Below are 115343 nucleotides of genomic sequence, written 5' to 3' on the forward strand. Positions count from 1 at the left end.
TTGGTCTGCCAGAAGGGTTGCAAGATGCTACCCGCAAAATCATCTTTCGCCCCCCCGGGCGTCCTGGATGAGATTCGGAATGCGCTCCAAGCGAAACTGGGCTCACGGCGGTATCTGCACTGGTTCGGCACATCGACCCGCCTGGAACAGGTGGGGGCGGAACTCGTGGTGCATGTCGCCAGTCCTTACCTCCACAAATGGATTCAGCGGCAGTTCCAGACGGAACTGTCACAGATCGCGGCACGTTTCATCGGTCCTGATGCGGGCATTCGCTACGAAATCGGTGGCGAAGTTCTGCTGACACCTGTTCCGACAACGGTGGCCGACGATGTCGCCCCGCAACCGAGCGTCGTGCGCCGCACAACCGAGACTCCGCGCGGCCGCACGCCTCACACCCGCGGCAAACGGACCTATTCCTTACACGACTTCGTGATGGGCGAAGCCAACGCGCTGGCGGTTGCTGCCGCTCAGCGGGTGACCGCCGAACCGGGCTGCGTAACCCCTCTTTATCTGCACGGCACGGTCGGTAACGGCAAGACCCATCTGCTGGAAGCGATCCGGTCCCGGCTCCGCAAAGAGCATCCTCAGCTGCAGGTGCTGCTGCTGACCGCCGAACAGTTCGGCAATTACTTCTCGCAAGCGCTGGACGCCCGTTCGCTCCCCAGCTTTCGCGCCAAGTTTCGTAACGTTGATGTGCTGCTCATCGATGACATTGACTTCTTCGATGGCAAGCGGGGCTTTCAGGAAGAGTTCCTGCATACAGTCAAACAGTTCGAAGGGGGAGGACGCCAGCTGGTCGTCACGTCGAGCCGCCATCCCCGACTGCTCGCCAAAACATCGGAAGAACTGGTCACACGTTTTCTGTCGGGGGTTGTCTGCCGACTCGAAGCTCCCGATGAAATGATGCGGGGCGAGATCGTTCGTCGTCATGCCACACGGCAGCGTGCCAAGTTCTCGGAAGACTCTCTCGATCATGTGGCAGCCCGGTTCACCAGCAATGTGCGCGAGCTCGAAGGTGCGATCAACCTGCTCGCCACCTGGGGACAGATGTCGAAGCAGAAGGTCACCGTCGGAATCGCCCGCAAGCTGCTGGGCCGTCTCGAACGGGATTGCGTGCGGATTGTTCGACTCGCCGATGTCGAACAGGCTGTCTGTGAATTCTTTGGGGTCCAGGCCGAAGCGCTCCGGTCCAACTCGCGGAAGCAATCGGTGTCGCATCCCCGGATGGTGGCGATGTATCTCTCGCGTCGACTGACGCAGACCGCGTACAGCGAAATTGGCGAATACTTCGGCGGCCGCAATCACAGCACCGTGATGTCGGCGGAAAGAAAGATCACCGGGCAGCTCGGATCAGAGACGATGGTTACTGTCGCTTCCGAATCCTGGCGGCTCAAGGATATTCTGGAGACACTGCAGGACCGCATTAAGGCGGGTTAATCCGCTCGGCGGGGCAACCCTGTTGAGCCGTCCCCGTCACCTCGCCAGAAGACTCTTGAATTCCCGGACGGCAACGACGAACGATCCCACCCTCCGCACGTTCCACCACAACTCTCGGGGCCTCCGGAAGCGAAGACGTGACAACAAAGCCGAAATTTGCCGTGATTCTGGCTGCCGCGGGAAAGAGTACCCGCTTTGGAGAGAGCCAGCGCAAGAAGCCGTTCCTGGATCTGAAAGGCCGGCCGGTCTGGGTTCGTGCCCTGGAGCCGTTTCAGGCACTGGAACAAGTTGTCCAGTCGATTGTGATTGTCGCTCAGGAGGATGAAGACTGGTTCCGGGAGAAGTTCCGCCCGAATCTCGCCTTCCTGAACGTCGATGTCGTGACAGGGGGTCGTGAACGGAGTGATTCCGTTCAGAACGCACTCGCACATGTCCGCGCCGACATCGACTACGTGGCGGTCCACGATGCCGCCCGTCCGCTGCTGACACGCAAATGGGTCGAAGAGATCTTCACTGCTGCCGTCCAATCGGGAGCAGCCATCCCTGCCGTGCCGATTGCCAACACAATCAAGCGTGTTGCCAATGGGACCATCCTGGAGACAGTCCCTCGCGAGCAGCTCTGGGGGGCGCAGACTCCGCAAGTCTTCGACCGCCAGCTGCTGCTGGAGGCATACGCCAAACGGGGCGATTTCCCCGCCACCGATGAAGCCCAACTGGTGGAACGGATCGGGCACTCCGTCTCCGTGGTCGATGGTTCCGCACTCAATCTCAAAATCACCACGCGCGAAGATTTCCGCATTGCCGAGGCGCTGCTGGGAGTTCTGCCGCAGGAAAAAGGGATCAGCGCCCTGCACCCCTTCGCCGCCGACAATCCCCACCTCTTCGAATAGCGGTTCGCCGGGCAATCGGCATGCCCAGAATCCTCCGGCCAATTCTGGACCATCGCGATTTCCGCTGATACAGTCGCGGTTCCATGCTGGAATCGCCTGCTTCAGTCCGGTCACTCCCGGACCTGATCGGCATCATCCGTGGCGTCGATTCGTTTCAGACCGTACTGACCGCTTTACGACGCGGCCAGAGCGGGACCATTGACGGCGCGTGGGGCTCTTCGTGCGCGCTTGCGGCGGCGGCTGTCGCCAGTGAAGCCCCTTCCACCGTCCTCATCATTGTGCCGCGAATTCAGGAGCTGGATGACTTTGCAGCCGATCTGGCGTCGCTGCTGCCGCAATCTCCGCTCGTCTTCCCCGCCTGGGAGACTCTTCCCAAAGAACGGTCCGTGGCCGATGCTGTCTTCGGAGCGAGATTGCGTGTTCTGCAGGCGCTGGAATCTTCGCATCCCCCCAAAGTGGTGATTGCCCCCTTTCCCGCGCTGATGCAGCCGGTCCCGTCGCAAGCGGACCGCTCTACCGGCACCCGTCGACTGAAAGTCGGAGAAACCCTCGATTCCGAAGAGCTGCTCGGCTGGCTGGTCGAACGGGGCTTTGAACGGGTTCCCGCGATCGAGCGACCGGGTGAGTTTGCCGTCCACGGTGGGATCATCGACATCTTTCCGCCGGCCGCGATCGATCCGGTCCGCATGGAACTATTCGGCGACGAGATCGACTCGCTGCGGCTGTTCGATGTCGAAACGCAGCGAAAGGTCGAAGACAGGACCGAAGTCCGGATTGTGGCCGTCTCCCCCGGCCCGACCCCGGAGAAGAAGTCCCCCGACAACGCAAGCTTCTTCGATTCCCTGCCGGAGCAGACGTGGGTCATTCTCTCCGAACTTTCAGAAGTGATCGATGAAGGTAAGAAGTTCCTGCAGCGGCTGGAGAATCCGCGCGGGCTCTACAGCGTCGAATCGACGATGGCCCGCTGCACCGCGCTGCCGACAGTCAGCGTGGCCGCGCTGACGGAAGCGAGCTTCGAGACGACCGCGCATCTGCAGGTCGAATCGATTGAACGGTTCACGGGCCCCAAAAGCGAAGTGCTGCTCGAGTTATCGGGAATCCTGTTGAAGGAGGAACGGGTCCTCATCGCCTGCCACAACGAGGGGGAGCGGGAACGACTCGCCGAGCTGGTGCAGGAGTTTGGCCCGGAACTCTCCGAACGGGTGCAACTCTGCCTGGGGACGGTGACTCACGGCTATCGGCTCGTCTTCTCAAAGCTGGTCGTGCTCAGTGACAACGAACTCTTCAACCGGGCGAATGTGCGTCAGCTCGCCCGCCCGAAGAAAAGCCGGACCACCAGTCGCGCGATCGACAGCTTCCTCGAATTGAATGAAGGCGATCTGGTCGTGCATCTCACGCACGGGATCGGCCGCTATCTGGGGATGGAGCTGTTCAACCGGGAAGGGAACCAGGAAGAGCATCTGGTGCTGGAGTTCCGGGATGGAGTCCGCATCTATGTTCCGGTCACGCTGATTCATCTGGTTCAGAAATATGTGGGGGCCTCGAAAACCGCTCCGCGACTTTCCAAAGTGGGGAGCGCCAGTTGGGTTCGCAACAAGAAGAAAGTGTCCGAAGCGGTTTCGGACATGGCGGCTGACATGTTGCGGTTGCAGGCCAAACGGGAGATGCAGGTCGGTCTGGCGTGCCCCCCCGACAGCAAATGGCAGCAGGAGTTCGACCGCTCGTTCCCGTTTGTGGAAACCGAAGATCAGCTTCGGGCCATTGAAGATTCCCGACACGATCTGATGCAGCCTCGCCCGATGGATCGACTGATCTGCGGAGATGTCGGGTTCGGGAAAACCGAAGTGGCGATGCGTGCTGCGTTCAAGGTGGTCGACGCCGCCCGACAGGTGGCGGTGCTGGTGCCGACGACTGTGCTGGCAGCGCAGCATTTCCGGTCGTTCTCCCAGCGGATGGCCGAGTTTCCGATACAGATCGCCGCACTTTCCCGTTTTCAGAGCAAGTCTGAACAGCGCAAGATTATTGAGAAGCTCGAATCCGGGGGGATCGATATCGTCATCGGAACCCATCGACTTGTGTCGGCCGATATCCGTTTTCGCAATCTCGGCCTATTGATCGTGGATGAAGAGCAGCGGTTCGGCGTGCAGGCCAAGGAGATGCTGAAACAACTGCGGCTGAATGTCGACGTGCTGACCCTCAGTGCCACACCGATTCCCCGCACCTTGCATCTGTCGCTGCTGGGAATCCGGGATATCTCGAACCTGACGACCCCGCCGATGGACCGGCTGCCGATCGAAACCCGCATCGTCCGCTGGGATGCCGATCTCATTCGCTCCGCCGTGATGCGGGAATTCAATCGGGGAGGACAGGTCTACTTTGTGCACAATCGGGTGTATGACATTCAGTCGGTGGCAGACCGTCTCCAACAGATCGTGCCGGAGGCGCGGATCGTGATCGCCCACGGACAGATGTCGCCCGAAGAGCTGGAAGAAGGAATGGTCCAGTTCGTGAATGGCAAGGCGGACATTCTGGTCGCGACCACCATCATTGAAAGTGGTCTCGACATTCCCAGCGCGAATACGATGTTCATCAATCAGGCGGAGATTTACGGTCTTGCCGATCTGCATCAGCTGCGCGGGCGGGTGGGTCGCGACAAGTATCGCGCCTATTGCTATCTGATGGTCGGCGAAGGGAAATCACTCAGTGGGACAGCCGCCCGTCGACTGAAGGCGATCGAAGAGTTCAGCGAGCTGGGGGCGGGATTCAAGATCTCGATGCGCGATCTGGAAATCCGCGGCGCGGGGAACATTCTGGGAACCGAGCAGAGTGGACACATTTCGACCGTCGGTTACGAACTCTACTGTCAGTTGCTGGAGAACGCCGTCCGCCAGCTGAAGTCGCTGCCCGCGAAGGAAAATCCGCACGTCAACATCGACCTGCCCGTGACCGCTTACTTGCCGGGCAGTTACATTCCACCGGGGCGGCAGAAGATTGATGTCTACCGCAAGCTGTCGGCGGTGGCGACGCTCTCGGAACTGGAAGAAGTGGTGAACGAAATCCGGGACCGGTTTGGTCCGCTGCCGGAAGAGGCGGTCCGGTTCATCTCTCTCAAGGAGCTGGAGCTGCTGGCCTACCGCTGGCGGATCGACAACATCCGGCTCGAGGAAGACCGGTTCGCGGTGCTGAGCTATCAGGATGTTCAGCAGATTCACGATCTGGCGGGTCGCTATGGCAAAGACCTGCGGATCGTCGACAAGCGGAACGCGTACCTGGTTCTGCCGGTCAAGGTGAAGAAAGGCCCGGAGCTGGTGGACTTTATTAAGTCCGTCTTGCGTTAAAACGCCCGGCAGCACTATAAGGCGCGCCTCTCTCCCTCCGGCCCCGTGAACCAGACGGTCTCCCCCCACCCCGGGAGGCGTCTTATCAAACCTGCGCGCACATCGAAAACAGAATGCGATGCCATGTCCCGTAACATGTTATGGCTGGCGGTTCTGGCGGGTTTCGGTTGCTCCGGAAAAAGCTATCAGGTAGCCAACCCGGTTGTCGGTCCCGCTCCGCCACGCTATGCGCTGGCAGATGTCGCTGCCGGCCAGTCCGAATCGCCCGAGGAAGAGACCGTTTCCACCGTCAGCTTCGAAGAAAAGGTCCCTCTCGAAGGGACCGCTGTCGTCGCGCGACTCAACGGCAAGCCATTGATTCTTAACGAAGTTCTCGAGCACTCTCCGCAATATGCACAGCTGCAGCGGGCTCGTGAAAAGATTTCCCCGGCGGAATACCGTCAGGTGCAGGAGACCCTGATCCAGCGCGAGCTGCCGCAATATATCGAGCAGGCGCTGATGGTCGATGCCGTCAAATCCAAGCTGAAGAAAGAGCAGCTGGAGGCAATCGAGAAGCAGATTGACAAATATTTCGATCTCCACGTGCAGGAGATGGAAAAGAAGGTCAATGTCGGTTCCACGGCAGAACTCGAAGCCATGCTGCAACAGCAGGGGATGACCCTGGAATCGATGCGGCAGATGTTCGGGAACCGCACGCTGGCGGAACAGTACGTCAAATCGAAAATCGGCGAAGACTCGACGGTCACCCGCGCGGAACTGCTGGAGATCTACGAAAGCAAGAAACAGAAGGCCTACGCACAGCCGACCCGGGTGAAATGGCAACAGCTGCAGATCATGGTTGGCCCCGGCAGCAGCAAGGAAGCGGCCCAGGAGAAAATGGCCGCTGCCCAGGCCCGTCTGAAAGCGGGTGCCAGCTTCACGGAAGTGGTCAAGACCTGTTCGGAAGGCCCCTTCGCACAGGGTGGGGGAGAATGGGACTGGACCCAGCCCGAAAGCATCGCCCACCCGGAACTGCGCAAGGCTCTGGAAACATTGCGGGCCGGTGAAACCAGCGGCGTGATTTCCTCGCCGAACTCCCTGCAGATTGTCAAGATCCTGGACCGTCAGGAAGCGGGTTACAAGCCTTTCGGTGACGTTCAGGAAGAGATCCGTCAGGAGATCATTCAGGAACGACGCGTCGCCAAAGCCAAAGAGGTCATTGACGAGCTGATGGCCAAAGCGGAGATCGAAATTCTTTTCGAAACTCCCGGCACCCCACCCCAGAAAACTCCTCTCCGCTAGCCGGTCGCATCGGCAACACTCGCCGATGTCCAGCCAGCAAACCCGCCGAAAACAGAAACTTCGACTGAATTTCCGCTTCCCGTCTTGACCCTTGAAAACGGGCTGCGTTATTCACCCTCGCGATCACCCCTTCGGCCCGGTTCCGGGCCACATCACGTCTCAAACCTTTCCGAATCGTCCGCGAACCGCCGGTCCCCCCCGACGGACTTCCCGGTCGCCTTCCCATCCTAAAACATTTCTAGCGGCAACAGAGTCATGGCGCGACAAAGAAAAAGACACATTGACACTGCTCAGGGCCTCAAGGAGGGACCGACGTTGTTCAGAACCATCGGACTGCTCGTGTGTGGCGGTCTGCTGTCAACGAGCGTCTGGCTCGTTACGCAGACCCAGGCACAGGACCCCGCATCTGCGGATGCAAATCCCTTTGAGAAATACCGCCAGCCGGCCGCTCCGGCTGCGGCCCCGGCGACTGCCGCAGGCAATGATGTTGCCCGACGTCGCGTGCAGGACCAGCTGCGTGAAGCCAAGCTGCAGTTGCTCTCGGGCAACAAGGCGGAAGCCGAACGGCTGACCCTGCGGGCAGCCCAGATGGCTCAGGAAAGCAATGTCGCTTTCTCCGCCACCGAACTCTCACCGCAGCGGATGCTCGCCGAGATTCGTGGGCTGGCTCCCGCTCCCAGTACTCCGGCGACGCCCGCGGCTCCCATGCCGTCCAACGTCACCCTCGCCAGTGGTGCCGCTGCTCCGGGAGCATTCCCGACAGCCACACCGGCTGCAGGGGGAACGATGGCCGAGCGTAAAGCCGCTGTGCAGAGCCTGCTGAAGTCCGCCCAGCAGGACATCGCTGCCCAGCAGTTTGACAGCGCCCGCTCGAAAATCGAAACCGCACAGAAAGCCGATCTGGCTTACGATCTGTTCGAACTCCGTCCGGAAGACGTTGCTGCCGAACTGGCACGCAAGCTGCCGGCCAACCCGAACGGACCTTCCGACGCGCTGGCCTCGATGGCAACCAAGTCAGTCACTCCGGCTCCGGCTGCACCGGCCGCTGCTCCGAAAGCCGCCGCTTCAACCGCAGACCTGAAGGCTCAGGCTGTCGAAACCATGACGCTCGCCCGCAAGGCACTCGCCGCGGGGAACGTGACCGAAGCCCAGCAGCTCGCACTCGAAGCCCAGCGCGTCGATGTGGCCTGGGGCCTGTTCGAAGAACGTCCCGAGCACCTGCTCGCCGAAGTCGAACGTCAGACCAAGACCCAGATTTTCGCCGGTGCCCCCAAGACCTCTCCCGCTGTCGCCAGCAACAACGACGCTGCTAAAGCCCGCGCTGCTGCTCTGGCTCTGGTGAAGGAAGCCCGTTCGCTGATGGCTGCCGGTCAGATGGAAGCCGCCCAGGGAAAAGTGGCTCAGGCCATGTCGATGGACGTCACCTACGATCTGATGGACGATCGCCCGGAACTGGTGCTGCAGGAAATGCGGGCCATGCAGGGATCGGCCAACAACATCGCTGCGACCCCGGCCCGTCCGGCCAACAACAATCAGATCGAACAGAAGCGGATCGCTCTCGACCTGCTGCGTGATGCCCGTCAGGCTATGCGTCAGGGTGACCTGACTGCCGCCGAACAGCGCCTGCAGCAGGCGGAAGGGATCGATGTCGCGTACAGCCTGTTCGACGACACTCCCGAAGTGGCTCGTGAAGATCTGAACCGTCTGGTTGCCGCCCGGAGCAATGCACCGGCCGGAAACGTCGCTGTCGCTGCGGCTGCACCGACAACCTCACGCGAAGACATGAAGCGGGAAGCCCTGCAGCTGCTGCAGGCTGCCCGTCAGGAACTGGAAGCGGGACGCGTGGATGCCGCTCGCTCCAAGGCAGACCTCGCCGCCACCTATGATGTGACCTACGACCTGTTCGAAGACAGCCCCGAGCGTCTGCTGACCGAGATCGAGCGTTCCAGCCGCGGCCGCAACATGTCGGCTGAACAGCCGGAGACCACCGGTCCGCTCTTCGCCAGCAACAACGAATTCGCCACTCAGGAGCCTCAGACCGCAGAAGCACCGCGGACCGCACCCGCTGGCCGTGACCGCCTGGTCGTGACCTCCGGAACCGGCTCCGCACTGGACCTGTACAATCAGGGATTGCAGCTGCTGAGCGAAGGAAACCGCAGTGCCGCTTACGATGCGTTCCTGCAGGCTCACTATTCCGGCGAGAAGCTGGATGAGACCCGCCAGGCTCAGCTGCAGAACAAGCTGCGTGAACTGGCTCCACGTCGCCGTGGGATGATTCAGCAGGCCAGCGGTGAGGCTCCGGCGCTCGATAACAGCCCGCTGAACTCCGTGGCCCGCGACGAAGCCCTGAAGTTCGACAAACTCAAGACCGACTGCCTCAACACGATCTTCCGTGCTGAAAAGATTCGCGACAAGCAGCCCGAACAGGCTGTGCAGCTGCTGAATGACATGCTCGTGAAAATCGAGGCGTCCAACCTCAGCAGCGAGCAGACCTCGACCCTCACCGCCTCGGTGAAGAGCGCTCGTGCTTCTGTCGAATCGTACATGAAGCAGCAGGCTCCGGTCCTGGCGATGGAACGTCAGAACGCCGAAACCAAAGATCTGATTGAACGCGAAATCATCAACCGCTCCCGCGTGGAGCAGGAAGTGGCCGTTCTCGTTGAGAAGTTCAATGACCTGATGGACCAGAAACGCTTTGCGGAGGCTCACGCTGTGGCTCTGCAGGCGACTGCCCTGGCCCCGGAGATTCCGGCTGTCGTCGCCATGGAAATCAAATCCAAGATTGCGATGCGGGACGAGCGGAACAAGAAGCTGATCGCCAACAAGGAAGACAGCTTCTGGTCTCAGCTGCAGGATGTGGAAGAATCTGTGGTGAACCCGATCGCGGACGGCCGCCCGATGGCCTATGCCTCGAACTGGGAACAGCTGAAGAAGATGCGTCAGCCTTTGCCCGCCGATGCCGGCGAGCACTCACAGGAAGAAATGCGGGTCCGCCGCAGCCTGTCCAACCCGGTCTCGCTGCACTTTGACAATGCTCCGCTGTCGCAGGTGATGCAGTTCATCGCCACGCAGCAGGGGATCAACGTGGTGCTGGATGAGCAGGGTCTGATGGAAGTCGGAGCCACCGCCAGCTCCCCCGTGAGCGTCAGTGTCGACGGCATTCAGATGAAGAACGCCCTGAAGCTGCTCCTGAGCCCGATGGAACTCGATTATCTCGTTGAGAACGAAGTTCTGAAGGTGACCAGCAAGCTGCGCCAGCAGGGAGAAACGATTCCCAAGGTCTACCCGGTGGCCGACCTGGTGGTGCCGGTGGCCATTCGCGCTCCGGCCGTCAACGCCCTGCCCGGCTCCGGCTTCGGCCCGGGTGGTGGAATGCAGAGCTTCCCGGCAGCCTTCAATAATGGCCTGCCGAACAGCAACGGCTTCGCCCAGGTGCCCGCGAATCCGGGTGGAGGCCTGAATCCGACCGCTCCCGGGATGCCGATTGTCGGCGGTCCGCTCAACAACGGTGCGACGAACTTCCAGTTCACCGCCCTGACGGAACTGATCACCAACACCGTCTCCCCGGAAAGCTGGCTGGAAACCCAGGGAACCGGTTCGATCAGCCAGCATGAAAGCACCTTGAGTCTGGTGATTCGTCAGACCCAGCGGGTGCATCAGGAAATCGCCGACCTGCTCGAACAGCTGCGTCGTCTGCAGGACCTGCAGGTCACCATTGAAGTCCGGTTCATCACCGTCAGCGATCAGTTCTTCGAACAGATCGGGATCGACTTCGACTTCAACGTCAACGACAGCATCGGCGGTCCGAAGATTGAAAGCGATGGTTCCCCCATGCGTCCGTTCGGGTCAGTCGACCCGACCTTTGGACAGCTGGGCGGAGGACAAGGGGGTTCAAGTGGAACCAGCGGCACCGGCGGTGGAACCGCAGGGACCGGTGGAGGAACCGGCGGCACGAGTGGAACCAGCGGCACCAGCGGTGGTGCATTGACCGCACTGGCACCATTCAGCCCGGGCCCGCCATTGAATATCCAGGGTCGTGACAGCTGGCCGTCCAACACCGTGGTCGGACTGGTGAACAACACCCAGACCTTCAGCCCGGACCTCGACATTCCGTTCCGACAGGGATCGTTCGACATCGCGACTCCGACCTTCGGGGGATTCGATGCGAACGCAGGGATTCAGTTCGGGATGGCGATCCTCAGCGACATCGAAGCCTTCATGTTTGTGCGGGCGGCACAGGGTGACAAACGGTCAAACGTGATGTTTGCTCCCAAGCTGACACTGTTCAACGGCCAGACCGGAACCGTGACCAGCGGACTGCAGCGGCCCTTCGTGACCTCGCTGACCCCCGTGGCCAGTGCCTTCAACATCGGCTTCCAGCCACAGATTCAGACCTTCCTCGACGGGACAACCTTGACCGTCCGGGCGGTGGTCTCCGCAGACCGACGATACGTCCGACTCAGCGTGCTGCCGTTCTTCTCCAACATTACTGACGTCTTCACCTTCTCCTTCCAGGGAACCACTGGTGGAGTCGGCGGCGGCGGAATCGGTGGAGGCGGCGGGATTGGTGGCGGCGGCGGCGGTGGTGGCATCGGTGGTGGCATCGGCGGAGGCGGCGGCGGCATCGGTGGTGGTGTCGGCGGTGGCTCCGGCGGAACTGGTGGCAGCGGCGGCATCGGCGGTGGAGCCCAGGGCCAGAACGGTGGTGGCTCGGCCGGAACCGTGACCGTCCAGCAGCCGGTGCAGGATATCGTGACTGTCGATACCGTGGTCAGCGTGCCCGATGGTGGAACCGTGCTCCTCGGCGGTGTGAAAACCCTCCGCGAAGGACGCAACATGGCGGGTGTGCCGATCCTCAACAAGATTCCCTACATCAGCCGTCTCTTCAAGAACACCGGCGTTGGACGGGAAACCTCGAGCCTGATGCTGATGGTCACCCCACGCATCATCATCCAGGAAGAAGAGGAAGACCTGCTCGGTATTCCGAACTAAGTTCAGATCATCAGTGACTGCTCTCTCGGGAGCTTCACGTCTCAGGTGGAAAGTCGCCATGCCGGTCCAGCATGGCGACTTTCTTTTTTTATCCCTTTCCGGTCGCCGCCACAGCGTATGACACAGGAACCGGCAGGAGTGGGGCATCATTCACGGTTGCCATCCCATCTCCCGCTGCCGACAATTCAGAAGTTCCTTGTAGCACCGGGGCTCGTCGATCCCGGGAATGGCAGATGGTCTGATCCGGGGTACCATGCGGCTGATTTTCGAACCTGTCTGGAATTGGCCGGTGATCCTCGCTGCCGGACTGGCGATGATCCTGCTGGTGGTCTGGACCTATCCGCCCCGCGTGCGCGAGCTGTCGAAGCCCTGGCGGTGGAGCCTGCTGGGGCTGCGGCTCGCACTGGTGGCCCTTCTGATCGCGGCGATGCTGCGACCCGCATTGCAAAAGCAGCAGACTGACCGCAAGGATGCCGAACTGGTCTTTCTGCTCGACAAAAGCCGCAGCATGGGAACCACCGACGGACCGGGCGGTCGCAGTCGACGCGAGAGCCTGCTGAAGCTGCTGGCCGATCAGCGCGAACCGCTCGAGGCGATCCAGAAGGAAATCTCGGTTCGCATGATCGATTTTGATCGCGAACTCCATCCGGTGGCGGCACCGGAAAATGTCTCAGACGGCAACCTCACCGCTGTAGGCAAAGTGCTGGATGAACTCCGCGAGCAGTCACAGGGGGACCGCCAGATTGCGGTTGTCATGTTCAGTGACTTCGCCCAGCGCGCCGGCGGGGAGGAGGATGTCGATCCGCTGGCCGCTGCCCGACGGTTTGCCGAACAGAAATCCATTCCGGTTCACGGCGTGCTGTTCGGGACCTCCGAACTTTCCAGCAGCGGGCTGGACCTGGCTGTGGAGGATCTCACCCTTGATCAGCCGGTGACGTTCGAACGCAAGACGGTCCCGGTCCGTTTTCAGGTGCGGCTGCTGGGCGCGGCCGGTCGCAAAGTGATGGTCCGGCTGCTGCTGGAAGACCGGACCGGGAAGGCGCTCGGCGAATCGGGCCCGTTCAAGGAGATCCCCCTGTCGGGTGATGCGCGGCCGATGCGGGAATTGCGCACATCCGAGAACGCAGCACTGATCCCCGTGGAGCTGTCGTTCATGGCGGAGCAGGCTGGCGAATACAAAATCGCCGCGGAAGTTGTCCCGGCGGATGGGGAAGTGAAGCTGAGCAACAATCGGCTGGAAACACTCGTCACCGTCCGCAAAGGGGGGATGCGTGTCGCCTATTTTGATATCCCCCGGCAGGAACAGAAGTACATTCGTCGACTGAACGAAACCGCAAAAATCCAGCTCGACACGCAGATCGTGCTGCCATCCAACCGGCAGACGATCATCACCCCCAAGCAATTCACCAAGGGGGCCTATGATGTCTACATCATCGGCGATCTCCCTGCCGACGCCTTTCAGCAGCAGGGGCAGAACCTGCTGGTCGAACTGGCGGCACGTGTTCGGGAAGGAGCGGGACTGGCCATGCTCGGAGGCCAGACCAACTATGGAGCAGGTGGCTATGCCGCCACACCGCTCGCCGACCTGCTGCCGGTCAGTCTGTCGATCTCCGAAAAGCTGAACCCCGGAGAAATGTCGACGAAGAATCAGCTGCTGAAATCCCTGCAGATGCTGCCGACGCGCGATGGTGAACGCCATTATCTGATGCGGCTCGCGGGAACGTCGACCGAGAACGAACAGATCTGGAGCAGACTTCCGCCGATGCGAGGGGCGAACAAGCTGAATCCCCGCTCGGGCGCGATCGACATTCTCGCGCATTCGGCGGCGGATGATCCGCTGCTCTTCGCCACGGACACCGGACGGGGTCGCGTGCTGGCGCTGGCGGTCGACGAGACGTGGCGCTGGCACACACACGGCTTTCAGACTGAGCACCAGCGATTCTGGCAGCAGCTGATGCTCTGGCTGGCGCGCAAGGAATTCGATTCCGACCAGCCGATCTGGGTCCGGGTGGAACCTCGCAACTTTCTGCCGCAATCCCGGATTCCGATCGAGTTCGGAGCCCGCGATTCTCAGGGAACTCCGGTTGTCGATGCCGACTATCAGGTGGAAGTGCTTCTTCCCACGGGGGGCGAACCGGTCAAGCTGCTGCCGCAGCGACTGGGCGAAAACGGGCTGGCCGAGTTTTCACAAACGCTGGCACCGGGCGATTACTGGGTCCGCGTCGCTGCCACCAAAGGGGGAAAGTCCCTGGGGCACAGCGTGCTGACCCGATTCGTCGTGGATGAACGCGATCTGGAAATGGACAATCCTGCGGCCGATCCGGGGCTGATGTCGGAAATCGCCGCCATGACCGGAGGAACGGTCCTGTCCCCGGAAGACTTCGGCGGATTCCTGAAGGCGCTGCTGGAACAGGGGTTGCCCAGTGACCTCAATCGCTTCGAGCGAATTCGCCTGTGGGACGGCTGGCCGCTGCTGCTGCTGTTTGTGACCCTGATTTCCGCCGAGTGGACGATCAGGAAGCTGAAAGGGCTGGTCTGATCACTCTTTTTTCCCCTGTGGGAAGCCCGGGATCCCCGCCACCCCATGTGGCGACAGACGACATCCGGAACGCTAGAATTTCCACGGAGCGGCAACGTTCCGGCTGCTGCGGAGTTGTTCCCTGCGGAGTCCTCGCAACAGGGTTGCTGACAGCAATCATGACGCTGCGTGGCTGACGGATGGCGAGAGGACAACCGGCGCTTCAGCCGCGCTGCCTGGTCTCTGCTGCGCTCTCGTCCGCTGTCGACGGCAGCCTCCCCACCGGACAATCTCAGGAAGTATCGATAATGAATGCCTCGTCACGACGGGCGCTGATCAGTGTCAGTGATAAAACTGGACTCGCCGAATTTGCAAAGGGTCTGGCGGAACTCGGGTTTGAAATCCTCTCGACCGGAGGAACATCGAAGTTCCTGAAAGATCAGGGACTCCCCGTGGTCGACGTTTCCGACTACACCGGCTTTCCGGAAATCATGGATGGCCGGGTCAAAACCCTGCACCCGCGCATTCACGGCGCCATCCTCGGCATGCCCGATGTCGAAGAACATGCTTCAGCCATGCAGACGCATGGAATCATTCCCTTCGAGCTGGTGGTGGTGAATCTTTATCCCTTTGAAAAAACGATCGCCCGGCCCGACGTCAGCGTCGAAGATGCCATCGAGCAGATCGACATCGGCGGACCGAGCATGGTCCGTTCCGCCGCCAAGAACCATGCCTATGTCGGCATCGTCACGAATGCCTCACAATATCCGCGCGTGCTGGAACAACTGCGTCAGGGCCCCCTCGACGCGACACTCCGTCGCGAACTGGCTCACGCAGCCTTTGAAATGACCGCCCAGTACGACCGGGCCATCTCCAATTACTTCGCCCGGATCACCACGGAAGTCCCTTCGCAGTTCCCGGCACAGCTGACGATCACCCTGCAAAAGGATTCCGATCTCCGTTACGGAGAGAATCCCCATCAGGCAGCCGCGTTCTACATCGAATCACCGACGCCGCCCCGGTCGATCGCTGCGGCGGAGAAGCTGCACGGCAAGGAACTCTCATACAACAACCTGCTCGACCTCGATGCCGCGTGGGGTCTGGTGCAGGAGTTCGAAGAGCCGGCGGCGGTCGTCATCAAACACACCAACCCCTGCGGCTGTGCCATTGCGAAGACCCAGGCAGAAGCGTTCGTCAACGCCTATGAAGGGGACCCGGTCAGTGCTTTCGGCTCGATCCTGGCCTTCAATGGTGAACTGGATGCCGCAACCGCAGAACTGCTGGCCGAACCGGGCCGATTCATCGAAGCGATCGTCGCCCCCGCGTATGCCGAAGAGGCCCTCGAGATCCTGCGAACGAAGCCGAAGTGGAAGAATAACGTCCGACTGCTCCGGGTCGCCGACCTGTATGTGAACGGCACCGCTCACCTGGATTACCGCCGGGTCTCCGGTGGACTGCTGGTGCAGGAGCGCGATGTGCATCCTCCCGCAGTCAACGATTACAAGGTCGTCACCCAGCGGGCGCCGAACGAGTCGGAACTGCGGGATCTGCAGTTCGCCTGGCGAGTCTGCAAGCACGTGAAGTCCAACGCGATTGTCCTCGCGCGGAACGGCATGGTGGTCGGCGTCGGTGCGGGGCAGATGAGCCGCCTCGATTCTTCCATGATCGCCGCCAGCAAGGCGGGAGACCGGACCAAGGGAAGCGTGATCGCTTCGGATGCCTTTTTCCCGTTCCGTGACGGAATTGACGTCGCCGCCAAATCAGGCGTGACGGCCGCCATCCAGCCGGGCGGTTCACGGAACGATGACGAAGTGATTCAGGCCGCCAACGAGCATGGAATCGCCATGATCTTCACCAGTCGTCGTCACTTCCGGCATTGATTTACAGCCGACGACAGCCCGCCATCGACAACGGCCCGGTCTTCTTCTGCACAGGAAGATCCGGGCCGTCTGTTTTGTGAAGTCCCGAATCGACTCTATCCCCGCAGCTCCGGCGGCAGGTCCTCTTCGGGAATCTGCTCCATCAACTTATCGGGAGTCAACGGTTCAATCAGTGCGTACTCGCCGGACATCCAGCGATAGAGGTCCACCTGCTTACAGCGACTGGAACAAAACGGGAAAATCGGAGATTCACCGTCGATCTCGAGAGGCAGATCCTTGTTGCAGATGGGGCAGGTCAGTCGACGAATCATGGCAAGACTTTCAGTTCGTGATCCGTGGATCATCCACGGATTCCGTGAGGGAACTGTATTCTGACACAATGCGCAGCCTGTCAAGGGGGAGGCAAATGAACAGTATCCAGTTTTTATCGAGGCGAAATCTTCCCTGTGTCTGTTCGATTCAGGCGATATTGCCCCACTCTCTCAGTCGGGCATGATGAGGGCCGATTTCAGGGACCATCCCCTTGTTTGGTCGCTGCACTGCGTTTGATCGCTGCAGCCCCCTGCTGCAGTTCGCTCGTGGAGAGTCCCCGAATCGACAGCAGGCTGGTTGAAGAATCCATGAAAAAATTGGGGAATCACGATAGACTGGGGGGAGAGAGCATCTTCGCTTTTGAGAGGCCCGGTCTCGCCGCGAGGAGATGAGCAGTTCATCACACGAAACGCTCGCTGCGCGGGCGTCGGAAAGAGCAACCGGCTCTCCCCCCCCCCACTTGCAGACATTGCAGATTTGGTTCAGGAGCAATCGTGTCAGCGCGGATCATTGACGGAAAAGCCACAGCAGCCAGTCTGAATCAGGAAACCGCTGAAGGGGTTTCCAACTTCGTGAAGGGAACAGGGGTCACGCCGCATCTGGCTGCGATTCTCGTTGGCGATGATCCGGCCAGCGCCGTTTATGTGCGGAACAAGCAGAAGGCGTGCGAGAAAGCCGGAATCCGGAGCACGCTGCATCGCCTCCCCGGCACGGTCACCCAACCGGAGTTGCTGGAGCTGATCGACCGGCTGAATCACGATCGTGATGTCCACGGAATTCTGGTGCAACTGCCGTTACCCGAGCAGATCCACGAGGTCTCTGTCCTCGACGCGGTCCTGCCGATGAAGGATGTCGACTGCTTTCATCCGGAGAACGTGGGCCTGCTCGTTCAGGGACGGCCCCGCTTTCTCCCCTGCACTCCCAGCGGCTGTCAGGTGTTGATTGGCCAGTCGGGAATCGACGTGCGAGGAGCCCATGCCGTGGTGATCGGCCGCAGTGAGATTGTGGGCAAGCCGATGGCCCTGCTGCTGGTGCAGAAAGGGCCGGTGGCCGACTGCACCGTAACCATCGCGCACAGCCGGACGAAGAATCTGCCGGAGATCACACGTCAGGCCGACCTGCTGATCGCGGCAATCGGTCGGCCGAATTTTGTCACCGCAGACATGGTGAAGCCGGGAGCCTGCGTGATTGATGTCGGCATCAATCGACTGGGAGACAAGCTTGTCGGAGATGTCGACTTCGACGCCGTCAAAGAGGTCGCGGGGGCGATTACTCCCGTGCCGGGAGGGGTTGGTCCCATGACGATTGCGACGCTGCTCCGGAATACATTGACGGCAGCCCGTCTCGTAACTCCGCGTTGACCTGAATGGGGCGAGCCCATTCGAACGTTTCTTCGGCCGGCTCCGCATCGAGTGCGATCTGGGGGATCCAGTCTGCAGGGGTCGGCGCTTCGACCGTGCGCGAGGGAGTCAGGTTGACCCGCCCAACAGGCCGGGACGTGGGACGGGCCCGGCCGTCGATTCCGCCACCCGCCAGGTTCTGTCGGCTGCGGGCAATGGCACCGATATCGACGAGCTGTGTCCCCGCCATCGAGGGAACATTCCAGAGCGACGTGTTCTGGGCCAGCCCCGGTGGATTCACCACCGGGTTGCGCAGATCGATCACCATCTGCATCATGACATCGGGCCAGCGGAGCCGGAAGATCATCGGCATTTCCGTCCCGTTGGGGGACTTCATGTACTTGTCGATATGGGCTTCGGCAATGATCTTGCCGCCGGGCTGTCGGAGCACATGACTTTCAATCTGACCGCTCCGGGCGTCGACCCGGATGACACGCTCCACGTCTTCGCCCACCGGGGAATGACGCAGGGCCACGAGCTCGAACTGCCGCGCCTCAGTAGGCCCGACCAGCTTAAATTCGCGATCATCCAGAGGAATGACGCCGAACACTTCCATCAGCCAGTCGGGATGAATCGGCACCGGGAACTGCAGGGCCTGCAGCGCCACGGGAATGTCTTCATGGCTGGCGGTCAGCACCTGCTGGGCATTGTCGCTCGTCCAGAGCCAGAACTGATTGCTGTTCGAGCCCATATCAACTTCCTGGCTTCCCAGCGGACGGGAAACAATCAACCGAAAATTCCGCGGGGCTTCCACAGCGATCATGGCGGGCAAACCAATGGGAACGCCGGTCAGTCGCACCGTGGCATTGCTGGCCTGCCAGCCGGTCAGCCCCGGTCGGCCGTCAGCTCCCAGGATATTCTGATTCAGCCGGGCGACGAGCTGTTCTTTTGTAATCTGCGGTGAGATCGATGCACGCATCCGGGGCCAGGCAAACGTCGAACAGCCGGTGCTGCTGAACACCATCCACATCGCCAGCAGCCCCCACACGACACGCAGTGCCGCAGCCGACGATGGCCGCACTCTGTTCCGACTGCAGGCAGACCAGCGAGGCTGGCGGGAGTGCTCGATCATGCTGCCTCCCAGGAAGTCGTCAACTGTTGATCGAGCGCCTGCCGGAGCGCTGCCATTTCTTCCGATGACAGTTGCTGGTCGCGGACCTCATAAGGGCCTTCACCGCGCGATCCGGAGAGCTGCAGAAACTCTCCCTCGTCATCGACACGGGAGCCGTCCAGTTTCAATCGTCGCTTCTGCAGCAGAAAGAGCGCCAGCACGTAGGCCAGCTTTTCCTGCTGCGGATTGGCAGCCTCGATCAGCTGTTCGAAATAACGGAGCAATGTTTCCGCGTCGGTGGTTGCCGCCTGCCGAGGCGCGGGAGTCGGCACGATGCACTGCCAGTAGCCGACTGCTTCGGAAGGCAATCCCTGCCATCCTGCCTCGCTGAAGTCCAGTCGTTCAAACTCGCCATCCTTGATCACGAGCACGGAATAGCAGACCGCCCCGGGGATCAGCGGCGCGCCGGTTTTCGCGCAGACTTTGCTGATCGGCTTGAAGCGGTAGTCGAGCATTTCAAAACATCTCGAAACGACGAATCACAGAGGCAGTGAAGGGACACAGGGCGAACGAGCAGGTCTCGCGGGACCGGCGCGGCGAATCGTACGGGGAACTGCCGATCGGGCTCAAGATGAATCGAAGACACCTGTTATCGCACTCTCTCCGGGGTGTCGGAATCGGCAAAGATCAACAGCTGACGCCGGTGGGGCCGGTGCATCACACCACAGCAGTCTCCGCGGGAGTTGTTGCAGATTGCTCTTTACTCATTTTGATGAAATGTCATAACGTCCCGCCCCTTGCTCTCATCTCTCACCCAGCGGTACGCCGCTTCATCTCACATCTCACCTGTCTCTGAGGAGTCGTTGGTTATGGTCCGCCATGGAGTCTCCGCCGCGATCGCTATCGTGGCATCATTGGCCGTCTGTGTCTGCTGGTCGTCGTTTTCAGGCAGTCAAAAACATACCGGCGTCGCCGTGGTCGATCTCGACGAAGTGGCCCGCCGTCTGGGCCGCGCTGAAGAAATGACCCAGACGTTCCAGGGTTCCGCCAGCAAGCTGCAGCAGCAGCTGAACCAGATCCAGATTCAGGCGACCGAGAAGCTGAAGGAAGCCCGCAGCAAAATCGGCGAACACCCCACCCAGGAAGAAACCGCCCAGTTCAATCGTCTGACGCAGCAGGTCAATCTCGAATTCAATCAGCTTAAGAAGCAGGCGGAAACCCAGCTCGGCAAGCATCGCCAGCAGCTGGAAAACCGCTTCCGCGACGAAGCCCGTCCGGTCGCTTCCAAGCTGGCCCACGACAAGGGCTTTGGCACGGTTGTCACCAAGAACGACGCGCTGATCTTCGCCTTCGACGAGACTGTCGACCTGACGGAAGATGTGATCAAGCTGATGAGCGCCACCGCACCCGCCAAGGCTGAAGCACCCGCTGCTCCGGCGGCCGCTCCCGCAACCCAGAACCCGATCCAGCAGACTTCCAATGAAGTTCCGGCGACCAAGTAATCGCCAGCGTGCCGCAACGGCACGGAGTTGAATGCTCACAACCTCTCAGGCCTGGGCTTGAGAGGTTTTTGCATGCGCTGGCAGACGGTTCGTCGTGGAACCAAAAGCCGACAAGCCTGAAGAGAACCGTATTCGCCGTGGCTTCAACAGGCCACAGGAGCCGACTACCAGGTATCGACGACGCTGCGACCATGAAAATCAGCGATTCGCCCGACTCCAAACTGCTCGGGAGATTCCCCCAGAATCCGCAGCCAGACGATGTGCCCTTCGAACTCCCCGACAAGAGCGAGATGCGAGCGCAGGTCGTCCTGAGGCGTCAGAGGATGAGGCTGCCAGCTGGCAGAAGCAACTGTATCGAAGATGTGGACGAGTTCCATCACGTCGGCCACGAACAGCGATGTCAGCCGTTCACCGTCATGTTCGCCACCCACGATTTCGGTGGGCGAAAGAAAGAGTGAGACTTCCCAGATCTCGCCATCCTGAAAAACGTGGCAACCGATGGAGGGGGCTTCCTCCACAGCGTGCAGACACTCAACGGCTCGTTGGGTGAAACGATCGAGCCATGGCGGGTGTCCCGACATCGGGTCTCTCTCTTCCTTCAGCAAATGGGACAAAATTCACATTCTTCAGACCGCGTTGGCAGAGGGGGACCCGGCAACACTGGCCTCGCATGACAATTCGACCGCGAGGCAACTCGGTCTTTCCGCGGCCCGCACAGCGCGAAGTCGCTCGATCGAGAGCGCAACTTCGCCTGACGAGAACCAGGCATCACGATTACCTCGGCGGCAACCTTTTCAAATTCGCATTGTTTGTGCCGCTTTTTTGGCCAGGATTCGATTTCTCACCACACATGATGCAAACTCGGCACAGCATCAATGCTTCCGCACGGGAAGATGGAAAAGATGGGAGCCCACACCCCCCCGGGCGCCAAGAAACTGAAACAATGCGCACAGCCCACCTGCTTCAGCCGTGAAGCAGGCGCTCACTTCGTGCCCGCCCCCCAGAATGAGCGGGATTTGACTTTTCGGGACAGATGGTCCATCGTGGCGGAGAGTTGGTCCCGTTCTTTCCCGCCTGTCAGGTCAACGCCGATGCCGCACCTTGCCCCTAACCGTCGCGAATTTCTCCTCGGACTCGCTGCCGGTCTCGCCACGACTCCGTTGCTGAAGCGGGGGATCGCCGCTGTAGCCGAGAGCAACCCGCTGTACCGGATTTCGCTGGCGGAATGGTCCCTGCACAAAGCGATCAACGCCAAGCAACTCAGCAATCTGGATTTCGCCCGGATCGCCCGGGAAGAGTTTGACATCGACGGCATCGAGTATGTGTCCACCTTCTTCGAAGGCAAAGTCGGGGAACAGTCGTATCTGGCGGACCTGAAAAAGCGCTCCGAACAGCACGGCGTCCGCAATGTGCTAATCATGGTGGACCGCGAAGGAGCCCTCGGCGATCCCGACGCCGCACGTCGCCGTCAGGCCGTGGAAAATCACCGCAAATGGCTGGAGGCCGCCGCTTATCTGGGTTGTCACTCGATCCGGGTCAATGCACAGAGCAAGGGAACCTATGACGAGCAGATGCGTCTCGCCAGCGACGGACTCCGGGAGCTGACACTGCTCGCCGAGCCGCTCAACCTCAACGTGATCGTCGAGAACCACGGCGGTCTTTCTTCCAATGGCCGCTGGCTGGCGGAGGTCATGCGACAGGTGGACCACCCTCATTGCGGCACATTGCCCGATTTTGGCAACTTCCGGGTTTCACCGACCGAATTCTACGACCGATATGAAGGTGTGGAAGAGCTGATGCCGTTTGCCAAGGGGGTCAGCGCCAAGAGTTACGACTTCAACGGCGAGGGGAACGAAACCTCTGTCAACTATCTGCGGATGATGAAGCTCGTGCTCGACAGCGGCTATCGAGGCTTTGTCGGCATCGAGTACGAAGGCTCGGATCTCAGCGAATTCGATGGCATCCGCAAGACCAAAGCTCTGCTGGAGCGGGTCCGAACTGAACTGGCGAAGAACAATGGCTGAGCTGTATGTCGGAGTCGACGTCGGAGGGACCTCCATCAAGCTGGCCCTGGCGCACGAGGACGGGACTCTGCTTCGCGAGAGCAGCATCCCGACCGACTCGCATGAAGGCCCGGCCGACGTCCTGAAACGGATTTGCAGCGCGGTCCAGAAACTGACCGCCGATGCCGGGTCCTCTCCTCGGGGACTGGGGATGGGCTTCCCCGGTCTGGTGGACTCCCGCGTCGGTATGACCCGATATCTGCCGAACATGACCACCCACTGGCGCGATGTGCCGGTGTCGCAGATTCTTTCCTCACAACTCGGATGTCCGGTCCGGCTGCTCAACGACGTCCGGATGGCGACGTATGGAGAAATGAACTACGGCCACGGCCGGACGGTCAATACGATGGTGTTTATCGCCATCGGGACCGGTATCGGCGGCGGACTGGTCATCGACGGGAAGCTGCGCCTGGGCCCGCTCGGTGCTGCGGGAGAACTCGGACACCAGACCATCGACCCCGGTGGTCCACTCTGCGGCTGCGGCAATCACGGATGCCTGGAAACGATGGCCAGCGGGACCGCCCTGGCGGCGGAAGGGATCCGGCTGATGCTGATGGGACTGGCTCCCACGCTGCACGAAGTCACCGGTGGTGATCCGGGACATGTCACGGCCGAGGTGATGGGGGAGGTCGCCGACCGGGATGAACCAGTCCGGCAGGCAATCCTGCAGGCGGCCTCGTATGTCGCCATCGGAGTCGCCAATGTCGTGACCGCCATCCATCCCGAACTGATCGTGATCGGGGGAGGCGTCGCCCGACTGGGCGAACTGCTGCTGGGGCGAATCCGGGAAGATGTCCGGTCGCGCGTCGGTCGGTTATTTCCGGTCGACGGGATCCGAATTGAAGAAACCCAGCTGGGAAGCAAGGCCGGTGTGATGGGGGCCATTGCCCTCGCAGTGCATGGTCTGCCAGACTGACGATTCTCAACTGCTTCTGCAGCCGGGATTTATCGTGTGAGATTTCCCTCCGCTGGCAGGGAATGACGTTGCAAGATTTTTACTGCAGTTCCTAGAATTGCGTGCATCTGAATGCACTCTCTTTTTCGCACTCCTCTAAAGTCCCTTTCCAGGTGTCATGAACAGGCCGCAAGACGTCCGCATCAAAGAAGCCGTTATCTCCTTTGAAGACCATCCTTTCCGCACGCCACTCAAATTCGGCGGGCGGGTCATGGACAAACACCGGCTGATTAATGTCGAAGTGGTGGCAGAGACCCGGGATCGCAAGAAAGCGACCGGTTTCGGCAGCATGCCTGTGGGCAACATCTGGGCCTGGCCGTCGACCCAAGTCACGCCGGACCAGGCCGTTGCGGCCATGTGCGATTTCGCGGAACGGGTCTGCCGACTGACGGACGCGTTTGATGAATTCGGCCATCCGATCGATGCGATTTATCACATCTCCGCCGAATACGAACACCTGGGCAAGGTCGTCTCGCGGGATCACAAGTTGCCCGAGCCGATCCCCGAACTGGCCCAGCTGGTGGCGGCCAGCGCGCTGGATGCGGCCATTCATGATGCTTACGGGAAGGTGAACCTGCTCAACAGCTATAACATGCTGTCGAAGCAGTTCATGAAAAATGACCTGTCGTATTACCTCGATGACCAGTTCAAGGGGGAATACCTGGATCAGTACACCCTGCGTGAACCAAAACCACGGATGCCGCTGTACCACCTCGTCGGCGCGCTCGATCCGCTGACCGAAGCAGATCTGCAGACTCGACTCAAGGATGGTCTGCCCGAAACACTTCCGGAGTGGATCAAGGCTGACGGCCTGACGCACCTGAAGATCAAAATGAACGGAGACAATCTCGACTGGGACGTGGAGCGGGTGATCGCCATCGACCGGGTCACCGCCGAAGCCCAGGCCGCACGCGGGTGTACGGAGTGGTTCTATTCCATCGACTTCAATGAGAAGTGCGCGAACGTGGACTACGTGCTCGACTTCCTGAAGCGGGTCAAAGAACAGACGCCCGCCGGCTACGACCGTATTCAGTACATCGAACAGCCAACGCACCGGAATCTGCGCGAGTATCCCGACAACAAGATGCACAAGGCGGCCGAGCTGAAGCCGGTCGTCATTGACGAGTCCCTGCTGAATTACGATGCGCTGCTCCTGGCTCGTGACCTCGGTTACAGCGGCGTCGCTCTGAAAGCCTGCAAGGGACACACCGAGGCCCTGTTCGCAGCCGCCGCGGCCCAGAAGTTCGGCATGTTCCTGTGCGTGCAGGATCTGACCTGCCCCGGTTATTCCTTCCTGCACTCGGCCAGCCTCGCGGCCCGCATTCCCGGGGTGGCCGCCATCGAGGGGAATGGCCGGCAGTATTGCCCCGGAGCCAACCGCCGCTGGGAACGGGAGTTCCCCACGATGTTCGACATCACCGATGGGACCGTCGGAACTGCGGCACTCGACGGCTTCGGACTGGGATTCTGAGTCCCGGGGGGAGACCGCCAATCCGCACCGCAGGCAGGGAGCGAGTCTGGAATCGGAGTCCGCCCGCGAACCTCTTGCATCAGCTCTCGTGCATGCATGAGCAGTTTCGGCCCGCTCCCCGGAGAACGCAACAATTCCCGCTTTCGGGAGGGACCGAGCCCGCGCCGGCTCAATGGTGTCCTGCCTCCCGAACGCGAAGAAAGTGTCCGACTCTGACCTTATGTTCGCGGCGGAATGCCGATATCTTGTTTTTCCCGAATCTGTGGCCGTTGCGAAGATTCGACCAAAGTCGGGAATCCCGGCAACAGGTCTCCGCCCGACGGCAGATTGCCTAAAATAGTACCGATACTCCGGCCAGCGGACGGCCTGTTCCAGCCCCCACCCTGATCCGGCCAGTCCGGACCCCCGAGTCATTTCTCATCCACGGAAGCAAACCACAATGGACGGCAAGGCCAGCAAATTTGAATCAGTCAAGGAAAGCAGCAACTATCTGCGCGGCACCATTCGCGAAGAGCTGGCGACCGATTCGGCCTCCTTCATCGAAGACAACGCGAACCTGCTGAAGTTCCACGGAACCTACCAGCAGGACAACCGCGACGATCGTGGCGGCGGCAGCGGCAAGAGCTACATGTTCATGGTCCGCTCCCGAATTCCCGGCGGTAAAATCACCGCAGCCCAGCTGCTGAAGGAACTGGACCTCTGCGAGCAGTTCGGCAACGGGACCCTGCGGATCACCGATCGGCAGGGCTTCCAGCTGCACGGCATTCTCAAGGGAGATCTGCACGCGACGATCAAGGCGATCAATGAGGCCAAGCTGTCGACGATCGCTGCCTGTGGCGACGTGTGCCGCAACTTCATGTGCTGCCCCGCACCCATCGCCAACAGCCCGGTCCGCCAGCAGATGCAGGAAATGGCCGACGCGCTGGCAGCCCACTTCCGTCCCCGCACGCAGGCCTATTATGAAATCTGGATCAAGGACGGCGAAGAGTCGACCAAGGTCCACGAAGTGACCGACGAACCGATCTACGGCAAGACCTACCTGCCCCGCAAATTCAAATTCGGGATCGCCCTGCCGGAAGACAACTGCATCGATGTCTACACGCAGGATCTGGGGCTGATCGCCGTCATCGAGAACGACAACATCGTCGGTTACAACATTGTGACCGGTGGCGGACAGGGGATGACTCCCGCCAAGAAAGACACGTTTCCGGCACTCGCCTACAAACTCTGCTACGTGCCGGTCGACCAGACCATCGCCGCCTGCGAAGCCGTTGTGAAAGTGCAGCGGGACTTCGGGAACCGCGAAGACCGCAAGTACGCCCGGCTGAAGTATCTGATCGCCAACTGGGGCATGCCCAAGTTCAAAGCCAAGGTCGAGGAGTATTACGGCGGACCACTCGCCGAGCCCCGTCTCGACGATATCGTCGAAGTCGATGACCACATCGGCTGGCATGAGCAGGGGGACGGCAAGCTGTTCCTCGGCATCAACATCGAAAACGGCCGCCTGCAGGACCTGCCGGGGCTGACGCTGAAAACCGCCTTCCGCGAGCTGCTGGCGAAGTACCCGCATCGCCTCCGCCTGACCGCGCTGCAGGGAGTGATTCTCTGCGATGTTGAGCCCTCGCAGAAGTCGGACATTGAGTCGATTCTGCGGAAGCATGGAGTCAAGCTGGCCGAAGAGTTGACGCTGGCCCGGCGATACTCCATCGCCTGCCCGGCGCTGCCGACCTGCGGACTGGCTGTGACCGAAGCCGAACGGATCATGCCGACTGTCATGGATGCCATCGAAGCCGAAATGGCCAAGCATGGCCTGAAGGACGAACGGATCACCGTTCACATGACCGGTTGTCCGAACGGCTGTGCCCGTCCGTACACTCCGGATATCGGCCTCGTGGGGAAAGCCCGCGGCAAGTACACGCTGTACCTGGGAGGCAATGCACAGGGAACCCGGCTCGGCTACCTGTACCAGGACCTGGTTCCAGAGGCCGAAATCGCCAGCCGACTGGCTCCGGTCTTCACCAAGTATCGTGAGCAGCGACAGCCGGCAGAATCGTTTGGTGATTTCTGCCACCGCGTGGGGAAAGAGGCGCTCTCCGTCTGAGACACCAGCCGCGGCCATCTGGTGAGTCTCAGCGTCCCGTTCTCTGTTCCCCCGAAGGACCAACCATGTCTGCTTCATCCGGATCTGCCGGCGAGGGCCTGCCGCACGTCCCTGCGACAGATTCGGCGACGACGAAATTCCTGCAGGAGATCGCCCGCCGCAGAACGTTCGGCATCATCGCCCACCCCGATGCCGGGAAGACGACGCTGACCGAGAAAATCCTGCTTTACTCGGGACGCATCGAGGAAGCAGGGGCGGTCCGGGGGAGAAAGTCTCAGCGGGCGGCTCGCTCCGACTGGATGAAGATGGAGCAGGAGCGCGGCATCTCGGTGACCGCCACCTGCCTGTGCTTCGATTACGAAGGCTTTCGGCTCAACCTGCTCGACACCCCCGGTCACCAGGACTTCAGCGAAGACACCTACCGGACGCTGAACGCCGTCGATGCCGCGGTGATGGTGGTCGACGCCGTGAACGGGATTGAATCGCAGACCATCAAGCTGTTCAAGATCTGCGCGGAACGGCGGGTCCCGATTCTGACGTTCGTCAACAAGATGGACCGTCCCGGCGGTGATCCGTTGGCGGTACTGACCGAAATCGAGAACGTGCTCGGCATCGATGCCATTCCGCTCAACTGGCCGGTCGGGCGCGGGCGTGACTTCAACGGCATCGTCGATCGACGGACCAATCAACTGCTCAAGTTCTCGTCGGTGCTCCGGGGAGCGCACGAAGTTCCCGTGGAGGTCGGCCAACTCGACGATCCCGACTGCACCCTGTATCCCCCCGAAGTGCTGCAGGAAGTGCGTGACGAAATCAGCCTGCTCGAAGGGGCGGGGGCCGCCTTCGACCCGGCGCTCTTCCTGCAGGGGACGCAGACGCCGGTGTTCTTCGGCAGTGCCCTCACCAACTTCGGTGTCGAACAGTTCCTCAAGGCCTTTGTGCGGCTCGCTCCTCCCCCGCGGAACTATCAGAGCGATCAAGGCATCGTCACTCCCGCCGATCCGAACTTCAGCGGAGTCGTCTTCAAGATTCAGGCCAATCTCGATCCCCGGCATCGTGACCGCGTGGCGTTTGTGCGGATCTGCTCCGGACGCTTCGAACGGGATATGGAAGTGACCGTCACCCGGACGCGCGAACGGATTCGGGTCCCCCGCTCGCATCAGCTGTTCGCTCAGGAACGGGAGACCGTGGAACAGGCGTATCCGGGCGACATCATCGGCATCGTGAATCCCGGCAAGCTGCGTCTGGGGGACACCCTGTGCGCGGGCCGCAGCGTGCAACTGCTGGGACAATGGATCTATGCCCCGGAAACATTCGTCCGGGTCCGCTGCGCTGACACCTCCAAGCGGAAACAGTTCTCGCGCGGCATTGAACAGCTCATTGAAGAAGGGGCGGTGCAACAGATCTCGGATGCGAACACCACCGCCCACGAACCAGTGCTGGCTGCGGTCGGCGAACTGCAGTTCGATGTCGTGAAGTTCCGCATGGAAACCGAGTACAACGCGGCGGTCGCGCTGGACCGGCTCCCGTATCGCATCTCTCGCTGGATCGATGAGCCGGACTTCGATGCCGAAGCCTACACGCTCCCCAGCGGCTCACGCATCATGTCGGACCAGGCGGGAGCGAAGCTGATTCTGTTTACGGATGACTGGTCGCTCGATTACTTTCAGCGGCGCTACCCTCAACTCAAGCTCGTCGAGCATCCGCCGGGAATCTGATTCATGCCGCTCTTCGGTTCACACCTTTCCATCGCTGGTGGTTATCACAAAGCGGTGGAAGCCGCTGCTGCACTCGGCATGGACACGGTGCAGATTTTCACGAAGAACAACAACCAATGGAAGGGCAAGCCCCTTTCCGACAGCGACATCCGGCTGTTCAAGTCGGCGCTGGCTGAACACAAGCTGCAGATCCCCTGCGCCCACGACAGCTATCTGATCAACCTCGGCAGTCCGGAGCCGGAGTTGTGGGAGAAGTCTGTCGACGCCTTCACCATCGAGCTCGAACGGGCGGAAGCACTCGGGCTGGCGGGCGTCGTGATGCATCCGGGTAGTTACGTCACCAGCAGTGAAGAAGAAGGACTGCTGCAGATTGCCAAGGGACTGAATGAAGTCCATCGCCGCACCTCGGGCGTGCAGGTCGAAACGTGGGTCGAAGTGACCGCCGGACAGGGAACGAACCTGGGCTGGCGGTTCGAACATCTCCGTTCGATTCTCCAGCAGATGAAAGAACCCGAGCGCGTCGGCATCTGTGTCGACACCTGCCATCTGTTTGCCGCCGGCTATCCGCTCAAAACCGAAGCGGAATACACCGCCACAATGCAGCAGCTGGACGACGTAATCGGCATCGATCGCGTGCGGGCCTTCCACCTGAATGACAGCAAAAAGGAACTGGGGAGCCGGGTCGACCGGCATGAACACATCGGTGAAGGGTGCCTCGGACTGGAGCCGTTCCGCTTCGTCCTCAACGACCCTCGGTTTGCGAAACTGCCGATGTACCTCGAGACGAAAAAGGAAAAGCGGGACGGCGAAGAAATGGATGCCGTCAACCTGCGGGTGCTGCGCAGCCTCATCAACGGCCGCAAATGAGATCCGGCCCGGAACTCTCAGTGTCGACCGGAACCGGCTCATTTCCACGAGCGATAATCTGGAACAATCCCCGCTCGCCACATCTCCGTGCAGGCACTAGACTTTGCCCACCGCAAAGAGCCTTCCAGTTTTCAGCTGATGGCGGGGCTGCAGGACTGGCTGTTCCGCCGCGCGAGATTTCCCCGTAATTGCTTCAGCGAGGATGTGATGCCCGAGACGACAACGCAGCAGCCGGCTCCCGGTTCGGCTGCGAACTTTGGAGTGGTCGCCACCTTCTGCAGCGGCGTCGCCATGGGCACCTGCAACGTGATTCCCGGAGGAGACAGCGGGACGATTGCGCTGATCATCGGGATCTACGAGCGGATCGTCACCGCCATCAGCCATGTCGATGGCACCCTGTTCGCCATGATCGTCCAGCGCCGCTGGCGTGAAGCGATCGATCGACTCGACCTGAAGTTCATGGTCCCGTTGATGGTCGGAGTCGGTACCGGCATCGCCACCGTCGGCTCGCTGATGCATTACCTGCTGGAGCATCATTACCACACGATGCTGCCGATCTTCTTCGGCATGATCGCCGCCTCATGCTATCTGGTCGCAAGGCTCGTCCCCCGCTGGAGAATTCAGGAGATCCTACTGCTGGTGTTCGGCTTCGCGCTGGCGATGTGGCTGGTGCTGCAGCCGGCGCTGCAACATCCCCCACAGGCGCTCTGGTACATCTTTCTCTGCGGGCTGATCGGAATCTGCGCTCTGATTCTGCCGGGGATCAGCGGCGCGTTCATCCTGCTGGTGATGGGCCGATACCATGACCTGACCGGAGTGATCCACCGCGCCACGAAGCTCAGTCTCGACTTCAACGACTTCCTGATTCTCGTCGCCTTTGGACTCGGGTGCCTGTTCGGCGTGGTCGGCTGCAGCAAGTTTCTGAAGTGGCTGCTGGCCCGCTATGAATATCCCACGCTCGCTTTCCTGTGTGGCATCAAGGTTGGCTCACTCTGGAAGATCTGGCCGATCCAGGTCGACACGACTCCTCAAATCGCCGAGTTCAAGGACAAGCTGTTTGAGCCGCTCCCCCTGAACCAGACCCAGCTGAACAGCCAGTTCTGGATCACGATGGGAATCGTCGTGATCTCTGCGGTGGCGGTGCTGGCGCTCGAATACTTCTCCGTCCGCAGAAATCCCGTGGCCGCGACGGTGCACGAAGACCTCACGTGAGCTGGTTGCCCCGCCGGGCAAGAACGGGTCGGTCAAAAGTCACACCGCGCTAAGGCTGCACACGTCGCACACTGAGCCCCTTGAACTCCAGTGCGCTCTCGTGCGCCAGTTCGGTGCATTGCAGCTCCAGCCGCGTCTTCCCGGACTTCAGCTTCAACTCTCCCAGCGGGAACGAGGTCCAGCTACGACCGGTGAACCGTTGTTTTCTCATCGTGGCGTTGTCAGGGGCGGGAAGCGCCGGCGATTCCCCTGCGGGAACCGTTTGGGAGAGTTGCTCTCCCTGAGCCGTGAGCTGCAACGTGGAGCCCGCCTGATCCGGAGCACAGGCGTAGAGCACTTCGAACTCGTATGTTCCCGGATGAACGAAGTCGACATCGAACCAGACGCGTGAGGTGGTGTCGGTCCACTTCGACAGCCAGTCATGGGCATAGCCGGGGCCAAGGGTGTACGACAGGCTTCCCGAGAACCGGGCGCTCGTGGCATTGAGAATCACCGGATTCTGCTGCTGATAGCCGATCGGCAACACGACCGGCGGAGGATTGTGCTGCAAGGTCGCCTTCAGCCAGACGTCGTAGCTGGCCGCCAACTCCTGGACGATCTGGGGACGTTCGGCAGCCAGATCGGTGGTCTCCCCAGGATCGGCCAGCATGTCATAGAGTTGCCACGCAGTGGGGTGCTGTCCCTCTTTCTCGCGCACGAGTCGATATTGAGGGGTCCGCACTGCTCCGGGTGTCCCGCTGGTTTCAAGGGTCATGCCGCCGCCATTCAGAAAGATCGAGCGCTCCTCGGCGCCGTGACTCTGGCCGGTGAACAAGGGGACGAGGCTGACTCCATCGATGCGGGGACCGGGAGGAGCCGGAATGCTGCACATCTGGAGAATTGTGGGATAGAGGTCGATATGGGCAGCGAGTTGATCAATTTCACGCGGGGTCTTTCGGCTTTCTGGTGACCGAATCAGCAATGGGACCCGGCTTCCCCCCTCATGGGCGGACCCTTTTTTGCCCCGCATGCCGGCGTTGTAGAAGTTGACACCGGCTGTCCCCCCGTTGTCGGTCATAAAAATCACGACCGTCTTGTCGTCGAGATTGTTCGACTTCAGCGTATCGAGCATGCGACCGACATTCTCGTCGATGTTCGCACACATCCCGAAGAAGGCGGCGAGAACATGCGGCAGCCCCTGCGAGGCGTAGGCGTCGTATTCGCGATCGGGAACCTGATGCGGCGAGTGGGGTGTATTGTAGGCCACGTAGCAGAAGAAAGGTTCAGACCGCCGCGCTTCCATAAAGCGGATGGCGGCGTCGGTGGTCACATCCGGCAGGTAGCCCTGCGTTTCCACCGGCTGCGCACCGTCTAGAAGCGTGGCGTTGAAGTAGTTGTTGAAGTGCCCGTTGTTAAAGCCGAAAAACTCGTCAAAGCCCTGTCCGGGGGGCGTCATCGGATACTGTTCGCCGTTATGCCATTTTCCGAAACAGCCGGTCCGGTAGCCTCCCCCTTTCAGGGCTTCGGCGATGGTGACCTCGGAAGCGGGGAGATACTCCTTGTTGCTGGTGACGCCGCTGACGCCACTGCGATGGGGATAGCGCCCCGTCAGCAGTGCGGCCCGGGTCGGTGCACAGAAGGAGTGGACGTAGAAGTGCCGGAAGGAGTACGACTCTTTGGCAAGCTGATCAATGACGGGGGTTTTCAGAATCGGATTCCCCGTGAATCCAAAATCGCCGTATCCCTGGTCGTCCGTAATGATCAGCAGGACGTTCGGGCGGACCGCTGCCGGGAGCGCTGAGCCTCCCCCCAACACAATCCCCACCAAACACAGAATCCCCCCGAACCGTATCGACCGTGGCATCACACCCCCTCACAAACTGGGGAGTCGAGAAAGAAATCCGCTTCCCCGCATCCCATTTCCTTGCTGCACCGCCCCCGGCCGGATGGTATTGTCTGCATTTGCCGGAAGCTGGCATTCTCTTTGCCTAATCATGGTATCGAAGAGGGGAATGAAGACGTAAGTCTTGCGATATCAAGCAATTCATCGTTTTCCCCAAATTCACGTTGCAAGTTTTTTGTGCAAAGCTGCTTCTGAAACAGGCATGGGGCCCGTTTCAGGGAAAATGAGCGACAAGAGTGAAGGATTTTTTGAGGCAGAGCTTCGGCATTGAACATGATCCTGCCGGAGATCTGCCTGGGGTTTTCACGTCGAGCCGATACGGCAGAATGAGTTGCTCATTCCGCGGAGCGCGCTGTTCGGAGTCGAAAGAGTACGTGAAAACATGCTGTCGCCTCGCCAACATGGTTTCCTATTAGGGAGTGAAAACTGATGTCCGAACGCTACAAGTTGGAGTATCTCTGGCTGGACGGTTACAAGCCCGAGCCGAACATCCGCAGCAAGACCAAAGTGGTCGACAAAGCTCCGCAGTCTGTGGAAGATCTGCCGCTCTGGGGCTTCGACGGCAGCTCCACCCAGCAGGCGGAAGGGCACAGCTCCGATTGCATTCTCAAGCCGGTCGCCCTGTACCCGGACAGCACCCGCAAAAACGGGTTTCTGGTGATGAATGAAGTGCTGCTCCCCAACGGCGAGCCGCATCCGTCGAACTATCGCTCCACCGTGGAAGACGATCCCGATCTGTGGATCGGCTTCGAACAGGAATACTTCCTGTACCGCGACGGCCGTCCGCTCGGCTTCCCCGAAGAAGGTTATCCCGCACCGCAGGGACCGTACTACACCGGAGTGGGCTACAAGAACGTCGGCGCTGAAGCTCGCGAAATCGTGGAAGAGCACATCGACATCGTGCACGATGCCGGCATCAACCTCGAAGGGATCAACGCCGAAGTTGCCAAGGGACAGTGGGAATTCCAGATCTTCGCCAAAGGCGGCAAGAAAGCCTGTGACGACCTGTGGGTCTCCCGCTATCTACTGCTGCGGACCTGTGAAAAGTACGGCGTGGATGTCGAGTTCCACTGTAAGCCGATCCGCGGCGACTGGAACGGCTCGGGCATGCACACGAACTTCTCCACGAAGTTCATGCGTGAAACCGGCGGCAAGGCTTACTTCGAAAAGCTCATGGCTGCCTTCGACAAGTACAAGGACGAGCACATTGCCGCTTACGGTCCGGATAACCACCTCCGCCTGACCGGGCTGCATGAAACCCAGTCCATCGACAAGTTCAACTACGGTGTGGCCAACCGCGGCGCTTCGATCCGCATTCCGCACTCGTTCGTGGCGAACGACGCGTACCGCGGCTACCTCGAAGACCGCCGTCCGAACTCCCAGGCCGATCCGTACAAGATCATTTCCCGACTGCTGAAGACCATCCGGTCTGTCGGCTGATTCCCCACCTCCACAGCCCGACCAACAAACACCGCATCCATCTGGGTGCGGTGTTTTCCTTTGCGCAATTCGTTAAACCGCCCCTAATCCATGTTCGGGAGATGATTATATAAAATTCAGGTTCGGGGCTGGATTCCACCCACTCCTCTCTGCTATCAATGCTGGAGAGGTTTTCTAGGATTCCACACTGCTTTCCCGAGACGACCCATGCCCGGATTGAGTACGCTATCGCATGTCTCCTCCTCCGGCTGCAGCCTGAGAAATATATTTCTGGCTGCAGTTCTCTGGAACGTCGTCGCCGGCACCGCGCCGGCTGCACCTTTCCAATGGGAATCCGCCACACCCGAAAGCCAGCACGCTTCCAGCGAGAAGCTGCAGGCCCTCCGCGATGCGATCGCCCCCACCTCCGCCAACCTGCTGGTGGTGCAGAACGACCGGATTATCTTCGAATGGTACGGCGAGGGTCGGACTCCTGAAGATCGCCACTACACCGCATCGCTGGCCAAGGCGATCGTCGCCGGACTCGCCACAGCCGCTGCCATTGATGAAGGACTCCTCAATCTCGACGACCCTGTGTCGAAGTTCGTCCCCCAATGGCGCAATGATCCGCTGAAATCCCGCATCACTCTGCGGCAACTGGGCTCACACACCTCCGGGTTGGACGACGCCAACTCGGGGAACGTCCCCCATCGCGACCTTGAGGGCTGGCGGGGGGAGTTCTGGAAAAATCTGGAGCCCCCCCGTGATCCGTTCACGATCTCCCGCGATGACGTTCCGGTCCTCTTCGAACCGGGAACGCAGTACCACTACAGCAACCCGGGCATCGCGATGCTGACCTACGCCGTCACCGCGGCCCTGCAGTCGACGAAGACTCCCGATGTGCGAACGTTGCTGAACACCCGCATCATGGAGCCGATCGGCGTGACCTCGCGCGACTGGAGTATCGGCTACGGGAAGACGGTCACCGTGGATGGCCTGCCGCTGGTCGGGTCCTGGGGAGGGGCAGCGATCACCCCCCGCGCCCTGGCCCGCATCGGCCGATTGATTGCGCAGGGGGGACAGTGGGAAGGCCGGCAGTTGATTTCCCCACAGGCTCTGGCCGCCGTAACCACCGATGCCGGAACACCCGGGAATGCGGGAATCGGCTGGTGGACCAACGCCGATCAGCTCTACCCGGACCTGCCCGGCGATGCGATCTGGGGATCGGGAGCAGGACATCAGGTCCTCTTCATCGTTCCCAGCCTTAATCTGATTGCTGTCCGCAACGGTAGTGTGCTCGCCGAAGGAGAGCATGCTCCGGTGCTCGTGAATCAACTGTTCGATCCGCTGCTGGCGGCCGTCTCGTCCAAACCCTCTTCAGCGGCAGCGTCGGGACGGAAGATCCCCAAATGGGTACATCAGCCCCTCGCGAATCCCGGCCCGGCCCCCTATCCCCCCAGTGAAGTGATCACCGGCGTGGAATGGGCTCCCGTCGACTCGATTCGGCGCGAGGCCAATGGCTCCGACAACTGGCCCATGACCTGGGCCCGCGATGGCGAACTCTACAGCGCCTATGGCGACGGCAAGGGCTTCAAGCCCTATGTAAAAGAAAAGCTGAGCGTCGGGTTCGTGAAAGTAACCGGCGGCCCCGATGACTTTACCGGAATCAATGTCCGCACCCCCACACTGGAAGAGCCCGGTGACGGTCCCAAAGGAAAAAAGGTGAGCGGACTGCTCAGCGTGGAGGGGGTGATTTATCTCATCGCCCGCAACGCCGGCAATTCGCAACTCGCCTGGTCCTCCGATCTAGGACAGTCCTGGACCTGGGCTCCGTGGAAATGGACCGAAAGCATGGGCTGTCCCACGTTCCTGAATTTCGGTCAGGACTACGCCGGTGCTCGTGATGGCTACGTCTACGTCTATTCGATGGACAGCGAAACCGCTTACGACAATGCGGACGGCTATCTGCTCGCGAGAGTTCCCAAAGACCGAATCCGCGATGCCAATGCCTATGAGTACTTCGTCAACATGAACGGTCAACAGCCGCAATGGAGCCGGGACTTCCGCCAGCGCGGCCATGTGTTCAGTTTCCCCGGACGATGCTATCGCAGCGGCATCACCTACAACGCACCGCTGAAACGATACCTGTGGTACATCGTGCAGCCGGAAAGCACCGACTCCCGTGGCCCGCGATATCAGGGAGGCATGGGAATCTATGATGCCCCCGAACCGTGGGGCCCCTGGACGACCGTGGATTTCACCAATGACTGGGATGTCGGTCCGGGAGAGACGGGCTGCTTCCCTTCCAAATGGATCAGTGACGACGGCAAGGAAATGGCCCTGGTTTTTTCGGGCGATGACCATTTCTCCGTCCGCAAACTTCGACTGAAAACACGTTAACCCGCACGAGGGCATATTCGCTTTTGATGGACCCGTTCTCGCCAGGCGGAAATGAGCATTTCATCACACGAAACGCTTGTTCCTCCCGCACAGGAAAGAGCGACCTGCTCAGACGACGATCGCTCGAACCAAGTTCGAACTGCACACTTCGGCAGCCATGCTCCTGAAGACCGGGGCGTCTGAGACATGATCACTGTTTGTTCCCGGCTGCAGCGAATCGGCAGCACCACGTTTTATTCAAATCGCTGCGATCGTCATTCAACACGCTTTCGCAATCAGGTAGACAGCATGGACACATTGCTTGCCGTCAACGGTCACTCACCCAAAGCCATCCGCCCGCTTCGGAACACACTGGAACAGCCGACCCCGCAGGGCAATCGCCTCCGGGGAAAGACAGCCATCATCACCGGGGCAGGCAGCGGCATTGGTCGCACCATGGCGCAGGTCTTCTGCGACGAAGGGGCGCAGGTGGTGATCGCCGATATCGCTGCTGACACCGCCCAGCGCGCGGCCCAGGAACTCTCCGATCTCGATGCCGAAGCACTGGGACTGACGGTCGATGTCACTCGTCCCGATCAGGTCGAGATGCTGATGGAGCGGACGCTCGAACGTTTTGGCAAGATCGACGTGCTGGTCAACAACGCAGGCGTCGGACTGAATAAGACGTTTCTCGACACGACGCTCGACGACTGGAACCGGCTGCTCAACGTGGTCCTGACCGGAACATTCATCTGCAGTCAGGCAGCAGCCCGGCGGATGACCGCAGCCGGCAAAGGCTCGATTGTGAATATCGCCTCGATCTCGGGACAGAAAGGGGCCCAGGGGAGAACCGCTTACGGAAGCGCCAAGGCCGGTGTCATTCAACTCACCCGAACGATGGGTGTCGAACTGGCCCGCTATGGCGTGCGGGTGAATGCCGTTTCCCCCGGTCCTGTCGTGACTCCCCAAAGCTCGGGAACGCATACGGCGGCGACGCGGCAGTCCTATCTCGATCGCATTCCGTTGAACCGCTATGGCGAACGGGTTGAAGTGGCCGCAGCAGCGCTGTTTCTCGCCAGTGATGAATCGAGTTTTATTCAGGGGCACATCCTGAATGTTGATGGAGGCTTTTACTCGGCCGGACTGATGTTCGATCCGGAAGCCGACTGAGTCGTCGCTCGCCACAACGAGTACAGGTTGCTCTGTCCAGTCTCCGCGCAGCCAAGGTTTCGTCATGCAATGCTGACTGCCGCGTGGCGAGGACAGGGCCATCCAAAAGCGAAACACTCTCTTCCACCAGATCACAATTCTCCCTCCGTGCAGCTCCCTCCTTGACAGGAATGGACCTGCGGGTCTCGTTTCACAAGCACTCCCGTCTGCCGCAGCAGACAGTCCCCTCTGCAGCCCTCACGGATTCTGACATGCGACTCGGCATCAGCTCCTACACGTTTGTCTGGGCTGTCGGTGTGCCGGGCTATCCGCAGCCGGAAAAGCAGATGACCCCCGCAGATGTTCTGCAAGCCGCGGCGGAACTGGGGTTGGGCGTGGTGCAGATCGCCGACAATTTCCCGCTCGATCAGCTCTCCACAAACGACCTCGACCGGTTGGCGGATCAAGCTCGCAGCTTGCAGATTGACCTCGAGATCGGCACCTCGGGACTACAGCTGGAACGGATTCGGACCTGGCTGCAGCTGGCACAGCGTTTTCAATCTCCCTTCCTGCGGGTGGTCCTCGACTCTCCGGGAGACCATCCGACACCGGAAGAAGCAATCAAACGGCTGCAGCGATTTCGCCCCGAGTTTGAACGGGCGGATGTAATCTTCGGAATCGAAAATCATGACCGGTTCGACTCACCCACGCTGCTGAGAATTCTGGAGGAAGTCGGCGGCCGACACATCGGGATTGTGTACGACACCGCCAACTCCATTGGCTGCATTGAAAGCGCGGAGCGGGTGCTGGAGGTGCTGGGGCCGCACATCATCAACCTGCACATCAAGGACTACGAGATCTTCCGCATGGCCCATAACAAAGGCTTTCTGTGTGAAGGCCGGGCGGCGGGTCAGGGGCAGTTGAAAATCCCGCCACTGCTGACACGGCTGCGGGAACTGGGACGAGATCCCAATGCGATTCTGGAACTTTGGCCGCCCCCACAAGCAACATTGAAAGAGTCAATTGAATTGGAAAAACGCTGGGCGCGGGAGAGTGTCGCCTATCTCCGCCAGTTCATTCCGGATTAGAGCAGGTTGCTCGTTCGAGTGCCCGTACCGCCAGCATTTCGGACGGTGAAATGCTGACCTCCGCGCGGCGCAGACGGAGACACCAGATGCCCGACAGCGAGTCCCCGGGGCGCACACTGTTCCAGCTTCGGCGAACAGCACCCGACGGGAGAAATGCAGAAAACCTGATTGCGGGGCAGGCAGGACTGCGAAATGATGATGGAGGCGTCCGGAGCGTCGGGGCGGTGACACTTCCCTGCAATTTCAGCGCCTCCGGGCCGGGCAGCGGAGCACCGGGCTGGAGTCGGCGGCGGCAACAATGTTGTGGACGGAAGTCGAATCGATTCAATCTCGGAAAGGTGCGGGAGATTCATGGAAACAGTGACGATTCTGGGCATTCACCAACCGGTCTCACGCGTCTGCCTGGGGACGATGACCTTCGGCTCGCAGGTCAATGAAGAGACGGCAGCGTCCATGCTTTCAGTGGCACTGGAGCGGGGGATCAATTTTGTTGACACGGCGAACGTCTACAACAAAGGTGCGTCGGAAGAGATGACCGGCCGGCTTCTGAAGGGTCGTCGCGAACAGGTCGTGCTGGCGACGAAGGTCGGCATCGCCATGGGAACCGAGCCGCTGGATCAGGGACTCTCCCGCAAGACGATCATGTATCAGGTGGAGAACAGTCTGCGTCGCCTGCAGACCGACTACGTCGACATTTACTATCTGCATGCTCCGGACCACAAAACGCCCATTGAAGAATCTCTGTCGGCGGTGACCGATCTGCATCGTCAGGGGAAGATCCGTGCACTAGGGGTGTCCAACTACGCAGCGTGGCAGGTGGTGCAGATGCGCTGGCTGGCTGAGACGAAGAAACTGGTTCCGGTCGCAATCGCCCAGCCGATGTACAACCTGCTCGCCCGGCGACTGGACGCTGAATTCATTCCGATGGCAAAGCAGATCGGCATCGCGACTGCGGTTTACAATCCGTTGGCCGGGGGCCTCCTGACCGGAAAGCACACCAGTGCGAGTGCGGCCCCTCCCACCGGGACCCGCTTCGACAAGAACGCGGCCTACCAGAGCCGTTACTGGTTGCCCGAGAATTTTGACGCAGTGTCCCGTCTGGCGGCCGCAGCCCAGGAGGAGCAGCGATCGCTGGTCAGCCTGTCGCTCAACTGGCTCTTGAAACACTCCCCGGCGGATTGCGTGATTCTGGGAGCCTCCAGCCTGGAGCAGTTCGAGGGGAATCTGAACACCCTCAACGAGCCCCCGCTGCAGGCCAAAACACTGGAAGTCTGCGAGGACGTGGCGCGCTCCCTGCAAGGGGTTGCTCCGACCTATATTCGCTGAGGCAGGAGCCGCGCCCCCGCTCCAGTACCGCAACCCCCACCCCGTTCGCTATGCTCATGCGAAGTGGGTGATTCTTACCTGTTAGTGAAAGGGTGCTCGATGAGATTCTCCGGCTGCTGGATCGTACTGTGCAGCACGTTTGCTTCGCTCTGTCTTGGTGCTGAAGTCGAGCTCAAGCAGGGGCAGCATAGTGTCAAGGCGACAATCGATGGCGAGGTCTTCACGGTCTATCGCTATTCGCCGGACCGTCAGAAGCCCTTCTTCCAACCGCTCGTCGCCCCCGGGGCGCTCGAACTGCTCGACAAAGCCGAGCCTTCGTCAGACGAATGGGATCCGGGCCGCAAGGTCTTTGTCGCTGCTGAAGAATCCCAGCTGAAAGTCGGGAAGGAACCGGGCGAGACCGTGAAATACGGTGACGTGCTGGAAGTCGGCAAGATCGAAGGGGACTGGCTGTGGATCGCGGACAAAAAAGGGTGGATCCGCCGCTCGGATGTCGCTCCGCTGGCCGCCGTGGTGACCCGCATGATCAACGACAACCCCTCGAAGGTCAAAGACCGCAAGAAGCCGGAATACTATGACCACGTGCACCACAAAGGGGTCTGGTTCACCCTCGATGAAGTTGGCGGCGTGAACTACTGGGCCGAGATCGGCAAAGTGGCCACCCAGAAGGTGGAAATCATCAAAGCCAAGGGGAACCCGGCTGTCTTCAAAGTCACCAATCACTGGCTGAAGGACAAGAGCGAAGAGCCGGCCCTGATCGAAACCACCACGGTTTCGCTGTACGGGGACCGCCTGCTGGCTTACGACGTGACCCTCTCCGCTGGGGGAGAAGACATCATTCTGAACGACACCAAGGAAGGGATGTTCGCCGTCCGTCTGCCCAACAGCATGCGGGAGAACGATGGAGGCGGCCCGGTCATTTCGTCAGAAGGGGTCGAAGGAGCTTCCAAGTCGTGGGGCAAGCCGGCCCGCTGGATTGACTACAACGGTCCCGTGGATGGCCAGTCACTCGGCGTGACCGTGATGGACGACCCGAAGAATCCGTGGGCCTCGCGGTACCACGTTCGCGATTACGGGCTGTTCGCCATCAACCCGTTCGGTGAAGGTTCCTATTCGGAAAAGGGAAAAGATGCCCGGGAGAAGAAGCCCTACACACTGAAGAAAGGGGAGCCGATCCGCTTCCGCTTCGGCCTGTGGGTGCACGGTGACAACACCGACAAGGCGCAGATCGAAAAGGTCTACGAAGAATTTACCGCCGGCCGCGAGTAAACAGTGGCGTGCGCCGATCTTCAAAACGCTCTGATCCCGTGTGGATCAGGGCGTTTTTTCTTTTCGCATCGCAATCCGGTTCCCGGCAACGAGGTCGCGCAATCCTTTGATTGCTACGGGTGGAGTGACCAGTCTGTTTCAAGTACTGGCGGCACTCAGTTCCGACGTGCAGTTGGGACAGCGTGTGGCCTTATAGGGAATGGTCGAAATGCAGAAGGGACATTTCTTGTCGCTCGGCTCGTCTTCTTTGGGCCGACCTCCGAACGGATATTCCAGCTTTTCTTCCAGCCTGTTCATCAAACGAATCAGCAGGAACATCACCACGGTAATCATCGCGAACGTGATCAGGCTGTTGAGGAACAGACCATAGTTAATGGTCACAGCCCCCGCCGCATTCGCCGCCTGAATGGAATTGAATGGCCCGGGGCTCCCCTCCTTCGTGGAGATGGTCCAGAACAGGTTGGAGAAGTCGGTTCGACCGAGCGCCAGTCCGATGGGGGGCATCACAATGTCAGTCACCAGCGACTTGGCGATGGTGGTAAACGCAGCCCCGACCGTGAAGCCGACCGTCATGTCGATCAGGTTGCCACGCAGCGCGAATTTCTTGAAATCAGACAAAATGCTCATGGTGGTCACCTTGTGAACGACGGAGGAAAAGCCGGTTTCCCGCATCCTCCTCTGCGATTGAAAAGTCGTCAAGAAGGGTTTTACGCAAACAACGCGCAGATCCGTCCTCCAAGGGGATCCCGATGGCGCCGGCACCGGAAACCGCAACCTGCTCTAAACAGCGTGCAGCGGGAATGCTATGGTGACCATGTCACCCATTCTGTCCTTTCCCCGTGATCGCCCGTGCCATGCCACTCCTCGAATACGAAGTCGAATTCCCCTGCTCCGCTACCGCCCTGTTTGACTTTCTGGCCCGGCCGGCGAACATCGTCCGGGTGACGCGACCCGATCTGGGAATCAAATTCACGTCCGCTCCGGACGTGCTCGCGGCGGGGAGCCAGCTCGATTTCCAGATCGTCACGATGGGCCAGGTGGTGAAGTCCACTCACCGGATCGCGCAATTCGAACACGCAAAGCTGGTGGTGGAGCAGCAGGTGACCGGTCCCATGAAAGCCTGGATGCACTCGCACATTTACGAACCGACCGGAACAGGGGTCATCCTGCGGGAGCGCGTGGAGTACCAGCTGCCCGGCGGACTGCTCGGCTTCCTGCTGACCGAGTCTAAGATCAATGATCATCTGGAGGATGGCTTCTTTTACCGCGACCAGAAGCTGAATGACCTGATCAAGCAGGGAGTGATTGCATGACCCCCCGCCTGCCGCGGCAACCCAAGTCCAACCAGACCGAGCAGGCGGGCGCCACCTATCTGGCGCTCTTCCTGATGCTCGGCCTGGGGGGCGCCTTCCTGCTGCTGGTGATGATGATTCTCCCTATCTCCGCCCAGATCCTGATGGCGTTGATTCTGGCGGTCCCCCTCTGTCTGGTCTTTCACTACTTCACCTGGGGACAGATGCTGAGCAGATCGACCGCCGGGGAGAAACCGTCCGACACCGACCCGGATCCCGAGCAGATTGCCCCGCAATAAAGCAGATTCTTTCCCCGCTGTGCTCGCAGACACCCTGAGGCCTGAGCGACCGCAGACAGCGGGGCCTCCGCTTTCTCCGGTCCCGTTGAGTCCTTTCTGAAAGTTCCAACAGCCCCTCCGTTTCGATCGTAGGGAGGCTCCGCTTCTATTGAAGTGCAACGATGACGAAGGGGAGCCGATCAGGCACCGGATGGAGCAACCGGTGCTACTTCACCTTCGCACGAAACGCTTCGACAGCGACAGGAATATCGGTGCAGATCCCATCGAAGCCCAATCCGACCGCCAGGTGATAATCCTGCAGCGTCCGTCCCGGCCAGCCATTGACCCACATTCCTGCTTTCTGAGCTTCGCGTACGTTCGCGCGTGAGGTCCCTTCCATCACACAGCCAATTCGCTTGATTCCGAGTTCCTGTGCCCTCTGGACGAACTCTTTCGAACACGGAGCGCTGCGAATGAGCAGCAGATCGGCGTTGGGGTCGATCTGCTTCAGTAGCTTCAGGGGCCGCTCGTCGAATGAGGTGCAGAGGTAGAACGAGCCCTCCGGCTGGCGGGCCTGAACCGCCGCATGCAACTTCCGGCAATACTCCTCGAGACGGTCGTCGGGATAGAGGTCGCGGTTGCGGGTCTTCATCTCCAGTTCGAGGTAGATTCCCGGCTTGTCGGCGAGGAACGTGAACAGGTCGTCGAGCATCAGCACCGGCTGTCCCCCTTTGCTGGTGATGCTCCGCAGTTCCGCAGCCGTTTTCTGTTCGACCGGCCCCGTGGCGAGATGGGTGCGATCGAGCTTGTCATCGTGCAGGATGACCAGTTCGCCATCCTTCGTCATCCGGATGTCAGTTTCGAATCCCCGCAGCCCCCGTTCATAGCTTCCCTGGAAGGCGGCGAGTGTGTTTTCTTCAAATTCCGCTGCACCGCCACGGTGGGCGTAGACCAATCCACGCGTTTGCGCGGATGCCGGAGTCGCGGCGGCCAGCAGACCACACACGAGGAAGGACCAGGCGAGGAGAGAACAGCGGGAGAAGATCATCTTCATCGTCACACCTGATAGGGTCCGGTTTCCACGGGGCTGTGTGGAGTCGGTCCGGGACTGGCGGGGTGGGGAAACAAATTCACGATGGACGCTTCCTCCTAGGGAAGCCCGGCCACTGTACGGTTCGGCTTCTGCCTCAACAACCACAATCACGTTGAAAGTTGTTCCCCTCGTCTCCACGCTGCAGTGGCGACCGGCGTTCCACGTTCGAGATGCAGATCGCCCGACCTGCCCCAGTGATTTGAACAAGGACCAACCCATTCGAGTCAGGCCGGTTCGTGAACGAGTTCGTGCGTAGACCCTTTTGGAGAAAACTGAGCGATCGCTCCTCGCCTGAATTTCACCGGCACGGAGCGGCAGGGTGCTCTTTCCAATTCCCGCGCAGCAAGCGGTTCGTCAGGAGAATTGCTGATGTCCGCGAGGTGAGGACGGGGAATCAAACGTCAAATGACCAAGACGATATCGACCAGCTTCCAGAGTGATTCTGACCGGATCGAGCCCTGCTTCTCCATCAAATCGCGTTGATGCAACTCCGTTATCGTCTCAATCCTTAACAGGCGGCCTGACAACCCCGAGTGACACTCTTGTTGACAAGCATTGAAATCTCACTTAAAAACTACACATCTAGTAATGATTACCTTGGTGCTCAAACCAGGTAGCCATCCCTTCCCGCTGACATGCCCCAGGAGTTCAAATGCCTCGTCAAACCGCTCGACAGGGATTCACCCTGATTGAACTTCTCGTGGTCATTGCCATCATTGCCGTCCTGATCGCGCTGCTGCTTCCGGCAGTCCAGCAGGCACGGGAAGCTGCCCGACGGAGTCAATGCAAGAATAACTTGAAGCAGATCGGTCTGGCGATTCATAACTATCTCGAAGTGCACGGCACGTTCCCGATCGGCGCCTCTCGTAATAACAAAGGCTTCTCGTGGACAGCGGCGATCCTTCCACAAATCGACAGCGCCGCGGTCTTCAATAGCTTTGACTTCAACTATCCGATCAGCAACTCAGATTATCCCCAATCGGTGAAAAACGCCCAGGTCGCACAGACCGCACTGGGATGGGCTCGCTGCCCAACCGACATCGGACCGGCCCAATATGACCGGGGAACCGCTGGTCAGAAGGGTTTCATCGCCAGCCAGGCGACAACGAATTACAAAGGAAACGCCGGCAGCTATAAGGGCTATGGGAATATCAACTCGAATCTGGATCGCCGGAACGGCATCTTCCTCGAAGACAGCTGCCATCTGCTGCGGGATCTGACCGATGGAACATCCAACACGATTCTTGTCGGCGAAAGCACCTGGATCACGTCGGTTTATCCCTCGCTGTACGGGGCGATTGATCCCGCAACCGCGCTTCCCAGTAACGTTACGGAATGCTGTATGTCGATCGGCGAGTTAACCCTCAATCCGATTGTTGATGCCAAGCTGCCCGGACCGGCCACCAATCAGGCCGCCGACCAGTCGTTCCACAGCCTCCATGAAGGAGGGGCCCAGTTCGTGCTGGCTGACGGGTCCGTCCGCTTCATTAGCGAGAACGTCCAAAACACCAAGTGGTCGAACTACGCAACGAACCCCTACGACAGAGAGAACGGGGGCGCCGGCTATGGGTTGTATCAGCGGCTGTTTTCAATCGCCGACGGACTGCCCGTCAGTGGAGAGTTTTAATTCCCTGGTGATCCCTCCGGGGATCTGACCATGGTGACCCTGTTTCCGTCACCCGGACCCGCCCTTTCATCACGTGAAATCCGGGGAGCGCGGAGGACAGAAAAGAACATTCGGCGAGGCTGTTCCCGCTGCCGGTCGCACCGCTGAACCAGGATGGATCCCACAGGCGCGAATCCACTTGGGCGAATCTGATTCCTCAGTCTTGATGGGAACCGACCCTGCCGCGGACAGCCTTCCCGGGCCCGTCGCGAGTATTTTTGATCTCACAAACTCCTCGCGGTTACAGCCGCCACACGGGGACCGTAGAGATGACGCAGCCCCCTGGAACCGAGTCCGAGATTCGCGAGCCAAGAACATCACTCCAGGAGCAACCTCCATCAGAAAGAGGCCTCCAAGCCCGGAAAGTCTGCCGAATGGACCGCAGGATCTGGACAGCAACCGCACTGATCACCATCGCCCTCGGTTTCTCCGGCTGCAAACAGGGCCCTGTCACCGCAGAAGTGCATGGACAGGTGACACTTGATGGTCAACCCCTCACCGAAGCGAGCGTTTCGTTTATCCCCGCGAACGGGCGTCCGTCGGAGGCTTACACCGACCAGGAAGGAAAGTTTGTGCTGCGGCACACGCGCAGCCAGAGCGGTTGCCTGCTCGGACCACATAAAGTGTTGATCTCGACGTTTGAAATGTACCGTCGTCCGGAACTGGTCCCTGCGGAATACAACGAGCGGACGACCCTGACTTTCGACGTGCAGCCCGGCGGAAACGAAGCCAACTTCAATCTGACCGGGAAGATCAAAAAGCCTGCTCGGCCAGAATAGCGGACCACTCCTGCTGGGGCCCGCACCACGTTGGAACTTCATCCTGCGGACCCTAAGAACGGTGACCAGTGACCGTCACAAATTGCGTGCGTCTGGTCCTCTTGAGCCTCCCTGACCGGGCGTCCTGCGACAGGCTTCAGGGTCCGCTCGCGGCCCTTCATCTTTCCGTGCCATGCAGCACAGCCCCTGCCTCGGGAACAGGGGGTCGACTGACGGACCCTGCCTCTTTGGCAGGCAAACCTGAGAAAGCGGGCCGTTCCGTCAGCCAAAATGGGCTGCAGCGCACTCCGCAATCGCAACGCATGTGATTTACCCATAACATGTTACGAGTTGCCGGCAAACACGGCATGGCGTTTGTTATGCCCTCTTGATCGATTGACGGCTCGCGGTACGTCCGGGCAGACCAAACGCCCTACAGATTCTCCGAGCACGAAGAAACAGAGAACAACCCCATCCTTCACAGGATGCATTCCGGAGTCCAGGAGCAGGTAGAGATGGCAAAGGCTGAAGCGAAGAAATCCAAGACGACGAAGATCATCCCACTGGGAGACAAAGTGCTGCTGAAGCGGCAGGAAGCCGAATCCGTGACCGCCGGGGGAATCGTTCTTCCCGATTCCGCCAAAGACCGCCCGCAGCGCGGTGAAGTGATCGCCATTGGCGATGGCCACACCAAGGACGACGGCAGCAAGGTCGCCCTGACGGTGAAGGCCGGCGATCGCGTGATCTTCAGCTCTTACGCCGGCGACGAGATCAAGGTTGGCGATGAAGAGTACCTGCTGCTCCGCGAGAGCGACATTCTCTGCACTTACTAGTATCAGAGGGTTCAGGGGGCAGGAACCAGAAGTCAGGAATGCTGCCCGTTCACTGACTTCGCCTCACCCTCTCCTCATCCCCGATTTCCAAAAACCTACATCCTATATTCCTCGGAGAATTGACCAATGGCCAAGATGATTGCTTTCGATCAGGAAGCACAGGAAGCCATGCGGCGGGGCGTCAGCAAGCTCGCCAAAGCAGTGCGCGTGACGCTCGGACCCAAAGGACGAAACGTTATTCTTGAAAAGAGCTTCGGCTCGCCGACCGTCACCAAGGACGGCGTCACCGTGGCCCGCGAAATCGAACTCTCTGACAAGTTCGAAGACATGGGCGCCCGCATGGTGCGCGAAGTCGCCAGCAAGACCAGCGACGTCGCCGGCGACGGAACCACCACCGCCACCATCATGGCGGAAGCGATCTACAACGAAGGCCTCAAGGCTGTCGTCTCCGGGGTCAGCCCGCTCGAGATGAAGCGCGGGATGGACAAGGCTGTCGCCGCCGTCACCGCCAAGCTGAAAGAAATGGCCATCCCCTGCCGTGACAAAAAGGCCATTGCCCAGGTCGGCACCGTCGCCGCCAACGGCGATGACACCATCGGCAAGATCCTCGCGGACGCCATGGAAGCGGTCGGCAAGGACGGCGTGATCACCGTCGAAGAAGGCAAGTCCCTGCAGACCGACTTCGAAGTGGTCGAAGGGATGCAGTTCGATCGCGGTTACCTCTCTCCGTACTTCGTGACCGACTCCCAGAGCATGGAATGCGTCCTCGAAGACGCTTATGTGCTCATCCACGAGAAGAAGATCAGCAACATCAAGGAACTAGTCCCGGTTCTCGAAAAGGTCGTGAACTCCGGCAAGCCGCTGCTGATCATCGCGGAAGACGTGGAAGGGGAAGCTCTGGCAACCCTCGTGATCAATAAGCTCCGCGGGACGTTCAAGATCGCAGCTGTGAAAGCTCCCGGCTACGGTGATCGCCGCAAGGCGATGCTGCAGGACATCGCCATTATGTGCGGCGGCCAGGCGATCTTTGAAGACCTGGGAATCAAGCTCGACAACCTGCAGCTCTCCGACCTCGGTCGCGTGAAGAAGGTGGTCATCGACAAGGACAACTGCACTCTCATCGAAGGTGCCGGCAAGACCGCCGACATCAAGTCCCGGATCGAACAGATCAAGCGGGAGATGGAAGGCAGCAGCAGCGACTATGACCGCGAGAAGCTCGAAGAGCGGATCGCCAAGCTGTCGGGCGGTGTCGCTCAGGTGAACGTCGGAGCCGCCACCGAATCCGAAATGAAGGAAAAGAAGGCCCGCGTGGAAGACGCGCTGCACGCCACCCGTGCTGCCGTTGAAGAAGGGATCCTCCCGGGTGGGGGCGTCGCCCTGCTCCGCGCATCGACCTCGGTCGACGCCGGGAAGCTGACTCAGGGTGAGTCAGTCGGCTGGGACATCATCACCCGCGCCTGCCGCGCTCCGCTGACCCAGATCGCCAACAACGCCGGCGTCGACGGCGCTGTGATCTGTGAAAAGGTGAGCGAAAAGAAGGGGAACGAAGGCTACAACGCCGCCACCGACACGTACGAAGACCTGGTCAAGGCCGGCGTCATCGATCCGGTGAAGGTGACCCGCACCGCTCTGCAGAACGCTTCGAGCGTGGCGACCCTGCTGCTCACCAGCGATGCCCTGATCGCAGAAAAGCCGGAGAAGGGGAAGAAAGCTCCCGCCGGCGGTGACGGCGACATGTACTAAGATGTGTGAACAATCTCTGCTCGACCTCGTGAGAGCTTAACCCTCACATGAGGCACGACAGAGAGATCCTTTCACAGCAGCATAAATTCGATTTGCAAAGCCCCCGGCCATCCCCGGGGGCTTTCTTGTTTTTGCCGCCGTGGTTTTGCAGAATGAATTCCACTTACCGGTGCGGTGATGAGGGCAACTGATCTGAGCACCCTGACTTCGGGCGGAGTTCATCTGAGGGCCCGGGCGGGGAATGGGCTGCCTGAGTTGCTGCGCACTCGTTGTGGTCCCCAGCAAGGTGTAGGGCAATGCGTTCGACGTACAATCACGGGCTGCTTCAAAGTCGGGCCTGGCTGAGGCTGATTTTCTGCTGGCTGCTCGGGACTTATGCAGCGACCGCCAGCCTTGCCGCGGATGAACCGCTGCCGAGCGCAGAAGAACTGCACCGCCGGTTTTTCGCCTCGATCCCCAACCCTGACTCCGTTCATGCTGTGATCGCGAGCCGACTTGTCAAACTAACTGACGCCGCCAAACCACCAGAGATTCTCATCCGGTTTCACGAATTCTTTTTGAGCGGCGACAGTTGTCAGATGCGATGGGACGCTCACCTCCAGAAGACGGAGCAACCGCAGGAAATCTGGTGGGAAGGATTTACACCCTCCCGCGTGCCGCTGACCCAGAACACATTGCTTCAACACGAAGGCATAACAGTCTGTATCAGGCCTCAGGGAGAACTTGTTTGCGCAACTTTTTACAAGACAGGGCCGGAATACCAAGGAGTCTATTCCGTCTTCAGGGGCGTTCGTGAAGCGAACTTTTGCCCAGACCCCTACTTAAGCTACGGACGCCAATGGACACGCAAGAAAGACTTTAGCCGTTGGGGATCTCAATTACTCCAAAGCTTGATTAACAGCTATCGCCCCGACTGGAAAGTTGCCGGAATCGACACGTATCGCAACACACCAACCTACGTTGTCACAATTCAATCTCAAGCCGCTGGATTCAAATTAAAGAAACACCCCGGCGAGGCTCGGTATATCGAGAATTACAAGGTGTGGTTCTCACAGGGAGAACGCTGCCTTCCTTTGAAAATTGAATATCACACATCATTAGCTTATAACGGACAACAGATTCCGGTCGAGTGGCAAGGAGATCCTTCTCCCTCATTGACCTGCGAGTTCGGGCCCCTGCGCGACTTTGGCAACGGCTTTTTTTATCCGGAAGAAGGATCAGACGCCCTTCACGTGGGCAACAAGAGCCCGAGCCCGGACGAGTTGGTGACCGAGTATCTCCAAACTGGAAAGATACGGCTAACTCCCCCCAACCGGATAGAATATAGCACCGAGTGGAAAGTTCTGCAGCTGGAGCAGATTGCTCCTGTGAAATCACTCTGGATCGAGCCCCCTCTGAATGTGATTTACAAAGACGAAGCGAAGAACATCACGCGGATCACCGGAAAGTCGCCCGAAGAATCCCGACGCCTCCTGCAGCCCAAGCAGCCGGCCACCAGACGTCCAACTCGCTAGAGCATTCCGGTTTTGGACATGCATGGACATTAAACCCCGGCCTCCCTCTGTATCACGCCACACCTGCCTGAACTCGCGACAGGCTGCTCCAATCCCCCCTGCAAAGCCCCCGGTGATCCCGGGGGCTTTCTTGTTTTTGCCGCCGGGGTATTGCAGAATGAATTCCACTTACCGGTGCGGTGATGAGGGCAACTGATCTGAGCACCCTGACGTCGGGCGGAGTTTATTGGAGGGCCTGGGCGGGGAATGGGCTGCCTGAGTTGCTGCGCACTCGTTGTGGTCTCCAGCAAGGTGTAGGGCAATGCGTTCGACGTACAATCACGGGCTGCTTCAAAGTCGGGTCTGGCTGAGGCTGATTTTCTGCTCGCTGTTCTGGAGTTACGCAGTGACCGCTAGCCTTGCCGCGGATGAACCGCTGCCGAGCGCAGAAGAACTGCATCGCCGGTTCCACGCTTCGATCCCCAATCCTGACTCCGTTCATGTTGTCATTGCGACTCTGAAGGATGCCGGGCTCGAAGCCAACAAGCCACATTATATTATGGCCCAGTTCCATGAAATCTTCGTGAGCGACGAACACTGCCAGATACGAGTTGTCACACAATCGCGACCGCAGGAACCGTGGTGGGAAGGCTTCACCTCTTCCCGCGTCCCCCTCACTCAGCAGACCTTACTTCAACACGAAGGCAGTACCGTATGCGTACGACCTCAGGGGGACATCGTGTGCGCCACTTTCTTGAAGGGGACACTGGCGAATCAAGGACTTTATGAGGTCTTCCGGAATTACGAAAGACTCGGTCCATGCCCAGCTCCCTACTTGAGCATGGGGCGAGGCTGGGATCGAAAGGAAGGCTTTAACCCTTGGGGAACGGTGCTACTTCAGGATTTAACTGATGCCCACCGTCCGGACTGGAAGGTCATCGGCACGGAAGATTGTGCTGGCACTCCGTGTTACGTCGTCATAATTCAGACCCACAGCGATTCCACGTTGACGTTAAAGAATCTTCCGGGAAAGGCAATGTATCAAGGAATGATCAAAGTCTGGCTGTCTCAAGGAGATCGCTGCCTGCCGGTGAGGATCGAGAATCACTCTCAATTGATCTACAACAATCAAACGGTCCCTGTCGCGTTGCCGGAAGGACTTCAAAGCAGACTTGTCTGCGAGTTCGGACCTCTCCGGGATTACGGCAATGGCCTGTTCTATCCCGAAAGCGGATCTGACTGCATTTATGATTCAGATGACATGAAGAGGGAAGAAGAACTCATTTCCGAATTCTTGCAGACAGGGAAAGCTCAGCAAACAGGAACGTTCCGGAAATTCATCGACAACCAGTGGAAAGTTCTGCAGCTGGAGCAGATTGCTCCTGTGAAATCACTCTGGTTCGAACCTCCGCTGAATGTGCTGTACAAAGACGAAGCGAAGAACATCACGCGGATCACCGGAAAGTCGCCCGAAGAATCCCGACGCCTCCTGCAGCCCAAGCAGCCGGCCACCAGACGGCCGACTCGTTGACAACGCCTGCAGTCTCACCCGCCTAACATCAGCAACGCGTCCATCGAGTCAGCATCATCCACCCCGCACTGACTGCGAACGCGTTCGAGTGAGACGTCGCGGCAGAGAGCTCAGCTCCCAGACGGGAGCCCCAATGCAAAAACACTGCCTGAAACGTAATCAGGCAGTGTTTCGAAAAGTGTCTGCTGCGAATCACTGTCCCAAATGGGGGACGAGCGTCTGTTCCAGCGTCAGCGGATCGACCTGCACGCTGATCACTTTCCCCTGCGGATCAACCAGCCAATAGGCCGGCACCTGTGTCACGCCGTAATGCCGGGCGACCAGATTGCGTGCTCCCCGCTTCTCCGGATCCGAATAGAAAATCTGCTTCCAGCTGATCCCGGTCTCTTCCAGAAACTGATCGACCGAGCGTTCATCGCGATCGAAATTGACCCCGACCACCGCCAGCCGATTTCCAAATCGTGACTGGGCCTGCTGGATGAACGGCAGATGCTCGCGAAAACGAGTTGAATTCGAGGCCCAGAAGGCGATCAGCACCGCCTGCCCCCGATACTGCTCGATGCTGATATACCCGCCATCGGTGGTTGTGCCGCCAAACTCCTGCAGCACATTTCCCGGCAGCGCCAGACGACGCAGACTCGGCTCAACCTGTTCGGCAAACGGGGTCCCCGGAAATTTGTCGGCAATGGTCCTCAGACAGAGCTGCGCCGCTTCCCGCTGCCCCAGCTCGTCGCACATCCGTCCCGCAGCGAGCAGATGAATCGCCGCACGGCTGGTTTCTCCCGGAAACTTTTCCGCAAACAGACGGGCCTGCTGAGCGAATGCCAAAGCCCACTGCGGGTCTCCGGCTGCATACTGCTGGGCCTGCTGCTGCGTCAGCTGAACGATCTTCGCAGCCGACTCAATCGCAGCAAACGAAGTCTTGTTCCGCTTGTAGAGATGTTCCGCATCTTCAGCCATCAGCTGTGCCTGGGCCGTATCGCCGGCCAGACTCAGCTGCATCCGCGCATCGGCCAGAAAGTGGACTGCATTGTTGAACAGCTGTTCTTTCGCCGGATCGGCATTGGTCTTCTGAATCGCCTCCATCGCCAGTTCGATCACTTTTTCATTTCGGCGCTGGAGTTCCTGCCGGGCTTCGTCGGTCGTCAGCCGCACGACTTCAAAGCGATCGGGTTCACCGGGAACCTGCTGTCGGACGACGTCGGTCGGAAGGCTGCGGAGACGGGCAATTTCACGTACGATCCACTCGGGTGTTCCCTCTGGGAGGTTGGAAATCTCAACCTTGGCGGAGAGGTCGTCCTCTTCGGGTTCTTCTCCCGGTTCCGCTTCTTTCTGCAAGGGAGCGGGAGCGGCCGCTGTGACCACATTGGGCTGCGACGGCGCGATGCTGGCCGTAGGAGGAACGTATGGTGCCGCCGGACCGCTCGAAGTCTGGTTGGGCGCGGAGGAGGACCCCTCACAGCCCGCGAAGAGCATGGCGATCAGCAAAAGCCTGGGGAACGTCTTCACAGTGAAGAGGGAGAGCGAAATCGGGGATTTCGCACAGCGAACGAGATTCCTCATGGCAGCGGCATTCCTTTGCAGAGCCAACAGAAGCAGGTCGGTCCACCTGCAGCCGATTTCAACATACAATAGCGATCGGCCCGTGTTGTGCCGGTTTTTATTCCAGATGAAGCAGATGGATCAAGACCCTTTCCCGAATTCCCCTGTCGACGTCACCCTCCCGGAGGTCGGAGCCGGCGCGGAGCCGATCCGGTTTGTGACCTGGCTGGTGCCGGAAGGAGCACGCGTGATTCCGGGTGAGCGCATCGCCGAGCTGGTGACACAAGGCATTGTCTGGCAGCTGGATGCGTCCACTTACGGACGAATCGGGAAGTTTCAGGTGCACCCGGGAAGGATCGTACAGGCGGGTGATGTGCTGGCCCAGATCGAACCGGAAGACGATTGAGACAACAGGCTCACCACCAACGAATCAATCGTCCGAGCATCTCGACGAACCCGCTTCCGAAGAACCAGCCCAGCAGGCCGCACAGCTACGCCCCGAAGACAATCGTCTCACCCGGAAACCAGAAGGGGGCGTCAAAAATCCAGAGCCAGGCAATAATTCCCAGAACGCCTCCCGCCAGCGCGCCCCCGATGGCCTCTGCGACGCGGTCTGAGTCGTGACTCATGCCGATTACCCCTCGACTGCACCCAAGCCCGCGCCGATCTCCACCAATCTCATCGCGACGTCGACAGCTCCAGCGAGCGGGAAATTTCCTGATCGAAAGCCCTAAAAACACGCCCGGAGGGATTCGAACCCCCGACCGACGGATTAGAAATCCGTTGCTCTATCCTACTGAGCTACGGGCGCACACCACAGACACGCTGCGGGAATTTCACGTTCGGATCACACAGCACAAGCGGTTCGACCAGCGGTCAGCCACCCTGCAAATGACCCCACAGAGGCAGGTTGTGTTCGCAACCCAGACCCTGAACCTGCCAGTTTAATCGCTTCCCCCTGCCGGGGAAATCGAACTTCGCCTCTTGCATCGTTCGCCTCACCGCCGGATGGTAAGGACTGAGGAATTCCCGGAAACTTTCCGACGAGGCGCTGGATGACCTGGCTGCACTGGGCACTTCTTTCCGCGTTGTTTGCAGGCCTGACTGCAATTCTGGCCAAAGTGGGGATCAAAGGGATCGATCCTGATCTGGCTACGGCAGTGCGCACCGTTGTGATCCTGCTGTTTGCCTGGGGAATCTACATCGTGCGGTCCCCGCAGCCGCTTGCAGCGGTTTCGATAAGGAACTGGGGATTCCTGATTCTGTCGGGACTGGCGACCGGTGCCTCTTGGCTCTGTTACTTTCGGGCCCTGCACCTGGGCGATGCCTCACGTGTCGCGCCTGTGGACAAACTGAGCGTTGTGGTCGCGATGGCCCTGGGAGTTCTGTTGCTGCAGGAGCCGATCGGCTGGAAGGGGCTGACCGGTGGTGCCCTGATCGTGGCCGGAACCGTTCTTATCGCGAGAAGCTGAGAGGCAATTGGCCCGAACTTTGTTCACGAGTTTCAGTCGTTCGCCAGAGGCAGTATCGGGTTTTCAACCTTGTGAAGGACCTCCACTTCGACGACCCGATTTCTCCACAACCTTTCGACGTCACGGCCGTCGCAGTCTGACACCTGACATTGCGGATTTCCTGAACTCTATCGTTTCCGTAGACCATTCGGTCGCGCATCGTCCTTCACAGTGGTACGATTCCGATATGAATCGTCGACCGGTTCGGCAGCCTGATGAGGGCCCAGTTATGGGTCGGCTCCAATTGCTGCCACCGACTGGAGATTCTGCTTTGTCACGGTTGTATGGGGGCCAATTTCGGCAGCTGAAAACCTGCCGGGCGTCGACAACTTCTTGAGAGTCTGTGGAAAGCTGATGGAAGAATTTGTGGGGTCTGGAAGGCCCGCCTGGTGGCTGTGGGAAACTGCCCGACGGCTGCACATTCTGTCTTCCGTGCTTCCACAATCGGCCAACGACTTCTCGACGCGGTTCTGCGTGCCTTGCGTCGCAACAAGATTTGTCGCCATCTGCATTTAGGGACGCCTCGCCATGGTTTTCCACAACGACGGAATCCCCTATGATACAACTGCTAATAAATTTGAATTGTGAAACGGTCCAGGGACGGTTTTCCGCTCTTCGATTGTGCAACGAGTGAACCCATTCCATGAAACTGAGTTGTCCCAGAAACGTTCTTCAATCGGCTTTCTCCATTGTGAGTGGCGTCGTTCCTCAACGATCCCCCAAGGAGGTTCTTCGAAACGTCAAACTGACGCTGGCCGATGGGAAGGCGACCCTGCTGGCAACCGATGAGGAAGTCGGCATCCGGTACGATCTGTCGGAAGTGGTCACGGACTCTGTGGGGGAAGTCCTGCTGCCTACCCAGCGGATGACCGCCATTCTGCGTGAGGCGCAGGACGACACGATTCAGATTGAAGTCAACGAAGAAGCACTCTGGGTCCGCACGTCACGCAGTGAATTCCGTCTCAGCGTTGAGGATCCGGCGCAGTTCCCGAACGTGGCCCGGTTTGAAGACGAGAGCTACTACGTCCTCAACGGCAAGACGTTCAAGCAGGGAATCCAACGGACGATCTTTGCCACCGACACCGAAAGCACGCGCTACGCTCTGGGGGGCGTGCTGCTGGAACTGGCCCAGGATCATCTCACGCTGGCTGCCACCGACAGCCGTCGACTGGCGGTGTATCGCACGCACTGTGCAGCGCAGGGGAACATTCAGGAGGAAGGGGGCCAGCCGGTCGTCCCGGCCAAGGCGATGTCGCTCGTGGAGCGCTCCATTCACGATGACGATCAGGAAGTCCATCTGGCGGTCCACGCTCGTCACGTCCTCGTGCGAAGCGGCCTGTCGACCATTTACGCCCGACTCGTGGAAGGTCGCTTCCCCCGCTATCAGGATGTGATCCCCAGTGAATACGAAACAACCATCGAACTGGTGGCAGGGCCATTCCTCTCGGCTGTCCGTCAGGCGATGATCGTCACCAATGAGGAAAGCCGCGGCGTCGATTTCCAGTTCGAAGAGGGCACCCTGACCCTGACCAGCGTCGGGCAGGATGTGGGAACGTCACGCATCGAACTGCCGATCAGCTATTCCGGAGAGAAAGTGCTGATCACGTTTGATCCACGCTACGTGCAGGAATTCCTGCGAGTTCTCGATTCCGCCGGTCCGGTCACGCTGAATCTCGTGGATGGCAACAGCGCAGCGGTTTTCAAAGCGGATGAAAACTACACCTACGTCGTCATGCCCTTGTCACGGGATGACGCGTAAGCCGGACGTCTGTCTTCGGGCAGGTGATTCAGGGAATGAAAGAGGTCTCCCGCACCATGGAACGGAGGAAAAACGGAGACAGCACACCGCGACGCCGGACGGGCTCGCCTTCCATCAAGGAGGGGGAACCGCAGACGATTGGCGAGGTGCTGTCGACGCTGTTCGCACTCCGGGGATACGGCCGGGTTCGCTCCGAGAATCAATGGGGTGAACTCTGGCAGAAAATCGTGCCTGCGGAGTATGCCTCGCAAACCCGGGTGCTGGGTGTCAGGAATGGAGTCTTGTCGATCGGGGTTGCCAATTCGGCTCTGCTGAGCCAGCTGGTGGCATTTCACAAAGTGGAGTTGTTTGAAAAGCTGAAGGCCGATTCCTCGGCAGCACGGATCCGGGATCTGAAATTCGTGCTGCGGAGCCGTTGAGCCAGGGAAAGCCCGGAAGAGCTGAAGCGGAGCGGAAGGCTTTCACAGAAAGCACCGTGACCGGTAATCACCTCTGCCATGGAAAATGGATTTTTAGGGAGTGCAAAGGAACTGATGAGCGACCAACCCAAAAACAAGCCGGTTTCCGAAGACTACAGCGCGGACACGATTCAGCATCTGGAGGGGATCGAAGGGATTCGCCATCGGCCGGCGATGTACATCGGCGGCACCGATCTGGCTGGGTTGCACCATCTGGTCTACGAAGTAACCGACAACGTTCTCGATGAATTCGCCAACGGCTTCGCCACGACGATGACTGTCCAGATTCACGGTGACGGGACGGTCTCTGTCACGGACGATGGCCGCGGCATTCCGGTCGAGACGATGAAGGACAAGGGGAAGTCGGCGCTCGAGGTGGTCTTCACCGAGATCCACGCCGGAGGGAAATTCGATCGCAAGGCCTATGCTGTCGGTACCGGTGGTCTGCACGGCGTGGGGATTACCGCTGTCAACGCCTGCAGCGAATGGCTGGAAGTGGAAGTCAGCCGCAAGGGGTTTGTCTGGCGTATGGAATTCGCCAAGGGGCGGCTGGAGACTCCCCTGACCAAAGGGGGGCCAACCGAACTGACCGGAACCAAGGTCACGTTCAAGCCCGATGCGACCATCTTCCCGAACACGACGTTCAACTACGACACCATCCACAAGCGCCTGCAGGATTGTGCGTTTCTCAACGCCGGCATCCGGATTCATGTGATGGATGAGCGGACCGGACAGTCGGACACATTCCACTACGACGATGGCCTGGCTGAGTTTGTGAAGTGGATCAACCGCACCGAGACGCCGCTGCATCCGGACGTGATCCGGATTCGTGGTGCTGTCGAGGCGGTCGAAGTCGATATCGCCCTGCAGTGGAACGATGGCTATTCGGAAAGTGTCCGCTGCTTTGCCAACGGGATTTCCAACTCGGAGGGGGGAACACATCTCTCCGGATTCAAGACCGCGCTGACCCGCACCCTGAACAATTACGGCAAGAATGCCAATCTGTTCAAAGACATGAATCCCGCCGGTGATGACTTCCGCGAAGGACTGGCGGGCGTGGTGACCGTCCGCATTCCGAATCCCCAGTTCGAATCGCAGACCAAGATCAAACTGACCAATCCGGAAGTCGAAGGGGCAGTCAATTCCGTCGCCGGAGATGTCCTGTCGAAGTACCTCGAAGAAAACCCCGCGATCGCCAAGCTGATCTGTCAGAAAGGTCTGCGTGCGGCGGAAGCCCGCGAAGCGGCTCGCAAAGCGCGGGATATGGCACGCAGCCAGAACCGGGTTTCCGGAGGTGGTTTGCCGGAAAAACTGCGCGACTGCCGGAACCATGCCCTCGATGTTTCTGAACTGTACCTGGTGGAAGGAGACTCGGCAGGTGGGTCGGCCGATACCGGTCGCGATTCGGGGACTCAGGCCATTCTCCCCCTGCGAGGGAAGATTCTGAATGTGGAGAAAGCGCAGCTCATCAAGGTGCTCGCCAACACCGAAGTGACCGCGATCTTCAAAGCGATCGGCATCACCCCTCTGGCGGAAGAACAGGACATCGCCAAGCGTCGCTACGGCAAGATCATTCTGATGACCGATGCCGACGTCGACGGTTCCCACATCCGCACGCTGCTGCTGACCTTTTTCTTCCGTCACATGCGGGAACTGGTCAAACAGCAATGCGTCTATGTTGCCCAGCCGCCGCTCTATCGTGTCATTCCGAAAGGCAAACGGAATCCGAAACCTCGTTACGTGCAGACCCATGATGAGATGATGCGGGAACTGCTCGACCTGGGTCTGGAAGGGGCGACGCTCGTGCTGCACCCCCGCGAAAGTCTTGTCAATGGGGGACCGACGGGACTCACGGAACCTCGGGAGATTACCGGCGAGGCCCTGCGAAAGCTCTCGGAGGTGCTGAGCGGAATCGAAGAACCGCTGGAAGCAATGGAACGCCGCGGAGTTGTCCTGCGACAGGTCGCACGGGACCACGCCACCGCCGACGGGCTGCTGCCGCGGTATCGGGTCTATCGCGGGACGGAAGAACACTGGTTTGCCACGCGGGATGAACTCGATCAATTCGTCATTGCGCAGCAGGCAGGGAAGGCTGCCGCAGCCGCTTCAGATGAGGCCGGGGCCGCAGATGACGCTGCTGCCGCGGAAGCCCTGACAACGATCGACGTTATTGAAGCGCGGACGATTAATACGGTCATCCGGACGCTGCAGGAACAGTTCCAGCTCTCCCTGAACGATTTCATTCCGGCCCCGCCCAAGAACGCGGAACAAGTGTTCGCCTACGAAATTCAGGGGCACGAGACACCGCGTCGACTGCAGTCGCTACGGGAACTGGTGCCGACGTTGCGGGACCTGGGTGCCCGGGGACTGACCTACACCCGCTTCAAAGGTCTGGGGGAAATGAACCCCGAAGAGTTGTTCGAAACGGCGATGGACCCCTCCACCCGCCTGCTGATGCAGGTGACGCTGGAAGATGTGGCCGGTGCGGAGGAGATCTTCCGCGTGCTGATGGGAGATCATGTCGAACCTCGCCGTGAGTTCATCGAGAAGCATGCTCTGGATGTGAAAGATCTGGACGTGTGATCGTGTGCAGTGCGCTTGCCCCCGTTTCCGCGTGGCACAGTCGTCGAACAGAATACAGTCGTCGAACAGCATTTTGTCGATGAGGCACTCGGCCTGGAGATGCGTCCGAAGTAGGTCGAGCCGTTCGTGTTGACGGTGCAGCCGGGCGAACAGGGGGGAACACTTTGGCACGGTGGACAGGAATTCATTGATGTCCTGTCAGGAAGAATCGTGTTCACCCGTCGAGCGCGAGGGGGAATCGGAGTGAGCCTGAATCTCACCCCTCACCAACACGACGCGGTTAGGGGCCTTCCACCAGGTTCGAAGCGGCACTGGGCTCTGAGCGTCGCCCGACCGTATTCACCGTGATGACGCGATAGACGTGCTGTGTTCCGGGAGTCTGATGTGTGTCTGTAAAAGAGAGCGGCACCAGCGGCTGCACGGGAGTATCGCCATATTGCAGCTGTTGAAACGTCGGCCGTCCGAAGACTTCTTTTGCAGGCAGGCTTGCCGAGGTGAGGAGGACGCCATCCCGCTCGATGAGGAAATCGGCGATGCCCGATTCGAAATCCGCTTCGGCTTCCCAGGTCACGAGATTTCCCTGCAGACGAACATTGTAGGGGGCGGGGGGTGGCGTGGTGTCTATGACTCCGGTGTCGCGAACGTAGTCCATCCAGGCACGCGCGGTGGCCTCGTCCGGCAGCCAGCCAGCCTTCATGGAATCTCCTGCGAAGTGTGCCAACGGAACAGCTGTTCCTCCGGTGAGCGGAGCCAGCCATGCCTGATCGTTACTCATCGATCGCAGTGATTCACCCTTCGCAGCGGGAAGTCGGGCACTCAGGCAGGCATCGAACCACGGGATCGCCAGATAACGTTGATTCCCGCATTCGTGTCCTGACAGCGGATCGACTGCGACGCCGATCAGCCCCCCTCGCGAACGTAAAGCGTTGAAGAACTTTTCGTTGAGGGGCCACATGAAGCTGAAACGTCCCTCTTTGACGCTCACCCCCTCGGTCGCGCCGAGGTTACACATAATCGGTACTTCCAGTGCACCTTCCGGAACCGTATGCGGCTTGACCGTGGGATGGGTGGACAATGGCTCCAGCAAGGGAACTCCCGAACGAATCCAGACCGCGGCAATTCGCTCCGGATGCAGCAGCACCATCCCTCCGACCCAATGTCCTCCGCCGCTATGGCCCCACAAGGCCCAGGGAACTTCGGCGAGTTCGGGATGGCCTGAAAGGTTTCCCAAGTCAACGAGGCTTCTCTGAAAAGTATCGCTGGAACCATTGCGAGGATCACACCACAGCTGGCAGTCCTGTCCGTCAGGCTTCTCGTATGCGGGACTCAGCAGCGCGCAGTCATGTTTTCTGGCGAGCGCCTGCCAATGCAGATCGAAAGCTCCGGATAGGCCCGACTTGCAGGAGACTTCGCTACAGCCATGTTGACGGACAATGACACCGCGTAGCGACTTGATGTCCGGCGGAATCCAGACGGTGAAATTCGCTGCGAAGACAAGTCCGCCTGGCTGCGTCGACGCCTCATAACGCACGCTGTAATACGGTGGGTGAACCTCGGGATAGGCATCAAACAGCGGTGGTTGTGCGGCCAGGGATTTGGTCCACATCAACAGGACCGCAAGGAGTATCACTGCTCGTGGCATGATCACAGACGACCTCGCATTTGGGGGACGCGTCGTCCCTGGTAGCCATCACGGGCGAGGTGATGAAAAAATTCCCGTTGCAAACAGTCAGCTCACGGCGGGAGAGGTTTCAGTTTTGAAGATTCCGACTCGTGGATTCACAAATGCCCAGCAGGCAGCTCCCGTGAGATAAATTCCCGCGAAGAGCAGCAGCACCAGATTCCAGTTCTCCGTCAATTCGAACAGCTTCCCGACGAGAATCGGGCAGGCAGCAACAGCCAGGTTGCCAGCCATGTTGACAGCTCCCAGGACCTGAGCGACCCGGGCACCGCTGATATCGATCACGGTCGAAAACATCGCTGGACCTGCCAGTGAAGCGCACATCACTCCGACGGCCAGCAGACCGATGGCAATCCGGGCATCTTCCACAAACCAGCTCCCCAGGATGAGCAGTCCGCACGTGCCGAGGGCGGCTGCACCGATTCCGCAGCGGCTCAGCTGCAGATTTCCGGTTCGCTTCCAGATCCAGTCGATGAGCAGTCCGCCGACGATGCTACCGGTCATCGCTCCGGCAAAGATGATGCCTTGCATGTAGCCGGACTGGGCGATCGAAACGCCGCGGGTCTGCTGGAGAAAGGTCGGGAACCAACTGGCAAAGAACATGTATCCGGCAGCCCGGCAGATCTGCTGGCCGTAGAGCATCCAGAGTCCCCGGTGGCGGAGAATCGCTTTCCAGTCGGTCGGCCCGGTCTCTTTCTGAGAAGCGGCCACCTGTTCAGAGGGGCGGCCGGCCAGGATCAACTCGCGTTCTGCTGTATTGACTTCGGGGCACTGTTCCGGCCGGTCTCTGAACCGAATGTAGAAGGCGACTGCCCACACGATTCCAGGAATCGACAGAAGCATGAAGACCCAGCGCCAACTCATATATCCCAGTAATTCCCCGGTCACGATGCCGGAAACGATGGCGCCGGATTGCATGCCGACACCGAGCAGCGCGCCCGCCAGTGATCGTCTCGACATCGGCATCCAGTACTTCATGGAATTCGTCGCTGCCGGAAAGAAGCCCGCCTGCGCAGTTCCCATCACGAACTGGGTGATGATCAGCATCCAGAAAACGGGAGAGTTGGCCGTGGCGAACATCGACAGCGACCACGCGACCACGAAGATCGTCATGGCGACACGGGTCCCGTACCGATGGGAAAACGCACCCGTCGGCACCTGAAAGAGGGCATACGTCCAGAAGAAGGCCGCCATGAAGTGGCCGGATTGTGTCAGCGTCAATCCGAGGTCTTCGCGAATGCGGCTTTCGGCAACTCCCAGGGCGTTTCGGCAGAGATAAGCCAGAAAGGAGGCCATCGACAGCCAGGCGATTACCCGGTAACGGACAGTCGTCGGGCGTGCTTGTGCGAGGTCCGGCTCGGGTGCGGACATTCGAACGGAGCGGATGTCATCCCGCAGGACCTCGTCTGCAGCTGCCGGCTCCGCCACTTTGTCATCTTGAAACAGCATGCACTCGATCCTGACTTGATGTTTGAACGACGAAGCGGGGGAGAGCAGTCGATGCCAATATGAGCCGGGGCTTACGTGAGATCAGTCGTCCGTCAGGCGTTGTCTCCGGTGCCTCGACTGCCGGCACTGCTCGATCGGAGCGATGCCTGCAAGCGGGCAAACAGCCGATCCACTTCCTGACGAGTTTCGTCGTCGAGTTCCCAGGCGACCGGCTGACGCTGCAGTGTGTTCGGAAAGAGTCCCCGCTTCTTCATCAGGTACTTCTCAATCGCCAGAAACCCGTCCAATCCCGCGGAGAGCTGCAGGGCGACGAGTCCGCACAATGGGAGAGAAAGCTGATAGATTCGCTCCTCGTCGTCGTCCTGCAGTGCCTGCCAGAGTGCGATGATGACATCGAGCAGATCGGTGCCGGGCATGGTTCCTTGGATGCCTCGACGATAGCAGTCGACCAGATTGATCCCACCGGACCCTTCGAATATCCGGGCCTGACCCTGAGTCGCATCCCGCAAGCGTGACAGGTTCGGGCCGAGGGGGTGGGCTTCGGGCTTGAAGAAGATTCGTTCCGTCCCAAAGCGTTCCAGCAGGTCGAGATAAACGTCCAGCGAGATCGCAGCTCCTACATATCCTGAAGCATCCTGCACGATCAGGGGGATGGAAATCTGCTCGGCGATGGCAGCGAAATAGTCTTTGGTGGCAGCGGATGAAAGGCGGGTGGCAATCGGAGGGATGGCCATGACCGCACTCGCTCCATGAGACTCGGCGTGTTTTGCCAGCTCGCAGGCCTCGAATGTGCTCTCCGCTCCAACGCTGATCACCGAGAAGCCTCGTCCCCGCGCATCGTGGCAAACCTGTTCTGCCAGTGCCTTACGTTGTGCGTTCGTCATGCGGCAGACTTCACTCACCATGGCGACGACGACACCGTCAGCTCCCACGTTGAATGCCCAGTCGATCTCACGGCTTAGCGTTTCGCGATCGATCTCGCCGGAGGGATGGAACGGGGTATGTAAAACGGGCAGAACGCCATGCAAGGCGGTTTCATGTCGAGAGGATGTCATGAATGGATTGGCTCGCTGCTTCGAGTGTCAGTTCCAGGCTTCCCCGATCGAACGGAGTCTGCCAGACGGGGTAAATGTCTTCGTCGTAGAGTTCTGCGGGAGGGAGATAGCCGAGTGAGCTCCCGTTAATGACGTTTGCACAGGCGACTGGGTGGTCGGGAAAGCGGCGTCGCAATTCCTGTTGGAAAATCGAATAGTGCTCGGCCAGGCTGCCAACCAGAACCGCATCGCCGATACGCCACGTATAGAGCGCGAGCGGGTAGGTTGTTCCGTCTCCCAGAGCCTGTCGAACTCTGAATTTGCGCCGAATCCGTTCTTGCTGGGCTCTGTCGGTGCAGGCAGCGAAAGCCTGCTGGAGCTCTGTCGTCGTCGGCAGGACTCGCAACGGGACGTTGACGCTGGTCCGTGAGCATTCCAGTCGTTGAGAACTTTCGTCGGGCTGATGGTTCCAGAGCGCGAGTGGAGCTCCCGATTCCATGACGCCGGTAAAGACCAGCTTCTGTCCGGGAGGATGCATGCCCGCCAATGTGGACAAAACGGCGTAACCCAGTTGTCTGCCATTATTGTCGGCAGCTTCGAGATCTCCGGTGTATTGGTAGCGCGGAGCGAGATCACCGGAAGCTCCCTGAATGAAAAAGAGGGGAGCCCGAGTCGCTGTTTCAATCACCTCGCGTGTCGCACCCACGTAATCGGGAGAGAGTGACCTGTTTTGCCAGGCGAGAGTCGTGGGATGGCAGGCATAGTTGACGATGGTGCCGCGAACTGTTCCTTCTGAATCGGTGATGCGTCCGACCAGAACGGTGTCGTCGGCAAGCGCTTCGGGAGAGTAGCCGCAAAGAAACCGTTTGCGCTCAGGATTGGGATCACGGAAATCACGCACCGCAGCAAGAGAGCATGTTCCTGTTTCCCATTCGAGCGTGGCGTCGAAGGCTCCGGCTGTGGCTTCCCGGACAGTCGACACAATGCGCTCGGGAAGTGAGTTCATCCACTCCCGGTGCAGATCGCCGCCCGGAAGTTCCTCGTCCGTGATTGCCAGTGAGGGGACCGAATGCGTGTGCGAAATCGAGAAGATCAGGTTTTCCGGAGGAAGAGAGAGCTCGTTCAACAGACGGTCTTGGAATGCACCCATCGCCTCCGGGGTCCTCCAGCCGACCAAGTCCGCGCAGATCAGGACCAGTGGAGCCTTCCGTTCGGAACTGGCGAGTACGATCGCGCCCAGGATCAATGGGCGGTGGATGGATTCCGCGACATCGTGTGTCGCTGCGCCCCAGCAGCGAGAGAAGACTCCGATCGGCGGAGTGATGTCACACTGAGCAACGCCGATACGGCCGCGAAAAGCTCCGTGACGGCTTTCATGAACAGAGGGGTGGTGCATGGGAAATGGGACCGCGGAAGCCATCACGGGACGGGAAATCACGATTTTCGAGGCACGGTTTCCATTTGCAAATACGATCAAGGTCTGAATTTGATTTTGTCGATAAAATACTTGATTTTGAAAACAATAGCAAGTACATTTCGTTGTCCGACCAAGGCCCATGATCGATTGTAAACGATGCTCTGGCGTGCTGGTTGATTGCTCGCAGTGAGATTGACTGGATCCTGTTCGAGCGGGAAATGGCTGGGGCTGTTGGGCGTTCTTGCTGGGTTGATTCTTTTTGCGGTGTGCTTCGGGTGTTCGTGACATGATCTGCCCTGTTTGGTTTCAGGGCGAAGTCGTTTGGGGCGAGAAAGCAGCTTGTCCGCTGTTGGCGGCAGTGTAACACTTGGTCGTCTGGTGATGGCAGGTGTCGTGGTGGTGGGGTTGGCTTGGATTGTATGCGCTCGTGTGAAATGGTGATCTGAATTTCCAAAAAGGAACGTCATGCGGAGCCTGCGGCAGCTTTTGGGAGTAGTCATCTGTTTGGCGGGCGCGCAATGTGGGGCGGTCCGGGCTGAGGAGGGCAAAGTTGATTATCTGTCGCAGGTCAAGCCGCTCCTGAAGAAGCATTGCTATGCCTGTCACGGGGCTTTGAAGCAGGAGGGAGGGCTCCGGCTCGATACCGCAAGTCAGCTGCTGGCGGGGAGTGACTCGGGGGAGGTGATTTTACCCGGGGCCGAGGCTGCGGAGAGCCTGCTACTGGAGCGGATTGCTACCACGGACGTGGCCATGCGGATGCCGCCTGAACACGAAGGGGAGCCTCTCGATGCCGCGCAGATCGAACTGATTAAGAAATGGATCGCTGAAGGGGCTCACGCCCCTGCCGATGAGGTGCCGGAAGCGGATCCGAGTTCTCATTGGTCCTTCCGTCCGATCGAGCGATCCAGTTTGCCGGAAGTGAAAAATTCGAATTGGGTGCGAAACCCAATCGATGCCTGGATCGCTGCCGGTTATGAACAAAAGGGGCTGGTTCCACAGCCGGAAGCCTCGCGCATTGTCCTGTTACGGCGCCTCTCGATGGATCTGATCGGGCTCCCTCCCACCGCCGAGGAGATTGCCGCTTTCGAGACGGATCCCTCGCCTGACTGGTACGAGAAAGCGGTTGACCGGCTGCTGAATGACCCGCGGCACGGCGAACGGTGGGGGCGACACTGGATGGACATCTGGCGCTATGCCGATTCCTCGGGGCTGGGGTCGCAGATTCGAGTCAGCCACCGGCATGTCTGGCACTGGCGCGACTGGATGATCGAGTCGTTAAACAAAGATACTCCCTACGATCAGATGGTGCGGATGATGCTGGCGGCGGATGAACTCGCACCAGATGATCCCGACCAGCTGCGGGCGACCGGATTTCTGGCCCGTAACTTCTACATCTTCAATCGGACGATCTGGCTGGACGATGTGGTGACACACGTCGGGAAGGGCTTTCTCGGACTGACGCTGAATTGTGCGAAGTGCCACGATCACAAGTTCGATCCGATTGCCCAGGAAGATTTCTACAAGATGCGGGCGTTCTTTGAGCCCTATCAGGTGCGAGTCGATATGGTGCCGAACCAGCCCGACCTCACTCGTAACGGCATCCCCCGAGCATTCGATGGCTTGCCTGATGCTCCGACGTACCTGTTCGTGCGCGGGGACGATTCAAATCCCGACAAGTCGAGAGTCATTCCTCCGGGAGTTCCCAAGCTGCTGGAGTTCGACGAATTCGCTGTGGAACCTGTCAAACTTCCTGATGTCGCCTGGCAGGAGGGGCTTCGCCCGTGGGTGCTGGAAAACCATCAAGCACTGGCGAAGCAGCGATTGAAGGCGGCGACGGCTGCCCGCGATCTGGCCCAGAAAACACTTCACGAAGAGCAGGCCCAGCAACTCGCCAAGTTATCGGGTCAGAGTGGTGAACCATCGTTTCAGCCCATTCAAGACACCTTTGACACACTGGACCGTTCCCGCTGGGAGGTGTCCGGCAATGGCTGGAAGGAGCGGGCCGGTGCACTCAGACAGACAAAAGAAGGGGCCGTCGGTTCGTCACTCACGCTGCAGGGACAAGTTCCGCTGAACTTCGACGCCACTCTGAAGTTCCGCGTACTCGCCGGCAATGCTCGACGAAATATCGGCTTCGTGTTCGATATTCCTTCTGCGGCGGATACGAAAAGCGTTCCTGAGACCCGCCAGATGATTTCCATCAGCGGAACAGCTGGCGAATGCAAAATTCAGGGGACCTATCTCAAGGACGGTAAGTGGAACTCTCCGGAAGACGGAAAACAGCCGTTCTCGCTGGATGTGGATAAGGACTACACCCTGCGGGTCTGTTTGCGCGGCAACCTCGCCAATGTCACGATCAATGGGGAAAGAGTGCTTTCCTGGCGAACTCCCCTGGCGCGTCGGGAGGGGGCCTTCCGGATCATGACCTTTGATGCTGTCGCCGACTTCGATGAATTCGAACTGAAAGCTCTGGATCCCTCCGTGAATCTTCTGGAGTCTGATGGTTCGCTGCCGCAAGGTCCTGAAGAGGCTCTCGAACTGGCAGAGGCCGACGTCCTCGTGGCGACGGTCGACCAGAAGCGGATTGAACTTGTCGCCGCAGCAGTGCTTGCCCAACAAGACAGCAACGCCGATCCCGAGAGTCAGGCCAAGTCGAGAGTCGCTGCCATCGTCGCAGAGCGGCAACTGATGGCTGAGAAAGCCCGTCGCGATTTGCTGGCCGCGGAGTTCGCGATGAAACGGGCCCAGGATGAGAATCGCAAAGCGCTCGAGGAGAATCTGGCGAAGGCCCAGGTTGCCGTAGAACAGGCAACGAAAGAGCTGAACGCGGAAGTTCTCCCCACTGACAAGTTCTCGCTGCTCAAGGGATCAGAGTGGGTGACCACCCGGTTCCAGCACACCCGTTATGATGACCCTGATGTTCCGATTCTGGGGACGAGCACTGGTCGCCGCACAGCGCTGGCGAACTGGATCACAGACCGGCGAAATCCACTGACAGCGCGGGTTGCGGTCAATCATCTCTGGAACCGTCACTTTGGAACTCCGTTGGCGATCGTTCCGTTCGATCTCGGACGGAACAGCCCGAATCCGGTGCATGACCAGTTGATCGACTGGCTCGCGGTTGAGTTCATGGACAATGGCTGGAGCCTGAAGCACCTCCATCGTCTCCTGGTGACATCAGCCACCTACCGGCTCAGTTCTTCGATGGAAGGGGCTGAACGCAATGTGGAACTCGATCCGGACAACCACTACTGGTGGCGTCGAAATCCGATTCGAATTGAAGCGGAAGTAGTGCGGGATTCGATTCTGGCAGAAGCTGGCAAGCTCGATTTCAAGATGGGAGGCCCTCCCGTTCAGGCCGGCCAACAAAAAACATCGAATCGCCGCAGCATCTATTTCTTCCATTCGAATGGACAGCGAAATCTGTTTCTCACCACATTCGACGAAGCCGATGCTGGGGAGTGTTATCGACGTGACGAGAGCATTATTCCCCAGCAGGCACTCGCGCTGATGAACAGCGAAATGGTGCTGGACGCCTCTCAGCAGATCTCCGATCGCCTCTCTGGTCAGACGTCGAACGATGCTGACTTTCTCGAGCTGGCATTTATCACCCTTCTGGGGATGCATCCCACTGAGGAGGAATTGCGTGTTTGCCTGGAGGCGATGGAGCGCTGGAAATCGATTGAAGGCGGGTCTGCGGAGCAGGCGCGATCGAATCTGGTCTGGGCACTGATGAACCACAATGACTTTGTCACGCTTCGCTGATTGACTTCCAAAAGGATGACCGCATGTTCTCTCCCTTAGGACAATTGCCGCCTCGCCGGGCATTCCTCGCAGATATGGGTATGGGATTTACCGGCCTGGCGCTGGGGGCGATGCTGAATCGTGACGGTGTGGCCCGCGCAGACTGGGCACCGCCGACCGGAAAGCCCTACTTTCCTCCCAAGGCGAAAAGCGTCATCTGGCTGTTCATGGCCGGGGGCGTCAGTCAGATGGAGAGCTTTGATCCCAAGCCGATGCTGACGAAGTACGGCGGCAAAACGATTGGGGAAACCCCGTTTGCCGACGTTCAGGATCCCAAGAAGCTGGCGATCGAAAAAGTTGCAGCGCTGGATGCCAATGGCCAGCAGCGGAATACACTGTACCCAATGCAAATCGGGTTTCGGAAGTATGGTGAAAGCGGAGTCGAAATCAGCGACTGGTTCCCGCACATCGGGAACCAGGTCGACAAGCTGGCGATTGTCCGATCGATGTGGACGACCGACAGTAACCACGGAGCCCAGGTCCAGTTCCACACCGGTCGTCACAAGAATGATGGCCTGTTCCCCACCTTGGGGGCCTGGGTGCATTACGGTCTGGGAGCGATCAACGACAATCTCCCGCAGTTCATTTCCATCGGCCAGCGCGAGTCCCATTTCAAGCGCGAAGGGAACTACCTCGGACCGACTCACGACTCCGTCCCGCTGAGGATCGATCCTTCCAATCCGCTGGATTACGGATCTCCCGAACGGCCTGTGTCCCGCGAATCCAGAAGCATCGGCCAGAACCTGATCAGCGAGCTGAATGCGATGCGAGGAATCGAGTATCCGAACGATCCGGCGCTCGCTGCGCGGATTGCCTCGTATGAGCTCGCTTTCCAGATGCAGACTTCGATTCCGAACCTGGTCGATTTCTCAAAAGAAACGAAGGAAACGCACGCGCTTTATGGACTCGACAAGCCGCACTGCCGGGAATTCGGCATGCAGCTGCTGGCTGCCCGCAGGTTGGTCGAGCAAGGAGTGCGGTTCGTTCAGGTCTACCACGGGAGTGTGGTCGCTCAGGGTTCATGGGATGCCCATAGCAGCCTGAAAGCGAACCACGAAGAAAATGCCCTGCAGGTCGATCAGCCCATCGGTGCGCTCCTGGAAGATCTGGACCGGCGCGGACTTCTCGATGAAACGCTGGTTGTGTTCGCCTCGGAGTTCGGCCGCACCCCGGGTTCACAGGGAGCGGACGGTCGTGACCACCACATCTTTGGATTCACCGTCTGGATGGCCGGTGGCGGTCTCAAGCGGGGGGTGGTGCACGGAGCGACCGACGAAATCGGCTTCCACGCTGTTGAAGATCGTCACTACGTCACCGACATCCATGCCACGATCCTGCACCAACTCGGGCTCGATTCCCGCAAGCTGGAGATTCCCGGTCGGAAGCGACTGGAAATCGATCATGGAAAGCCCATTCGCGAAATCATCGCGTAAATCAGTGAACTGTTTTTTGACAAGCAGACTCCTCGGGGTCGTGCTGGAATCGACATTAGACGGCGGCCGAAAGTCGGAATTCGGCGACGCTGCGCGGCCTCGACTATCACCAACAGGATTTGACGTTCATGCTTGATCCCGTCCAGCTGGCGAGTGAATTGATTGAATTCGATTCCGTCAGTTCACGTTCCAACCTCCCGGTGTCAGAGCGGCTCGAGTCCTGGTTGCGCGAATTGAACTTCGAAACGGAAAGAGTCGAATACGTCGACCCCAACGGCGTTTCCAAGGTCAATCTCGTTTCCAAACTGGGTTCTGGTCTGGGGGGCATGGCGTACTCCGGACATTCTGACGTCGTGCCGGCTCCGCACTGGTCGATTCAGGAACATGGCCCCTTTCAGCCGACGGTCCGGGATGGTCGACTCTATGGCCGCGGATCAACGGACATGAAAGGTTCATTGGCCTGCATGCTCAGCGCCGTGTCCGCGGTGGTCAAGCAGCGCTTACGAGCTCCGTTCTATTTCTGCTGTTCAGCGGATGAAGAAATTGGAGCGATTGGAGCGGAGATCATTGCCCGATCCTCCAAGCTGTATCGCGAAATGGTCGAAGGGCAGACCCGCATGATTGTGGGCGAGCCAACTCAATGCGAAGTCATCCATGCACACAAGGGGGGATGTGTGTTGCAGGTGACGGCGCGCGGCAAGGCCATGCATTCCAGCTTTGGAAGCCAGACGAACGCCAACTGGCGGATGATTCCGTTTCTGCACGACATGCAGGAATTTTACCAGGAACTGGAAACGGCTCCGCAGTGGCGAGATGATCGGTTTCAGCCCTCCACAACCTGCATGAACATTGGGGTCAACGATCATAATCCGGGCAGGAATATCACCTCCGTCAAGAGCGTCTGCACGATTCACTTGCGGGCCATGCCCGGCATCGATTTCGACTCACTGCTCGCTCGCATCCGGAGTATCGCCGAGAAGCATGGCTTGGAATACGAACAGATCTTTCGCGTGCCGACGCTGCTCTGCGACGCCAATTCGCAGTTCGTCCAGGAGTGCGTGAAGTTCTCATCGAAGCCTGCCCCGAGCACGCTCGCTGGTGGCACCGACGCCGGACGCTTTGGGGAACTCAAGCAATGTATTGTCATGGGGCCCGGTGACATTGCCCAGGCCCATACGGGCGATGAGTCGATCAGCCTGCAGGAACTTCAGCAGGGCGTTGAGACTTACGGCAAGATGCTGCAGCATTGGTGCTGCTAGAGCAGGTTGCTCTTTCCAGTGCCCGCGCAGCCCGCGTTTCGATTGTTGAAAGACTGGATTCCGCGTGGCGAGCACGGGTAGTTGAAAAGTCAAAAGGGTCTATGTCCCATGGCCTGAACCCGTTTGCCGCCCGATCCGTTTCCGAAGAATTCTGCAGAGAGTCAGGAGAGTCTGATGAGCCATGATGTGACAGAGGAAATCCTCGATGGATTTCGGCGAACGGCGACGCCATTAATCAGCGATAATCTGGACCGTGTTCCCGGGGCGCTCGGGATTCGTCCCTTTCACAACTGCACGAAACCCATGGTGGGACGGGCCCTGACGGTCAAGACTCAGGGGGGCGATAATCTTTTCATCCACAAGGCTCTCCAGCTGGTGAAGCCGGGGGATGTGATTGTTGTCGATGGCGGGGGAGCGGTTCACCGGGCCTTGATTGGCGAAATCATGGTCGCCATTGCGGCTTCACGCGGAGCTGCGGGGTTTGTTCTGGATGGAGCGATCCGCGACTCGGTCGCCATTGCTGACTCCGACTTCCCGTGCTTTGCCCGCACGGTGATCCATCTCGGCCCTTACAAAAACGGCCCCGGCGAGATCAATGTGCCGGTTTCGATTGGAGGGATGGTGGTCAATCCCGGTGATATCGTCGTCGGGGATGCGGATGGGGTGGTCGCCTTTTCTCCTGTCAAAGCACGGGATCTTCTGGCAGCGGTGCATGCCCAGGAAGTGCGCGAAGCAGAAATCCTGCTCAGCATTCGAGAAAACCGCTACACCGATGTGTATTCCAAGCCGGCAGCGTCCAAATAAACCCCGCCGTGAAGTCTCGTTTTTGCTGAATCGTCGACAAACGTTTTGAGAATGGATCGAGTCGTGAAATTGACAGCTGCTCGCCTGGATGCAATCAAGCCGAGTCCCAGTATGGCCGTGGCGGCCCGTGCTGGAGAACTGCGAGCATCGGGAATCGACGTGATCAGTCTGGGCCTTGGCGAACCCGACTTTGAAACGCCTCCGCACATCGTCGAAGCCGCCATTGAGGCGATGAAAAGGGGGGAGACGCGCTACACGATCGCCGACGGGACGATTGCCCTGAAGAAGGCGATCAGCGAGAAGTTCAAACGGGAAAACGATCTCGAATACAGCGTGAACGAAATCACCGTGGCCTGCGGTGCCAAGCAGATTATCTTCAATGCGATGCTGGCCACAGTCGGTCCCGGGGACGAAGTCATCGTGCCGGCCCCGTACTGGGTTTCGTACACAGACATTGTGTTACTCGGCGAAGGGCGACCGGTCGTCCTGCCGTGTCCCGAGACCGACGGCTTCAAGCTGCGTCCGCACGCTCTTGAGCAGGCGATCACTCCGCGGACAAAATGGCTCCTCTTGAACTCACCGTCGAATCCAACGGGGGCGGTCTACACGCGTGAAGAACTGGCAGCGCTCGGGGAGGTCTTGCTGAGACATCCGCAGGTGCACGTGCTCACCGACGATATCTACGAACATATCCTTTTCGACGGACAAAAATTTCAGACGATTGCACAGGTTGTTCCCGAATTGAAGGAGCGAACGCTCACGGTCAATGGAGTCTCAAAGGCGTATGCCATGACCGGTTGGCGTATCGGTTATGCGGGCGGTCCGAAGGCTTTGATTAAAGCGATGGCGATGCTGCAGAGCCAAAGCAGTTCCAATCCTTCATCCATTTCGCAGGCGGCATCAATCGTCGCCTTGCTGGGGCCGCAAGGATTTTTGAAGGATCGAGCCGCCGAATTTCAGAAGCGCAGAGATTTTTCACTTCAGGCCATTCGTAAGATCCCTTCGCTGACCTGTGCTTGTCCGGGGGGAGCATTCTATCTGTATCCGAATTGTGCTGCCCTGATCGGGCGAGTCAGGCCTGATGGGCGTGTGATCACCTCTGACGACGATGTGGCCCTTTTTCTTCTTGAAGAGGCGCGTGTCGCAGTGGTGCAGGGGTCGGCTTACGGTCTTTCGCCTTATATCCGGCTTTCAATCGCCACGTCACTCGAAATACTGGCCGAGGCGACCGATCGCATGGCGACAGCCATCGCTCAATTGGAGGAAGTCAGGTCGTGACGTTCCCCATGGCGAGCGAATTCAATGCATGTTTGTCGAGGACAATCTTTTTGTTTTTGGCCACAATAGTACAAGTACGTGTTGACGGTCGTGCGATGAAAGCTATTCTGTCAGTTGTATTCTGTCGCCAATGCCTTGCCGCGGGCTTGGCGACTGTCGTGTGGTTTCACCAAGTGAAGTGCTCGGTTGTAGCCAGCGTTGCTATTGGGGCGCTGCCTGCGGTCGCTGCTGGCAGGTGTCGTCTCGGGTCGTTCCTTCATCTGTTTGTCTCTGCCCGCCGCAGGGATGTTCTTTTTGCAATAAGTTGATGACGGCAGCCTGAGAATGTACCGCTCGGCGTTCTCCAGAAGTTGCCATTGCCGATTCAATGAGTCGTGTCCCTATATTTCTCTGTGTTATTTCAATTGGCTTGGGGAGACTGGAATGCGTCAGCGAAGTGTGCGACGTTCGGGCGGATTTACATTAATTGAGCTTCTGGTGGTGATTGCCATTATTGCGGTGCTCATTGCCCTTTTGCTGCCGGCTGTCCAGCAGGCACGGGAGGCGGCCCGGCGGACGCAATGTCGAAATCACCTGAAGCAAATCGGATTGGCGCTTCATAATTATCATGACGTTGCCCAGATGCTGCCCATTGGAGGAATTGCCAATGGGCATTATTCTTGGTGGGCGAGAATTCTCCCTTATGTTGATCAGCAGAATATGTACTCCCGGTTGACGTGGGGGAGAATGGTCAATGATGGTGCGATTCTGCGTGAATTGCGACCGGCTCCTGCCTATATGAATTGCCCGTCGAGCTCACTGAGTCCCCTGGATCAGGACGGGAACTATACGACAGCCTGCTACACTGCGATTGCGGGTGCGTCAGCGTCGCCCACGAATTCGGCTGATCCGACCGGCCAGGGTCGCTGCAAGAACGGATCGCTGGGCTATTCCTGCTGTAATGGAACGATCATTCCATCCGGTGGGGTTGCGTTGCGGGACATTACGGATGGGACTTCCAATACCCTCTGTGTGGCAGAGCAGTCGGACTGGTCGACAAGCACCTTTGGAACTCCCATCGATCTGCGGTCGAGTGTGCGATACGGAGCCTGGATTGGTCAGGCCGCTGAGGGCTTGCCAATGGTCACTGCCACGGGCGCTGCGGCCGATCTGAATACCTGGGGTGGATGGGCCTATATCCGGAACTTCACCACGGTCCGGTATGCGGTCGGCTACAAGACGCAGACCCCCACTAACGGAGGTGGAAACGTCGTTCAGGGAGCGAATACAGGACTGCAATCTGCCCACGTTGGCGGAATCATGGGATTGCGGGCCGACGGTGGTGTGTCGTTTATTTCGAATTCACTCGACATGGCAGTCTTCAGATACCTGGCGATTCGCGACGACGGGGTTCCGATCGGCGAATTCTAGTTGGATGGGTGATGGGGGCCTGTTTCCCGACTCGCCCCCATTTTTTTGCGTTCGGGAAAGGTTCGGAATTTCCTGTGAGGCGCCTTGGGTGCGATGCAAATTCACGAGCGCTTTGAATTTTGCGACCGCTCCGGAACTCAGATCGACATCGCCACTGAAGGGTGTGATTTATGTCTCAGGTACGCGTTGGAATCGGGCAGCAATCGCGAGTTGGTCTTGCTCGATTTCGTGTGGCACTCTGGAAGCAGAAGGTGGCGGCTCTCGCCCTTGTGTGGTCGAGCGTGGTGCTTTGGTCTGGCTGCGGGGAACCGGAAATCCAGATTGCGGAAGTCTCCGGCAAGGTTGTCTATAAAGGTGCGCCATTGCCCGGGGGGATTATCTCTTTTATTTCCGATTCGGGGTTTGCCTCCGGCGCGGAGATTACACCTGAGGGGACATTTAAATTAATCAGTCAGTACGGCACGGGAATTCCCCTCGGCAACTACAAGGTTGCGGTCGAAGTGATGGGGCCCGGCAATATTGATCCACAAGATCCGAACCGCAGTGCTAAAGTCGCTCAGATGCAGGGAATCAAGATTCCTCGGCGATATTCAGACCCCGAGAAGAGCGGCTTGACAGCTGAAATTCAAAGTGGAAATAACGAACTGACAATCGACATTCTCGAGCCGTAGATCTGTCGATGGGCAATTCTCTGCTGCATCGCGGTGATGCCGTTCAGAGTGTGTCAGGGAAGGAAACGAATGCGGTTTCAACTTCTTTTTCATTTCGCTTGTCACATCGACTGTTCACTGCAATGACCTGATTCTCATCGGCATGGCTCGTTGTTCGTCCTCAAAGTCGCTCTAGAAAGTAATGGAGCTTGTGATGCCACTGTCGCTCTCGGATTGTGAGACCTCTCATACAAATGGCCATGACGGCCAACTTCTGGAAAAAGGTACGCTGGAGGTTCGTCGCAAAGGGGACAGGGGTCCGCGAATCGAACGGATCGAAGCTCTGGTTTGTAACGCGAGAATGCGGAACTGGATTTTCGTAAAGATCACCACCGACCAGCCCGGTCTGATCGGGTGGGGAGAGGCCACCCTGGAGTGGCATACACGGGGCGTGGTGGGATCCATCGAGGATCTGGCGCAGCTGCTGATCGGACAGGATGCCAGCCGGATCGAGTATTTGTGGCAGATGATGTGGCGTCAGCACTTCTGGCATGGCAACGGGATCGTGAGGTCGACCGCAATTGCGGGGATCGATCTGGCGCTCTGGGATATCGCCGGGAAAGTGGCTGGGGTTCCCTGTCACCAGCTCTGGGGCGGTGCCGTGCGTGATCGGATTCGACTCTATTGCCACTTAGGCGGGGGCCGAATGGAGGATTTTTACGAGACGTCCGTGCACGAGGCCAAGCGGTTTGCTGAGCTGGCGGTGCAGGCGGTCGAGGAAGGGTTTTCGGCGGTCAAGACCATGGCTGTTCCTCCCACGATGCCGATTGAAGGGCTCAAGCCGGTGAAAGCGGCGGAAGCCTGCGTGGCAGCGATGAGAGACGCTGTGGGCGAGAGCATCGACATTGCTGTCGATTGTCATGCCCGTCCCTCTCCGGCGATGGGGTTGCGATTTGCCGAAGCGCTGGATCAGTATGGGTTGTACTTTCTCGAAGAGCCCTGCTGGCCGGAATGTGTCGACGGTCTGGCAAAGATTAACTCACGCGTGGTGACGCCGATTGCGACGGGCGAGCGATTGACACATCTGGCGGCCTTCCGTGATGTTTTCGCTGCGGGAGGCTGTGACATCTGCCAGCTCGACATTACGCACTGCGGCGGATTCACCGAGGCGCGACGAATTGCTGCCCTCGCAGATGCCTACCGAATCGCACTGGCACCGCATAATCCGCAGGGACCGGTGAGCACTGCAGCGTCGCTGGAGTTTGGGTTTTCGCAGCCGAATTACATTATTTGCGAATCCGTGCACGCGGATGTCCCCTGGCGACATGACGTCGTTTCGGAAGGCTTCACCGTGGATCCGAAGACCCGGACGGTTCAGCCGAACACTCGGCCCGGACTGGGGATCTCGATTAATGAGAAAGAAGTGGCACGGCATCCCTTTCAGCAGGAACTGCCGCAGCAGGTGTTTTATCAGGATGGCAGCGTAGGAGACTGGTAAGCGTTTCCGTCGTCATGTGTCGCGACGAAGATCCAGCCCCATTCAATGCGGGGCGGATTTCTTCTTTCGTGACAGGTTTGCCGAGTATTGGTTCAGAGCCCCGGGCAGGCAGAAATAGAACATCGGCAGCGAACCGGGATGGGGTCGGTCTGAGCGGAGCCCCCCGCATCTGGCGGATGCGGGAGATGCCTGGCCACCTGCCGATCACTGTTTTGCTGTAAACCAGAAGCGTCGGCACGGGGGGAGTGTGAGACCTGTTTGCACCCGTCAGGCAGTGCCGTTGCTGTGGGGTGATTCAGCATTTGAGAATGAGCCGTGTCGGTGAGCGACGCGGACCAGCACCGGGTGATTGCTGCGAATGTGATGTGAGAGTGCTCTTTTGGCGGACTTCCAGTCCCGCAGCAACAGCGCCTCGAGGATTTCGCGATGGTGGTGAATTGCCTCGACAGACGCGGTGCGGTCTCCGGCTTCCCATTCGAAGAGTATTTCATAATACCGGCCGTGCCGTTCGAAGAAGTCGCGGATGTAGGGGTTCCCCGCCTTGTCGATCAGATACGCGTGGAGCGTATTGTCGACAAGTGGCTCGACTTCTTCTGAAGCAGGAAGTTGATTGCCGTCCAGGATCATCTGGAGATCTTCATCTCGCAAGTGAGGGCGGGACAGGTCCAGTGCTTTCAGTTCCAGCATTTCACGCACTTCCAGGAAGGCCCACATGTCTTCCTGACGGAACGGACGGATCACCCAGCCACGACGGGGGAGGTGTTCCAGGAGCCCCGATCCCGTCAGGCGGTGTAAGATGTTTCGCAACGCGGAACGGGTGACCTGATATTTTTCCGCGGTCTCTTTTTCGCGGATATAAACGGGCTTCCCCTCAAGGCTGATCAGCACCAGGTCTTTCGTGACCTGCCCCAGCAGCGCGACGTTGGGGTCTGGCGGAATCACTGGACGCGGATTGCTGTCGGAGTGGGTCGTCCGCTTGGTGACCTTGGCCGGGGTTAACCGTCGATTGTCACCCTTGATCAGCAACCCTTCCGCAATCAACTCACGTAAAGCGGCGCGAACCGGCGTGACACTCACCTGATACAGGTTTGCGAGAGACTCGAGTGTCATTTTCTGGGGGAGCGGGCGGCCTGAATGGATCCGGTCCCGCAGATCAACTTTAATATGTTCGACGATAGTCATTCGGTAGGAAAAGATTAGGGCTTTCGAGGGTGGGTCAATCAGCGAGGCTGCTTCAGCTGACGGGGGCGCGACGCTGCTTGCTGAATTCAATTCGTGTTCAGGAAATCAGGTCGCCGCCGATCAGGGCAAGAGCAGTTTGCAATTGCCGGTGCCCGGGCAGCAAGCGTTTCGTCGGGCAAATGCAGACATCCGCGTGGCGAGGACCAGTTCCTCATCAGTCACAATACGCGAACGGCTCCCACCTGGCGATGAGGCTTGATCAGGCGCTGGTGTGTCCAGCTCCTGCCCACAAATCACCTTGAAGTGACGGGATCATCGGCTCCCGGGATTGTTCGTGTCGGAGTGTGAGGGCATCCGAAAATTCGCCATTCACTCACGAGGTTGAGGAGGAGTGATTTCTGTCGACAATCTGAGCAGAAAACACCCGTAACGGACGTGCAAAGAGTGAGGGACGAATCTTATATTGCGTGCAATATCATTTAGGTTGACGTCGCATGTCAATAGTGTGGCGGCTGCCTCTTCCCTAGGGTCCTCAGGTGACTTGTCAGGCCTGAAGCCGGGGGCCTCTCGGCGGGCCACCTGTGATCCCGTCTCCCTGCACGGACTTTTCAAAGCTCCGCCGGAGTGTCGGTCGTTGTTGCAAAATCTTCATCCGAGGGCTGCTTAAAGTCCCTACCGTTAAAAGGCTTCTTAATGAACGTCTCTTGCAGATTGATCATCATTGCCGGCCTGATTTCTACTCTGCTTCTGACCACGCCCTGCCTGAGCGCTGACGGTCCCCAGGGCCGTGGACAAGCAGCGGGAGCCCCGTCATCGCAACAGCTTGCCGAGGAGATTGGTTCGTTGCGTCATGCCCGAGTAGCGATTCCCATGCCTGAAAACAAGTTGCAACTGACTTATTTTGCTTGGAAAATGGCCGATGCGGAACTGGCGGAGCTGAAACAACAGGCTCCCAATGTGCGGATCGTCAGTGGTCTGAGCCCCGCTGAAGCGATCACCAGAGCCGCCGAGGCCCACGGAGTCGATGCGCGGTATCTCTCACCGGAGTTCCTCGCTGGTGCGACGAAGCTTGTCTGGGTGCAGGCAATGGGGGCTGGGGTGGACCGGTATGTCGCCATGCCGCCTCTTGTGCAGAATGACGCGATCGTCCTCACGAACTTCCGCGGCGTCTATGGGCCGGCCATCGCCGATCACACGATGGCCATGCTGCTCTCGTTAACACGGGGCCTGCCTGCTCACATTTCCGGTGACGCGCGCGGTCCGCTGGCAGGTGGGGGGGCGCCCGCTGAACCGATCGTCCTTGATGGAAAGACAATTCTGATCGTTGGAATAGGAGGCATTGGCACCGAAATCGCAAAAAGAGCACACGCATTCGGAATGCGCGTGATCGGCACAAGACGCAGTGCGAGTCCTGCTCCCACGTTCATCGAAAAGGTCGGGCAGCCATCTGACTTGCTGTCGATGCTTCCTGAAGCCGACGTGGTAGCGATTGCGGTTCCGCTGACTGCAGAAACCGACCGCCTTTTCAACGAGACCACATTCGCTGCGATGAAGCACGGCTCGTTTTTGATCAACATCGCCCGTGGCAAGATCGTGGATACAGATGCTCTAACCTCTGCGTTGCGGAGCGGCAAGTTGGCGGGAGCTGGTCTCGATGTCACGGACCCGGAGCCATTACCGGCAGAGCATGTGCTCCGGAAGTTTCCCAACGTGATTATTACCCCGCATACTGCCGGAATTTCAGAGTATACGAACGAGCGCGCCTCTGCTTTGCTGAAAGAGAATATTCGCCGGTTCGGTGCTGGTGAGCCACTGCTGAATGTGGTTGATAAAACGGCTGGCTATTGAGAATGTGTCCAGCAGGTGGTGGATGAGGCAAGCCTGCCTGATCACATTCACCACCTGCCAGTCTTCCCGACAGATCGTCGACACCCCCATCGGCATGGACCCCTTCATCAGCTGGGAGCCGTTCGGGAGTCAAGCCGCCTGTGCTTGGGCGAACGCGTCTTTCCTGTCTCGGCGGGACTTCAGCTCACTGTCCATCCGCCGGGAATCCAGGAACCCGCCTGTACGAAGTAGGACGGTTTACCTGCCCGGTTCGCGCTTTTCGCTGCGAGACCGACACTGAGTGCTTTTAGCCCCGGGCTCCACTCGGGTCTCGTCCGCGCCATTGGCATGCAGGGAAATCGTCCGCGACGGGACTCTGCGTGAGGATGGAAAGGAATAGCCTGTCCCAAGCAGTGTGCGGTTCATTGCCCTTCGCTGCGCAACTTCATGTACAGCCGCTGTACTTCTCGCAGACAGCAACGGCCGTCCGCCGCGAGAGTGGCGCAGCGGGCCTCGGGTGACTGCGAACGGGCAAGCAAAGCCCGAATTCGGGAAGGAGTCCCTTCCTCATTGTCGGCTTCGATCTCAGCCATCGAAAAGCCGAAGCAGGCACAGAGTGTGGCGTCGGGATCTTTAGGGTAGACAGGCTCCCGCAGCTCGTCGACGGTGACCACCACGTTGAACAGATCGAAGTAGGCGACCTCGCAGCGGGCATAGCTGCAGAACCAGCCGGCCGCTCCCAGCCGTTGCCGGGAAGTGGCCCGGACATGGGTGTCGAGCGGACCGGCGCTCACGGGAATGCCCAGGGCCTGACACCTCGGACAGTAGGCCCGTCCGTCAGATTCCGGTTCGCGAATGAAGGCTTTGTTCATGCGGTCGATCGTATCGGAGTCCGGTACGGAATGCAGGCTTCGCTGACCTTGCAGGCCAATTCTTACTCGAGACCGGCCGGGGCATTGGGACTGGCACTGTTCGCGTTGATGAAGCGCATAAAAAAAGAAGTCGACGGATAAGGTCGACTTCCTGGTACTGGACTGCATCAGAACAGTCAGCCGGCATTATGCCGGGCGAACGTTCTCAGCGCGAGGACCCTTCGGTCCACGGCCTTCTGTATAAGTTACCTGCTGTCCTTCGTACAGCTGGTCGAAGCTCACGCCGTCGAGATTCGAAGCATGGAAAAACAGATCCGCACCGGTGTGCGTATCGATGAATCCAAAGCCCTTGTCCGTCTTCTTCTTGATCGTACCTTCAGCCATCGCAAAACACTTCCATAAAACGCGTTGTGTGTCGGTGCCGAGGACAACACGTTTCCGGCCATCCGTCACACGAGAACGGGAATTCTAAACTCGATAATTCGGATCTCCTAGGTCGGATTCAAGAAAATTCGAAGGTTGCTTGAAATTTTTGGTGAATTTCTCTCCAGATTTCCTTGGCTGCGAATAATTCGTTTGCGAAGCAATTGGCCCCGTTTCCCGCCCCGGATTCGTGGTCGTCCCGCATCGCCAATGCTCGGGTCATGCAAAAACACTGGCAGTTGTCGCCCGCATCGGCATTCCCGACTCGCTCGAGGAGAGAGCGTCGTTCTTGAAGGAAATGTTCGGTTGCGGCGGGTGGCGAATGCAGCGATTCCGTGTCTCGGAGAAGATCAAGCGAATCGTCGAGAGATCCGGATCAGGCTGCGAGCCCCCGGACGTCGTGCCAACGTTGGTGACAGGCACACTGCTCCACATCTTCGGGAGGCTGCTTCGGGGTCGGGGCTATTCGGGCCGATCTGCCGTTGAGAGAATCGCCCGTTCGCCGAGCGGCGATGTGCGCTTCTGTCGAGCCGGATCAAAGTAGCTGACCACTCCCAAAGTCAGGGCGGTCGCCAGCATTCCCGGAACACTGGTCCACGCGAAGCTGATTCGGTCTGCCGGGGCAAAACCAAAGTACAGGTAGAACGGCAGGGTCAGGTTGAGACAGAGCCCCACAGCGAGGGCTGCGGTGGCACCGGTCGCTGTGGCCCAGCGGGTGAGCACGCCAGCGAGCATCACCACCAGCAACACCCCCCACAGCGACGCCAGAACGTTCGCCATCTCGAAAATCATGGTGGTGATTCCGCTGCTCAGGCTGATCAGTAGGCACGCGACGCCGACGAGGAGCACTCCCCACGCAACGGACAACCCTCTGCCGAGTCGAACCTGCTGCTGTTCCTGCTGCGGGAGCCAACCCACCTGTTTAAGTAGATCGACACAGGTGACTGTGGACAGGGATCCGACCGAGGCCGCCAGGGAAGAAATCAGGTCGGCCACCAGCCCTGCCACGATCAAGCCGGGAAGCGGGCTTGGAAGCTGCGTCAGCATGAAGTGTCCCATGACCTGATCAGCCGGCAGGTTCTCCGGGAGTGTTCCGGCTGTGGAGTAGTAATAGAACATCAGCAGGCCGATGAAGAACAGGGAAAGGATGAACATCGGCGTGATGATCGTTTTGAGCACAATCGCCTTCTTGGCATCCCGATAACTGCGGGAGGCCAAGAAGCGCTGCACCACCAACTGGTCTGTGCCGTACTGCTGGAGCGGCATGGTGAGTGAAATGAACAGCCAGACCCAGAGCGTGTAGCGCGTGTGAGGGTCGAAAGAATAGAACTCTGGCGTGGTCACCTTGCCAAGCACCCGATCGTGCTCCACGACATATCGATAAAAGCTGCCCAAGTCGAAATCGATCAGCCAGCCGACACGGAGAATGATCGCCACCAGCGTGACAACCACCATCAGCGTCTGCAGCGCATCGGTCAGCATCATTCCTCGCATGCCGCCGAAGGTGCTAAACAGGATTCCCGCGATGCCGATGATGAGGACCGTGACCTCCGGTTCCACGTTCAGCAAGGCTTTCAGAATCCGTGTTCCGGCGCAGATCACAGTCGCCCCGAACAGCGCTCGGGCAAACAGAAACGTCAAGGCACCCAGAACGCGGGTGGAAACGTTGAATCGCCGCTCAAGATACTCGTAAGCGGTAAAGGTCTCTTTTGACTGAAAGAAGTATCTCAGGAACAGCCAGACGGCGAGAGGGGTGAAGAGCGCATATCCGAATGAGGTGAGGCTGGTCAGGATCCCATTCTGATAGGCTTCCGCCGGAACTCCCACAAAACTGATGGTACTGAAGAGTGTCGCGAAGAGGCTGATCGCCACAATCGCAAAGGGCATGGAACGCCCTGCCAGAAAGAACTCACCCAGGTCCTTCTGCCGCAGCCAGGAAAAAAACCGATCGCGAAGATCGCCAGCAGGCTGCCTGCCAGGACTGTCCAGTCCAACCAGTCGAGAGATGCTTTCATGCCGGATGGGGTTCTTCTCTGCTGTTGGATTCCTGATGAGAGCAGCTTGCGTTTTTCACCGCCCGCGCAGCCAGCGATTTGTGTGATGAATGCTCGCCTTCGCGTGGCGAGAACGGGTTCATCAGAAGTCAAAAGGGTCTCAGCGCCGCAGCGGTGTGCTGGATTGCTTTGGGGAGGTTTGGGTCAGGCTGGCTGGACCCGTGCCTTACGGAAGCGAACGCAGGAACGGTGCCATCCGTTGCTGGTACATTTCGTCGATGAAGTTCGAGATGTGGGCAAAACGCAAAAATCGGTTTCGCACTTCATTCTGGAGGAACTGTCGAATCCGTGACACCACCATCTGGTCGGGGGGAGCGACGGCGAGTTCTTCGACGCTGACACAGTAGCCGGATGTTCCCCCCTCGCGGCTGGAGCGGGGAAGGTCGTTCTGGCAACGATGGAAGGCGTTGAACTCGCCGATGCCAAAGGTGGTGTTGAAGCCGACACCGCGAGCGTCTTCCGCCAGCAGGATGGAGGGACGTCGCCAGCGGAGCAGGCTCAGGTGGGCGTGACATTCATAGCCCACGTGCAGGTCCATTTCCTTGTAGAAGTTCAGATTGCTGACGTCGCCGAACACGTTGCGCACTTCAAAGCCCGCGGCGACAGCGGCTTGCCGGATCCGTTCATTCTTCTCTGTGACTGCCGGTGAAAGCGAAGCGTCGTTGCGGGCCCGCAGCTTTGCGACGTTGTGGACATTGGTGTCGGCGCAGTGCATGGAACAGATTCGCTTCGCATCGGGGAAGAGGGCCGACAGCATCTCCATCAGTTCCCTTCCCTGTCCGGCGTAGAAGGAACTCATGGGGGGAGTGAACACGACGCTCCGCACTGTGGCAGGCCGGTGCATGGGGCGGCCGAAGTAGTCCGGGTCATACCACGTCGGATCGCCGATCAGGCGGGTGTTGGTGATGCCGTGACGCTCCAGCACCCGGATCAATGTCTCTTCGCGACAGGTGAATTCGGGGACCTGCCGGGCGACAGACTCCAGGAACCGCAGGGTCGGCTCGGAATACTGAATGTGTTCACGGCTGTGCTCATCGCCTGGATACATGTTCCAGTTGGCCCCGCACGGGAGGATGGGAACCCGCAGGTTCTCGAGGTTTTCAATCAGTCGATAGCAGTTGGGATAGACCGGAGTGTCCCGGATCGCGAATCCCGGGAGGAGAATCCCGCGTGTGGCGTTGACTTCGTCGAGGTGCTCATCGAGCGGATCTTCGCGAAAGAAGGTCAGGAATTCGGAAGGTCCGCACTCATGTTCAATGAGTTTTCGAAGGGAGACTTCAATGAGCTGATCTCCCACATTGGCACATCCATCTGCGGGAAATGTGGTCAGTACGGTGTATCTTCGCGACATTGGACCCTCAATAGCGGGAAGCCCGGGGTGAGACAACTGAAAATACAACAAAAGCACAAGTAGGGTACAGCAAGGGGCGGGGGCAGGGCAAGGTTAAAACCCCTCGGGATTCTCTGGTGCAGCCATCGCGGGAAACGTTCTCTATGGCATTTCAGGCAGGAAAGTGGCCTTTCCGTGGCGTTTTTGAACGACGACTCTTGAGTGCGGACTCCGGATCGCACCCCCTGTGGAGTTGTTGAGTTCGGAATTACTTGACAGTGGTTGGAGAAGAGTTGTATTCTGATGAAGGAACATGTGTGATACAGGATCGAACTTAAATATCGGATGAAGATGGGCTCTGCTGTTTCCGCCACCGTCTCTGCTCGGCCCGAGATTGTTGCTCGGGAGAAGCGGAAGCATGAACAGGTGCGGCAGCATCTTCTCCGTGAAATTTCTCTCGGGAATCTGCGTCCGGGTGACGTGCTTCCAGCTGAACCTGATCTCGCCCAGTTGATGGGGGTCTCCCGGACAACCATTCGGCAGACATTGGGAGACCTGGAGCAGGAAGGCCATATCCGCCGGGTGCGTGGCAAAGGGACGTTCGTTGCCGAGCAGGCGGCGACGGGTTCGCAGCTCGATGCGGCGAGTTTCGCGCTGATCGTTCCCGACATGGGAAGCACGTATTACTCCTCGCTGCTCTCCGCATTTGAGCAGGCTGCGCATGACTCGGGGCGATCTGCCGTTGTCTGCAGCAGCAATAACGAAGTGGATAAACAGGCCAGCCAGGTTCTGCGGCTGCTGGATCAGGGTGTGGCGGGGGTCGTGTTGAATCCGTGTGCTACGGCTCAGACTCCGGCCTATCAGGTGCGGATGCTGCAGAAGGGGAGTATCCCCGTCGTGCTGCTGCACACCGCGATCGAAGGAATCAACGCGCCGCTGGTGGATCTGAATCGCGAAGAGATTGCCCGTCGAATCGGTCGGAAATTCGGCGAGGCAGGACATCGCCGGGTGGCGATCATGACTTCCGGAGACCGTGAAGCGATCCTCTCTCATGAGCAGGCCCTGCGGCGGGAAATCGGCCAGTGGGGTGGCACGCTTCCTGATTCCCATGTGCTGTGCGGTGGGATGCCCCACTTCAGCGAGGCGGAGTACATCGATCGGGAACAGTGTGTGGAGCGGCTGGTTGACCAGTTGCTGGGGTTACCGGATCGCCCGACAGCGGTCTTTATCACGTTCGAATCCGTGGCCGAGATCGCCTACCTCATTTTGCAGCGGAAGGGCTTGCGAATCCCGGAAGAGATCTCGTTGATGACATTCGGAATTCCCCGTCGCGATGGAGCCATCATGCGGCGATTGACCGCAGTGACGGTCGACATCAATGCCGCGATCCGGCAGGCGGTTCAGTTTCTGGAAGAGATCCGCAAGGGGAAGCGGTCCATTGAGAGCAATGAGCGGGTCTCAATGCTCCTGGGGGAATATGCAGGCGAAACGCTGGCGTTATTGCCGGCGAGCTGAATATCGGACTTTGGGTGCTGGGCGCTGCCGGAAAGGTGTTGCCAGGAACCGTCGGCGCAGATTCTTGGGATTGATTGCGAATTGACAGGGGACGACCGTCTCTCCCGCCGGTCGACTTCTTTCGAGATAGAGCAGCGTTCTGTTTTCTCGGGAAACCGCTTCTTTTCGGTCTCGTTCCGCCTTCGTCTTTTCCTCGTGAGGTGTCCCATGCGCAGTCGGCTTTCCAAGCGTCGGGCGTTTACGCTCATTGAGCTCCTAGTGGTCATTGCCATCATTGCGGTCCTGATCGCTCTGCTGCTTCCCGCAGTTCAGCAGGCGCGCGAGGCGGCACGACGGTCGCAGTGCAAAAACAATCTGAAGCAGTACGGTCTCGCGCATCACAACTATCACGATGTTCACGGCATGTTCGTGATCGGGGCAGCCCGGAATACCTCGACGTCCTCGGCCAAGGGGACACAGGACGGCAACTGGCAGATTCTGATCCTGCCTTTCATTGAACAGACCGCGCTGTTCAACGCGATCGATTTCGACTCCGGGAACATTATCGCCTCTCAGGTTATAGGGGGGCAGCCGCTGGCCTCTTACAAAATTCCGATGCATCGCTGCCCGTCAGACGTCAGCCCGGACGGTAAGATCGACTCACCGGCTCCCGCCGGCAGCACGCCCAATATCTTTGTGGCCTACGCCAGTTACAGCGGGAACATGGGATCTCAGTATGTTCCGGATAACGGGGCCTGCAATACGTTCGCCGCATATGCTCTGAAGCCGCTGGCGAACGGACGCACTCTGAAGAACGAAGAACTGTCCGGGATTTTTGGCCAATCCGCTGCCAGCGTCCGCATTCGTGATGTCACCGATGGGACGTCGAACACGCTGCTCATGGGGGAAACCACCACGATGTGCGGTGACGGCTTTGATGGCCAGCACATGTCGTGGTACCGCTTTCAAAGCAATGGCAACGCGATTTCAACCATCTTCCCCCCAAACCATCTGGGAACCTGTCCCGGAATCGGAGCCTGCCTCAGTGGCTCCAGTGGGCAGTATCAGATGCGGCACGGCTATCGCTCCTTCCATCCGGGCGGAGTCCACGTTCTGCTCGCCGATGGCTCGGTCAGATTCCTCAGCCAGAACATCGATCACTGGATGTTCCAGAATCTCGGTGATCGTGCCGACGGCAAGACGGTCGGTGATTACTGACGCGAATCCGTGGTACGGGTTGCGAGTCTGGCGGTGAGGGTTGGACTGATCAGCAGTGTTGGTTGCTGGCCACCGCCTGGCTTTCCGGAACTGGTGCTGCAGCAGATTGAGTTGATCGGCTTCAGCTCGGCGTACGGATGATTCCGGTAACTGCTGGGTTCCTTGTTCAAGGCTTACTCCCCGGAGAATGATTTTCCATGAGAAGACTGTGGGTTCCCCTCTGCTGTCTGACGATTCCCTTCCTGCTGCTCAGCTGTCGGAACTCGACCGGCCTGGAACTGGTGCCGGTGACGGGGGTCGTCACCTATGAAGATCGTCCGATTGCCAATGCGCAGGTGGTCTTCTTGCCACAGCAGGGTCAGCCTGCGGTCGGACAGACCAACGCCGAGGGACGATTTGAGTTAATGACGGCAGGCAAGACCGGTGCTGCGCCGGGTCAGTGTCAGGTCTCGGTGACAGCCTTTGAGTGGGTTCGCCCGGTCAGCCGCGGAGAGATGGAAGGGCTGCCGCGTGAAGAACTCGCGAAGCTCCAGAAGTGGCCGATCCCGCAAAAATACGGGAATGCAGCCACGAGTGAACTCGTCGTGGTCGTCACTCCTGACGGCCCGAATCAGATCACGCTCAACCTGAAATAATTGTCGGCATTCCGATCGTGAAAGAAATGTTCATGCGTGTCATTGTTGAAGCTCTTCTTCGTCCTGGAGCAGCGAGGCTTGTTCCTTCACTCGCGCTGGTGGTGGCGGTACTGGCTGCCAGCGTCTCCGTGGCGGCTCCTCCTCTCGATTACGAAATCGACCTCACCACCGCCAGTGAAGGCTTTGACGGCCAGTACTTCTGGGTTCATCCCCGCGCCGGGATCATTCCGCCACATGAGAAGGGGAATTCCTCATCCAATCCCCTGGTCGTGATGATCATGCAGCGGGCCTCCCGTCAGGGCTCGGACGTTTTTTACGACATCTATTCGCTGAAGACGTCGGACTGGGGGACGATCTGGTCGACCCCGGACAAACAGAGCGTTTTTGCCCGCCGGCCTTACAGCCATGATCTCGATCGCAAGTTGCAGTTGCCCTCGTCATTTTCAAAGCTGATGCACGAAGGTGACGAACTGACCGTCTGTGACATGGTCCCCAAATGGCACGCCGCCTCGAAGACACTGCTGGCGACCGGACAGACAGTGAGCTATCGCAATGACCGGATTTTTGAACTGCGTCCCCGCGCGACAGCGTACGCTACCTACGATGCGGCTGCCGAAAAGTGGAATGACTGGAAAGTCCTCCATCTTCCAGCTCGTGAAGAATTCGGGAACTACGGCTCGGGGGCTGGGCAGCGGGTCGATCTCGAAAATGGCGAGATCCTGTTGCCGATCTTCCATCGGACACCCGGCAAGCTCCAGAACTTCTCCAGAATTCTCCGCTGCCAGTTTGATGGGGAGCATCTGACCTGCGTGGAAGAAGGGGCGCCGCTGTCGGTGCCGGTTCAACGGGGATTCGTCGAACCGTCACTTACCCGTTTTCAGGAGAAGTATTATCTCACGCTGAGAAATGACGTGCGCGGATACGTCGCTGTCGGCGACGACGGAATGAATTTCCGCGAGCCGCAGGCCTGGACATTCGATGATGGTACAGATCTGGGGAACTACAACACGCAGCAGCATTGGGTCACTCATCGTGATGGTCTCTACCTCCTCTATACCCGCAAAGGGGCGAACAACGACCACGTGATGCGCCATCGGGCTCCGATGTTCATCGCACAGGTGGACCCCGTGAAGCTACAGGTGATCCGCTCGACGGAGCGCGTCCTGATGCCGGAGCGTGGTGCCCGCCTGGGCAATTTCGCTGTGACGGAAGTCAGTCCTAACGAGACCTGGGTCACGGAATCGGAATGGATGCAGCCGGCCGGTTGTGAGAAATACGGCAGCAACAACAGTGTCTGGGTCGCTCGCTTGAAGTGGAATCGGCCGAACGAGTGATATTCGGGGTGGCCCGCTTCAGGGCAGTGTGCTGCTTCCGGTCCCTGCACAGAGACGCTCTCTTCTGCCCGCATGGGGCGCTGCTGCGTGGTCTACAGGGGCTGGTAGGGCATTTTGTTCTTTGGTCGACCCCTTCCGGCCACGCGGAAATGAGCATTTCAGCACACGACACGCTTGCTGCGCGGGCGCTGGAAAGAGCAACCTGCTCGAGAAGTCAGCTTGGTTTGGAACAGTGGAATCCGGCAACAGGCGAGGGCAGCAGCCCCTTCCCTTCAGGTCAACATGACGATGGCTAAACTCACGAGTCCAGCGATTCTCGCGACAATCTGTCTTCCGTGGAGCGAGTCCTTCGAGCTTGATCGACAGGTGTTCCGGAATCACATCATCCGGCACCTGCAGGTGGGGATTCGCAGGCTGTATCTGTTCGGCACTGCGGGGGAGGGGTATGCGGTCACGACCGACCAATTCCGGCAGGCGGCACAGCTCTTTGCCGAGACAACCGACGGGAAAGCGGAGCTGCGTCAGCTGGGAGTGATCTCCCTGTCGCTCCCGTTGATTCAGGAACGGATCGAGATCGGTCGGTCGGTGGGGATCAACAGCTTTCAACTTTCGTTTCCGAGTTGGGCGCGGTTGAATGACCGGGACATGGCAGCGTTCTTTGCCGGGATCTGCGACCGGAACCCCGATTGCGATTTTCTCTTCTATAACGTCGCCCGGGGACTTCGGACATTAACGCCCGCGGAACTTGGGGAGCTTTCTCGCCGGCATGCGAATCTGACCGCCGTCAAGTGGGCCGTTCCGCTCACTCAAGAGGACTATCTGAAGATTGCGGACGAAGCTCCGTTGCTGATGCATTACTTCACCGACATCGCCTATTGCGAGGCGAGGCTGCTGGGGGTGCCGGGAAGTCTGCTTGTCGCACTCAGTGCCGCCGTTCCCTCTTTTGCCCAAGAGATTTTTCAGCTGGGTCAACAGCGAAGTGATGATGACCTGTTACGGCAACGGATCGAGCAGCTGCAGCTTCATCGCCAGATCATTCGCTCGATGAATGCTGCCGGAGGGCGGGTCGACGGAGCATACGACAAGCTGTTCTGCCGCCTGCAGGATCCGGCATTTTCTTTGAGAATGCTTACACCGTATCACGGTTTTGGTGAAGCGGATTTTGAACGTTATCGGTCGGAACTCCGAGAGAAGTTGCCGGAGTTTGTGAATGCGGTGGATCAGGATGCGGGAGCCCTCGCGCCGCAATGATGCTGCCGAACCGGTCAGCGATGTGGGTCATCCTCGCTGGCGCTTCGGCCTGCACCAGCCCTTGGCTTCCAACACGGCATCCAGTTGGCTGGTGGAGCGGGCTCCCCTGCCCGATCAGGGTTTGATCTGCAAAGACATTTCCACTTCGACGCGGACCCCAGGGGGAGCTGGGCCATGCCCAGCGCTGTCTGGGAGTGCCGTCCGGCTTCGTCGAAGACTTCACGTACCAGTTGGGATGCTCCGTTGATGACCAGATGCGCATCGGTGAACTCGGGAGTGTCGTTACCTACCCGATCAACCGGACCACTCGTTCAATGCGATCCAAAGATTCGAAGTGGGCACGGACTGCCTGCTGCACATTGGCGGCACAGAGGGCGGCCGCCTGTGTCGCCTCAGCGATGCTGACGACCGAGGGAACTTTGCCCACGCTGGTCAGTTGGTCCCCATCGAACGGGACCTGCCCTGATGCATACAGCCTGTTCCCCGCGATGGAGATGGCGTTGACGAATGAGCCTTCGGGAGTTGTCCGCTACAGAGGATAGCCGAGTTGTTCCAGGCGTTCTGGGCGGGAGAGGCTGGGGCTGTGGGCTGACACGGTGAGTCTTTTGGGAGCGGATGGGGGATTGACGGGACCAACCGGTTAAGTTGTCCGACAACAAGCAGGCAACACCTTGAATGGATTTTGGAGTACGGGCCAGGTGCGATCCCTGAACCTTACAGGGTTCGCCTGCGCGCTCATCAAGTATCCGGGGGGCGGCAGGAGTCGCCCCAAAAAGTCAGTCAGTGGTCTTTAAAAAAATAGAGTGATCAACCTTATTGGTTCGTGGGTTGCCACATGTCGTCGAAGGCACTCTCAAGGTCATCTTGTGCTGAGAGGTCCTCCTGCCTTGACAGGACAGAGAGAATCCGGGGTTGACAGCCTCACTGCCGCTCTTTTGGATTGTGCGGACAACAACAGGACAGCACTCAGAATGGTTGGTGCCGAATCTTCTCCGACTCTGACCACGCCCGCACCTGTCCGGGCTGAGGGAGGCCTGCATAAGCACCAACAGCTGCGCGACTATGTCATCGCCCGGATTGAAGCGGGGCAATTGAAAGCGGGCGATGCACTCCCCCCCGAAAAGCGTCTCGCGAAACAGCTCGAGGTCGCCCGCAGCACGGTGCGACAGGCCCTGGCGAATCTTGAGCGGGAAGGGATCGTCCGCAAGGTCCACGGCAAGGGGACATATATCCGTGATGAGGCGCGGCAGCGCCTGAAGAAAGGGCACGACCTGTTCGCCCTCATTGTGCCCGAGACCGACAACGGCTATTACCCGGCACTGCAGATCAGCTTCGAAGAAGCCGCCTCGCGCTGTTACGCACAGGTTGTGGTCTGCAATTCGAATAACGAGATCGACAAGCAGGGGAATTCCATCCTGCAGCTGATGGACCTGCATGTGGCCGGAGTGGCGATCGTCCCCACCACGAACCCTCCGACCCCTGCCTTTCACATTCGACAGCTCCGCGAGCGGGGAATTCCCGTCGTCTGCTGCTCCCGACCGGTCGAGGGAGTCCAGGTCCCCCTGCTGTCGATCCCCTTTGAAGAGATCGGGAAGCAGGCCGGCACACTGATTCGCGAAGCAGGGCACCGCAAGGTGCTGTTCATCAGCGGGTTTCAGTCCGCAGCGGCGAAGGCCTATGAAACAGGCTTCCAGCAGGCGTTGGGGAATCGTATTGAACTCGCCACCTTTTTCGGCTCGAACTCCTCTCCTGACCTCGCTCGACAAGAAGCAGAGATCGACGCCGAGATCCGTCGCTGTTTCAGTGACGAGTCCCCACCCACGGCGATCTTTGCAACGTTCGATTCGCTGGCTGAGGTGATTTATCTGGCACTGGGGAAACTCGGTCTGAGAGTCCCTGAAGATGTCTCTCTGGTCAGCTTTGGCGGAACCCGGCGGCAGGGGGCACTGGCGAGTCGACTGACCGCCATTACCGTCGATGAACTGCAGATGGGAGCGACTGCAATTCAGATGCTGGAGCAGATGCGGACCGGAGAATTGCCGCTGGATACGAATGAGGTCCGGGTCATGCCCCTGGCGGTCAGCCCGGGGGTCACCTTGGCGGGACCGCGCGAGCGGCCTGCACCCCTTCGGACGTGAGTTGAACGTCAGGTCCACGCTGACTTCCGTGTGGACCAGACAGCGCCGGCAGTCGAGCGGGAAGCGTTGGTCAGCGGGTATCAGGGAAATTTTAGTGAGTGATCGAATGGCCACAGACAAAGAAGGTCTGCACCAGATTCTCCGGCTCGCGCTGCATCCAGCGGGAGAGCTGCAAAGCGCTAAGACGGCGGAGCTGATGATTCTGCTGGGGGCGCGAGAAGAGGCGCTGCAGCTGCTCAGGCCGTACAGCGAGGGGGAGATTTCCCCGTTCCGGATTGTCACTTGGAGGGCATTGGCCCGCGGTGAGGAATCGGCTGCAGTTCGCGATAAATCTTGTCAACGAATTCGTCAGGTCCTCCTGGATGAGTCCTCACCGTTTCGCGTCCATGCCCAGGAATCTCTCGCCAAGCTCGAAGCGCCGCTGCAGCCTGAAGAGGCGCTCTTCATCGAACGAAGTCTTTCATCTTCACTCGAATCTGACGCTCCGTTCGCACTGTGGAGAGTTGCGCAAAGCGGCAACAGGGATGCCGCACTCACGCGGCTGACAGAACTTCTGGACTCAACAGATGAAATCGCCCGTCATCGGGCAGCGTATGTCCTGTGGAACCTGTCGACCGTTCCCCTGGCCACGCGCACGATGCTGTTGCGGCTGGCCCACGATGGGACGCAGCCGGTGGGGATGAGAGTCGTGGCGGCGCTGGCCGCTGAGGATCCCCAGGCCTGGGATCTGGCCCACACTGCGGAGAGCCCAGGTTCTCGCACCTTCGTGGCTCTGTCTCTGGCGGGGAGAAAAGATGAAGAGTCTCGGAGAAAGCTGAATCTGTTTATCCGCGATGCGGCTCCCGATGTCCGGGCCGCCGCAGCCTATGGACTTCTGTTACCCGAAGCAGGCTGATTCGGCCGTCCGGATGCCGTGTGACGCCAACATCGAGAACCCACTCATGAAACCAAGTCGTGTCCTTGGAAACCTGTCTCAGGGACTCCCTTCGCTGGGAGTCTGCCTGCATCTCACTGACCCGGGTGTCTTTGAGATGACCAGCCTGATCGGTGTTGATGCCATCTGGATGGATTTGGAGCATCATTATTACAGTCTGGAAACGGCGGCGCATCTGATGCGTGCCGCCCGCATCGGTGGGACCGACATTGTCGCCCGTCCTGCAAAAGGGGAGTTCGCCCGTCTCTCACGCATGCTGGAGGCGGGAGCGTCGGGGATCATGTATCCGCGGTGTTCTGATGCTGCGGAAGCGGCCGAGGTGGTCCGCTGGGGCAAGTTCGCTCCGGTCGGTCAGCGGGGATTCGATGGCAGCGGCCCCGATGTTCCCTACATGCTGACTCCCATGGGTGACTATCTCCAGCAGGCCAACGCCCAGACGTTTCTGATCATTCAGATCGAAGATCCGCAGGCTCTTGAGCAGGCGGAAGCGATTGCCGCCGTTCCAGGCGTCGACATGCTGATGCTCGGTCCCGCAGACTTTTCCATTCTCACCGGCACTCCGGGAGACTTCAGTCATCCCCGGATTCAGGCCGCGTTCGAAACCATCGCCGCCGCCGCCCGCAATACCGGCAAGCACTGGGCCGCCACCTGCGGTTCACTGGAGCGGGCGGAGGAGTTGATCCAGATGGGGGCGAAGCTCGTCTTTCATGGCTGCGACATCGTGTTTGTCAAAAACGGCATCGACGCTGTGCAGCGGGAGTTTTTGAAGCGATTCCGCAGTTCCCCGGCGAACGGTTCCTCGAACGCCCCGAAGAGTTATCTCGAGCGCTCCTGAGATCTGTCTGCCCCTGCCCGCAGCGTGAGCGTCCGTCCCTGAATTCGAGGAAACCGATTCGCGTGTCCACTGCACCCCATTCCGTTCTGATCATTGGAGCCGGATCGATCGGCGAACGGCACCTGCATTGCTTTCTGCAGACAGAACGTGCGCAGGTCAGCTTTGTGGAGTCGAAAGCCGATCTGGCTGGGGCGATCAGTGATCGTTACCCGCGGGCGAAGCGCCTGACGAGTCTGGAGGAAGCTCTGCAGTCCGGCGTCACCAGTGCGGTGATTGCCACACCGGCTCCTGCGCATCTTCCGCTCGCGCAGCAGTGCGTCGCGACTGGTGTCTCGGTTCTGATCGAGAAGCCTCTGAGTGTGAGTCTGGAGGGAGTCGCGGAACTCTGTGACGCATTGCAGCGCTCGACCGTCAAAGCGGCGGTGGCTTACGTTTATCGGGCGAATCCCGTCCTGGCCGAAATGCGCAGCGTGTTGCAGTCGGGCAGGTATGGACGGCCTGTTGAACTGGTGGCCTGTTGCGGACAGGACTTTCCCTTCTATCGTCCCGCCTATGCGCAGACGTACTATGCGAGCAGAGCGAGTGGCGGCGGCGTGGTGCAGGATGCGCTCACTCACATTCTGAATGCGGGAGAATGGCTGCTGGGACCGATTGATCGTGTCCTCGGCGATGTCAGCCACCAGTTGCTTCCCAATGTGGACGTCGAAGACACCGCGCATGTGCTGGCGCGACACGGCCAGGTCCTCGCCAGTTATGTGATGAACCAGTATCAGGCCCCCAATGAGGTTGAGATCACCGTTGTCTGCGAGCGGGGGACGCTGAGGTTTGAAGCCCAGAACGCCCGCTGGCGTGTGATGGAAAAACCGGATGAGCCGTGGCAGGACCATGCGGTCGCTCCCTTTCATCGGGATGAGTTGTTTCTCCGGCAGGCCCATGCCTTTCTGGATCTGGTGGAAGGGAAGAGTGCCCCGCTCTGCTCAGTCGAAGAAGCAGCCAGAACGTTGCAGGTGAATCTGGCGATTCTGAAATCCGCGGAGCGGCTTCCGTGGCAGTGCCTCTCGCCGCTGGTGCATTGTGACAAGTAGCCGACCTGTTCCCGTAGCGCGGAAGTCAGCCCTTTCTCATTCGAAAGCTTGTGGAATCATGAGTGGATCTGTCGTCGACATGTTCAGTCTGGAAGGACAGGTCGCCCTCGTCACGGGAGGCAGCGGCCACCTCGGCTTCGCGATGGCGCAAGGGCTGGCCGAAGCGGGGGCGAGTGTAATCATCAGCAGTCGCTCGCTGGCGCGGGGGGAAGAGGTGGCCCGGCGGTTGCCTCGTGTGGCGAAGGCGGAGCATGGCGCTGTGCAGCTCGATCAGCTGGACGAGGCATCGATTCAATCGGGATTCGAAGCCGCCACGGCTCAGCGCGGAAAGATCGATGTTCTGGTCAACAATGCGCATGACGTGCTGGGGGCCGACTGGAAATCGGTGACAGGTCAGCAGTTTCAGCGGCAACTTGAGAACCTGACGGGCTATTTCCTGCTGTCACGCTGTTTTCACGATCACGTTGTCAGTCGATCCGCCTCCGGAAGCCTGATCCTCATCGGCTCGATGTACGGAGTGACCGGTTCCTATCCGGATGTGTATGCAGGAATCGGACCCGCCAACCCGGTGGCCTATCAGGCGCTGAAGGGGGGGGTAATCCAGATGACGCGGCATCTGGCCGTCTACTGGGCACGGGAGGGTATCCGAGTGAACTGTCTCTCCCCGGGGCCGTTCCCCGGAGCGGGAGCCCCCGCCGAGTTGCTGAAACGCATCGTCGATAAATCTCCGATGCAGAGAGTCGGTACGCCCGATGAGCTGAAGGGGGCGGTGGTGTTCCTTGCGAGCCAGGCCTCCAGTTACCTGACCGGGCAGAATCTGATCGTCGATGGAGGTTGGACCGCGTGGTAAATTCCTTTCAGGCTGCCAAAACAGAGCTGGTCGCAACGCCAGCTCTGGTGATTGATTCGGCCACCGTCGACCGCAATGTCGAACGTGTGATGCAGTATGCCCGGACTCACAACATTCAGGTTCGTCCGCACGCGAAGACACATAAGTCAGTCGAGATCGCGCAGCGGCAACTCGCTGCCGGTGCCATTGGGATGACCGTGGCGAAAGTGGGAGAAGCGGAAATGCTGCAGGGGGTGTGCGCAGACTTCACTGTGGCGTATCCGGCGGTTGATTCCGTCCGCTCCCGTCGACTGGCGGAGCTGGCGGGAGATCGAAGAGTGCGCATCGCCGTGGATTCTCTCGAAGGGATCGAGGCTCTCGCCGGGGCTGCGGTCACAGCCGGGAGCACGCTCGGAATTCTGATTGATGTGGATGTCGGCTTTCATCGCACCGGGGTGAGCTCCGCGCAGGACTCATTGCAGCTGGCCCGACGGGTGGCAGATTTCGGGCGCGGACTGCGGCTGGACGGCATGCTGTATTATCCAGGCCATATCTGGTCCCGAGGAGAACAGCAGACGACCGAGATGCTGCAGATCGATCAGCAGCTAGGCGAGTTTCTCGACGCCTGGTGCCACGCGGGACTGGAGGCCTCGAGATGCACCCCCGCGCTCTTTCAGTCGCATCACTTCCGTTGTCAGACGGAGATTCGGCCGGGGACTTATGTCTACAACGACATGAACACCTTTCGGGGCGGGTACTGCGAACTGCAAGATTGTGCGGCGGCGGTGGTCTGCACGATTGTCAGTCGTGCGGTCACGGGTAAGGCAGTGATCGATGGGGAACGAAAACCTTCACCAGCGATCGCAATTTCCCTGCCCCCGACTCGGGGCATGGCTACGTGCTGGAGTATCCCGGCGCGAAAATCGTTCGGCTGAGTGAGGAACATGGGGAACTCGATCTCACTGGTTCGGAGCGGCAGCCCCAACTCGGAGAACGTGTCACCATCATTCCGAATCACATCTGCCCCTGCGTGAATCTGATGAGTACCGCCCAGTTGTTGCTGGCGGATGGCTCCTTGAAACCTTTGACGATTGATGCCCGAGGTCTGCTGGTATGAACGCGAAGAAGCCCGCGCTGCACGGTGTGCTCCCTGTATTCCAGACTCCCTTTCTGCAAGATGAGTCGATCGACTTTTCCACACTCGAACGGGAAATCGACTGGCTGTACGACTGTGGAGTCGATGGCATCGTCATGGCGATCTACAGGCTCTCAATGCCGCTCTCATCGGTCGTGGCCCTGCAGAATTCGCTCGATGCCTTTCTGGCGATCGAGAAACATCTGCTGGTCCGGCAAGGGATCTTCCGCAATACGATTGTGCGCGGTCCGACCGGTTTCCAGCTCGACAGCGAAACCCGCGATGAAGTCGATCGCCTGTTCGGAATTCTGACTCAGGTTGTGGAGCAGTGCCGATGATTCTGGATGTCCACAGTCACGTCTGGGAGTATCCCCTGCATTTCGGCGATGACTTCCGGCAGCAGGCGCTGCGGGCTCGCTCGGGTCAAGAAGTGGATCTCACCGTCCGCTATGAGGACTACCGTGCACGCTGTCCCGAACAGACACGGACGGTCGTCTTTGGCGGCAAGGCGAAGCTGAGCGGCATCTGGGTCGACGACGCCTACCTCGCCGCTGCGGTGGCCCGTCATCCGGATACGCTGCTCGGTTTTCTGTCGATTGATCCGACGCAGCCCGGCTGGGAAGACGAACTCCGTCAGGGGCATCAGGTGTATGAACTCCGAGGGGGCAAGCTGATGCCGATGTACGCCGGGTTTCGGCCGGATGATTCCGCGCTCACCCCCTTCTGGGAATACGCCAACCGCCACCGCTTACCCGTGCTGCTGCACACCGGAACGACATTCATTTCGCAGGCGCCGCTGGAGTGCACGCTCCCCCGACATCTCGATGCCGTGGCGATCCGCTATCCCGATCTGCCGATCATTCTCTCGCATCTGGGGCACGGTACAAAGGGGAATGTGTGCTGGTGATCCGCAAACATCCGCACGTCTCCGCCGATATTTCCGTCCTGTACTCTGGTCCCTTTCAGTCTTGATCAGTCCCTGAGCGGGGTGCAGCAATACGGCGTCCGGAACAAGCTGCTGTTCGGGACCGATTATCCGATCACGACGGTGAATGACACGCTCGACGGCCTGCAAGGCCCGAACAGGCTCGTGCAGGGGCACACTTGCCCCGACAGAATGAGGAAGCGATGGAACGGATGATCTCATGCGAGAGTCTGTCACTGCTGGGGCTGGAGTAAGGCAGTCACCTTGGTTCGATCTGCCTTCGCAAGGATTGTCTCGACATCGCGGACCCCTTCCGGTGGATGGACCTGACGGGGCTTCCCGACTACGCCCGGGTCAGGCAGCGGCTGTTTCCGCAATTGAGCAACTCTCCAACCGTTCCCGAAGTGATGACGAAGCTGGGAGAGAGCGGGGCCCGGGGCTTTTATCAATACACCCTGAAGAAGCGGAAGAATGGGAACACCGCTGGATCGACAACGTCTGGCGCAATGCTCCTCGCCCCGGGGAGGGATCTCCCGAAATTCCCGGTTAACAGCGTGGTCCGCTTCCGGTCTCTGTCCGATGCAGACAGAACCAATGGAACGGGAGAATGGCAATGACCACGATGACAGGTGTCTATCTGGCGTATCTGACAATTGGGACGGGATTGATTCTCTGGGTGGGCCGCACGCTGCTGAAGTATGGTCGCATCCTGATCGTGGGTCAGGATCAACGACGGGTGGAGTCAGTGGAGCCGGTGTCGCATCTTCTGGTGGTGGGCTTCTATCTGGTGACTCTGGGGGTGCTCAGCCTGCTGCTGAAAAGCCGAGTGCACATCACGGGGGTGCAGCCTGCCGTGGAGCTGCTGAGTGAAAAGATCGGGCTGGTTCTGCTGCTCCTGGGCGGAATGCATTTTTGCCTGATGATTGTTTTTTCCGTGCTGCGCAGGGAGGTGCTGGACGAAGAACTGGCGGGGCGCGAAACAGCGATTTCCGAACTGGCTGCCAAACGTGCCGGCAAGGTTGACGTCGACTGACCGCCGGAGCGACGACGGGTGCAGGAGAGTTCCGACCCGCCGTCGAATCGGGCTGCCCTGTGGCGAGGAGAATTCGCATGACAATCTCTCTTGGCACTCAGCTGGCGTCGCTGCTGCTCAGTGTGATCATCACCCTGGTCGTGGGAGGGGTTCTCTACCGCAACGGCCGGTGGTTTCTACTCGATGTCTTTCAGGGAGACGAGCAGAAAGTCGACGCCGTCAACCGGCTGCTGCTGGTCGGCTTCTATCTGGTGAACCTTGCCTTTGTGCTGCTCATGCTCCGCACTGGTGTCGAAGTCGCGAGCTTTGCCGAGTCGCTCGAACAGGTGTCGCAGGGAGTCGGGATGATCGCCACGACACTCGGCGGAATGCACTTCCTGAATGTTCGGCTGCTGCTGATCGTGCGGCGACGGCTGCGTTGTCCCCCCTGATTGGGCGTTCCGACGCTGTGTCCGGGTCACCGCCATCAGCGACCCTTCACGACCGGATTGAAGAGTGTGCAGATGTTGCTGATGTCGATGCTCACTTCATCTCCATCTTCGAGAGAGAAGTTGTCATCGGGCACGACCCCGGTGCCGGTCAGCAGGAACGCTCCGTCCGGGAAATCATTTTCCTTTCCAAGCCAGTCCGCCAGTTCCGGAAGCGAGCGATGCATCTGCGCCAGACTGGTCGAGCCGGTGAACACATCTTTGCCATCACGATGAATGCGGAGCGAGATTTTGGTCGCTTCCAGATTCAGCGGTTCTGCGGCCAGCAGCACCACCGGTCCCAGCGAGCAGCTTTGGGAATAGACTTTGGCCTGCGGCAGGTACAGGGGGTTCTCGCCTTCGATGTCACGCGCGGAGACGTCGTTGCCAACGGTGTAGCCGACGATCTGCATCTGGGGATTGAGAACGAGGGTGAATTCCGGCTCCGGAACGGACCAGCGGCTGTCAGAGCGGACACGGATCGGCTGGCCGTGTGCGACCACGCGACGGGCGGTCGCTTTGAAAAAGAGTTCAGGGCGATCGGCGGTGTAAACCTTGTCGTAGTGTGAGGCGGCCGAGGCAGATTCTTCCATCCGAGCCACCTGGCTGCGGCGATAGGTGACCCCCGCTGCCCACACTTCCTGATCTTCGACCGGTGCCAGAAACTCCACTTCGCTGAGCGGGAGTTCTGCGATCTCGCGCTGGCCTTTGAGCAGCTCCGCCACTTTCTCCGCCGGCCGGGAGGCATGCAGAATTTCAGTCAGTGTGGCGCTTGCGGGCAGCAGTCGCACCGCATGCGTTTCGACCAGGGCGACAGCGGGACCGGCAGCAGTGCGAATGCGGGCAAGTTTCATGTGTCGATCTTTCGGTGGAGACGAAGGGCATCCAGAGTGCGCTGAAAATCTTCCGGCAGAGGAGCTTCGAATTCCATGATAGCATCCGTCACCGGGTGGCGAATCTGCAGCCGGAAGGCATGCAGGGCCTGACGTTGAATGAGGGGTTCTTCGTCGGCCATGGACGGTGCGCCGGTCAGTTCGGACAGGAGCAGCCGGTCATGCCCGGCATACAGCTTGTCCGCCACGATGGGAGTCCGCAGATGTTGCAGGTGCACCCGCAGTTGATGGGTGCGACCGGTTTCCGGCAGCAGCTGCACATAGGTGAAGCCACGGAAACGTTCGAGCACGCGGTAAAACGTGACCGCTTCTCGCGATTTCTCCTCGGGCTCGCAGACCAGCATCTTTTCGCGGACCTTCGGATGGATTTTGATGTGCGTGCGGATGTAATCGGCATCGCGTTCCAACCGACCTCGGACGAGCGCCCGATATTCCTTGTGGACTTCCCGCTGTTCGAACTGGCGGGTCAGCCGGTGATGAACCTGATTGTCTTTCGCGATGACGATCACCCCGGTGGTGTCCCGGTCGAGGCGATGGACAATTCCCGGCCGAAGTTGTCCCGCGACATCGCTCAACTGGTCGAAGTGGAACTGCACCGCAGCCGCGAGTGTGCCGGTGAAATTGGCTTTTCCCGGATGGGTCACCATGTCGGCAGGTTTGTTGATGACCGCCAGTGAGTCGTCCTCGTAGACAACCTCAATCGGCAGGTCCTCGCCGGCCAGGCTGCTGTCGGGCTCTTCGGGGAGCGTGACGGAGATGCGGTCGTTCACCCGCAGCCGTCGTGACGCCTTGACCGGCAGGCCATTCACCAGAACGGTCTGTTGTTCGATCGCCCTTTGAAACAGGCCCCGGCTGTGATTGGGGAAGATGCGGGTCAGATAGTGATCGACGCGCCAGCCATGCGCGCGGGCTTCGACGGTCAGCGATTGTGACTCGGGGGGGAGAGAGTTGCTCATGAACGGTCGATCCGGAAGACAGAACGAGAAGCGTGTGCAGCCGGCACACCTCGACTGTCTGTCTGAGAGTATCGCCTGCGGCGGTTCATGAGACAATCGCCGCAGCGCGGGCAGAACGATCCTCCCGGAGAACGTCCGTCCGGCCCCCTGTCAGGCGATGTCGGCTCCGGAGATCGGAGATCTCCTGACGGCTTGCGGCATCGGGCGGTCGCAGCGTCTGCTATTTGCCTTCGGCTGCGGCCGGTTCGGCAGGCTTCTCATCCCCTGCCGGAGCGGGAGCAGGTGCGGGAGCTGTGGCTTCGGTTTTCGCCTCTTCCGCTTTCGTCTCCGCCGGTTGGGAAGCATCAGGTGCTGGAGCGGGACGGGGGGTTTCGCTGGGGGTCGCCGGCTTGCTCTCGGCGTCCTTCGGCAGATCAGGGGCTCCGGTTCCCTTGGGAGCGGAGGTCGTGTCGGTGGACTCTTTGGAGTCTTTCCCCAGGGGGAGATCCAGATCCGGGAAGGCTTCGTTCAGGCTGGGAAGTTTGCCGACATCGCGCGGAAGCTGGCGGTCAGCCGGCTTGGGATCCTGTTTGCGGAACCACGCATAGAACTCTTCTGCGCTGTTGGTCTTGAGCGCTTCGACCCGGGCTTCCGCCCAGGAGCGGTGCTGGGAATCCGGATACTCCGCGAGCAGTTGTTCGTAAGCGGTGATCGCCGGCTTGTTGTCGCCGTTCGACAGGGCTTCGCGCGTCGTGGCGATGTTGTAGAGTGCCTCTTCGCGGATCTCCGCCGGGATGTTGGCTTTCACCAGCGAATCGAATGCGGTTTCCGCTTTCTTCAAGCGTTCGTCGCTGACTTCCCGGTTGGTCAGGGCCTGATTCAGCCCTTCCGCGAGGAAGAGTCGACCTGCCTGCAGGCGGGCCCAGTTGCTGACCGGCTGATTCGGATATTTGTCCGCCAGCTCCAGAAAGTCTTCCGCCGATTTGCGGGTGTAATACTGATTCCAGCCCGCCTCCTGCGAGGCACTTTTCCCCCGATACCAGATGATTCCCCCGACTCCGGCAATGGTGACGACCAGAATCAGCAGCAGAATCTGATTCGAATAGGGCTCGATCCGCGACGCACCTTGGTTCAGAACCTTTTCCAGTTCCGTGGGGGCCGGGGCATGGTGGAAATGCTCGTTCGTGCTCATAGTTGGCGCGTGTTCCAGCCGCCGGGAAGGACGGCTTACTTCCGTGTCGAGTGAATCAGTCCCGCGGTTGCGGCCTGACAAGTGGAAACAACGCGGTTGCCTCACAACAGTTGCAGGCAGCGACGTTTCGGATTGGATGATTGAACCACTCCGGGAACCGGAACGGCCTGCCTGCAGACAGAATGCCGCATAATGCCGCAATCAAGTCGGAGGAGAATCAGCGCGGCAGTATAGGAGCGGCTGTGAAAGCTGGTCAAGTTGCCTGATCCGACGGTTGTGACGGCAATTCCTGGGGAGAGCGGAGTCGTGGACTGTCCAAGTTGCAAATTCGCACAAGGAGTCGAAGCTTGGTTTGACTTGTGTCGCAAGGTCTTTTTGTGACTAGGGATATGGCTGTTGTGTGTCCAGTGGTGCCCACCGGCCCGAATGACTCTGCCGAGCGAATCGATGAGACGGAAGTCTCCAATTCAGGGATTTCTCCGTAGACTGGGCAGGCCGATTACGTACGCAGTGGCAACTTTTTCGCAACCTTGGGGCCGGATGAGGGTTGTTAGGGAGAGAGACTCTCGCCGTCGCGGGCACGGGGGGCTGCCTCCACGCTCATCTTTTCCGTTCATCTCCGTTTGCTCCCCGTTTGTTGCTCATGGATCGCCCCCTTTCGCCAATCGATGCCCCGTTTCCGCTTCCTCAGCCAGAGCTGTCCGGACATTGGCAGCGTCTGCCGGGTGAGCCTGCTGCCGTGGCGGAAGCGTCCGGGCTGTTTGCTGTCGACGCCGGACGCTGGGAGTTGACGATCGGCGATGAACGGCAGCTGGAATTTCTGCAGCCCGGGGACGTGATTCTGGTGACGGCCAACGTGTTGAGCCAGTGGCGCTGTCTGGGGCATGGTGATGTCGCTGCGGGTTCGCCGGGTGACGAAATACCTGTTCAGGGACAGATTTCGTTTCTGGAGTTTTCCTCTTCAACCCGCTTTCCGGAGGAGGCGCCGCTTGCGGTTCGTCTGCCGGGGCTCGATTCGCCGCAGCCTCGTGGGTCTCGCTTAGACGTGAAGGAGTCTCGGTCTCCACAAACAAACCTCGTTTGGGTGCTGCAGGCGTTTGTGCGGGTGCTGTTGCGATCCGTGGCGCCCCCGGAGCCGAACCGCAACGATCCGCACCTCGATGCCGACGTCAGCCAGATCCTGTGGACCATGCACAAGTTTCCCGAGAAGCCCTGGACACTCGAGCGGCTCGCGGCGGAGGTCTCGTTGTCCCGCTCGGTGCTGGCTCAGAAATTCAAGGAGCAGACAGGGACGACCCCCATGCAATCGCTGACGGAAATCCGCATGAAAATTGCCACCGATCTGCTGAAGCATCGTCGGCAGTCGCTGAAGGAAGTCGCCCGGCAGGCGGGTTATCGGTCGGTGTCCGCGTTCAGCACGGCCTACAAACGCTGGGCGGGCCGCTCACCCAGCGAACTGAGGGAATAGAGCAGGTTGCACTCGACCGGTGCCCGGTCAGTAAGCGTTTCGTGTGATGAAATGCTCATTTCCGCGCGGCGAGAATGGGGCCTCAATCACGGCGATGTCCTCCGGTGCTGAGAGATCGACTCCACGCCGCAGCCATCCGTCGCGCGCATCAACAGTAGTCTGCGCGCTCTTGATTGTGATCCGGGAGCGGCGAGAAAATTCTGGAAGAGGAAGGACCTGCCTGTCGCGATCGTGGATTGAATCAATAAGATTGACGTAGAAGGCATGGCTGGGCTCCCGTACTTCAAGACAGAGATCGACTCGTGGAACCGATGCGTCACCTGGACCCTGCAGAACTGAGGGAACGGCTGCGTCGGCATCCGGAGGAGGTGCTGGCAGAAGAGTTCGGGAAATATCGAGCGCGGTTATGGCGGATCATCCAGTTCCGTCTTGACGCGGGGGTTGCCGGCCGGATTGAAATCGATGATGTGTTGCAGGAGACGTGGCTGAGTTCGTTGCAGCGAATCGGCTATTTCCTCGAACACGAATCATTGTCGATGTTCGTCTGGCTGCGCATGATGGTGGGACAGACGATTATCGATCTGCATCGCCGCCACCTGGGAGCCAAGATGCGCGATGCCTATCGAGAAGTGTCGTATCATCAGTCGGACCTGTCCCGATCGACATCCGCCTCCATTGTTTCGAAGCTGTTAGGTCAGGTTTCCACACCCAGTCGGGTCATGTTGCGGGAGGAGACCGCGCAGCAGTTGCGGGCCGCCATCGACAGCATGGATCCGATCGATCGCGAAGTCCTCGCGCTCCGTCACTACGAGGAACTGAGCAATCAGGAGGTGGCTGAGGTTCTGGGAATTCAGGTGAAAGCCGCCAGCATTCGTTATGTGCGCGCGGTGCAGCGGCTGAAAAAGATCCTCGAAGATTTTCCCGGCTTTGAAGGAAATCAGCATGTCACCGGCTGACGAGCACCATCCGGCACCCGGTTCAGGTCCTGCTGCCGCGCTGGAGTCGACTGCCCGCTCCACACTGGAGAGCCATCTGGCACTCGTGGAACAACTCGATCCCGACAGCCCGATCGCGATTGAAGAACTGGCTGCCGAATTTATCGATCGCTGTCAGAGCGGAGAACGTCCCTCCATTCAGCAGTACATGCGGGATTACCCCGAGCTGGCAGGGGCGATTGAAGAGCTCTTTCCGACAATTGCGAAGCTGGAAGGGCTCAAACAGGTCCCCGGATCGTCTGGCGGCCGGGCGGTGACGGGGCTTCCCTTTCTGAAACGGCTGGGAGATTTCCGAATTCTGCGGGAGGTCGGCCGCGGCGGAATGGGGGTCGTCTTCGAGGCGGAGCAGTTGAGTCTGCACCGTCGCGTGGCACTGAAGGTGCTCGGTGCCAATGTGGCCCGGTCCGAGCAGCAGCGGGAGCGTTTCAAGCGCGAAGCCGAATCGGCAGCGCGGCTGCACCATACCAATATCGTTCCGGTGTTCGGTATCGGGGAAGAACATGGTGTGCAGTATTACGCCATGCAATACATCAACGGCTGGTCCCTCTCCGAGATCATCGCGCAGCTGGCTGCCCGTCAGCGGGGCGAAGATCAGGAAGACCCCGGTGGTGAGTCGCCGAGACTGGCCGAAACCGCCGCGGATCTTCCCGGCTCCGACCATGCCCATCCCGTGCGGACCCGTTTTGTCTGGGAGGAACCGGTCGACAGCGTGCCGGCGCAGGTCGTGGTGAGCCCCCTGGAAGAAGTCGATTCCGTCCGCCGGTCGATCGACCGGGATTTGTGGCGGAACTTCCGGTTCTGCGCCAAGCTGATCGGCGATCTGGCGGATGCGGTTGCCTATGCTCATGCGCATGGGGTTCTGCATCGCGACCTCAAACCGGCCAACGTGATTGTCGACCGTGAGGGTGTGGCGTGGCTGGTCGATTTCGGACTCGCCAAGCAGCAGGACTACGAAGACCTCACGCTGAGCGGTGATGCCTTCGGGACGGTTCGTTATATGGCCCCCGAACAATGCAACGGCCAGGCGGATCAGCGCAGCGACATCTACAGTCTGGCACTGGTGCTTTATGAGCTGCTCTGTCTGGTGCCGGCCTATCCGGAATCGCAGCCGGGGCAATTGATCTCGCGTAAATCGAGTCAGCGCCCCGCCTCGCCACGTTCGATCTGTGCAGACATCCCGCGCAATCTCGAGACGATTGTCATGAAGGCCTGCGCGATTGACCCGGCAGAGCGCTATCAGACCGCTTCGGAGTTTGCCGAAGATCTCAGGCTGTTTGTGGAAGACCGTCCGATTCGGGCCCGTCGTGAATCCGTATTCGAACGGCTGCGCAGCTGGTCGCGCCGAAATCCCCTGATTGCGGGGCTGGCCTGCCTGTCGATCGTTCTGAGTGTGACTGTCATCGGTCTGGTCGAGATCAGTTACCAGCGCACCCGGGCCGCTCTGGCGCAGGTCGAACAGCAGAAGTACCGCGCGGAGCGGAACCTGGTGATGTCGGTGGAAGCTCTTGAAAACATTATGGAGAGCATTTCGCGCCGGGGAATCCCGCGGACTCTGCGCGTCGGTCTGGATGAAGGGGAGGCCCGTGTTGATGATGTTGCGGTGACCCCGGCGGATGCCGAGTTGCTGGAATCGCTGCTGCAATTCTACGATCAGTTCGCCGCGCAGAATGACACCAGTCTGGCTTCGCAGACCGCGCTCGCGCTGAGCCGGATCGGAGACATTGAAACGCGGTTGGGACATATCGACCGGGCGACGAGTGCGTATCAGAAAGCGATCGAACGGTATTCGCAGCTGCTCAAGTCAACGCCACAGGACGCGAACGGGATTTCCTCGCTGGCGAATACGTTGAACCAGCTCGGGGTCGCACAGTCGCAAGGCGGGCGCGTCGTCGAGGCGGGGCGATCGCACGAGCAGGCACGGCGGCTATTGGAAGGGCTCGAAGCGAGCATGCACAGTGACGCCGTCAAGTTCGAGCTGGCGGAGACCCTGCTGCTGCTCTCAACGATTGGTCACCGGGCGGGAGGACGTGAAATCGTGGATGGCATTCGGGCCGCCAATGAGATTCCCGAATCGGCATCGAACAGTGAAGCAGCGGCGGGTGAAGATCGGGAGTCCGAGTTTTCTTCTGACGATCTGGTCCGCAGCGGTTCCTGGCGCAGCGGTCTTTCCGTCCCCACTCTGCACGCGCCGATCGATCAGGCGGCACAATTGCTTGTCGATCTGCATGCCCGCAATCCGCAGAACGCGGATTATCGCCTCGCACTGGCCAAGTGTCTTTTGGTGCAGTGGCGCAACCGGAATTCCACGGCACATCCTCTGCCGACGGAATCCTCGGCGCAGCTGCATGTCGATGGCATGGCAATGCTCAGGGAACTGGTGGCGGAATATCCGGATTCGCCCCGCTTCACGTACGAGCTGGCGGACGCCCTGTGTGAGGCCGCCCTGGCGCCGATTGTGGCTGCGGGTCGCAACTGTGAAGAGGAGCTGCGCGAAGCCCATTCTCTGGCAGAACGTCTGACGGTGAACTCCCCCCGCAACTCGGACTATCAGGCGCTGCTGGCCCGCACGATCAAGGGGACAGCCGTTCTGGCGGACAGGCGACGCGACACCGCCGCGGCCTCCGCAAATTACGCCCGCGCACTGGCGATTCAGCAGCGACTCGCGCAGGAAAACCCATCGGTCATGTTCTTTCAGATCAGCGTGGCACAATTGCTGGCGGAAATTGCCGCGTGGGAAAAACGGCAAGGGAATCAGGCTGCGGCAGCTGCCAACTACGCCAAGGCCATTGCTGTCCTCGAGGCCTCCTCTTCAGTCTGTGAAGAGAACTGGCTGTTCGAGAAGTTCCTCCGGCATTTGCGGAAGCAGCAGGAAAAATCCTGACGACGGCCGAGAGCGTTTCTGGCTGCTGACGGCCCCGTTTTCGCCCCGCGGCCGTCAGCGTCTCGCGCTACGCAGCGCTTGCCGCGCCGGCACTGGAAAGAGCAACCGGCTCTACTCCCAGCCATGCGCATCGCGGACACGGATCATCGCATCGAGAATCGTGTTCCAGGTGTTCGCCTGTTCCATCAGAGCGTTGGGGAACATGCAGCCATCCCAGCAGAGGTGCTGAATTCCCCGGGCCGGGGCGTCCTTCAGCCAGTACCCGGCGCAGCGGACGATGTCGAGCTTCCCTTTTGGATCGTCGGCGGGACAGTGGCGGCCGGTCTTGTCATGGCTGCCGGTTCCGTGCACCGTGCCGTCGTTCTGGGCGATGTGCAGATCGATCGTCCACGGCCGCAGCGCATCGGTCAACTGGCCATAGGCTTCCCAGAACTTCGGTTCAGCGTCCCCATCTTTGATGAGGGCATGTTCCGGCGCGTTGTAGCCGAGCAGATACAGATACGTGTGCGCGAGGTCCGCCTGAAAGCCAACGGTCTCGGGCATGTCGACCTGTTCCAGCAGATCGACCATGTTCTTCCACGAGTGCATGCCACCCCAGCAGATTTCCCCTTCGGCGGCGAGACGCTGTCCATGCGCGGCAGCGACCTTCCCCGCTTCGCGGAACGTTTCCGCGATCCGGCGGGTGTTCGCTACCGGATCCGCACTCCAGGCTTCCGGGCTGGTCGCGGAGTCAATGCGAATCACCCCGTAATCCCGCAGTCCGGCCTCTTCAAAGAACTTCGCGATCCGGCAGGCCTGTTTGACCGCCAGCACGAATTTCTCACGCGCTGCGGCATCACCCATCGCCGAATCTCCGACTGTCCCCGGCCACACCGGAGCGACAAGAGAACCAACCTTCAGATTGGCTGCGGCAAACTGATCGGCGATCGACTGCAGGTGCGCATCATCACCGAAGGGATCCAGATGCGGATGAAATAGAAAGACATCGACCCCGTCGAACTTCTGTCCCCGCACGTTGGCGGCGGTGGTCAGTTCGATCATTCGCTCCAGCGAGATCGGCGGCTGGTCGCTTCCGGGGGTTTTGCCGACAAGTCCGGGCCAAAGTGCGTTGTGCAGGAAGGGGCGTGAATGGCTCATGATTCGTCCAGCAAAAGATCAGGGACAGAAAACGGGATGATTGCGATCGATTGTGATTCACCGCGTTCAGGCAGCCGGAACCTTGTCGGCCGCGGATAAACGATAGAACTGCTGCGCGGTCCTGCCGAAGACCTGCGACTGTTCGTCGGCCGACAGCGACCCCAGCACCTGCTGCGCGGCGGCATGCACCTCTTCATACTCGGCCGCCAGCAGGCAGACCGGCCAGTCGGAGCCGTACATGCAGCGCTGCGGCCCGAAGGTTTCGAGTGCCAACTCGACGTAGGGTTTCAGGTCTTGCGGCTGCCAGTTCTGCCAGTCCGCTTCGGTCACCAGCCCGGAGATCTTGCAGTAAACGTTTGGCAGCTTTGCCGCTGCGCGGAGGTCCTGCTCCCAGTCCTTCCAGCCACGATCCTTGATCTGCGGCTTGGAAAGGTGATCGATCACCAGCGGGAGTCCGGGAACGTGCTGAGCGACAGCGACCGCATGCTGCAGATGCTGCACGTAGAAGAGCAGGTCGTAGGGGCAGCCATGTTTTTCCAGAACCTTCAGACCCTGCAGAATCTGAGGTCGAATGATGAAATTCTCATCCGGCTCGTCCTGAACGATATGCCGCACGCCGACGAACTTGGAATGCGCTCGCAGCTCCTGCAACTGGTCTTCACAGGCAGGGCTGGCGAGGTCGACCCAGCCGACCACTCCGGCAATCCACGGAAACTGCTCGGCCAGCGACAGCATCCACCGGCTTTCATCGACCGTGTGTTGTGTCTGCACCACCACGGTCTGATCGATTCCGCAGTGCTGCAGATGGGGCAGCAGATCGTCCGGGAGAAAGTCGCGACAGATGGGAGCCAGCGCCGGTTTCTCCAGCCAGCTGTAGTCGAAGGGTAACGATCGCTGCCAGAGATGGTGATGAGCGTCGATTCGCACGGGAGTCTCCGGGATTCAAGTCTTCCGGACAGGGAACGAAGGCCGGCTGCCTGGAACATTCTGATGGTGATCGACGCACTTCCTCACGCACCACATCGCTTGTCACTGAGCCTGGCGCCGACATGCTGACAGGGCTGCGAGCATGTCCTGCGCTAGTCCATGCGCACGCCAACTCGCAGCAGGATGTTCGCATAGCGCTGCTGGTCCGCGGTCTGCACCGTCAGGACATGATCCGCAGTCGCCACCGCCTCGTAAAACTTCCAGCGTTCGATCGGTTCCAGCTGCAGGGAAAGTCCGGCGTTCTGAATCGTCTTGCGGTAATCAGCCCAGACCGGCGGATCTGCCTGCAGCGCGTAGGGACCGGTGGTTTCGTACATCATGGTCTCGACCGATTCGATCGGGACCGCGCTGAGAATCGCTTCCAGCACCTGATTGCAGTTCACGAGCCCCGGCATCAGATTCAAAGACACCAGTTCCGCCTGCGGCCCCTTCTTGCTGGCTGCGGGATAATTGCCGTCAGCGATCAGCACGGTGGAGGTATGACCGGCTCGGGCCAATGCAGCCGTGATCTGCGGATGCAGCAGTTTACTCTTCAACATGGTCGCGCTTTCTGGAACTGCATGAGGTGGCAGCGGGATGAGTGCGTTTTTACAGGATCTGTGACGCTCCCGCCATACACCCACAGGTGTTGATGCGATCCGTTTTCTCCCTCACCGCGCCACCGGTTCCGTGAACGGCGGGCAGCGGTGGAAACAGGGACCGATGACGCCCGAACTTTAACCGGCTCCCGGGTCAGTTGTTCTCCGGCAGCCCTTCGATATGGCCGATATTCTTGACCGGAGCAAAGATAGCCAGCACGTCCCGCAGCAGCGATTCATCGATCGGCTGTTCCACCCAGGCGGCCCATTTGCGGATCAGTTCCGGGTTCTCGCTGCCCGCCAGGGTCGTGGCGATATCGGGGTGAGAGACCGAATACTGCAACGCCAGCTGCGCGATGTCGACGCCGTTCTTCTCGCACAAGGCGGCAGCCTTGCGTGCTGCGTCTTTCACAGCCTGAGGCTCCTTGTGCCACGGAGGAAGTGGAGCATTCGTCAGCAGCCGGGCCGCGAACGGACCGGCGTTGATCGCTCCGATTCCCCGCTCTTTCAGCCAGGGGACCGTCTCCTCCAGATAGCGTGAATTCTGCAGCGTGCACTGGTTGTAGCTGAGGACGCAATCGACGTCCGTCTGATCACAGATGAAGCGGAAGATCTTCTGCGGATAGCCGCTGAATCCGATGAACCGGACTTTCCCCTGCTGCTGCACCCGTCGCAGTGCCGGCAGTGTTTCATCCACAATCTGCTGCATTGGGACGAATTCAATATCGTGGCAGAGCATCACGTCGATGTGATCGGTGCCGAGTCGATGCAGCGACACGTCGACGCTTTCGGCGACCCGCTTGGCGGAAAAGTCAAAGTGCCCCAGGTCATAACGGCCCAGTTTGGTGCAGAGCCAGTAGCTGTCGCGGGGAATGCCGCGCAGGGCGATTCCGAGCAGGACTTCCGCCATGCCACGTCCGTAAAACGGGGACGAGTCGATGAACTTCAGGCCGCAGTCGAGCGCGGTCTTCACACTTTGAACCGCTTCATCGACGGTAATCGCCGCGTATTCCTGTCCGAGGGGAGCAGTTCCAAAGCTGAGGATCGGCAGTTCGAGTCCTGTTCGTCCGAGTGGTCGCGTGCGCATTTCAACCAGTCTCCAAAGAAGTCGTTATCCAATTCGTCCTGTCGCCACGGCCCATGCCAGAGCAAACAGAACTGCCGAAATCAACCAGGGGAACAGCAGCCACGCTGAACCGGGATGGATTACCGATTCACTCGGGCAGCGGGGATTGTAATGAATGTCGATCAGACTGCCGACCGGATACGATTCCGTCTGCCGGCGGGCCAGACCCGCGCTCGTGGACGACAACCTCACTCCCAGTGACACCTGATCGCCAATGTAGCGCCGGCCGTTGACTTCATATCCATACACCACCAGCGGCTTGTAATGTTTGCGGAACCGCTCTCCCCCACGGGCTCCTGACCAGTCCCGGAATGATTCCGCTGAAGTCGACAGAATCTGCCCCTGCGCGATCGGCCAGCTGCGAGCCTGTCGGGACATCTTCTGCAGAGCGAGCGCGAACAGGCTGCTCAGCAATCCCATGGTGCCGACAGCAGCCACGAAGGGAATCTGTTTGGGATTGGCGACCCAGGGCTGCAGCCACTTCAGGGCATCCCCGTAGAGGGCCGCCACGAACACCGGGGCGGCAATAAAAAAGCCGAGCAGAAAGACGATTCCCAGCAGCACTTTGCCGGCGGGCAGGTCTCGTTCCAGCAGCGCTTGTTGCGGCCGCGCGGGATTGTAATAGACCGTCACTTCCTGACCGACCGGGTAACGATCGAGAACCTCTTCAATCTCTTCGGGGCCGAATCGTTCCCCGATCGTAATCCGGTCACAGCGCAGCTTCTCATTCCCCACGCGGTACTCATAAACCACACGGGGCTGTTGCCGCAGCTCGCGGCGACCATTCCCCTGACGAACCCGCTGGGCTCCGATCCGGGACTCAACGACTCGACCTGTCGTCTCCGGCCAGCCACTCGCCTGTCGCACTTCATACAGCTTCACGCCCAGCGCAATCAGAATGACCGTGGGAAACGCTGCGCAGAGAATGATGACGAACAGCACGCCTTCTGGCATGCTGCGGACTCTATCCGATCCGCGAGAATCACGGAATCAATCGGTGTCGAAGGACGACTCGCCCGTTGAAGGTCCGGTTCCATCTGCTGGATCGCCCCCAGCAGACGGACAGAAACCTTCAAGTTGCGATGGAGACACGGACGCGGGTCATGCGGCAGCGCGACCGGGCGCCGACTGCGGCAGGTAGTGCTGCAGCAGGGCATCGGGCCCACATCGGCCGTCGGCGGTTCCGTCCCACTGGTGAGACGCCACCGACTGCTTGACCCGTTCCGCGACCTTCAACGCTGCCAATGCCTGAACCCCACTGACCAGAGGAGCTTCGCCTGTGCGAACGCAATCGAGGAACGATTGCAGTTCCGCCGTCAGAGCGTCGTCATTCGCCGCCTGGAACTGTTCGTGCTGAATGAAGCGGGAGAAAATCTCCGGCTTCAGATCAGCGGCGGTGCTCCGTCCGTCGCGAACCATTTCAAACGGGAGATCCCCATTCAGCAGGGGGGCACCCGGAGTGAAGCTGGTGACCGAGCGGGTCTGGAGATCGGCCGTGACACAACCGCGGTCTGACCAGCACTGCATTGTCCGGCTGACATGCGGTGCAACGCGGTTGGCGGTGATCTCGGCAATACAGCCGCCGGGGAAAACGAGACGAGCCTGCACACAATCTTCGAATCCACCGACGAGGGTGACTCCGAAGGCCTCGACCTGCACCGGTTGCTCCTTGACCAGAGAAAGCACCAGTTCAATGTCGTGAATCATCAGATCGTGGATGGCCCCGATGTCCATCGATCGAAACGCGTACGGGCTGACCCGTTCGCAACGGATGTATTTGGGAGCCCCGCTCCGCTGGGCGAGTGCCTGGAACGCCGGGTTAAAGCGTTCGATGTGGCCGACCTGCAGTGTGAGGTTCTGTTCGCCCGCCAGGTGCACGAGCTGCTGCCCTTCAGCGACGGTGGCTGTCAGGGGTTTCTCCACCAGCAGGGGAATCCCCTCGTTCAGGAAGTCTTCGCCGATCCGGCGATGCAGACTCGTCGGCACCACCAGTGAAACGGCATCGATCTTCCCGAAGAGCGTGCGGTAGTCGGAAGTCCATTCGCAGCCACAGCTGCTGGCAACCGCTTCACCCTGTGCCTGATTGGCGTCGGCGACTGCTACCAGTTTGGCTCCGGGAAGCTGTGACAGAATTCGGGCGTGGTGTCGGCCCAGGGCGCCCACTCCCACGACTGCGACCCGCAACTTTTCGTGTGTCGACATCTGCTTGCGATTCCTGTCAGCCCGCGGGCTGTCCTGAATTGTGTGGGGGATGAAAGCACCGGCTCAGGCGGCCGATTTGTCCTGTTGAGCGGCGGGAGCCATGCGAACTGCTTCGCGGGCTCGTCCCATTTTGCCTTTGCGCTGCAGCTCGATGGCGTTGATCAGCTTGTGGAGTTCCACCGGCAGCGTGCCAT

At 59.5% G+C, this 115343-nt stretch carries 93 protein-coding genes and 1 tRNA gene (1 of these 94 running past the window's edge); 63 read left to right on the forward strand and 31 right to left on the reverse strand.

Going from position 1 to position 115343, the window contains the following annotated elements; translation table 11 throughout:
• Positions 1-24 precede the first annotated feature (24 nt).
• The 7 genes from dnaA (at position 25) to purH (ending at position 16336) form a co-directional block, all read left to right on the forward strand.
• Positions 25-1437: a chromosomal replication initiator protein DnaA gene (gene dnaA / locus SH664x_RS00005; RefSeq protein ID WP_437203919.1), complete on the forward strand. Its 1413-nt coding sequence runs from the start codon at positions 25-27 to the stop codon at positions 1435-1437.
• A 137-nt stretch (positions 1438-1574) separates the two neighbouring features.
• Positions 1575-2327, forward strand: a complete 753-nt coding sequence (gene ispD, locus SH664x_RS00010; RefSeq protein WP_437203920.1) for a 2-C-methyl-D-erythritol 4-phosphate cytidylyltransferase — start codon at positions 1575-1577, stop codon at positions 2325-2327.
• Between the two features lie 83 nt (positions 2328-2410).
• Positions 2411-5665, forward strand: a complete 3255-nt coding sequence (gene mfd, locus SH664x_RS00015) for a transcription-repair coupling factor (RefSeq protein WP_437203921.1) — start codon at positions 2411-2413, stop codon at positions 5663-5665.
• A gap of 123 nt (positions 5666-5788) precedes the next feature.
• Positions 5789-6946 carry a peptidylprolyl isomerase gene (locus SH664x_RS00020; RefSeq protein ID WP_437203922.1) on the forward strand — a complete coding sequence of 386 codons (1158 nt, stop codon included), beginning with the start codon at positions 5789-5791 and terminating at the stop codon, positions 6944-6946.
• 315 nt (positions 6947-7261) lie between these two features.
• A complete protein-coding gene (locus SH664x_RS00025; protein WP_437203925.1) occupies positions 7262-11938 on the forward strand; it encodes a type II secretion system protein GspD in 4677 nt (1558 codons plus the stop codon).
• 226 nt (positions 11939-12164) lie between these two features.
• Positions 12165-14477, forward strand: a complete 2313-nt coding sequence (locus tag SH664x_RS00030) for a hypothetical protein (protein ID WP_437203928.1) — start codon at positions 12165-12167, stop codon at positions 14475-14477.
• A gap of 287 nt (positions 14478-14764) precedes the next feature.
• Positions 14765-16336, forward strand: coding sequence for a bifunctional phosphoribosylaminoimidazolecarboxamide formyltransferase/IMP cyclohydrolase (gene purH / locus SH664x_RS00035; protein WP_437203930.1), 1572 nt, complete (start codon positions 14765-14767; stop codon positions 16334-16336).
• Between the two features lie 95 nt (positions 16337-16431).
• Here purH and SH664x_RS00040 read toward each other — a convergent pair whose 3' ends face one another.
• Positions 16432-16647, reverse strand: coding sequence for a DNA gyrase inhibitor YacG (locus tag SH664x_RS00040; RefSeq protein ID WP_437203932.1), 216 nt, complete (start codon positions 16645-16647; stop codon positions 16432-16434).
• A 495-nt stretch (positions 16648-17142) separates the two neighbouring features.
• On the opposite strand from SH664x_RS00040, the gene folD reads away from it, so the two are divergent.
• Positions 17143-18009, forward strand: coding sequence for a bifunctional methylenetetrahydrofolate dehydrogenase/methenyltetrahydrofolate cyclohydrolase FolD (folD, locus tag SH664x_RS00045; protein ID WP_437203934.1), 867 nt, complete (start codon positions 17143-17145; stop codon positions 18007-18009).
• Here the strand turns inward: folD and SH664x_RS00050 are convergent.
• Together SH664x_RS00050 and SH664x_RS00055 are read right to left on the reverse strand one after the other, a co-directional pair.
• Complete coding sequence (locus tag SH664x_RS00050; protein WP_437203935.1) at positions 17918-19120, reverse strand: hypothetical protein; 1203 nt, start codon at positions 19118-19120, stop codon at positions 17918-17920. The two genes, folD and SH664x_RS00050, sit on opposite strands and share 92 nt — an antisense overlap.
• On the reverse strand, positions 19117-19614 hold the full coding sequence (locus SH664x_RS00055; protein WP_437203937.1) for a hypothetical protein: 498 nt from the start codon (positions 19612-19614) through the stop codon (positions 19117-19119). Before SH664x_RS00055 ends, SH664x_RS00050 begins: the two co-directional genes overlap by 4 nt.
• A 354-nt stretch (positions 19615-19968) precedes the next feature.
• On the opposite strand from SH664x_RS00055, the gene SH664x_RS00060 reads away from it, so the two are divergent.
• On the forward strand, positions 19969-20601 hold the full coding sequence (locus SH664x_RS00060) for an OmpH family outer membrane protein (protein WP_437203938.1): 633 nt from the start codon (positions 19969-19971) through the stop codon (positions 20599-20601).
• 164 nt (positions 20602-20765) lie between these two features.
• On the opposite strand, the gene SH664x_RS00065 is transcribed toward SH664x_RS00060, so the two are convergent.
• On the reverse strand, positions 20766-21182 hold the full coding sequence (locus SH664x_RS00065; protein WP_437203940.1) for a hypothetical protein: 417 nt from the start codon (positions 21180-21182) through the stop codon (positions 20766-20768).
• 510 nt (positions 21183-21692) lie between these two features.
• Between SH664x_RS00065 and SH664x_RS00070 the strand changes: the two genes are divergently transcribed.
• From SH664x_RS00070 to SH664x_RS00100, 7 genes are all read left to right on the forward strand, one after another.
• Positions 21693-22625 carry a sugar phosphate isomerase/epimerase family protein gene (locus SH664x_RS00070; RefSeq protein WP_437203941.1) on the forward strand — a complete coding sequence of 311 codons (933 nt, stop codon included), beginning with the start codon at positions 21693-21695 and terminating at the stop codon, positions 22623-22625.
• Entirely contained in the window at positions 22618-23580 is a 963-nt protein-coding gene (locus tag SH664x_RS00075) for an ROK family protein (RefSeq protein WP_437203942.1), read from the forward strand. Before SH664x_RS00070 ends, SH664x_RS00075 begins: the two co-directional genes overlap by 8 nt.
• 157 nt (positions 23581-23737) lie before the next feature.
• Positions 23738-25090: an enolase C-terminal domain-like protein gene (locus tag SH664x_RS00080; protein WP_437203944.1), complete on the forward strand. Its 1353-nt coding sequence runs from the start codon at positions 23738-23740 to the stop codon at positions 25088-25090.
• A gap of 439 nt (positions 25091-25529) precedes the next feature.
• Entirely contained in the window at positions 25530-27191 is a 1662-nt protein-coding gene (locus SH664x_RS00085) for an NADPH-dependent assimilatory sulfite reductase hemoprotein subunit (protein ID WP_437203945.1), read from the forward strand.
• 65 nt (positions 27192-27256) lie between these two features.
• Positions 27257-28906, forward strand: a complete 1650-nt coding sequence (locus tag SH664x_RS00090; RefSeq protein WP_437203946.1) for a peptide chain release factor 3 — start codon at positions 27257-27259, stop codon at positions 28904-28906.
• Positions 28907-28909: 3 nt separating this feature from the next.
• Positions 28910-29773, forward strand: coding sequence for a deoxyribonuclease IV (locus tag SH664x_RS00095; protein ID WP_437203947.1), 864 nt, complete (start codon positions 28910-28912; stop codon positions 29771-29773).
• A gap of 207 nt (positions 29774-29980) precedes the next feature.
• Positions 29981-30985, forward strand: a complete 1005-nt coding sequence (locus tag SH664x_RS00100; RefSeq protein ID WP_437203948.1) for a DUF368 domain-containing protein — start codon at positions 29981-29983, stop codon at positions 30983-30985.
• Between the two features lie 49 nt (positions 30986-31034).
• Here SH664x_RS00100 and SH664x_RS00105 read toward each other — a convergent pair whose 3' ends face one another.
• On the reverse strand, positions 31035-32828 hold the full coding sequence (locus SH664x_RS00105; protein ID WP_437203949.1) for an arylsulfatase: 1794 nt from the start codon (positions 32826-32828) through the stop codon (positions 31035-31037).
• Between the two features lie 468 nt (positions 32829-33296).
• On the opposite strand from SH664x_RS00105, the gene SH664x_RS00110 reads away from it, so the two are divergent.
• The 6 genes from SH664x_RS00110 to SH664x_RS00135 all read left to right on the forward strand — a co-directional run bounded on the left by SH664x_RS00110 (position 33297) and on the right by SH664x_RS00135 (position 41497).
• Positions 33297-34307, forward strand: coding sequence for a glutamine synthetase beta-grasp domain-containing protein (locus tag SH664x_RS00110; protein ID WP_437203951.1), 1011 nt, complete (start codon positions 33297-33299; stop codon positions 34305-34307).
• 207 nt (positions 34308-34514) lie between these two features.
• Complete coding sequence (locus tag SH664x_RS00115; RefSeq protein ID WP_437203953.1) at positions 34515-36686, forward strand: serine hydrolase; 2172 nt, start codon at positions 34515-34517, stop codon at positions 36684-36686.
• Positions 36687-36974: 288 nt separating this feature from the next.
• The gene (locus SH664x_RS00120; protein WP_437203955.1) at positions 36975-37835 is read left to right on the forward strand and encodes an SDR family NAD(P)-dependent oxidoreductase; all 861 of its coding nucleotides are present in this window, start codon (positions 36975-36977) and stop codon (positions 37833-37835) included.
• Between the two features lie 251 nt (positions 37836-38086).
• Positions 38087-38902, forward strand: a complete 816-nt coding sequence (locus tag SH664x_RS00125; RefSeq protein WP_437203956.1) for a sugar phosphate isomerase/epimerase family protein — start codon at positions 38087-38089, stop codon at positions 38900-38902.
• 351 nt (positions 38903-39253) lie between these two features.
• A complete protein-coding gene (locus SH664x_RS00130; protein WP_437203958.1) occupies positions 39254-40228 on the forward strand; it encodes an aldo/keto reductase in 975 nt (324 codons plus the stop codon).
• 99 nt (positions 40229-40327) lie between these two features.
• On the forward strand, positions 40328-41497 hold the full coding sequence (locus SH664x_RS00135) for a PmoA family protein (RefSeq protein WP_437203960.1): 1170 nt from the start codon (positions 40328-40330) through the stop codon (positions 41495-41497).
• Between the two features lie 138 nt (positions 41498-41635).
• Here SH664x_RS00135 and mscL read toward each other — a convergent pair whose 3' ends face one another.
• Positions 41636-42124, reverse strand: a complete 489-nt coding sequence (gene mscL, locus SH664x_RS00140; protein WP_437203962.1) for a large conductance mechanosensitive channel protein MscL — start codon at positions 42122-42124, stop codon at positions 41636-41638.
• Positions 42125-42351: 227 nt separating this feature from the next.
• On the opposite strand from mscL, the gene SH664x_RS00145 reads away from it, so the two are divergent.
• Positions 42352-42810, forward strand: coding sequence for an SRPBCC family protein (locus SH664x_RS00145; RefSeq protein ID WP_437203963.1), 459 nt, complete (start codon positions 42352-42354; stop codon positions 42808-42810).
• Positions 42807-43088 carry a hypothetical protein gene (locus tag SH664x_RS00150; RefSeq protein ID WP_437203964.1) on the forward strand — a complete coding sequence of 94 codons (282 nt, stop codon included), beginning with the start codon at positions 42807-42809 and terminating at the stop codon, positions 43086-43088. The genes SH664x_RS00145 and SH664x_RS00150 overlap by 4 nt, the downstream gene beginning before the upstream one ends.
• Before the next feature lie 205 nt (positions 43089-43293).
• On the opposite strand, the gene SH664x_RS00155 is transcribed toward SH664x_RS00150, so the two are convergent.
• Positions 43294-44121: a glycerophosphodiester phosphodiesterase gene (locus SH664x_RS00155; protein ID WP_437203966.1), complete on the reverse strand. Its 828-nt coding sequence runs from the start codon at positions 44119-44121 to the stop codon at positions 43294-43296.
• Between the two features lie 691 nt (positions 44122-44812).
• On the opposite strand from SH664x_RS00155, the gene SH664x_RS00160 reads away from it, so the two are divergent.
• The 6 genes from SH664x_RS00160 to SH664x_RS00185 all read left to right on the forward strand — a co-directional run bounded on the left by SH664x_RS00160 (position 44813) and on the right by SH664x_RS00185 (position 52184).
• Positions 44813-45787 carry a DUF1559 family PulG-like putative transporter gene (locus tag SH664x_RS00160; RefSeq protein WP_437203968.1) on the forward strand — a complete coding sequence of 325 codons (975 nt, stop codon included), beginning with the start codon at positions 44813-44815 and terminating at the stop codon, positions 45785-45787.
• Positions 45788-46200: 413 nt separating this feature from the next.
• A complete protein-coding gene (locus SH664x_RS00165) occupies positions 46201-46605 on the forward strand; it encodes a hypothetical protein (RefSeq protein ID WP_437203970.1) in 405 nt (134 codons plus the stop codon).
• Positions 46606-47099: 494 nt separating this feature from the next.
• Entirely contained in the window at positions 47100-47417 is a 318-nt protein-coding gene (locus SH664x_RS00170; protein WP_437203972.1) for a co-chaperone GroES, read from the forward strand.
• 126 nt (positions 47418-47543) lie between these two features.
• Positions 47544-49160 carry a chaperonin GroEL gene (groL, locus tag SH664x_RS00175; protein WP_437203974.1) on the forward strand — a complete coding sequence of 539 codons (1617 nt, stop codon included), beginning with the start codon at positions 47544-47546 and terminating at the stop codon, positions 49158-49160.
• A 296-nt stretch (positions 49161-49456) separates the two neighbouring features.
• On the forward strand, positions 49457-50674 hold the full coding sequence (locus SH664x_RS00180) for a hypothetical protein (protein ID WP_437203976.1): 1218 nt from the start codon (positions 49457-49459) through the stop codon (positions 50672-50674).
• 301 nt (positions 50675-50975) lie between these two features.
• Positions 50976-52184, forward strand: a complete 1209-nt coding sequence (locus tag SH664x_RS00185; RefSeq protein WP_437203978.1) for a hypothetical protein — start codon at positions 50976-50978, stop codon at positions 52182-52184.
• A gap of 192 nt (positions 52185-52376) precedes the next feature.
• Here the strand turns inward: SH664x_RS00185 and SH664x_RS00190 are convergent, their stop codons facing one another.
• On the reverse strand, positions 52377-53747 hold the full coding sequence (locus SH664x_RS00190) for a thioredoxin-like domain-containing protein (RefSeq protein ID WP_437203980.1): 1371 nt from the start codon (positions 53745-53747) through the stop codon (positions 52377-52379).
• Between the two features lie 115 nt (positions 53748-53862).
• Here SH664x_RS00190 and SH664x_RS00195 point away from each other — a divergent pair, with 115 nt between their 5' ends.
• Positions 53863-54132, forward strand: coding sequence for a biotin/lipoyl-containing protein (locus SH664x_RS00195; RefSeq protein WP_437203982.1), 270 nt, complete (start codon positions 53863-53865; stop codon positions 54130-54132).
• A gap of 85 nt (positions 54133-54217) precedes the next feature.
• Here the strand turns inward: SH664x_RS00195 and SH664x_RS00200 are convergent, their stop codons facing one another.
• Both SH664x_RS00200 and SH664x_RS00205 read right to left on the reverse strand, forming a co-directional pair.
• Positions 54218-54355: a hypothetical protein gene (locus SH664x_RS00200; protein ID WP_437203984.1), complete on the reverse strand. Its 138-nt coding sequence runs from the start codon at positions 54353-54355 to the stop codon at positions 54218-54220.
• Positions 54356-54463: 108 nt separating this feature from the next.
• Positions 54464-54537 (reverse strand) — tRNA-Arg (locus SH664x_RS00205).
• A 244-nt stretch (positions 54538-54781) separates the two neighbouring features.
• On the opposite strand from SH664x_RS00205, the gene SH664x_RS00210 reads away from it, so the two are divergent.
• The 4 genes from SH664x_RS00210 to SH664x_RS00225 all read left to right on the forward strand — a co-directional run bounded on the left by SH664x_RS00210 (position 54782) and on the right by SH664x_RS00225 (position 60037).
• Positions 54782-55198 (forward strand): EamA family transporter, encoded by a 417-nt coding sequence (locus tag SH664x_RS00210; protein WP_437203986.1) that lies wholly within the window; start codon positions 54782-54784, stop codon positions 55196-55198.
• Positions 55199-55880: 682 nt separating this feature from the next.
• Entirely contained in the window at positions 55881-56996 is a 1116-nt protein-coding gene (dnaN, locus tag SH664x_RS00215) for a DNA polymerase III subunit beta (RefSeq protein WP_437203987.1), read from the forward strand.
• Positions 56997-57031: 35 nt separating this feature from the next.
• Positions 57032-57415, forward strand: a complete 384-nt coding sequence (locus tag SH664x_RS00220; RefSeq protein ID WP_437203989.1) for a DUF721 domain-containing protein — start codon at positions 57032-57034, stop codon at positions 57413-57415.
• Between the two features lie 114 nt (positions 57416-57529).
• A complete protein-coding gene (locus tag SH664x_RS00225) occupies positions 57530-60037 on the forward strand; it encodes a DNA gyrase subunit B (RefSeq protein ID WP_437203990.1) in 2508 nt (835 codons plus the stop codon).
• Between the two features lie 280 nt (positions 60038-60317).
• On the opposite strand, the gene SH664x_RS00230 is transcribed toward SH664x_RS00225, so the two are convergent.
• From SH664x_RS00230 to SH664x_RS00250, 5 genes are all read right to left on the reverse strand, one after another.
• Positions 60318-61643 (reverse strand): hypothetical protein, encoded by a 1326-nt coding sequence (locus tag SH664x_RS00230; RefSeq protein WP_437203992.1) that lies wholly within the window; start codon positions 61641-61643, stop codon positions 60318-60320.
• A gap of 123 nt (positions 61644-61766) precedes the next feature.
• The gene (locus SH664x_RS00235; protein ID WP_437203994.1) at positions 61767-63167 is read right to left on the reverse strand and encodes an MFS transporter; all 1401 of its coding nucleotides are present in this window, start codon (positions 63165-63167) and stop codon (positions 61767-61769) included.
• 92 nt (positions 63168-63259) lie between these two features.
• Positions 63260-64222 (reverse strand): dihydrodipicolinate synthase family protein, encoded by a 963-nt coding sequence (locus SH664x_RS00240; RefSeq protein WP_437203996.1) that lies wholly within the window; start codon positions 64220-64222, stop codon positions 63260-63262.
• Positions 64203-65351, reverse strand: coding sequence for an alkaline ceramidase (locus SH664x_RS00245; protein ID WP_437203997.1), 1149 nt, complete (start codon positions 65349-65351; stop codon positions 64203-64205). Before SH664x_RS00245 ends, SH664x_RS00240 begins: the two co-directional genes overlap by 20 nt.
• Before the next feature lie 323 nt (positions 65352-65674).
• The gene (locus SH664x_RS00250) at positions 65675-66085 is read right to left on the reverse strand and encodes a hypothetical protein (protein ID WP_437203999.1); all 411 of its coding nucleotides are present in this window, start codon (positions 66083-66085) and stop codon (positions 65675-65677) included.
• Here SH664x_RS00250 and SH664x_RS00255 point away from each other — a divergent pair.
• From SH664x_RS00255 to dgoD, 8 genes are all read left to right on the forward strand, one after another.
• Positions 66084-69383: a DUF1553 domain-containing protein gene (locus tag SH664x_RS00255; protein WP_437204001.1), complete on the forward strand. Its 3300-nt coding sequence runs from the start codon at positions 66084-66086 to the stop codon at positions 69381-69383. The two genes, SH664x_RS00250 and SH664x_RS00255, sit on opposite strands and share 2 nt — an antisense overlap.
• Positions 69384-69406: 23 nt before the next feature.
• Positions 69407-70855 carry a DUF1501 domain-containing protein gene (locus SH664x_RS00260; protein WP_437204003.1) on the forward strand — a complete coding sequence of 483 codons (1449 nt, stop codon included), beginning with the start codon at positions 69407-69409 and terminating at the stop codon, positions 70853-70855.
• A 128-nt stretch (positions 70856-70983) separates the two neighbouring features.
• The gene (locus tag SH664x_RS00265) at positions 70984-72114 is read left to right on the forward strand and encodes a M20 family metallopeptidase (protein ID WP_437204005.1); all 1131 of its coding nucleotides are present in this window, start codon (positions 70984-70986) and stop codon (positions 72112-72114) included.
• A gap of 174 nt (positions 72115-72288) precedes the next feature.
• The gene (locus SH664x_RS00270; protein ID WP_437204006.1) at positions 72289-72918 is read left to right on the forward strand and encodes an RraA family protein; all 630 of its coding nucleotides are present in this window, start codon (positions 72289-72291) and stop codon (positions 72916-72918) included.
• A 63-nt stretch (positions 72919-72981) separates the two neighbouring features.
• Complete coding sequence (locus tag SH664x_RS00275; protein WP_437204008.1) at positions 72982-74196, forward strand: aminotransferase class I/II-fold pyridoxal phosphate-dependent enzyme; 1215 nt, start codon at positions 72982-72984, stop codon at positions 74194-74196.
• Positions 74197-74619: 423 nt separating this feature from the next.
• Positions 74620-75606, forward strand: a complete 987-nt coding sequence (locus SH664x_RS00280; protein WP_437204010.1) for a DUF1559 family PulG-like putative transporter — start codon at positions 74620-74622, stop codon at positions 75604-75606.
• A gap of 251 nt (positions 75607-75857) precedes the next feature.
• Entirely contained in the window at positions 75858-76277 is a 420-nt protein-coding gene (locus SH664x_RS00285) for a hypothetical protein (RefSeq protein ID WP_437204012.1), read from the forward strand.
• A 340-nt stretch (positions 76278-76617) separates the two neighbouring features.
• Entirely contained in the window at positions 76618-77754 is a 1137-nt protein-coding gene (gene dgoD / locus SH664x_RS00290; protein WP_437207278.1) for a galactonate dehydratase, read from the forward strand.
• Positions 77755-78021: 267 nt separating this feature from the next.
• Here dgoD and SH664x_RS00295 read toward each other — a convergent pair whose 3' ends face one another.
• Positions 78022-78936, reverse strand: coding sequence for a GntR family transcriptional regulator (locus SH664x_RS00295; protein WP_437204014.1), 915 nt, complete (start codon positions 78934-78936; stop codon positions 78022-78024).
• 624 nt (positions 78937-79560) lie between these two features.
• Here SH664x_RS00295 and SH664x_RS00300 point away from each other — a divergent pair.
• Positions 79561-80784, forward strand: coding sequence for a D-2-hydroxyacid dehydrogenase (locus SH664x_RS00300; protein WP_437204015.1), 1224 nt, complete (start codon positions 79561-79563; stop codon positions 80782-80784).
• Between the two features lie 401 nt (positions 80785-81185).
• Here the strand turns inward: SH664x_RS00300 and SH664x_RS00305 are convergent, their stop codons facing one another.
• The 4 genes from SH664x_RS00305 to SH664x_RS00320 form a co-directional block, all read right to left on the reverse strand.
• Entirely contained in the window at positions 81186-81635 is a 450-nt protein-coding gene (locus tag SH664x_RS00305; RefSeq protein ID WP_437204017.1) for a hypothetical protein, read from the reverse strand.
• Positions 81636-81821: 186 nt separating this feature from the next.
• A complete protein-coding gene (locus SH664x_RS00310) occupies positions 81822-82019 on the reverse strand; it encodes a cold-shock protein (RefSeq protein WP_437204019.1) in 198 nt (65 codons plus the stop codon).
• A gap of 501 nt (positions 82020-82520) precedes the next feature.
• Entirely contained in the window at positions 82521-84110 is a 1590-nt protein-coding gene (locus SH664x_RS00315; RefSeq protein ID WP_437207279.1) for a sodium:solute symporter family protein, read from the reverse strand.
• Positions 84111-84278: 168 nt separating this feature from the next.
• Positions 84279-85463, reverse strand: a complete 1185-nt coding sequence (locus SH664x_RS00320; RefSeq protein ID WP_437204020.1) for a polysaccharide pyruvyl transferase family protein — start codon at positions 85461-85463, stop codon at positions 84279-84281.
• A gap of 324 nt (positions 85464-85787) precedes the next feature.
• On the opposite strand from SH664x_RS00320, the gene SH664x_RS00325 reads away from it, so the two are divergent.
• The 5 genes from SH664x_RS00325 to SH664x_RS00345 all read left to right on the forward strand — a co-directional run bounded on the left by SH664x_RS00325 (position 85788) and on the right by SH664x_RS00345 (position 91374).
• Positions 85788-86957: a GntR family transcriptional regulator gene (locus SH664x_RS00325; RefSeq protein WP_437204022.1), complete on the forward strand. Its 1170-nt coding sequence runs from the start codon at positions 85788-85790 to the stop codon at positions 86955-86957.
• Between the two features lie 207 nt (positions 86958-87164).
• Entirely contained in the window at positions 87165-88154 is a 990-nt protein-coding gene (locus SH664x_RS00330) for a DUF1559 domain-containing protein (protein ID WP_437204023.1), read from the forward strand.
• Positions 88155-88351: 197 nt separating this feature from the next.
• The gene (locus SH664x_RS00335; RefSeq protein WP_437204024.1) at positions 88352-88789 is read left to right on the forward strand and encodes a carboxypeptidase-like regulatory domain-containing protein; all 438 of its coding nucleotides are present in this window, start codon (positions 88352-88354) and stop codon (positions 88787-88789) included.
• Positions 88790-88821: 32 nt separating this feature from the next.
• Positions 88822-90123, forward strand: coding sequence for an exo-alpha-sialidase (locus SH664x_RS00340; protein WP_437204025.1), 1302 nt, complete (start codon positions 88822-88824; stop codon positions 90121-90123).
• Between the two features lie 288 nt (positions 90124-90411).
• On the forward strand, positions 90412-91374 hold the full coding sequence (locus tag SH664x_RS00345) for a dihydrodipicolinate synthase family protein (protein WP_437204026.1): 963 nt from the start codon (positions 90412-90414) through the stop codon (positions 91372-91374).
• 286 nt (positions 91375-91660) lie between these two features.
• On the opposite strand, the gene SH664x_RS00350 is transcribed toward SH664x_RS00345, so the two are convergent.
• Positions 91661-91801 (reverse strand): hypothetical protein, encoded by a 141-nt coding sequence (locus SH664x_RS00350; protein WP_437204027.1) that lies wholly within the window; start codon positions 91799-91801, stop codon positions 91661-91663.
• 544 nt (positions 91802-92345) lie between these two features.
• On the opposite strand from SH664x_RS00350, the gene SH664x_RS00355 reads away from it, so the two are divergent.
• The 11 genes from SH664x_RS00355 (at position 92346) to SH664x_RS00405 (ending at position 100719) form a co-directional block, all read left to right on the forward strand.
• Positions 92346-93512: a substrate-binding domain-containing protein gene (locus SH664x_RS00355; RefSeq protein ID WP_437204028.1), complete on the forward strand. Its 1167-nt coding sequence runs from the start codon at positions 92346-92348 to the stop codon at positions 93510-93512.
• A 106-nt stretch (positions 93513-93618) separates the two neighbouring features.
• Positions 93619-94407: a hypothetical protein gene (locus tag SH664x_RS00360; RefSeq protein WP_437204030.1), complete on the forward strand. Its 789-nt coding sequence runs from the start codon at positions 93619-93621 to the stop codon at positions 94405-94407.
• Positions 94408-94453: 46 nt separating this feature from the next.
• Complete coding sequence (locus tag SH664x_RS00365) at positions 94454-95281, forward strand: HpcH/HpaI aldolase family protein (RefSeq protein ID WP_437204031.1); 828 nt, start codon at positions 94454-94456, stop codon at positions 95279-95281.
• Positions 95282-95343: 62 nt separating this feature from the next.
• Positions 95344-96366, forward strand: coding sequence for a Gfo/Idh/MocA family protein (locus tag SH664x_RS00370; RefSeq protein ID WP_437204033.1), 1023 nt, complete (start codon positions 95344-95346; stop codon positions 96364-96366).
• A gap of 58 nt (positions 96367-96424) precedes the next feature.
• Positions 96425-97216 carry an SDR family NAD(P)-dependent oxidoreductase gene (locus tag SH664x_RS00375; RefSeq protein ID WP_437204035.1) on the forward strand — a complete coding sequence of 264 codons (792 nt, stop codon included), beginning with the start codon at positions 96425-96427 and terminating at the stop codon, positions 97214-97216.
• On the forward strand, positions 97210-98130 hold the full coding sequence (locus tag SH664x_RS00380) for an alanine racemase (RefSeq protein ID WP_437204037.1): 921 nt from the start codon (positions 97210-97212) through the stop codon (positions 98128-98130). Before SH664x_RS00375 ends, SH664x_RS00380 begins: the two co-directional genes overlap by 7 nt.
• The gene (locus SH664x_RS00385) at positions 98094-98312 is read left to right on the forward strand and encodes a hypothetical protein (RefSeq protein WP_437204039.1); all 219 of its coding nucleotides are present in this window, start codon (positions 98094-98096) and stop codon (positions 98310-98312) included. Before SH664x_RS00380 ends, SH664x_RS00385 begins: the two co-directional genes overlap by 37 nt.
• Complete coding sequence (locus SH664x_RS00390; protein WP_437204041.1) at positions 98309-98668, forward strand: hypothetical protein; 360 nt, start codon at positions 98309-98311, stop codon at positions 98666-98668. The genes SH664x_RS00385 and SH664x_RS00390 overlap by 4 nt, the downstream gene beginning before the upstream one ends.
• Positions 98665-99237 (forward strand): amidohydrolase family protein, encoded by a 573-nt coding sequence (locus tag SH664x_RS00395; RefSeq protein WP_437204042.1) that lies wholly within the window; start codon positions 98665-98667, stop codon positions 99235-99237. The genes SH664x_RS00390 and SH664x_RS00395 overlap by 4 nt, the downstream gene beginning before the upstream one ends.
• Before the next feature lie 631 nt (positions 99238-99868).
• A complete protein-coding gene (locus tag SH664x_RS00400; RefSeq protein ID WP_437204044.1) occupies positions 99869-100288 on the forward strand; it encodes a hypothetical protein in 420 nt (139 codons plus the stop codon).
• 77 nt (positions 100289-100365) lie between these two features.
• Positions 100366-100719 (forward strand): hypothetical protein, encoded by a 354-nt coding sequence (locus SH664x_RS00405; RefSeq protein ID WP_437204046.1) that lies wholly within the window; start codon positions 100366-100368, stop codon positions 100717-100719.
• Between the two features lie 35 nt (positions 100720-100754).
• Here the strand turns inward: SH664x_RS00405 and SH664x_RS00410 are convergent, their stop codons facing one another.
• The 3 genes from SH664x_RS00410 to SH664x_RS00420 form a co-directional block, all read right to left on the reverse strand.
• On the reverse strand, positions 100755-101609 hold the full coding sequence (locus SH664x_RS00410) for a fumarylacetoacetate hydrolase family protein (protein ID WP_437204048.1): 855 nt from the start codon (positions 101607-101609) through the stop codon (positions 100755-100757).
• A complete protein-coding gene (locus SH664x_RS00415) occupies positions 101606-102604 on the reverse strand; it encodes an RluA family pseudouridine synthase (RefSeq protein ID WP_437204050.1) in 999 nt (332 codons plus the stop codon). Before SH664x_RS00415 ends, SH664x_RS00410 begins: the two co-directional genes overlap by 4 nt.
• Positions 102605-102824: 220 nt before the next feature.
• Positions 102825-103775, reverse strand: coding sequence for a tetratricopeptide repeat protein (locus tag SH664x_RS00420; protein ID WP_437204052.1), 951 nt, complete (start codon positions 103773-103775; stop codon positions 102825-102827).
• Positions 103776-104418: 643 nt separating this feature from the next.
• On the opposite strand from SH664x_RS00420, the gene SH664x_RS00425 reads away from it, so the two are divergent.
• From SH664x_RS00425 to SH664x_RS00435, 3 genes are all read left to right on the forward strand, one after another.
• Positions 104419-105243: a helix-turn-helix transcriptional regulator gene (locus SH664x_RS00425; protein ID WP_437204053.1), complete on the forward strand. Its 825-nt coding sequence runs from the start codon at positions 104419-104421 to the stop codon at positions 105241-105243.
• 311 nt (positions 105244-105554) lie between these two features.
• A complete protein-coding gene (locus tag SH664x_RS00430; protein ID WP_437204055.1) occupies positions 105555-106199 on the forward strand; it encodes a sigma-70 family RNA polymerase sigma factor in 645 nt (214 codons plus the stop codon).
• Positions 106186-109119: a protein kinase domain-containing protein gene (locus SH664x_RS00435; protein WP_437204057.1), complete on the forward strand. Its 2934-nt coding sequence runs from the start codon at positions 106186-106188 to the stop codon at positions 109117-109119. Before SH664x_RS00430 ends, SH664x_RS00435 begins: the two co-directional genes overlap by 14 nt.
• A gap of 111 nt (positions 109120-109230) precedes the next feature.
• On the opposite strand, the gene SH664x_RS00440 is transcribed toward SH664x_RS00435, so the two are convergent.
• The 7 genes from SH664x_RS00440 to lpxA form a co-directional block, all read right to left on the reverse strand.
• Positions 109231-110256: a sugar phosphate isomerase/epimerase family protein gene (locus tag SH664x_RS00440; RefSeq protein WP_437204058.1), complete on the reverse strand. Its 1026-nt coding sequence runs from the start codon at positions 110254-110256 to the stop codon at positions 109231-109233.
• Between the two features lie 66 nt (positions 110257-110322).
• On the reverse strand, positions 110323-111183 hold the full coding sequence (locus SH664x_RS00445; protein ID WP_437204059.1) for an amidohydrolase family protein: 861 nt from the start codon (positions 111181-111183) through the stop codon (positions 110323-110325).
• Positions 111184-111335: 152 nt separating this feature from the next.
• Entirely contained in the window at positions 111336-111782 is a 447-nt protein-coding gene (locus tag SH664x_RS00450) for an RbsD/FucU family protein (protein ID WP_437204061.1), read from the reverse strand.
• A 193-nt stretch (positions 111783-111975) separates the two neighbouring features.
• Complete coding sequence (locus SH664x_RS00455) at positions 111976-112908, reverse strand: aldo/keto reductase (RefSeq protein WP_437204062.1); 933 nt, start codon at positions 112906-112908, stop codon at positions 111976-111978.
• Between the two features lie 24 nt (positions 112909-112932).
• Positions 112933-113901, reverse strand: a complete 969-nt coding sequence (locus SH664x_RS00460; RefSeq protein WP_437204063.1) for a DUF3592 domain-containing protein — start codon at positions 113899-113901, stop codon at positions 112933-112935.
• A gap of 147 nt (positions 113902-114048) precedes the next feature.
• Positions 114049-115149, reverse strand: coding sequence for a Gfo/Idh/MocA family oxidoreductase (locus tag SH664x_RS00465; RefSeq protein WP_437204065.1), 1101 nt, complete (start codon positions 115147-115149; stop codon positions 114049-114051).
• 63 nt (positions 115150-115212) lie between these two features.
• Positions 115213-115343, reverse strand: the 3' portion of a protein-coding gene (gene lpxA, locus SH664x_RS00470; protein WP_437204066.1) for an acyl-ACP--UDP-N-acetylglucosamine O-acyltransferase. The gene runs 718 nt beyond the window's last position; 131 of the gene's 849 nt are visible here — the last part of the coding sequence; its start codon lies off the right edge, out of view — the gene reads right to left on this strand; it ends in the stop codon at positions 115213-115215.

Origin of the sequence: Planctomicrobium aquicomposti, assembly GCF_051466325.1 — a bacterium.
In the GTDB taxonomy this organism is placed as follows: domain Bacteria; phylum Planctomycetota; class Planctomycetia; order Planctomycetales; family Planctomycetaceae; genus Planctomicrobium.

Excerpts from the sequence above, each read along its gene's own strand:
- dnaA (WP_437203919.1), top strand. The coding sequence starts at position 25 with ATGCTACCCGCAAAATCATCTTTCGCCCCCCCGGGCGTCCTGGATGAG.
- mfd (WP_437203921.1), top strand. The coding sequence starts at position 2,411 with ATGCTGGAATCGCCTGCTTCAGTCCGGTCACTCCCGGACCTGATCGGC.
- SH664x_RS00020 (WP_437203922.1), top strand. The coding sequence starts at position 5,789 with ATGTCCCGTAACATGTTATGGCTGGCGGTTCTGGCGGGTTTCGGTTGC.
- SH664x_RS00030 (WP_437203928.1), top strand. The coding sequence starts at position 12,165 with ATGGCAGATGGTCTGATCCGGGGTACCATGCGGCTGATTTTCGAACCT.
- purH (WP_437203930.1), top strand. The coding sequence starts at position 14,765 with ATGAATGCCTCGTCACGACGGGCGCTGATCAGTGTCAGTGATAAAACT.
- SH664x_RS00040 (WP_437203932.1), bottom strand. The coding sequence starts at position 16,647 with ATGATTCGTCGACTGACCTGCCCCATCTGCAACAAGGATCTGCCTCTC.
- SH664x_RS00050 (WP_437203935.1), bottom strand. The coding sequence starts at position 19,120 with ATGATCGAGCACTCCCGCCAGCCTCGCTGGTCTGCCTGCAGTCGGAAC.
- SH664x_RS00055 (WP_437203937.1), bottom strand. The coding sequence starts at position 19,614 with ATGCTCGACTACCGCTTCAAGCCGATCAGCAAAGTCTGCGCGAAAACC.
- SH664x_RS00060 (WP_437203938.1), top strand. The coding sequence starts at position 19,969 with ATGGTCCGCCATGGAGTCTCCGCCGCGATCGCTATCGTGGCATCATTG.
- SH664x_RS00065 (WP_437203940.1), bottom strand. The coding sequence starts at position 21,182 with ATGTCGGGACACCCGCCATGGCTCGATCGTTTCACCCAACGAGCCGTT.
- SH664x_RS00070 (WP_437203941.1), top strand. The coding sequence starts at position 21,693 with ATGCCGCACCTTGCCCCTAACCGTCGCGAATTTCTCCTCGGACTCGCT.
- SH664x_RS00075 (WP_437203942.1), top strand. The coding sequence starts at position 22,618 with ATGGCTGAGCTGTATGTCGGAGTCGACGTCGGAGGGACCTCCATCAAG.
- SH664x_RS00080 (WP_437203944.1), top strand. The coding sequence starts at position 23,738 with ATGAACAGGCCGCAAGACGTCCGCATCAAAGAAGCCGTTATCTCCTTT.
- SH664x_RS00085 (WP_437203945.1), top strand. The coding sequence starts at position 25,530 with ATGGACGGCAAGGCCAGCAAATTTGAATCAGTCAAGGAAAGCAGCAAC.
- SH664x_RS00090 (WP_437203946.1), top strand. The coding sequence starts at position 27,257 with ATGTCTGCTTCATCCGGATCTGCCGGCGAGGGCCTGCCGCACGTCCCT.
- SH664x_RS00095 (WP_437203947.1), top strand. The coding sequence starts at position 28,910 with ATGCCGCTCTTCGGTTCACACCTTTCCATCGCTGGTGGTTATCACAAA.
- SH664x_RS00100 (WP_437203948.1), top strand. The coding sequence starts at position 29,981 with ATGCCCGAGACGACAACGCAGCAGCCGGCTCCCGGTTCGGCTGCGAAC.
- SH664x_RS00105 (WP_437203949.1), bottom strand. The coding sequence starts at position 32,828 with ATGCCACGGTCGATACGGTTCGGGGGGATTCTGTGTTTGGTGGGGATT.
- SH664x_RS00110 (WP_437203951.1), top strand. The coding sequence starts at position 33,297 with ATGTCCGAACGCTACAAGTTGGAGTATCTCTGGCTGGACGGTTACAAG.
- SH664x_RS00115 (WP_437203953.1), top strand. The coding sequence starts at position 34,515 with ATGCCCGGATTGAGTACGCTATCGCATGTCTCCTCCTCCGGCTGCAGC.
- SH664x_RS00120 (WP_437203955.1), top strand. The coding sequence starts at position 36,975 with ATGGACACATTGCTTGCCGTCAACGGTCACTCACCCAAAGCCATCCGC.
- SH664x_RS00125 (WP_437203956.1), top strand. The coding sequence starts at position 38,087 with ATGCGACTCGGCATCAGCTCCTACACGTTTGTCTGGGCTGTCGGTGTG.
- SH664x_RS00130 (WP_437203958.1), top strand. The coding sequence starts at position 39,254 with ATGGAAACAGTGACGATTCTGGGCATTCACCAACCGGTCTCACGCGTC.
- SH664x_RS00135 (WP_437203960.1), top strand. The coding sequence starts at position 40,328 with ATGAGATTCTCCGGCTGCTGGATCGTACTGTGCAGCACGTTTGCTTCG.
- mscL (WP_437203962.1), bottom strand. The coding sequence starts at position 42,124 with ATGAGCATTTTGTCTGATTTCAAGAAATTCGCGCTGCGTGGCAACCTG.
- SH664x_RS00145 (WP_437203963.1), top strand. The coding sequence starts at position 42,352 with ATGCCACTCCTCGAATACGAAGTCGAATTCCCCTGCTCCGCTACCGCC.
- SH664x_RS00150 (WP_437203964.1), top strand. The coding sequence starts at position 42,807 with ATGACCCCCCGCCTGCCGCGGCAACCCAAGTCCAACCAGACCGAGCAG.
- SH664x_RS00155 (WP_437203966.1), bottom strand. The coding sequence starts at position 44,121 with ATGAAGATGATCTTCTCCCGCTGTTCTCTCCTCGCCTGGTCCTTCCTC.
- SH664x_RS00160 (WP_437203968.1), top strand. The coding sequence starts at position 44,813 with ATGCCTCGTCAAACCGCTCGACAGGGATTCACCCTGATTGAACTTCTC.
- SH664x_RS00165 (WP_437203970.1), top strand. The coding sequence starts at position 46,201 with ATGGACCGCAGGATCTGGACAGCAACCGCACTGATCACCATCGCCCTC.
- SH664x_RS00170 (WP_437203972.1), top strand. The coding sequence starts at position 47,100 with ATGGCAAAGGCTGAAGCGAAGAAATCCAAGACGACGAAGATCATCCCA.
- groL (WP_437203974.1), top strand. The coding sequence starts at position 47,544 with ATGGCCAAGATGATTGCTTTCGATCAGGAAGCACAGGAAGCCATGCGG.
- SH664x_RS00180 (WP_437203976.1), top strand. The coding sequence starts at position 49,457 with ATGCGTTCGACGTACAATCACGGGCTGCTTCAAAGTCGGGCCTGGCTG.
- SH664x_RS00185 (WP_437203978.1), top strand. The coding sequence starts at position 50,976 with ATGCGTTCGACGTACAATCACGGGCTGCTTCAAAGTCGGGTCTGGCTG.
- SH664x_RS00190 (WP_437203980.1), bottom strand. The coding sequence starts at position 53,747 with ATGAGGAATCTCGTTCGCTGTGCGAAATCCCCGATTTCGCTCTCCCTC.
- SH664x_RS00195 (WP_437203982.1), top strand. The coding sequence starts at position 53,863 with ATGGATCAAGACCCTTTCCCGAATTCCCCTGTCGACGTCACCCTCCCG.
- SH664x_RS00200 (WP_437203984.1), bottom strand. The coding sequence starts at position 54,355 with ATGAGTCACGACTCAGACCGCGTCGCAGAGGCCATCGGGGGCGCGCTG.
- SH664x_RS00210 (WP_437203986.1), top strand. The coding sequence starts at position 54,782 with ATGACCTGGCTGCACTGGGCACTTCTTTCCGCGTTGTTTGCAGGCCTG.
- dnaN (WP_437203987.1), top strand. The coding sequence starts at position 55,881 with ATGAAACTGAGTTGTCCCAGAAACGTTCTTCAATCGGCTTTCTCCATT.
- SH664x_RS00220 (WP_437203989.1), top strand. The coding sequence starts at position 57,032 with ATGAAAGAGGTCTCCCGCACCATGGAACGGAGGAAAAACGGAGACAGC.
- SH664x_RS00225 (WP_437203990.1), top strand. The coding sequence starts at position 57,530 with ATGAGCGACCAACCCAAAAACAAGCCGGTTTCCGAAGACTACAGCGCG.
- SH664x_RS00230 (WP_437203992.1), bottom strand. The coding sequence starts at position 61,643 with ATGTGGACCAAATCCCTGGCCGCACAACCACCGCTGTTTGATGCCTAT.
- SH664x_RS00235 (WP_437203994.1), bottom strand. The coding sequence starts at position 63,167 with ATGCTGTTTCAAGATGACAAAGTGGCGGAGCCGGCAGCTGCAGACGAG.
- SH664x_RS00240 (WP_437203996.1), bottom strand. The coding sequence starts at position 64,222 with ATGACATCCTCTCGACATGAAACCGCCTTGCATGGCGTTCTGCCCGTT.
- SH664x_RS00245 (WP_437203997.1), bottom strand. The coding sequence starts at position 65,351 with ATGGGTGCATTCCAAGACCGTCTGTTGAACGAGCTCTCTCTTCCTCCG.
- SH664x_RS00255 (WP_437204001.1), top strand. The coding sequence starts at position 66,084 with ATGCGGAGCCTGCGGCAGCTTTTGGGAGTAGTCATCTGTTTGGCGGGC.
- SH664x_RS00250 (WP_437203999.1), bottom strand. The coding sequence starts at position 66,085 with ATGACGTTCCTTTTTGGAAATTCAGATCACCATTTCACACGAGCGCAT.
- SH664x_RS00260 (WP_437204003.1), top strand. The coding sequence starts at position 69,407 with ATGTTCTCTCCCTTAGGACAATTGCCGCCTCGCCGGGCATTCCTCGCA.
- SH664x_RS00265 (WP_437204005.1), top strand. The coding sequence starts at position 70,984 with ATGCTTGATCCCGTCCAGCTGGCGAGTGAATTGATTGAATTCGATTCC.
- SH664x_RS00270 (WP_437204006.1), top strand. The coding sequence starts at position 72,289 with ATGAGCCATGATGTGACAGAGGAAATCCTCGATGGATTTCGGCGAACG.
- SH664x_RS00280 (WP_437204010.1), top strand. The coding sequence starts at position 74,620 with ATGCGTCAGCGAAGTGTGCGACGTTCGGGCGGATTTACATTAATTGAG.
- dgoD (WP_437207278.1), top strand. The coding sequence starts at position 76,618 with ATGCGGAACTGGATTTTCGTAAAGATCACCACCGACCAGCCCGGTCTG.
- SH664x_RS00295 (WP_437204014.1), bottom strand. The coding sequence starts at position 78,936 with ATGACTATCGTCGAACATATTAAAGTTGATCTGCGGGACCGGATCCAT.
- SH664x_RS00305 (WP_437204017.1), bottom strand. The coding sequence starts at position 81,635 with ATGAACAAAGCCTTCATTCGCGAACCGGAATCTGACGGACGGGCCTAC.
- SH664x_RS00310 (WP_437204019.1), bottom strand. The coding sequence starts at position 82,019 with ATGGCTGAAGGTACGATCAAGAAGAAGACGGACAAGGGCTTTGGATTC.
- SH664x_RS00320 (WP_437204020.1), bottom strand. The coding sequence starts at position 85,463 with ATGTCGCGAAGATACACCGTACTGACCACATTTCCCGCAGATGGATGT.
- SH664x_RS00325 (WP_437204022.1), top strand. The coding sequence starts at position 85,788 with ATGAAGATGGGCTCTGCTGTTTCCGCCACCGTCTCTGCTCGGCCCGAG.
- SH664x_RS00330 (WP_437204023.1), top strand. The coding sequence starts at position 87,165 with ATGCGCAGTCGGCTTTCCAAGCGTCGGGCGTTTACGCTCATTGAGCTC.
- SH664x_RS00335 (WP_437204024.1), top strand. The coding sequence starts at position 88,352 with ATGAGAAGACTGTGGGTTCCCCTCTGCTGTCTGACGATTCCCTTCCTG.
- SH664x_RS00340 (WP_437204025.1), top strand. The coding sequence starts at position 88,822 with ATGCGTGTCATTGTTGAAGCTCTTCTTCGTCCTGGAGCAGCGAGGCTT.
- SH664x_RS00345 (WP_437204026.1), top strand. The coding sequence starts at position 90,412 with ATGGCTAAACTCACGAGTCCAGCGATTCTCGCGACAATCTGTCTTCCG.
- SH664x_RS00355 (WP_437204028.1), top strand. The coding sequence starts at position 92,346 with ATGGTTGGTGCCGAATCTTCTCCGACTCTGACCACGCCCGCACCTGTC.
- SH664x_RS00360 (WP_437204030.1), top strand. The coding sequence starts at position 93,619 with ATGGCCACAGACAAAGAAGGTCTGCACCAGATTCTCCGGCTCGCGCTG.
- SH664x_RS00365 (WP_437204031.1), top strand. The coding sequence starts at position 94,454 with ATGAAACCAAGTCGTGTCCTTGGAAACCTGTCTCAGGGACTCCCTTCG.
- SH664x_RS00375 (WP_437204035.1), top strand. The coding sequence starts at position 96,425 with ATGAGTGGATCTGTCGTCGACATGTTCAGTCTGGAAGGACAGGTCGCC.
- SH664x_RS00390 (WP_437204041.1), top strand. The coding sequence starts at position 98,309 with ATGAACGCGAAGAAGCCCGCGCTGCACGGTGTGCTCCCTGTATTCCAG.
- SH664x_RS00395 (WP_437204042.1), top strand. The coding sequence starts at position 98,665 with ATGATTCTGGATGTCCACAGTCACGTCTGGGAGTATCCCCTGCATTTC.
- SH664x_RS00400 (WP_437204044.1), top strand. The coding sequence starts at position 99,869 with ATGACCACGATGACAGGTGTCTATCTGGCGTATCTGACAATTGGGACG.
- SH664x_RS00405 (WP_437204046.1), top strand. The coding sequence starts at position 100,366 with ATGACAATCTCTCTTGGCACTCAGCTGGCGTCGCTGCTGCTCAGTGTG.
- SH664x_RS00410 (WP_437204048.1), bottom strand. The coding sequence starts at position 101,609 with ATGAAACTTGCCCGCATTCGCACTGCTGCCGGTCCCGCTGTCGCCCTG.
- SH664x_RS00415 (WP_437204050.1), bottom strand. The coding sequence starts at position 102,604 with ATGAGCAACTCTCTCCCCCCCGAGTCACAATCGCTGACCGTCGAAGCC.
- SH664x_RS00420 (WP_437204052.1), bottom strand. The coding sequence starts at position 103,775 with ATGAGCACGAACGAGCATTTCCACCATGCCCCGGCCCCCACGGAACTG.
- SH664x_RS00425 (WP_437204053.1), top strand. The coding sequence starts at position 104,419 with ATGGATCGCCCCCTTTCGCCAATCGATGCCCCGTTTCCGCTTCCTCAG.
- SH664x_RS00430 (WP_437204055.1), top strand. The coding sequence starts at position 105,555 with ATGCGTCACCTGGACCCTGCAGAACTGAGGGAACGGCTGCGTCGGCAT.
- SH664x_RS00435 (WP_437204057.1), top strand. The coding sequence starts at position 106,186 with ATGTCACCGGCTGACGAGCACCATCCGGCACCCGGTTCAGGTCCTGCT.
- SH664x_RS00440 (WP_437204058.1), bottom strand. The coding sequence starts at position 110,256 with ATGAGCCATTCACGCCCCTTCCTGCACAACGCACTTTGGCCCGGACTT.
- SH664x_RS00450 (WP_437204061.1), bottom strand. The coding sequence starts at position 111,782 with ATGTTGAAGAGTAAACTGCTGCATCCGCAGATCACGGCTGCATTGGCC.
- SH664x_RS00455 (WP_437204062.1), bottom strand. The coding sequence starts at position 112,908 with ATGCGCACGCGACCACTCGGACGAACAGGACTCGAACTGCCGATCCTC.
- SH664x_RS00460 (WP_437204063.1), bottom strand. The coding sequence starts at position 113,901 with ATGCCAGAAGGCGTGCTGTTCGTCATCATTCTCTGCGCAGCGTTTCCC.
- SH664x_RS00465 (WP_437204065.1), bottom strand. The coding sequence starts at position 115,149 with ATGTCGACACACGAAAAGTTGCGGGTCGCAGTCGTGGGAGTGGGCGCC.